The organism is Psychrobacter sp. Pi2-52, assembly GCF_904846705.1.
Lineage (GTDB): Bacteria > Pseudomonadota > Gammaproteobacteria > Pseudomonadales > Moraxellaceae > Psychrobacter.
Genome location: NZ_CAJHBS010000012.1, coordinates 1 through 102,606, shown reverse-complemented (window position 1 = coordinate 102,606; position 102,606 = coordinate 1). Strand labels below are relative to the sequence as shown.

77 protein-coding genes and 1 tRNA gene are annotated in these 102,606 nt (G+C 42.3%); 35 read left to right on the top strand and 43 right to left on the bottom strand.

Annotated elements, in window-relative coordinates:
• Window positions 1-457: 457 nt before the first annotated feature.
• The 10 genes from JMY00_RS08215 (at window position 458) to JMY00_RS08170 (ending at window position 12,355) form a co-directional block, all read left to right on the top strand.
• The gene (locus JMY00_RS08215; protein WP_201579801.1) at window positions 458-955 is read left to right on the top strand and encodes a peroxiredoxin; all 498 of its coding nucleotides are present in this window, start codon (window positions 458-460) and stop codon (window positions 953-955) included.
• Window positions 956-1,073: 118 nt separating this feature from the next.
• A complete protein-coding gene (locus JMY00_RS08210) occupies window positions 1,074-2,564 on the top strand; it encodes a dihydrolipoyl dehydrogenase (RefSeq protein ID WP_201579800.1) in 1,491 nt (496 codons plus the stop codon).
• A gap of 160 nt (window positions 2,565-2,724) precedes the next feature.
• Window positions 2,725-3,909: a mechanosensitive ion channel family protein gene (locus tag JMY00_RS08205; RefSeq protein ID WP_240990703.1), complete on the top strand. Its 1,185-nt coding sequence runs from the start codon at window positions 2,725-2,727 to the stop codon at window positions 3,907-3,909.
• A gap of 150 nt (window positions 3,910-4,059) precedes the next feature.
• Window positions 4,060-6,366, top strand: a complete 2,307-nt coding sequence (gene rlmKL / locus JMY00_RS08200; RefSeq protein ID WP_201579798.1) for a bifunctional 23S rRNA (guanine(2069)-N(7))-methyltransferase RlmK/23S rRNA (guanine(2445)-N(2))-methyltransferase RlmL — start codon at window positions 4,060-4,062, stop codon at window positions 6,364-6,366.
• Window positions 6,367-6,643: 277 nt separating this feature from the next.
• Window positions 6,644-7,219 carry a TerD family protein gene (locus JMY00_RS08195; protein WP_057760825.1) on the top strand — a complete coding sequence of 192 codons (576 nt, stop codon included), beginning with the start codon at window positions 6,644-6,646 and terminating at the stop codon, window positions 7,217-7,219.
• A 227-nt stretch (window positions 7,220-7,446) separates the two neighbouring features.
• The gene (locus tag JMY00_RS08190) at window positions 7,447-8,514 is read left to right on the top strand and encodes a DUF475 domain-containing protein (RefSeq protein WP_057760827.1); all 1,068 of its coding nucleotides are present in this window, start codon (window positions 7,447-7,449) and stop codon (window positions 8,512-8,514) included.
• A gap of 247 nt (window positions 8,515-8,761) precedes the next feature.
• Window positions 8,762-9,682 carry a glutaminase gene (locus JMY00_RS08185; protein ID WP_201579797.1) on the top strand — a complete coding sequence of 307 codons (921 nt, stop codon included), beginning with the start codon at window positions 8,762-8,764 and terminating at the stop codon, window positions 9,680-9,682.
• A gap of 454 nt (window positions 9,683-10,136) precedes the next feature.
• Window positions 10,137-10,712, top strand: a complete 576-nt coding sequence (locus tag JMY00_RS08180; protein WP_057760832.1) for a TerD family protein — start codon at window positions 10,137-10,139, stop codon at window positions 10,710-10,712.
• A gap of 205 nt (window positions 10,713-10,917) precedes the next feature.
• The gene (locus tag JMY00_RS08175) at window positions 10,918-11,670 is read left to right on the top strand and encodes a TIGR00266 family protein (protein ID WP_201579796.1); all 753 of its coding nucleotides are present in this window, start codon (window positions 10,918-10,920) and stop codon (window positions 11,668-11,670) included.
• A 76-nt stretch (window positions 11,671-11,746) separates the two neighbouring features.
• The gene (locus tag JMY00_RS08170) at window positions 11,747-12,355 is read left to right on the top strand and encodes a TerD family protein (RefSeq protein ID WP_201579795.1); all 609 of its coding nucleotides are present in this window, start codon (window positions 11,747-11,749) and stop codon (window positions 12,353-12,355) included.
• Window positions 12,356-12,476: 121 nt separating this feature from the next.
• Here JMY00_RS08170 and JMY00_RS08165 read toward each other — a convergent pair whose 3' ends face one another.
• Window positions 12,477-13,751, bottom strand: a complete 1,275-nt coding sequence (locus JMY00_RS08165; protein WP_201579794.1) for a TerD family protein — start codon at window positions 13,749-13,751, stop codon at window positions 12,477-12,479.
• 288 nt (window positions 13,752-14,039) lie between these two features.
• Here JMY00_RS08165 and JMY00_RS08160 point away from each other — a divergent pair, with 288 nt between their 5' ends.
• On the top strand, window positions 14,040-15,179 hold the full coding sequence (locus JMY00_RS08160; protein WP_201579793.1) for an ATP-grasp domain-containing protein: 1,140 nt from the start codon (window positions 14,040-14,042) through the stop codon (window positions 15,177-15,179).
• Window positions 15,180-15,306: 127 nt separating this feature from the next.
• Here JMY00_RS08160 and JMY00_RS08155 read toward each other — a convergent pair whose 3' ends face one another.
• Both JMY00_RS08155 and JMY00_RS08150 read right to left on the bottom strand, forming a co-directional pair.
• Window positions 15,307-16,047, bottom strand: coding sequence for an MHYT domain-containing protein (locus JMY00_RS08155; RefSeq protein ID WP_201579792.1), 741 nt, complete (start codon window positions 16,045-16,047; stop codon window positions 15,307-15,309).
• Between the two features lie 122 nt (window positions 16,048-16,169).
• Window positions 16,170-16,877 carry a hypothetical protein gene (locus JMY00_RS08150; protein ID WP_201579791.1) on the bottom strand — a complete coding sequence of 236 codons (708 nt, stop codon included), beginning with the start codon at window positions 16,875-16,877 and terminating at the stop codon, window positions 16,170-16,172.
• 722 nt (window positions 16,878-17,599) lie between these two features.
• Here JMY00_RS08150 and JMY00_RS08145 point away from each other — a divergent pair.
• From JMY00_RS08145 to JMY00_RS08125, 5 genes are all read left to right on the top strand, one after another.
• Window positions 17,600-18,826 (top strand): serine protease, encoded by a 1,227-nt coding sequence (locus JMY00_RS08145; protein WP_201579790.1) that lies wholly within the window; start codon window positions 17,600-17,602, stop codon window positions 18,824-18,826.
• 43 nt (window positions 18,827-18,869) lie between these two features.
• Complete coding sequence (locus JMY00_RS08140) at window positions 18,870-20,186, top strand: phosphoribosyltransferase domain-containing protein (protein WP_201579789.1); 1,317 nt, start codon at window positions 18,870-18,872, stop codon at window positions 20,184-20,186.
• A 42-nt stretch (window positions 20,187-20,228) separates the two neighbouring features.
• On the top strand, window positions 20,229-21,059 hold the full coding sequence (locus tag JMY00_RS08135; RefSeq protein WP_201579788.1) for an HAD hydrolase family protein: 831 nt from the start codon (window positions 20,229-20,231) through the stop codon (window positions 21,057-21,059).
• Window positions 21,060-21,124: 65 nt separating this feature from the next.
• A complete protein-coding gene (locus JMY00_RS08130) occupies window positions 21,125-22,306 on the top strand; it encodes a cysteine protease StiP domain-containing protein (protein ID WP_201579787.1) in 1,182 nt (393 codons plus the stop codon).
• A gap of 65 nt (window positions 22,307-22,371) precedes the next feature.
• Window positions 22,372-23,436, top strand: coding sequence for an HpcH/HpaI aldolase/citrate lyase family protein (locus JMY00_RS08125; protein WP_227511148.1), 1,065 nt, complete (start codon window positions 22,372-22,374; stop codon window positions 23,434-23,436).
• A 154-nt stretch (window positions 23,437-23,590) separates the two neighbouring features.
• On the opposite strand, the gene JMY00_RS08120 is transcribed toward JMY00_RS08125, so the two are convergent.
• Window positions 23,591-24,403 (bottom strand): alpha/beta fold hydrolase, encoded by an 813-nt coding sequence (locus tag JMY00_RS08120; protein ID WP_201579786.1) that lies wholly within the window; start codon window positions 24,401-24,403, stop codon window positions 23,591-23,593.
• A gap of 339 nt (window positions 24,404-24,742) precedes the next feature.
• Here JMY00_RS08120 and JMY00_RS08115 point away from each other — a divergent pair, with 339 nt between their 5' ends.
• Window positions 24,743-25,540 carry an enoyl-CoA hydratase-related protein gene (locus tag JMY00_RS08115; protein ID WP_201579785.1) on the top strand — a complete coding sequence of 266 codons (798 nt, stop codon included), beginning with the start codon at window positions 24,743-24,745 and terminating at the stop codon, window positions 25,538-25,540.
• Between the two features lie 77 nt (window positions 25,541-25,617).
• On the opposite strand, the gene JMY00_RS08110 is transcribed toward JMY00_RS08115, so the two are convergent.
• The 3 genes from JMY00_RS08110 to acnB all read right to left on the bottom strand — a co-directional run bounded on the left by JMY00_RS08110 (window position 25,618) and on the right by acnB (window position 29,508).
• Window positions 25,618-26,058, bottom strand: coding sequence for a PACE efflux transporter (locus JMY00_RS08110; protein ID WP_160020982.1), 441 nt, complete (start codon window positions 26,056-26,058; stop codon window positions 25,618-25,620).
• A gap of 208 nt (window positions 26,059-26,266) precedes the next feature.
• On the bottom strand, window positions 26,267-26,710 hold the full coding sequence (locus tag JMY00_RS08105) for a DUF805 domain-containing protein (RefSeq protein ID WP_240990702.1): 444 nt from the start codon (window positions 26,708-26,710) through the stop codon (window positions 26,267-26,269).
• A gap of 194 nt (window positions 26,711-26,904) precedes the next feature.
• On the bottom strand, window positions 26,905-29,508 hold the full coding sequence (gene acnB / locus JMY00_RS08100; RefSeq protein WP_057760857.1) for a bifunctional aconitate hydratase 2/2-methylisocitrate dehydratase: 2,604 nt from the start codon (window positions 29,506-29,508) through the stop codon (window positions 26,905-26,907).
• A gap of 405 nt (window positions 29,509-29,913) precedes the next feature.
• On the opposite strand from acnB, the gene JMY00_RS08095 reads away from it, so the two are divergent.
• Window positions 29,914-30,324, top strand: a complete 411-nt coding sequence (locus JMY00_RS08095; RefSeq protein ID WP_201579784.1) for a carboxymuconolactone decarboxylase family protein — start codon at window positions 29,914-29,916, stop codon at window positions 30,322-30,324.
• Between the two features lie 148 nt (window positions 30,325-30,472).
• A complete protein-coding gene (gene lipA / locus JMY00_RS08090) occupies window positions 30,473-31,516 on the top strand; it encodes a lipoyl synthase (RefSeq protein ID WP_057760861.1) in 1,044 nt (347 codons plus the stop codon).
• 167 nt (window positions 31,517-31,683) lie between these two features.
• Here the strand turns inward: lipA and JMY00_RS08085 are convergent, their stop codons facing one another.
• Genes JMY00_RS08085 through JMY00_RS08075 form a run of 3 tightly spaced genes read right to left on the bottom strand, consistent with a single transcriptional unit; the run spans window position 31,684 to window position 35,258 of the window.
• Window positions 31,684-33,687, bottom strand: coding sequence for a TRAP transporter permease (locus JMY00_RS08085; RefSeq protein ID WP_201579806.1), 2,004 nt, complete (start codon window positions 33,685-33,687; stop codon window positions 31,684-31,686).
• Between the two features lie 10 nt (window positions 33,688-33,697).
• The gene (locus tag JMY00_RS08080) at window positions 33,698-34,261 is read right to left on the bottom strand and encodes a DUF1850 domain-containing protein (RefSeq protein WP_201579783.1); all 564 of its coding nucleotides are present in this window, start codon (window positions 34,259-34,261) and stop codon (window positions 33,698-33,700) included.
• Complete coding sequence (locus tag JMY00_RS08075) at window positions 34,239-35,258, bottom strand: TAXI family TRAP transporter solute-binding subunit (RefSeq protein ID WP_057760864.1); 1,020 nt, start codon at window positions 35,256-35,258, stop codon at window positions 34,239-34,241. Before JMY00_RS08075 ends, JMY00_RS08080 begins: the two co-directional genes overlap by 23 nt.
• 467 nt (window positions 35,259-35,725) lie before the next feature.
• Between JMY00_RS08075 and mtnP the strand changes: the two genes are divergently transcribed.
• Window positions 35,726-36,619, top strand: a complete 894-nt coding sequence (mtnP, locus tag JMY00_RS08070) for an S-methyl-5'-thioadenosine phosphorylase (protein WP_201579782.1) — start codon at window positions 35,726-35,728, stop codon at window positions 36,617-36,619.
• Window positions 36,620-36,776: 157 nt separating this feature from the next.
• On the opposite strand, the gene JMY00_RS08065 is transcribed toward mtnP, so the two are convergent.
• The 6 genes from JMY00_RS08065 to JMY00_RS08040 form a co-directional block, all read right to left on the bottom strand.
• Window positions 36,777-37,820 (bottom strand): methyltransferase domain-containing protein, encoded by a 1,044-nt coding sequence (locus tag JMY00_RS08065; protein WP_201579781.1) that lies wholly within the window; start codon window positions 37,818-37,820, stop codon window positions 36,777-36,779.
• Window positions 37,821-37,928: 108 nt separating this feature from the next.
• On the bottom strand, window positions 37,929-38,591 hold the full coding sequence (locus tag JMY00_RS08060; RefSeq protein WP_201579780.1) for a TIGR04282 family arsenosugar biosynthesis glycosyltransferase: 663 nt from the start codon (window positions 38,589-38,591) through the stop codon (window positions 37,929-37,931).
• Window positions 38,592-38,675: 84 nt separating this feature from the next.
• Window positions 38,676-39,380, bottom strand: coding sequence for a TIGR04283 family arsenosugar biosynthesis glycosyltransferase (locus JMY00_RS08055; protein ID WP_240990701.1), 705 nt, complete (start codon window positions 39,378-39,380; stop codon window positions 38,676-38,678).
• Window positions 39,381-39,425: 45 nt separating this feature from the next.
• Window positions 39,426-40,247: a DUF547 domain-containing protein gene (locus JMY00_RS08050; RefSeq protein WP_201579778.1), complete on the bottom strand. Its 822-nt coding sequence runs from the start codon at window positions 40,245-40,247 to the stop codon at window positions 39,426-39,428.
• 78 nt (window positions 40,248-40,325) lie between these two features.
• Window positions 40,326-41,318, bottom strand: a complete 993-nt coding sequence (arsS, locus tag JMY00_RS08045; protein ID WP_201579777.1) for an arsenosugar biosynthesis radical SAM (seleno)protein ArsS — start codon at window positions 41,316-41,318, stop codon at window positions 40,326-40,328.
• Window positions 41,319-41,568: 250 nt separating this feature from the next.
• Complete coding sequence (locus JMY00_RS08040) at window positions 41,569-42,759, bottom strand: FAD-dependent oxidoreductase (protein ID WP_201579776.1); 1,191 nt, start codon at window positions 42,757-42,759, stop codon at window positions 41,569-41,571.
• Window positions 42,760-43,143: 384 nt separating this feature from the next.
• Here JMY00_RS08040 and JMY00_RS08035 point away from each other — a divergent pair, with 384 nt between their 5' ends.
• The 6 genes from JMY00_RS08035 to JMY00_RS08010 all read left to right on the top strand — a co-directional run bounded on the left by JMY00_RS08035 (window position 43,144) and on the right by JMY00_RS08010 (window position 48,801).
• Complete coding sequence (locus tag JMY00_RS08035) at window positions 43,144-44,100, top strand: alpha/beta fold hydrolase (RefSeq protein WP_201579775.1); 957 nt, start codon at window positions 43,144-43,146, stop codon at window positions 44,098-44,100.
• 224 nt (window positions 44,101-44,324) lie between these two features.
• Entirely contained in the window at window positions 44,325-45,146 is an 822-nt protein-coding gene (gene dapD / locus JMY00_RS08030) for a 2,3,4,5-tetrahydropyridine-2,6-dicarboxylate N-succinyltransferase (protein ID WP_057760881.1), read from the top strand.
• Window positions 45,147-45,371: 225 nt separating this feature from the next.
• Window positions 45,372-46,103, top strand: coding sequence for a 7-carboxy-7-deazaguanine synthase QueE (queE, locus tag JMY00_RS08025; RefSeq protein ID WP_101206419.1), 732 nt, complete (start codon window positions 45,372-45,374; stop codon window positions 46,101-46,103).
• A 75-nt stretch (window positions 46,104-46,178) separates the two neighbouring features.
• Window positions 46,179-47,336, top strand: coding sequence for a multidrug resistance efflux transporter family protein (locus tag JMY00_RS08020; RefSeq protein WP_201579774.1), 1,158 nt, complete (start codon window positions 46,179-46,181; stop codon window positions 47,334-47,336).
• A 92-nt stretch (window positions 47,337-47,428) separates the two neighbouring features.
• Window positions 47,429-48,064 carry a trimeric intracellular cation channel family protein gene (locus tag JMY00_RS08015; protein WP_057760886.1) on the top strand — a complete coding sequence of 212 codons (636 nt, stop codon included), beginning with the start codon at window positions 47,429-47,431 and terminating at the stop codon, window positions 48,062-48,064.
• A 71-nt stretch (window positions 48,065-48,135) separates the two neighbouring features.
• Window positions 48,136-48,801, top strand: a complete 666-nt coding sequence (locus tag JMY00_RS08010) for a trimeric intracellular cation channel family protein (protein WP_057760888.1) — start codon at window positions 48,136-48,138, stop codon at window positions 48,799-48,801.
• An 82-nt stretch (window positions 48,802-48,883) separates the two neighbouring features.
• On the opposite strand, the gene recJ is transcribed toward JMY00_RS08010, so the two are convergent.
• A complete protein-coding gene (gene recJ, locus JMY00_RS08005) occupies window positions 48,884-50,722 on the bottom strand; it encodes a single-stranded-DNA-specific exonuclease RecJ (protein ID WP_201579773.1) in 1,839 nt (612 codons plus the stop codon).
• A gap of 317 nt (window positions 50,723-51,039) precedes the next feature.
• On the opposite strand from recJ, the gene JMY00_RS08000 reads away from it, so the two are divergent.
• Window positions 51,040-51,555 carry a hypothetical protein gene (locus JMY00_RS08000; protein WP_101206415.1) on the top strand — a complete coding sequence of 172 codons (516 nt, stop codon included), beginning with the start codon at window positions 51,040-51,042 and terminating at the stop codon, window positions 51,553-51,555.
• Window positions 51,556-51,739: 184 nt separating this feature from the next.
• Window positions 51,740-52,129 carry a hypothetical protein gene (locus tag JMY00_RS07995; RefSeq protein ID WP_201579772.1) on the top strand — a complete coding sequence of 130 codons (390 nt, stop codon included), beginning with the start codon at window positions 51,740-51,742 and terminating at the stop codon, window positions 52,127-52,129.
• Between the two features lie 98 nt (window positions 52,130-52,227).
• Here the strand turns inward: JMY00_RS07995 and JMY00_RS07990 are convergent, their stop codons facing one another.
• The 3 genes from JMY00_RS07990 to uvrB all read right to left on the bottom strand — a co-directional run bounded on the left by JMY00_RS07990 (window position 52,228) and on the right by uvrB (window position 56,371).
• A complete protein-coding gene (locus JMY00_RS07990; protein ID WP_165597842.1) occupies window positions 52,228-52,605 on the bottom strand; it encodes a hypothetical protein in 378 nt (125 codons plus the stop codon).
• A 290-nt stretch (window positions 52,606-52,895) separates the two neighbouring features.
• Window positions 52,896-53,948: a histidinol-phosphate transaminase gene (locus tag JMY00_RS07985; protein WP_240990700.1), complete on the bottom strand. Its 1,053-nt coding sequence runs from the start codon at window positions 53,946-53,948 to the stop codon at window positions 52,896-52,898.
• Between the two features lie 311 nt (window positions 53,949-54,259).
• Window positions 54,260-56,371, bottom strand: a complete 2,112-nt coding sequence (gene uvrB / locus JMY00_RS07980; RefSeq protein ID WP_101206411.1) for an excinuclease ABC subunit UvrB — start codon at window positions 56,369-56,371, stop codon at window positions 54,260-54,262.
• Window positions 56,372-56,853: 482 nt separating this feature from the next.
• On the opposite strand from uvrB, the gene dps reads away from it, so the two are divergent.
• Window positions 56,854-57,336, top strand: coding sequence for a DNA starvation/stationary phase protection protein Dps (gene dps / locus JMY00_RS07975; protein ID WP_201579771.1), 483 nt, complete (start codon window positions 56,854-56,856; stop codon window positions 57,334-57,336).
• 157 nt (window positions 57,337-57,493) lie between these two features.
• Here dps and JMY00_RS07970 read toward each other — a convergent pair whose 3' ends face one another.
• The 4 genes from JMY00_RS07970 to JMY00_RS07955 form a co-directional block, all read right to left on the bottom strand.
• The gene (locus JMY00_RS07970; RefSeq protein WP_201579770.1) at window positions 57,494-58,582 is read right to left on the bottom strand and encodes a cation diffusion facilitator family transporter; all 1,089 of its coding nucleotides are present in this window, start codon (window positions 58,580-58,582) and stop codon (window positions 57,494-57,496) included.
• Between the two features lie 187 nt (window positions 58,583-58,769).
• Window positions 58,770-59,324 (bottom strand): acyl-CoA thioesterase, encoded by a 555-nt coding sequence (locus JMY00_RS07965; protein WP_201579769.1) that lies wholly within the window; start codon window positions 59,322-59,324, stop codon window positions 58,770-58,772.
• A 323-nt stretch (window positions 59,325-59,647) separates the two neighbouring features.
• On the bottom strand, window positions 59,648-60,058 hold the full coding sequence (locus tag JMY00_RS07960; protein WP_057760908.1) for a DUF2177 family protein: 411 nt from the start codon (window positions 60,056-60,058) through the stop codon (window positions 59,648-59,650).
• A 39-nt stretch (window positions 60,059-60,097) separates the two neighbouring features.
• A complete protein-coding gene (locus tag JMY00_RS07955; protein ID WP_240990699.1) occupies window positions 60,098-61,003 on the bottom strand; it encodes a LysR substrate-binding domain-containing protein in 906 nt (301 codons plus the stop codon).
• Between the two features lie 105 nt (window positions 61,004-61,108).
• On the opposite strand from JMY00_RS07955, the gene JMY00_RS07950 reads away from it, so the two are divergent.
• A complete protein-coding gene (locus tag JMY00_RS07950; protein ID WP_201579768.1) occupies window positions 61,109-62,281 on the top strand; it encodes an MFS transporter in 1,173 nt (390 codons plus the stop codon).
• A 101-nt stretch (window positions 62,282-62,382) separates the two neighbouring features.
• Here the strand turns inward: JMY00_RS07950 and JMY00_RS07945 are convergent, their stop codons facing one another.
• From JMY00_RS07945 to JMY00_RS07930, 4 genes are all read right to left on the bottom strand, one after another.
• Window positions 62,383-63,837 carry a cyclopropane-fatty-acyl-phospholipid synthase family protein gene (locus tag JMY00_RS07945; RefSeq protein ID WP_201579767.1) on the bottom strand — a complete coding sequence of 485 codons (1,455 nt, stop codon included), beginning with the start codon at window positions 63,835-63,837 and terminating at the stop codon, window positions 62,383-62,385.
• 134 nt (window positions 63,838-63,971) lie between these two features.
• The gene (locus tag JMY00_RS07940; RefSeq protein ID WP_201579766.1) at window positions 63,972-64,985 is read right to left on the bottom strand and encodes a DUF1365 family protein; all 1,014 of its coding nucleotides are present in this window, start codon (window positions 64,983-64,985) and stop codon (window positions 63,972-63,974) included.
• An 83-nt stretch (window positions 64,986-65,068) separates the two neighbouring features.
• Entirely contained in the window at window positions 65,069-66,805 is a 1,737-nt protein-coding gene (locus JMY00_RS07935; RefSeq protein ID WP_201579765.1) for an FAD-dependent oxidoreductase, read from the bottom strand.
• A gap of 62 nt (window positions 66,806-66,867) precedes the next feature.
• Window positions 66,868-67,605, bottom strand: a complete 738-nt coding sequence (locus JMY00_RS07930; RefSeq protein WP_201579764.1) for an SDR family NAD(P)-dependent oxidoreductase — start codon at window positions 67,603-67,605, stop codon at window positions 66,868-66,870.
• A 551-nt stretch (window positions 67,606-68,156) separates the two neighbouring features.
• Between JMY00_RS07930 and JMY00_RS07925 the strand changes: the two genes are divergently transcribed.
• Together JMY00_RS07925 and JMY00_RS07920 are read left to right on the top strand one after the other, a co-directional pair.
• Window positions 68,157-69,359: a pyridoxal phosphate-dependent aminotransferase gene (locus tag JMY00_RS07925; RefSeq protein WP_057760918.1), complete on the top strand. Its 1,203-nt coding sequence runs from the start codon at window positions 68,157-68,159 to the stop codon at window positions 69,357-69,359.
• Between the two features lie 255 nt (window positions 69,360-69,614).
• Window positions 69,615-69,690: transfer RNA gene (locus JMY00_RS07920), tRNA-Asn, on the top strand.
• A gap of 503 nt (window positions 69,691-70,193) precedes the next feature.
• Here the strand turns inward: JMY00_RS07920 and JMY00_RS07915 are convergent.
• The 4 genes from JMY00_RS07915 to JMY00_RS07900 all read right to left on the bottom strand — a co-directional run bounded on the left by JMY00_RS07915 (window position 70,194) and on the right by JMY00_RS07900 (window position 73,169).
• Complete coding sequence (locus tag JMY00_RS07915; protein WP_201579763.1) at window positions 70,194-71,510, bottom strand: arsenic transporter; 1,317 nt, start codon at window positions 71,508-71,510, stop codon at window positions 70,194-70,196.
• Between the two features lie 84 nt (window positions 71,511-71,594).
• On the bottom strand, window positions 71,595-72,368 hold the full coding sequence (gene arsH / locus JMY00_RS07910; RefSeq protein ID WP_240990698.1) for an arsenical resistance protein ArsH: 774 nt from the start codon (window positions 72,366-72,368) through the stop codon (window positions 71,595-71,597).
• Window positions 72,355-72,762, bottom strand: a complete 408-nt coding sequence (arsC, locus tag JMY00_RS07905; protein ID WP_201579762.1) for an arsenate reductase (glutaredoxin) — start codon at window positions 72,760-72,762, stop codon at window positions 72,355-72,357. The genes arsH and arsC overlap by 14 nt, the downstream gene beginning before the upstream one ends.
• Before the next feature lie 44 nt (window positions 72,763-72,806).
• A complete protein-coding gene (locus tag JMY00_RS07900) occupies window positions 72,807-73,169 on the bottom strand; it encodes a winged helix-turn-helix domain-containing protein (RefSeq protein ID WP_201579761.1) in 363 nt (120 codons plus the stop codon).
• Between the two features lie 356 nt (window positions 73,170-73,525).
• Here JMY00_RS07900 and JMY00_RS07895 point away from each other — a divergent pair, with 356 nt between their 5' ends.
• Window positions 73,526-74,875, top strand: a complete 1,350-nt coding sequence (locus JMY00_RS07895) for an MBL fold metallo-hydrolase (protein ID WP_201579760.1) — start codon at window positions 73,526-73,528, stop codon at window positions 74,873-74,875.
• An 806-nt stretch (window positions 74,876-75,681) separates the two neighbouring features.
• Here JMY00_RS07895 and JMY00_RS07890 read toward each other — a convergent pair.
• From JMY00_RS07890 to JMY00_RS07850, 9 genes are all read right to left on the bottom strand, one after another.
• A complete protein-coding gene (locus tag JMY00_RS07890; RefSeq protein WP_201579759.1) occupies window positions 75,682-76,311 on the bottom strand; it encodes a hemagglutinin repeat-containing protein in 630 nt (209 codons plus the stop codon).
• Window positions 76,312-76,470: 159 nt separating this feature from the next.
• The gene (locus JMY00_RS07885) at window positions 76,471-77,421 is read right to left on the bottom strand and encodes an Imm49 family immunity protein (RefSeq protein ID WP_201579758.1); all 951 of its coding nucleotides are present in this window, start codon (window positions 77,419-77,421) and stop codon (window positions 76,471-76,473) included.
• Window positions 77,422-77,429: 8 nt separating this feature from the next.
• On the bottom strand, window positions 77,430-86,939 hold the full coding sequence (locus tag JMY00_RS07880; protein ID WP_201579757.1) for a hemagglutinin repeat-containing protein: 9,510 nt from the start codon (window positions 86,937-86,939) through the stop codon (window positions 77,430-77,432).
• 80 nt (window positions 86,940-87,019) lie between these two features.
• Window positions 87,020-88,810: a ShlB/FhaC/HecB family hemolysin secretion/activation protein gene (locus JMY00_RS07875; protein WP_201579756.1), complete on the bottom strand. Its 1,791-nt coding sequence runs from the start codon at window positions 88,808-88,810 to the stop codon at window positions 87,020-87,022.
• Window positions 88,811-89,287: 477 nt separating this feature from the next.
• The gene (locus JMY00_RS07870; protein ID WP_201579755.1) at window positions 89,288-89,872 is read right to left on the bottom strand and encodes a hypothetical protein; all 585 of its coding nucleotides are present in this window, start codon (window positions 89,870-89,872) and stop codon (window positions 89,288-89,290) included.
• Between the two features lie 15 nt (window positions 89,873-89,887).
• A complete protein-coding gene (locus JMY00_RS07865; RefSeq protein ID WP_201579754.1) occupies window positions 89,888-92,962 on the bottom strand; it encodes a site-specific integrase in 3,075 nt (1,024 codons plus the stop codon).
• Complete coding sequence (locus JMY00_RS07860) at window positions 92,959-95,463, bottom strand: hypothetical protein (RefSeq protein ID WP_201579753.1); 2,505 nt, start codon at window positions 95,461-95,463, stop codon at window positions 92,959-92,961. Before JMY00_RS07860 ends, JMY00_RS07865 begins: the two co-directional genes overlap by 4 nt.
• 118 nt (window positions 95,464-95,581) lie before the next feature.
• Window positions 95,582-96,757, bottom strand: coding sequence for a DUF3596 domain-containing protein (locus tag JMY00_RS07855; RefSeq protein ID WP_201579752.1), 1,176 nt, complete (start codon window positions 96,755-96,757; stop codon window positions 95,582-95,584).
• Between the two features lie 2 nt (window positions 96,758-96,759).
• Window positions 96,760-96,975: a hypothetical protein gene (locus JMY00_RS07850; protein WP_020442991.1), complete on the bottom strand. Its 216-nt coding sequence runs from the start codon at window positions 96,973-96,975 to the stop codon at window positions 96,760-96,762.
• Between the two features lie 136 nt (window positions 96,976-97,111).
• On the opposite strand from JMY00_RS07850, the gene JMY00_RS07845 reads away from it, so the two are divergent.
• Together JMY00_RS07845 and JMY00_RS07840 are read left to right on the top strand one after the other, a co-directional pair.
• The gene (locus JMY00_RS07845) at window positions 97,112-97,321 is read left to right on the top strand and encodes a helix-turn-helix transcriptional regulator (protein ID WP_045445187.1); all 210 of its coding nucleotides are present in this window, start codon (window positions 97,112-97,114) and stop codon (window positions 97,319-97,321) included.
• A 227-nt stretch (window positions 97,322-97,548) separates the two neighbouring features.
• Window positions 97,549-97,827 carry a hypothetical protein gene (locus tag JMY00_RS07840; RefSeq protein WP_201579751.1) on the top strand — a complete coding sequence of 93 codons (279 nt, stop codon included), beginning with the start codon at window positions 97,549-97,551 and terminating at the stop codon, window positions 97,825-97,827.
• Window positions 97,828-98,317: 490 nt separating this feature from the next.
• On the opposite strand, the gene JMY00_RS07835 is transcribed toward JMY00_RS07840, so the two are convergent.
• Together JMY00_RS07835 and JMY00_RS07830 are read right to left on the bottom strand one after the other, a co-directional pair.
• The gene (locus JMY00_RS07835) at window positions 98,318-100,999 is read right to left on the bottom strand and encodes a DEAD/DEAH box helicase family protein (RefSeq protein WP_201579750.1); all 2,682 of its coding nucleotides are present in this window, start codon (window positions 100,997-100,999) and stop codon (window positions 98,318-98,320) included.
• A 3-nt stretch (window positions 101,000-101,002) separates the two neighbouring features.
• Window positions 101,003-102,517, bottom strand: a complete 1,515-nt coding sequence (locus JMY00_RS07830) for a site-specific DNA-methyltransferase (protein ID WP_240990697.1) — start codon at window positions 102,515-102,517, stop codon at window positions 101,003-101,005.
• Window positions 102,518-102,606 lie beyond the last annotated feature (89 nt).

Genomic DNA, 102,606 nt, shown 5'->3' with positions numbered 1-102,606 from the left:
TAGGATTCTCCTGCTGATGTATTCTAGCAGTTACTCTCTATTTATGAGTGTTCTTATTTATTGGGGGGATTACCAATGAACCCTTAAGAAATGCTGATTGCATGGCAAAGCTAAATGTTCTTGAAATGATTTACATGAGAATGGTGATAGATTGAAAGCTACGCACAAGATAAAAAAGACCCATCAAGCTTATCTTACGTGAAAAAAATGCAAAAAGACCTGCAACAATGCACGGTTGGTTTGGATTTAAAGCAGCCACAAAAACCTGCTTAAAGCACGTAAAAGATATTTGCTGCAAATACAAAAGACTGGCCATTGCCAGTCTTTTTTGTTGCCAATGAATGGGCAAAGTGTAAAACTGATTATTTATTTCTACTAATCTGCCTATAATAAGAACACTATAAATAGAACCATCATTAAGCCAATACACATAACTAAAACTAATAAGGATTTTACAATGGCTAAGCCAACGACAGAAACCATTCACCTGCCTGATTTTCCAGTAACTATAGTACGCAAGCTTGCTGGCAATTTTATTCATGATGAAATCAATTTAAAAGAAATGGTCGCTAATACTGATAAAGGCTTGATTTTATATTTTTATCCCAAAGACAATACGCCAGGCTGCACTACACAAGCAACAGAGTTTACCTCGCACCTTCATGATTTTGACGAATTGGGCTACGACATTATCGGCGTCTCTCGTGACAGCGTTGAATCTCATGAAAAATTTATCGACAAATATGACTTACAGATTCCACTCATCAGTGACGCTGATGAAAAGCTATGCCAGTATTTTGATGTTATCAAAGAAAAAAATATGTACGGCAAAGTTACGCTAGGCCTTGTACGTTCGGCATTTGTATTCAATAAAAACAGTGAGCTGACTCATGCCCAGCGTAACCTACCTGCCAAAGACTATACCAGTCGTTTACTGACTATATTGGCGCCGTAATCACTGGTTCTGTAATTAAATCAGTATTGATCATAAGAACAATAAAAACCGAATAAAAAATATAAGCCAAGCATTCAGTCTATCACTGAATATAACTTTGCCCCTATTAGAGAATAATATGAATAAACAATCTGACACGACCACCGACGATACGCCGAAAGAAGTCACGCGCAAAGTATCTGTCGCTATTATTGGCGCGGGTACCGCAGGTCAAAACGCTTTTCGCCAAGCGAGTAAAATCAAAGATGACGTGGTCATTATTAATGAAGGGTTTTGGACCACGACCTGTATTGCGGTCGGCTGTATGCCTAGTAAGCTGTTAATTGCAGCTGCTGATCGCGCACATGATGCCAATCATTCTGCTGAATTTGGTATCCATGCGACCGCGCAAATCGATGGCAAACGAGTCATGGAGCGTGTACGTGACGAACGCAGTCATTTTGCTAGCTACATTAAAAAACAAGTAGACAGTTGGCCTGATCATAAGAAAATCGACGGTCGTGCTCGTATCAATGAGCAAGGGCTAATCGAGGTCAATGATGAGCTGATTGCTGCTGAGCAAATCATTGTCGCCACAGGTAGCTCGCCGTTTATTCCTGATGGGTGGGCGGATAAGCTTGGTGATACCATGCTCACTTCTGATAGTGTCTTTGAGCTTGAAGACTTACCAAAGACTATGGCTGTCGTCGGTGCTGGTGCTATTGGTCTAGAGCTTGCGCAAGCATTTACACGTTTAGGTGTGGAAGTTACGCTATTGAATCGCGTCAAACAAGTGGCTGGTCTAAAAGATGATGATATCAATAATAAAGCGATCGATTGCTTAGGTCATGAATTGACCATGCATCTAGGCAGCGAAATTACCGATGTAGGAACAAAAGCAGATGAAGGTAATAAAAGTGCGTTTATCAAATATGAAGACAGTGCTGGTGAGTCTCAGCAATGGCAAGGCGAGTACGTCTTAGTTGCTACTGGTCGTCGCAACAATATTAAGCAGCTAGGTGTCGAAAACTTAGGTGTTGAGCTAGACGATAAGAACCGTCCAAAAGATTTAAGTAAAAAAACAGGTCAGATTGGCGACTTAAACGTCTATATCGTTGGTGATGCCAATGCTAATATTCCGTTATTGCATGTGGCCAGCGATGAAGGCTATAGTGCAGGTAGTATGGTCTGCGAAAATACAGAAGCGGCCTATATTCGCCCACCTGCGACGCCGTTTTCTATCGTATTTTGCTCACCGCAAATCGTCAATGTTGGTATGTCGCTACCAGAGATTCAAAAAGATTCAGAACTCGAATTTGTTATCGGTAGTGTGAGCTTTGATAATCAAGGACGTAGCCGTGTGATGGGTGTCAACTGCGGCTTACTACATATCTATGGCTGCAAAAAGACAGACAGAATTTTAGGCGCCAGTATGGTCGGTCCTGATGCTGAATATATCGGTCATATACTTGCTACAGCGATTACCAATGATTTGAGCATCAAAGATATGCTCGACACCCCTTTTTATCATCCGACGATACTAGAGGGACTACGTACGGCGTTACGTGATGTGCAGTACAAAATGGAGATACCTTTCCAATCTCTAGATACCCAAAAGGATAATTCTTAATCGACCCTTTAGCTAAGTCCTTAAGTCAGTAATGCCTTTAAATTAATAGTAACTAGTCTTAACTGTTGCTTTATTTGATTGCTTTGGCGACTTGAGGTAATTTATAAATAGATATTCGTTTACAACTTTTTGTACAAACACATCCTGCATGGACGAAAAAATGCCAATCGCTAGTGTTACCGACTTTTTTAAAGAGATCATTCGCGACTTACATACTAGCCTATATCTTGCTCTCGGCGGATCTATAGATGAAGAGTCGCTCAATTGGTCTTCTCAAGCAGTAGAGCTTGCTAGCACTGGCATAAAGATCCTAATACTGCTTGCGGTATTGGGATTTTTTTATTGGTTGGCCAATTATATTCTCAAGCAAAGCAGAGCCAAAATTCGTTTAAATGATCGCCGTACCAAGATTGCACGCTCAACGCTACGTTACGTTTGGATTGTCGCCAGTCTGATAGCGATCATGAGTCAGATAAATTTTGAACCAGAAACCATCAAGGCTACAGCAAAAGCAAGTACGTGGGCTGGTATCTACTACGTACTGTGGGCGTCGTCTGGTCAGATTATTCATAAAGTCCTACAGCATTATGGACTCAATGCCTCGATAGAGCAGCTGCTCAAAAATATCTTGTCGGTACTCCTATTGGTACTTGGGCTTGCCAGCGTGATGGCACAATTTGGTTTTGATATCGTATCGTTAGTTGCAGGTTTGGGTATTGTCGGTTTAGCTGTCGGTTTCGCTGCTCAATCGACGCTTGCCAACTTTATCGCCGGTATCACTATTTTGCTGGAGCAGTCGTTTCAAGTTGGGGACTGGATTCATATCAATGATAATGAGGGACGCGTGGTGCTTATTGCCTTGCGCACCACTCATATCCTCACTCGAGACAACATCACTGTCATTATCCCAAACTCTAACGTTGCCTCCTCCGAGGTAATTAACCTGACTTCCAAGAACTTTATACGTTTTGATATTCGCGTACGTATCGCATTCGAAGATGATATAGAAACAGCTCGCAAGGAAATTTTGCAAGTACTTAGCGATACCGATGCGGTGCTTAATCGTCCTGAGACCTCAGCGACCGTGGCAGAAATTGGCGAGTACGGGGTGTTCTTTATCGTACGTTTTTGGGTCAAACCAGCAGCCGTGGCACGTATACCTAAAATTAAAGAAGTGCTGCAAGAAGAAATTAAAATTGCATTTGATGCGGCTAATATCTCTACGCCCTATCCGCATATGCGACTGCTAATGCCAAAGGATGTTGACTACCCTATTGCGACCAAGCCCTTTGCAACCACCACTCAAATCGTTCCAGAGGAATTACCACTGACGAAGGGTAAGTAGAGAATTTATTTTCACGTATTTGACTATCACATCTTAAAATCTTAAACACGGCTACTTTGAACCATCCTACTGTGAATTATGGTAAAATTGCCGGTTACACCGATTATCTTATTATTTGCTTTTTTGTCAATTTAGCCCACAGGTACCCGTATGACCGAACAAACCGCGCCCGCATCTCTAACAGCAGCTTCACCAGAGTTGTCGCTTGATCTTATTATTACCTGTGCCGATGGGCTTGAGGCACCACTGCAGACTGAGCTAACCAGCTTTGGCATTGACAGCGAAATCAAAAGTACCGGCCGTCTAGCCGTAACTGGCGGCTTACGTGAGCTATATACTATCTGCCTATGGTCACGCGTGGCCTCGCGGGTATTGATGCTGATTAAACGTAAAAACATCAATGCAGAATACGATGTTGCAGAGCAGCTATACGGCTTGGCAAAATCGGTCAATTGGACTGAGCAGTTTAGCCTAGAGCAAACCTTTGCTATTCGTCTGTCTGTCGATAAGCGTGTCGCTGTCAGTCAGCAATTTGCCATGCTACGTATCAAAGATGCGATTGCCGATACCTTTAACGAAGTTTACGATAGCCGTCCTAACGTCGACAGCAAAAATCCAGACTTCTCTGTTTTTGCAACCATAAATGACAAGCAAGCCGAGCTATATCTAGATTTATCTGGTACAAGTTTGCATCGCCGTGGTTATCGCGTGGCCATGACAGAAGCACCACTAAAAGAAAACTTGGCAGCCGCCCTGCTCTATAGCGCTGGTTGGCACAAGAAAAATGAAGCGGGCGATGCACCTTTCTATAATGCGTTAATCGACCCAATGTGCGGCTCTGGAACGTTCCTTATCGAAGCGCTATTGATGCATTGTGACTATGCTGTGGGTATCGACAAAGCTGCCAATCAATTTGGTTTTTACCAGTGGCAGTATCATGATGAGACGCTATGGCAAGAGATGATTGATGATGCTCAAACGCGTTTCCGTGAAGCATTAGAGATTGCCAACGAGCAGCCTGATACGTTGCCGCTTATGTTGGGCTTTGATGCTGATAGTGGTGCGATTCTTGCCACAGAGAAAAACCTTATTGCCGCAGGTTTACAAGACCTTTTACCGCTACTCGATATCGAACATCGTGCGCTTGACCAACTCAGCAACGTGCTCAAGCCATTGGTCAATGATGGTCGATTGAGCAATCCTTTGGTCATTACCAACCCACCGTATGGTGAGCGTTTGGGTGATGAAGAAATGATTAAGCCGTTGTATCAAGCGATTGGGCTAATATTGCAAGACAGCTTTGCCGGTAGTGGCATTGACCCGATGCTTGGCATATTGGCCTCTCATGTTGAACAAGTAGATATTCTACCGATAAAAGAACCAAAAACGTTACGCTGTCATAATGGTGCCATCACTGTCTATTTCCGCTACGGAACGCTCATCGCTGGGCAAACGGGCAATCTTGTTAGTCGTTTTGAGAAACGCGAGATTGAAGTAGAAGAGGGTCAAGACTTCATTAATCGTCTGCAAAAAAACCTTGCTAAGCTTAAGAAACTGGCCAAAAAAGACAATGTAAGCAATATTCGTGTATACGATGCTGATTTACCTGATTTTAAAGTCGCGATTGATTTATATGGTGATTATGCGCATGTGCAAGAATATGCACCACCAAAGACCATCCCACCTGAGACCGCAAAGAAACGCTTTAACTTAGCATTGATGGGTATCCGTGAAGTCTTTGATATTAACCGTGAGCAGATCTTTATCAAAACGCGTGCCCGTCAGTCTGGCAACGATCAGTACAGCAAACAGAACACCACAGAAAAACGTGGCAAGTTTCATGTTGCGCGCGAAGATGGTGCCTACCTGTATGTCAACTTTACAGATTATTTAGATACTGGTCTGTTTATCGATCACCGTAATATGCGTGCTCGTATCAAAGATAACAGTCGCGGTAAAGCAGTACTTAACCTGTTCGCTTATACTTGTACCGCAAGTGTGCATGCAGCGCTTGCTGGTGCGAAAAAAGTCACTAGCGTCGATTTGTCACAGAACTATCTAGATTGGGGCAAACAAAACTTTGTCTTGAACGGTTTGGACGTTAGCCGAAATAAATACCAATTCGTTGCTGCCGATATCTTTGAGTGGATTAAAGACAATACCGAACAGTTCGATGTTATCTTTATTGATCCGCCGACTTTCTCAAACTCTAAAAAATTCCAAGGTACTTTTGATGTGCAACGTGATCATGCTGCATTGATTAATCGTGCCATGAACCGCCTCACCTCTGATGGCGTCTTGTACTTTTCTAACAACTTTACGCGTTTTGAATTAGATGAGCAGTTGACTCAGCGTTATGACATCATTGATATTACGCAAAAAACCATTGGCTTTGATTTCAATATCAAAAAGCCGATTCATCAAAGCTTTGAGATTCGTCATCGTCAAAGTCTATAACTCGAAGTTTTAAATTTACAGTTTAGAATCTAAAGTCCGTAAACAAGATTTTGATAAATAAAGTTGTAGATTTATAAGGTAATATAAGTACCTGAAACTTCTGTTTTTTGCCGAATGTATATGAAATATAACAATGGCCCAATCAGCTTTGATTGGGTCATTTTTTGTTGCTATGATAGAGCGTTACTAGGCGATGGATTTGCGCAGTTATTGCGTAAGCATCGCCTTTTTTCGATAACCTCATAAACCACTAACATCTAATAAAAAGGATAACATCATGGCTTTATCACTTAATAAAGGCGGTAATTTATCGCTAACGAAAACTGACCCAAATTTGACCAAGTTACTTATCGGTCTTGGTTGGGATGAGCGTGCCACTTCTGGTGCTGAGTTCGATCTTGATGCTAGCGTGTTTTTGCTAAATGGCGCAGGTAAAGTGCGCGGCGATCATGACTTTATCTTTTATAATCAGCTGAAGTCTGACAATGGCGCTGTCGAGCATACTGGTGACAACCGTACTGGCGAAGGCGACGGTGATGATGAGGTTATTAAAGTAAATCTCACTCAAGTACCTGCTGATGTAGATAAAGTAGTCGTGACAGTGACTATCCATGACGCTGCTGCTCGTAGCCAGAACTTTGGTCAGGTCGCCAATGCCTTTATCCGTGTTGTTAATGAAGAAACAGGCACTGAAGTCGTACGTTTTGATTTAGCAGAAGACTACTCTGTAGAGACAGCGATGGTGTTTGGCGAAGTATATCGTCACAATGGCGAATGGAAATTCCGCGCTGTTGGTCAAGGCTATTCAGGCGGCTTGCAAGCGATGTGTCAGCAATACGGTGTCGATATTTAAAACCATTATTTACTGGTATTTAGTCTGTTATTAGTCACCGTCATCACGTCCAAAATAGCAAACCGCCATCGTTGCAAATAGTCACAATTTTTAATGGCCAAATGACTAGTAATGCTTTACGTTTCGTTTAAAATTATGCATAAAAAGTGGTTAGTAATAACCGCTTTTTTGCGGTTCATGCCTATACTAGGTAGACCTTAGCTTTACGCAACCATACAGGATGTGTCATGAGACATTTTTATTTAGACTTTATTTTCACCGCAATTGCTTTGGCAATAGCAGCATGGTGGGGATATTCACATGGCGGTATGGGTGGCATGATAGCCACTCTTTCTATTACCGCTATTTTGGCCGTCATGGAGATTTCATTATCTTTTGATAATGCGGTGGTCAATGCTTCAGTCCTTAAGGGCTGGGACGAATTTTGGAAAAAGATATTTTTAACCGTTGGTATCCTAATCGCAGTATTTGGTATGCGATTGGTCTTCCCTATTGTCATCGTCGCGGTTACTGCCGACCTTGGTATGATGGAAGTCATCAACTTGGCTTTATATAGCCCTGAAGAGTACTCGGCAAGACTGATGGCCCACCATGCGGAAATCTCAGCATTTGGTGGTATTTTCTTACTATTGGTATTCTTGAACTTTATTTTTGATGACAAAGAAGTACATTGGTTTGACTGGCTTGAAAGCCGTTTAGCCAAGCTAGGCAAAGTCGATGCCATGAGCGTATTTGTAGCGCTTATCGTCTTGATGATTGCGGTATCGTGGGCTAATGCAGAGCAGTCAAGCGCTGTCCTAATCGCAGGTGTTTGGGGTATCTTGGTTTATTTGGGCGTACAGGTTGTATCAGGTATGCTTGAGGGTGATCTGGAAGAAGACCTAGAGAACGAAGAGAATGGTTCGGGCGCTGCGGCGACCAGTGCGATTATGAAAGGCGGTATCATTGGTTTCTTATACTTAGAAGTCCTAGATGCTTCATTCAGTTTCGATGGTGTGATTGGCGCATTTGCAATTACCAATGACGTGATTGTTATCATGTTAGGTCTTGCGATTGGTGCGATGTTCGTACGTTCTATGACTATTTTCTTGGTAGACAAAGGTACGCTTGACGAGTTCATCTATCTTGAGCACGGCGCACATTATGCCATCGGCGCATTGGCACTGATTATGCTATTGTCAGTGAAGTTCCATGTACCAGAGATTATCACTGGTCTGATTGGTATTGCCTTTATTGGTTGGGCGCTGCTAGCGTCACTTCAGCATCGTAAAGCTGAGAAAGCAAGCCTAAACTAAGGCATGTTCTCAGTGTAGTCTGTATTTAGTTATACATCTAAGCAGGTCATATCATCAGGTATGGCCTGCTTTTTTTCATACTGTTTTTGCCACCCTATCAGGTCATATCGAAGTCCCAAAATATCGAAATAACCGATAATTGAGACAATCAATGGTTAAAGTTACGTTTGCCCTGTTACTATTACCCTATCTTCAGTTAAAATCCTCATCCTTAAATAACTTGTCGAAATAAGATCCTATAAACGATATGCAAAAAATTCTTGATGATATTGCCGCAGAGATGGCAAGAGAAACTGACCGCGGCAAAGTCGCAGATTATATCCCGCAATTGGCTCATATTGATTCTAATCAGTTCGGTATAGCTGTAGCGACTCCTGATGGGCATATGTATGCAGCAGGTGATGCCAGTACACTGTTTTCGATCCAAAGTATCTCTAAGGTATTTACCTTGACCATTGGTCTTGGCAAGCTAGGCGATACACTTTGGACACACGTCGGACGCGAACCATCTGGCGATCCTTTTAATTCAATTGTGATGCTCGAGCACGAGTCTGGCCGACCGCGCAACCCATTTATCAATGCTGGTGCCATTGCCGTGGTGGATGCTATTATGATGGGGCATAAACCTAAAGAAACACTGGGTGAAATCCTGCAGTTTGTTCACCTCATTGCAGATGATGAGTCAATTCGCTTTGATCATAAAGTAGCGGCTTCTGAGATGGCGCACAAGGACCGAAATGCCTCTCTGGCGCACTTTATGAAATCCTTTGGTCGTTTAAAACACGATGTGGATAATGTATTGGGTACGTATTTTCATCAGTGCTCAATTGCAATGAACTGTCAACAGCTGGCCAGTGCCGGTCTTTATTTAGTGTCTAACGGAGTTGATAAGCACTCAGGAGTAAGTGTAATCAATGAAAAACGAGCACGCCGTATTAACTCATTGATGATGATGTGTGGTCATTATGATGGTTCTGGCGAATTTGCTTACCGTGTGGGCTTACCAGGCAAAAGTGGTGTTGGTGGCGGTATTTTGACGATAGCACCTGGTAAAGGTTCTATCGCTGTCTGGTCACCAGGGCTTGATCATGTAGGTAACTCTAAGCTTGGACTAAAAGCACTAGAGCGCTTCGTACAAAAAACTGGCTGGTCGGTTTTTGCAGAATAAGATATACATGTCTATTTGTCTAAATAGGTTTTTTATATAATGCCAAGCTCTCATACTAGCTGCGAAGCATACCTAAGCCATGAGTTGGTTTGTTCTAAGCCTATATAGTCAGTCGGTGCTTTTTAAAGCGATTGTTTTATCTAAGCTACCTTTGTGCTAAATCCCTTTTGTATGAAACATTACTTTTCATAACAATATCTTAACGACTATTGCTAAGTTGATTAAAAATTATCAAAGATACAGAAGTATTATGTCCCTTAGTAAGCATATAGTAAGCGCACAAAATACGCCTTGCTTAGTGAGCAAACGCTTAGTATAGTAAAACCTAATGATATGCAGGGCATAGCGTACAGGTAAGTTTTTATTATTTGCTCTGAGATATCAGTCACTGCACAACTTTTAGTTTATTTTTTATCAATCAATCCACTTAACTATTAATCCAAAGGATATTTGTATGGCTATTAGCTTAACAAAAGGCGGCAACGTAAACTTATCAAAAGAAGCGCCAGGTTTAACCAACATTACAGTCGGTCTAGGCTGGGATCCACGTGCCACTGACGGCCAAGAGTTTGATTTAGATGCAATCGGTTTCTTGATTAACGAAGCAGGCAAAGTCCGTAACGACCAAGATTTTATCTTTTTCAATAACCTAAAATCGGACAACGGCGCTGTTGAGCATACTGGTGATAACCGTACTGGCGAAGGCGATGGCGATGATGAGAAAATCAAAATCAATCTTGCGAGCATTCCAGCTGACGTCAACAAAGTAGCTATCTGTGCCATCATTTATGAAGGCCAAGCGCGTAACCAAAACTTCGGTCAAGTTGGTGATGCTTATATCCGCGTCGTAAACGACAATGGCGAATCTGAAATCGCTCGTTATGACTTATCAGAAGATGGCAGCACTGAAACAGCGATGATCTTTGGCGAATTATATCGTCACAGCGGTGATTGGAAATTCCGTGCTGTCGGTCAAGGTTTCAGCGGTGGTCTTGGACCATTAGCAGCCTCTTATGGCGTAAATGTTTAACGTTAGAACCAACGTAAACGTTTAGCAAGCCAATTATCATAATCAGACGTCTGGTTATGATCTAATAAGCCATCAAGTGTGCCCCTTTAACGCATTTGATGGCTTTAAATTTAATTGGCTTATCATAAAAGCTATAGAGTACCTAAAAGCACACGCACACATTAAGAGCATTTAACAAAGATATTAGAATAAGGATTTGCAAGCCATGGCCGCAACATTCAGTTTAATCGGTACTATTGAACCTTTTTTGCATTGTAATCTTAAAAAAGGTGATTCAATTTATTGCGAAGCCAATGCGATGGTGATGATAGAGTCCAATCTTGAGCTGAAAGGTAAGCTACAAGGTGGCCTGATGCAGTCACTGATGCGCCGCTTTGCAAACGATGAATCGTTGTTCCAACAGCAGATTGAAGCGGTTAATGGTGAAGGCGACTGTCTGCTTGCGCCCACGCTCGATGGTGATATGCAAATCATAGAGGTTGGTAAGCAGCAGTATACATTGAGTGATGGTGCGTTTGTCGCGGCCCAAACTGGCGTCGATATCAGAGCCAATATTCAGCGCAACTTAGGCGGTGCAGTGTTTGGTGATACAGGCGGCTTTATGGTGATGCAGACTCAAGGCCAAGGTCAAGTCGTGGTATCTGGTTTTGGCTCGTTGTTTGAAATTGATGTCACACCAGACAAAGACGTCATCATTGATAATGGTCATGTAGTCTGCTGGGATTCGAATCTTGAATACAAGTTGTCAGTTTCGACCAGTAAGAAAAAAGGCATCATGAGCAATATTATTAACTCCGTCACCAGTGGCGAAGGTATGGTTCTGAACTTCTCAGGAAGTGGCAAAGTCATTATTTGCTCGCGCAATCGTGACAGTTATCAAGGTTGGATACAAAGTGTCCTAGGTAGTAGCTCAGGCGGACGTGGTGGCGGTGGTGGCTTTTTAGACAATATCTTATAGCACCTTTCGCAATTTTTAACTCTCTTTAGCGTTATTTTTAAACAGTTTTACTCACAATTATTATAAGGATACTCACATGGCAGTTAGTCTTCAAAAAGGTCAAAAAATCTCCCTAAGCAAAGAAGCTGGTGGCGAGCTGGCTCAAGTTAAATTGGGTCTAGGTTGGGATGTTGCTCAAGGGCCACAAGATAAAAAAGGTGGCTTCTTAGGAAAATTATTCGGCGGCGGTTCTGGCGGCGATTCTATCGATTTAGATGCTTCATGCATTATGTTTGATGCTAATAAGCAAGCGGTCGATGCCATTTGGTTTAGTCAGCTAAAATCGAAAGACGGCAGTATCGTGCATACTGGTGATAACCGTACTGGCGACGGTGATGGTGATGATGAAGTCATCAACGTCGATCTCTCAAGAGTACCTGCTAATGTGGTTTCATTGGTATTTACGGTCAATAGCTTTACTGGTCAAACGTTTGAGACCGTAGAAAATGCGTTTTGCCGTATCGTTAATGCCAATAACAATAGTGAAGTAGCACGTTATAACTTATCTGCCCAAGGTGGACACACAGCAATGGTAATGGCAAAGGTTTATCGTCATAACAATGAATGGAAAATGCATGCGATTGGCGAGACAGCTTCTGGCCGCACCTTCCACGACTTAATGCCTGCTATCACACCGCATGCATAATTGACTTGAGACTTTAACTGGATTATTACCAATCTAGTTAAATAGTTTATTTCAAAAGAGAGCGGCCCATCTATCAATAGCTGGGCCGCTCTTTTATATTTATTACTTATAATTAAGAATACTATTTACGTCCACGCTTCCAACTAAAGCCCCAGTTAAACGCTTTGTCCATTTCTTGGTGACCTTTGAAGTATTGGTTGATACGCTCAACATTGATACTGCCTTGCTGATTGACCAAACGGGCAATGGCACACATTGGTAGATTGCCCGCACCTTCGGTCAAACGTGTCTCAATCGGTGATTGCTCTGGTACATGGATAGTTACAACCCCATCGGTTTTTTCCCAGTTAGGTGCGCCTTCGTAAATAAACGCAAAGATAAATACCTCTTCAATCTGCGCCCATTGCTGACCATTGATATCCAGCCATTCACCGCCACTGACCTGCCCCGTTCTATCATCCGCACGTAGGCAAACATAAGGCGCTGACTGTAAACTACCAAAACGATTACCTAACGCTTGAATAAGGGTTTTTTCACCATTTTTTAGATGAATCATAGCGCCGACATCTAAATCGATACCGCTTGATTGATGCTGCTTAAACAGATCTCCCAGTATGCCTTTTTTAGGTGTTGATTTATCACTTTGGGGGCGTTGATTCCAATCTAAATTGACCGAAATTTTGCCAAAATCATCACGTTTTTTAAGATTAATGCTAGATTGGTTTTTAGTTAACGTTATCTTACTTAAGTTAATCGAAGGACTTACAGGGATTGGTGGCGGGTTGTTGGCTTGAGACGTGCTGCTTGCTTTTTGCGTATTGATTGGTCGCTGAGTGTTGATAGGTTGAGGTTGGCTTTGTGCAGGGTTATGATTTTGGGCAGGCGCTTCATCAGCAATTTCCACACCAAAATGCTCAGATAAAGGTTTTAACCCTCCCTCAAAACCTTGGGCGATAAAACGAAATTTCCAGTTTCCTTGTCTGCGATAGCATTCAGCCAATATAATAGCTTTTTCGTTACGTCCAGCGCTACTCAGTTGACAGGTCATCAGCACCTGACTGCCCTGTAAGACTTGAATATCCACATCGCCAACTTGCGACAATGTTTGCGAACTAGAGAACGCTAGGGCAATTTTCTCGATACTTGCAGGCTGTGCAGACAAATTGACATCAAAAAACCCATCACTGTCATGACCACGGAAGCTAACGCTACCATCATCGCTACGTGTCTGACCATAAAATATCATGTCACCATCACCGCGTACTTTTCCGTCATTAGTCAGGCGATAAGCGGCACAATCGATGGCATTTTGGCTTAAAATACGAATGCTAATATTGTCAGTTGGTAGTGGTGCATTGGCACCTGCAATTAGTTTTTGAGGTTGATTTTGACTCATCATACGTCCCTTAGATTATTTATTATGCTGTTGTCATTGTCATGCTGACTGTCGTCATATAGTAGCATGGATATTATGAATTTTTTGAACCAGACAATCGCGATATAAGCGCTAAAGTCATCCTTACAAATCCCTGTGACTATTTTATTAGAGGCGTTTATAACGCATATCATTTGTATATAATACGTCCTATTAAACCGTATACCTTTGCTAATATTACTACTAGATTTGCAGTAGCAATATTGACTTGCCCATTCCCCTACACCTAATGATAACGCTGAGAGAATTATGAATAATCTTGCTGACAATAGTAACCCTTCAATGCCAGTAGCGGCGTGGTTAGCTGAAGGTCAATCTAGCCAGCGTGATATGTTGGAGAGCTTACAAAGTCTAAAGAGCAAATCAAATCACCCTTTTCAAGTTATTGCCTCACATCGTCATGATAGGCCTGAGATTTTCGAATTCGCCGATATGGCTTATCGTGAGCCATCTAATTCAGCTGTGAATACTGATGCCCAGACGACTAGCGAACCTGCTATACCACGTTGGCAGTTCGTATTGGAGCAAGCTCAAAAGCATAACGTAAAAGTACTACTGACTGGACGCAATGGTATCGATTATGAAGTGCATCGTGAGAAATTTGACGCTGCTGGTATTCGCTTATTGACGGGCGCAACCAGCGTAACAGCACTAGAATCAATCGATGATAAATTTGCTTTTATGCAGCATTGTCACACTCATAATATCCCAGTGGCAGACGCATGGCGTTTTGATAATACGGCGGAGCTTGAGGCTTTACTCACCGAGCATGGTGACCAACCTCTATGTGTCAAACCTGTTGTCGGTATTTTTGCCCAAGGGTTTTGGCGACTAGACACGGGTAAAGCAGATAGTACTACGTACGATAGCTTTGAGCACTTATACTTCACTGAAGAGAAAAAAATCAATACAGCTCAATTTGTGAATGCCTATGCTAACAGCCAAATGGTACATGAGCGCCCTATTCCAATGCTGCTCATGCCTTATCTATCTGGGCAAGAATACTCTATCGATGTAGCCTGTGAATATGGTGAAGTCCTAGCTGCTGTCACTCGTCATAAAACCGGAAAAATACAACACGTTGGTTATGAGCAGTCTGTCATGGATGTCGTAATCCCACTGATTAGGGCTTTTGGCTGTGATGGCATCGTCAGTGTACAAACTAAGGCTGATGATAGCGGTCAGCACCGTGTTCTTGAGATCAATAGTCGTCCATCAGGTGGTATTGGTTATACATCTCATAGTGGGATTGATTTGACGCAAGTCGGATTTTCTTATTGGTTGGGGTTATCAGAGAGACCTAACTTAGAGACCAATATTCAGCATATTGAACCATGCCAAGTACGCTCTATTATGATGAGTGTGAAAATTGAAAAGGGTGATGAATAAATAGTCTGCTAAGCATGCACGTGGTTAGCAAATGATTTGAATAGGCATAAAAAAGGTTTTTAGATTAATATCTAAAAACCCTTTTTTATTTTCACTTTCAATTGGTATTAAAAACGAGCGTTTAAAATTACTCGCCAAATGCTAGTGTCGCTTGCTTAGGTGCATTTTTAGAAGCGATGACCCATAGTAAGCTTAATACAATTGCTGAACCGATGAAGATCGTAATTGATGAAGAAATAGCACCTGCATGCGTATAATCCATAGACATCGAATGATCCGTCATCGTCATTTCCATCGCGGCTATACCAGTGTAATGCATACCACAAACTGCAAGACCCATGATGAAGGCACTACCAAAACGCTGTAATGTACCACGTAGATTGAATGCCAACCATAGCGCAGCGATAGCAGCTGCAATAGCAATCACAATCGATAGGATAAGCAGCGGTATATTGTATGACATGATAGCGTCCATTTGCATAGAAGCCATACCAGTATAATGCATGGCTGCAACACCTAGCCCAGTAAGCACACCGCCACCGATTAACTTAGCAACGCTTGGTTCACCACGACCTACGATAACAATACCAACTGCAACGAAACAAATCGCGAGTAGCATTGAGACAATTGTTAGCCCTAAGTCATAAGTCACAGGCATCTTCATATCTACAGCCATCATACCGATATAATGCATAGACCAAATCGCACCACCGATAGCAATCGATGATAGCGCTACCCAAAAATACAAATCTGTTCCTGGCTTGGCAGAAGGTACTCGAATGGCAAGGTTTAAGCCAACATAAGAACCAAATACTGCAATGGCGTATGAGACCAACACCAAAAGTAAGTTATATTCAACTTCCATCATTTTTTTGCCTTTTATCTATCATAAGAATTGAGTCAAATAACGTTACTTTTATTGCAACACGGTGCGTCATTCACTCGTTGATTTTTTTGCATAGACATGAAATTATCTACACACAGTTTTTCTTACCCAATGGTAAATTCACAAATATTGGTACTACCGGCGCCGCAGTTAGTCTCTTCAACTTGAACCACATCTATAGCAGGGTTGCTTGCCAAAAAGCCTTCTATATAGCCCACAATAAAATGGCATCCTGAGTGAGTATGATCTGACGACTTACAGAATGGACATTTGATTAAATAGATCACATTGTTTTTTGCTTTAACTTTAGACAGGCTTTTTAGTGCTGGCACAAGCTCACGAGTGATCGTAGTAGGCATCTTCAGTGGACTACCAAGTGAATAATCACGTTGGTAAATACCCCCGCCAACCTTACGACCCAACTCCTGCAATGCCGTCACACGTCGCTCAATAGGTAAACTATCTTCATACTGACTGACAATATCTGCTATTTTAGGGTAATAAGCACCGATGGCTGATAAGACGCTTTTCTCATCCAATGTCTTTTTTGCAGGAGCAGCTGACGAGCCGCCCTCTTCATCGATTTCTAGATTAAAAAGCGTACAGCCTTCAATTGAAGACAAGTCATCGATTAGATCTGCTTGCGTTTTAGAGCCTAGGCTTCTTGCGATCACATGGATGATATTACCACCATTCTCTGAAGCCTCTTGTCTTTGGGAGACCAGCTGATAACCTGCTTTGATAAGCGGCGAAATAACATTGACCAGACGAATACGTTCAGAAGACGTTTCTAATGCACAAGAGAATTTCACAGAGCACTCCTTTTCTTAAAATACTGCTACGCTTTCTTATATCAAGCCATCTAGATAAGCTAATGTGAATAACGTCTCAAAGGTCCGACCAACTGGCTTTCTCACAATATAAAAGATATGCAGACATCAACCATATGATAGTTTTTATATATCTTTTATATTATAAGAAATGAACTATATTCAGTAGATGAAACTTCGATTTTTATAGTTATTAGGCATATAAGCGCTCTAACCACTAGAAATTCATTAATCGAGAAACAGCAATAAGCTTGAAAATAAGATTAGAATTAATAGGTTTAAATCAAATACTATTTTTAAACTTTACAGATAACACTTGGTCACAGTAGAGTTACTAAATAGCAATAGATTTTGATTGTATTATCACTGGAATTTGGTTTTGTAGCAATACACTACATGGCTTTGTCCGATAAGTGGCTACATTAACCGACAAATGGCTAGACTATAAAACCTCATCATTATTTTCTAAAAGGAATTAATTATTAAAAGGGATTTTGAAACTATTTAAACCTATATATCTTGATATATCTATTATGCAATTAATCTTAATTGTTTATTAAAACATCCATTAGCATTTTTTCTTTTTGGAATGGTAGGTTTAAAACAAAATCAAAACCCTTTATATAGTCAGACTTTAGTCTCAAAGATAAAATCATTAAACAATAAAAATAATTATAATTGCGCAAATAAACTAAGGAAATGTGATGTCGAAGCAAGTCGAATTAGTACTAGGAGCCAATACGGTTATCGAAAATCCAAAATGTTCGATCGCATTTTCTACTACTAAACCATTGGGATTTGGACAGCAGCTTGGACTATTGTGGTTGCCATTAGATACCCATCGTAAAGCCGTTTATAGTCCTGCTTATTTACATGAGTCTAAAGACTGGGCTCAGCTCGATAGCAAGGATAATCCAAGCGCATGGCAGTTAGATTTACCCCAGTTATTTGATAAAAATAATGTTAGTTTCTTACAACTGATTGCTTATGTTTATCATGAGCCAAGCCTAAACTTGCCAGCGGTAGAGTTGAACGACGTAAGCCTCACGCTCAATAATGGAGATATTCGCTATAACTTCGCAACAAACGATCGGCATGTCAAAGCGGCGATTATATTAGAAATATATCAGCGTAATGAACAGTTTAAATGTCGAGCGCTTGGCGAAGCATCAACCCAAGGCTTAGCGAGCCTTGAACATCATGTACAGGTTAGTCTGGATATTCGTCCACCTAGCACACATACACTTATTCAAGAAGCACAACAGCAGCAGCGTACTCAACCAAACAATGAAGCTCGCCCTCCCCGTCATGTACAAGCAGGCGAGACTTGGACAGGAACAGCGTTTGCTATTGATCCCTATCATCTGCTGACCTGCTATCATGTGATTGAGTCAGCAGCAATGATTGGCATACGTCAGCAAGGTCAGCCTGATCGCGAGGCACAAGTTGTACTCAGCGATATCGGAAGCGATTCAGCTATTATTAGAGTTAGCGATCCTTTACCTAGCTACCTCCCATTGGCGCAGCAGTGTGTCGATATATTGGGTGAGACCATTACCACACTAGGGTTTCCGTTATCAGGACTGAGTAGCCAACTGCAAGTCACTCAAGGCTGTATATCAGGATTGACAGGTTTAAATAACGATATCCGTCATATGCAATTCACCGCACCCATTCAGCCCGGTTCTAGTGGTAGTCCTTTATTATTGCCGACTGGAGAGGTCGTCGGCATGGTCACATCCAGTCTGGTTCATGAACATGCACAAAATATGAACTATGCGGTGAAATTTCAGTTATTATCTGCCCTACTGGCGAGTGCTGGTATCAGTTTGAAGAACACGACTGATTTGACCAGTGCTGCGCCTCTTACAACACCTCAGCTAAGTAAGCAAAGTCGCAGTGCCTTATGGCTGGTTGGCTGTCAGGGTTAAGAAATCTACGACGATATATAAATAAAAGCGCCAAGGAATATGAATGTTAAATGAGCAACACAGTACGACCATCACCCTACCCCGTGGTACGCTAGATCTGACTTATCAAACCAACTCAGCCACCAATAAATCAGCCACTAATAAAAATGGCGTAGAACAACACGCCCATTATCAGTTAGAGGATTTGCTTGGATTTGCCCAGCGTATTAATCCAAAGCGTGCGTTTCTGTTTGTCTCAAAAGTGCTAGGTCGTCATATTCCCGTTGCGCCAAGTACTATGAGAGAGGCATTTACTGATTTGGCTGATTTAGTGCCTAATAACTTACCTGAGCCAGTTCTAGTCATTGGTATGGCAGAGACCGCGGTAGGTCTATCTGCTGGTGTCCATCAAGCGCTACAAACGCGCTATCCTCAAGCCCTGCTATTGAACTCTACGCGTCATGCACAGCACGATGAGAGTAGTGATCCGAATGGTACCAACTCCTTGCTGACGACATTTTGTGAAGACCACAGTCATGCTAGCCAACATTTAATTTATCAGAGCAAAGATAGCGTTACTCAAGCGCAGCTACTGGCCAGTAAAACACTGATTATGGTCGATGATGAAGCCTCAACGGGTAATACCTGCGTTAATGTCGTCACTGCGCTGCGTGAAGCAGGACTGACACAATTAGAGCAAGTGCATCTAACAACACTGGTCGATTGGTCATTAGATCAAGAGAAACCTAATCTACAGTCAGATGCTAAGCCTGCACGTATGGCGGATCGTCTCGCTGGTATTGAGTTTCATCGACATCATTTACTGTCTGGCGCATGGCAATGGACAGATGCCCCCAACCCTGAACCCATTACGATGCCATCAGTTGATACTACTGCCGCTGGTAGTCAGGCGCTCGGTGATACGGGCAACTGGGGGCGTTTTCCAACGCTAGACAGTACAGAAGGTTTTGCTAACTATCTTTCAGGTTTTCAGACTGCATTTACGCGCTTCGATGGCCAAGAAAACTTTGATGTTACTCAGCTACCAAAAAGAATCTTAGTATTGGGTAGCAATGAGTTTGTTTGGTTGCCATTTTTATTGGCTGAATGGCTTGAAATAGAGTCTAAAAAACTGAGCGGAGATACAGCGTCCATGGTTAATTTTAGCGCATTAACCCGTTCACCGATTGCGCTTGGTGGAGCGATTAACACGATGCTGAGCTTTAGCGATAATTACGGGCTTGGTATGACCAATTTTGCTTATAACGTTGAGCCTAGTGATTGGGATTTGATTGTATTGTGTATAGAAACATCAGCTGATAGCGTGGATGCTATGTGGCGGGGTTTGGATAACGTGCTGGTGGTGAGCCCTAGTCTTTAAATTGCTCTCTAACTTTCAAACCTATTATTTACGGACGACGCCATGACTACCTCATTTTTTAAAGCCAACCCAGACATTATTAAGCCTTATGCCTTGATGGATTTGGACGACACGCTATTCCAAACCCAGCGTAAAATTGACGCATGGGATTTGCCCACTACTGAGCCTGAGACTTTGGTTTGTGCGACGGTCAATAAACAAGACGAACCACTGAGTTTTATGAGTCAGCGCCAAGCAACCTTTTTTAATTGGCTACTTGCCAGCACCGAATTAGTTGTAGTAACGGCGCGGGATCGTAGTGAAATAAAACGCGTTAAGCTGCCCTTTAACAGTTGGCAAGTATTGACTCATGGGGCGATTGTTTTAACGTCTGATGGAGCGCTGCTGAGCAGTTGGCAGCAGCATATGTATAGCAAACTTGCGCCATTGCAAGATAAGCTTAATAAGTTAAGTCAGTTGTTTGCCAGTCATAGTCAAAGCGAGCAAAGTCATTTAGTATTCACACCGCATATCGATAGCTTTAACAATGGTTCTGATGATGAAGAGCTAACCATTTATCTGGCTATCAAACATGCACAGAAAGATCATCAAGCGCTCGTAGATTTAGCTGAGAAACTGCCCACTTTGATACGTGATTTTGATCAAGATTTCTATGTACATGTGAACGCTAATAACTTAGCGATATTGCCTCATGCGGTGCATAAGCGTCATGCGGTACAGTTTTTATTAGAGCATCATTTAGACCATCAGCGTCCCAGTTTTGGCTTTGGTGATAGCTTAGCTGACCTGCCTTTCTTGCAGTTATTGGACTGGTACGGTATGCCCAATCATGGCCAACTGCATGAGCAATACCAGTCTAAATCGTCAGGCTAGACCGTCAGTTTAAACTGCAGCCACGCAAATCCACTGTTATCATCACGAGTGCTATTATTCATACTATGACTTTACCTAATATACAGATAAAAAGAGCGGCTCTGCAAAACTATGGCTCAGGTAGTTATCTTGCAAGCGATGTCACTGTCCTACTCGATATGGTAGATAAAGACGCAGTTGCCGATGTGCCCGTCAGTCAAAAAGAAGCGCTTATCCAAAGCGGACAACGCCATTACTCTGACATGCTGACTTTAGAGCAAGCACCTACTGCAATGCATGAGCAACTATACATACAGGCATTAGAGCAAGGCTCAACAAGGACAGCGACTGATATCGCTCATTTGTCTCATACGCTACATCATATTTTTCAGCAGAATGTGAATGATGAGCATCCACTGATTTTGGTCAGCTTGGTGCGAGCTGGTCTGCCAATTGGGGTGTTATTGCAGCGTGCGCTGTCGGATACAGACAGTAGCTATCACCTGCCAAGTATACATTATGGCATCAGTATCATTCGTGATCGTGGTCTTGATCCAGTGGCCCTGCAAATGCTACTAGAGGCTTATCCAAACAGTCCGATTGTCTTCGTCGATGGCTGGACAGGTAAAGGGGCCATCTATCAAGAGTTGGCTCGTAGTCTAGAGAAGTTTAGTGATTCTACCCATGTTAATTTTGCCAACATTTTCCATCAAGGCGCTGACGTCATTCCGCTACTGACTCTCGCCGATCCAGCTAGCGTTGCTTGGCTTGCGGCAAGTGAAGAAGACTGGTTAATCCCATCGGGTTTGTTGAATAGCACTGTATCGGGATTAATTTCACGTAGCTTGTATACAGAGCCGTCATCAGGCCTACATCGCAGTGTCTTTTATGATGATTTAATTGAGGTAGATCACAGCTTGGCATTTATTGATCATATCGATGCAGCGAGACGATCATTGGCTACTACTCCAGCGCGTTTACCGACTTACCAGCAGCCACGCTACCAGACTGCGGCGTTGATAGAGACGTTGGCCGCAGACTATAAGATTATCAATCGTAACCGTATTAAGCCGACTATTGCTGAGGCAACACGTGCCATATTACGCCGTGATCCAGAGCGTATATTGCTCGCCACTGCTGAGCACCCTGATACCGTACTGCTACGCCACTTATGTGCGCAACGAAATATCACTATCAGTGTATTAGGTGATAAAATACTGCCTTATCAAGCCATCACGCTTATCAAGCAGCGCTCCCAAGACACTTAATACATTTAACGGTATTAAATACTTTCTTTTTCGTTCTCTTATACTCTCTACTTATGATGCCAATTATGTCAGATATGCTAAAAACCGAGTCAGACCTTTACAATGATACCCAATCTTATGCGCATCTGATCACTGAGCGTCATGCGATGGTCAAACCGCACACGCACCATCCATATCAGCTCGGTGCTAGCTTATACATGCCTGCGACTCGCCAAGATATTTGGCAAGTCATCAAGCGAGATAAATTACCGACGATTAATAGTATTATTATCTGTCTAGAGGATGCGGTCAGTCAGCAGGATGTTGAGTTAGCGCTTGAGCGTTTGCGCACCCTGCTCGATACATGGGCTGAGCATGTGAATAGCATTAATGCGCCATCTAAATCGGCGAAAATTCATGCTCAGCACCCGACACGTCCACTAGTCTTTATACGTCCACGTAGCCCGATGATGCTACAGCAACTGGCTGACTATACCCATATCGATCTTATCGATGGTTTCGTTATGCCAAAAGTCGATATGTATAGCCTATCTAACTGGCGCATGGCTTGTCAGAACCTAAAAGTAGATCAACTACTTATGCCGACGCTCGAAACCGCCGCGCTGTTTAACCCACATCACAATCAAGAGCTGGCCATTGCTTTTAAAGAAGCCTTTAGTCAACCAGTTTTTGCGCTACGTATCGGTGGTAATGACTTATTCGCAGCATTGCGCTTACGTCGCCCAAAAAACAGTATTGTCTATGACTCGCCTATCGGTACTTTGGCTTATCAAATGCTTGGCTGTTTTGTGCCGCATGGTTTTTATCTTACCGCGCCAGTATTTGAGTACTTGGATCAGCCGACGCTGTTTATGCAAGAGCTGAATCGAGATGTCAGCTTAGGGATGGTGGGCAAAACTGTCATTCATCCAAGTCAAATCGCCCTAGTACAGCAAGCTTATTGCGTACCACTGAGTACATTGGATGAAGCGCAAGCGATCCTTCACTCTGAGGCCAAAGCGGTATTTAAGTACAATAATACGATGCTAGAGCCTGCGACGCACCGTGCTTGGGCAACTGAAATTGTTAATCGTGCAGAAGCCTTTGGAACCATTGATGATGGACATAGCCAGTACAGCTCACGAATGTAACTTTCATCGCTAATACAGATAACTGTCTGTCATTTAACAACTTGCACCATACAAAAAGCCGCTATCAAATAATAGGTAGCGGCTTTTTTATGTAGATATCTGCTTAGGTTTTTCTATAAATATGAGGCTTTAAAGCTCTCGCACAGCAGCTACATTAAGCACAACTTTCTAAAAACTGACGGAGTACTTGGTTCACTTGATCAGGCTCTTCTACTGTCGATGTATGACCCGCACCTTTGATAATAGCAAGCTTAGACCCAGCGATAGCAAAATGCATGCGTTCAGACTTGGCATAAGGCGTGGCGGCATCTTCATCACCTACCACAATCAGTGTTGGCGTTGTAATCTCACTTAATTGCTCATAAGTACCTGTACGCTCAATCACGCCCATTGTTGCTTTGACCACGCCACCCTTGCGATTACTTTGTAGCATCGTTAGCCACTGCTTACGGTCAGATTTACGCAGCTTATCTGCCAGAAACGTACTACCAAACATGATTGGCATCACTTTGTTACTCACACGCTTCATACCTAACCAGCGAATCGCTTTCACCAGCTTGCGATACTGAGGGATGTTTTTTGGATCTTCAGGGTCAGCAGAAGTTTCTAACAGCGTCAATGACAACAACAACTCAGGGCGTTTGAGCGCAATACGTTGAGCCACGAACCCGCCCATAGATAGCCCAACAAAATGACATTTATCAATACCAAGCGCTGCAAGTAAGCCAAGTGTATCTTCAGTCAGCGTCTCCATATCATAGCCAGACTTAGTAACCTGCGACTGACCCTGCCCGCGAAAATCAAAAGCAATACAACGGTAGTCTGTTTGAAAGTGCTCTACTTGCTTATCATACATCTGTGAGCTCCACAGTAGACCATGAGCAAATACGATAACAGGCTTTTGTGTGTCATTCGGTGCGCTGTCTTCGTAATAAATATCAGCGTTATTTACAGTGATAGTTGGCATAACCACATCCTTGTTTGATCAATGAAAAGTTCGAGCGTACCCTTGTGTCTTTTACGACTCTTTTACGCTCAACCTGGCATATTAGCATAATCCATTAGCCCCTTAGGTCATAGCCTTTTTACGAGCCAGTCGTTTTGTCCCATTAGCTAGCATCAGCTTTTACGATAAAATAGTGAAGTTTACCAGTATATAGATGTGTCTTAGGCGCCCACAAAACACGCTTTTATAATCATAGCAAGCTGCTATAGTAATCAGTATTGAACCATTTTTACCTTTATCTCAAAGTATTGTCATTGATACAGAATATTAAAACAGTCATTTAAAATAAGGAAATCTCAAATGTCACAGTCTCTCGTCGATTATCAAGTTGCAGAGCACATTGCTACTATTACCTTTAACGATCCAAAAAGCTTAAATGCCTTTGGCACACTCTTAAAAAACCAAGTCTTGATAGCGCTAGATAAAGCGGCCGCAGATGATCAAGTACGGGTGATTATTTTACAAGGGGCTGGTGGTAACTTCTCAAGCGGCGGCGATATAAAAGAGATGTTGTCTGAAGGATTAGACAAGGATATTGTTTCAAAAAAATTAAGAGGTATGGTAGAAGGTGCAGGCGAAGTCAGCTTAAAGTTACGTCATATCCATAAGCCGATTATTGCCAAATTAGAAGGTGCTGTGGCAGGTGCTGGCATGAACTTGGCGCTTACTTGTGACTTCCGAATTGCCGCAGACAATGCAAAGTTTGTACAAGCGTTCGTTAATATTGGCCTAGTTCCAGATGCAGGTGGTATTTACTTATTAAACCAATTGGTAGGTGCAGCAAAAGCCACTGAGCTTGTAATGCTAGGTGACAAGCTAAAAGCAGAAGACATGGCGCGCTTAAATCTAGTGAACAACGTGGTTAATGCTGAAGAACTAGACGCCACCGTCCAAGCATTGGCGCTACGATTGAGCCAGTTACCAGGCAAAGCGTTGGCCGCTATGAAAGAGAGCTTCAATGTACACGCCTTCGCTGGTTTGAGCGCGGCGTTAGATACGGAAGTAGAACAGCAGACCGTAATGGCAAAAACCGATGACTTTATCGAAGGGGTTAGCGCCTTTATAGCAAAGCGTAAGCCTGTATATCAAGGTAAATAACAAGATAAACAACGATACAATCAAAAAAGGGCTGCCAGCTGCCAGTATGGTAGCCCTTTTTTTGTCAATGCCTTTGATCAAGAAGCGGTCGCGGGCTTAGAATGATGAGGTAAAGTAAATATCTTGTCAAAAATCAGAGTAAACGTAAACGTATAAACTAAGAAAAACAGCAGTAGCGCCACTTCCATCATAAAGGCTTTTACTAGACCAACATCGTACCAAATCATATATAGTGGCAAGCAGATCAACACCAGCCCACCTTCAAAACCAAAAGCATGAACACTGCGTATCCATAATGTGCGACGTACAATGCGCCTGCGACGTTCCCACGCTTCAAAAGCGGTATTATATATGAAGTTCCAAACGACGGCTGCTACCGACATCATTACAGCGATTGGTAAGGATTCTGATGCATCACTGTGACTGAGTTTCATCAATATAAGAGTAGATAAGATAATCGCGATAATTTCGAAAGCGGTCACATAAATTAAGCGACGTTTGAGCGGTGATAAGGTCATCAACCAAGACTCCAAAGCACCTGTATTTAAACAGCAAGGTGCGTATCAAAGTATCGGTCCGTCCCGAGTTAGAAAAGATAAATAAAGTGCAGAGCCACGGTTTCCGCCTGCCCCTATATTATACAGAAACAAAACTCAAAAATCAGTGAGGACATTTGTAAACAGGCGTAAGCCGTTTTATTAACGATTATCGCCTGTTTTAACCAGACTATTTTGCCGGTAGACCCCATTTATTGGTTTCAGGCTTGGTATCACTCGCTAGAAATACTAGCAATATAATAGAGCCTATCAGTGGCACTATCCCTATCAAAAACCACCATCCTGAGCGGCTAGTATCATGCAAGCGGCGGATAGTCACGGCAAGACCAGGCAGAAATAAACCAAGTGCCGCTACTATGTAAAATAAACCTGTCTCTGAGCTAAATATTATTGCGTCTATCAGCATTGCAACGATCATCACCCCCATTTGCACTAGAAAGAAATACCAATACTCCTTACGGCGCGCACGACCAGAAAAATTCGTGTAATTTCTCATGCCCTTTTTAAACCAGTCAATGATGCCATAATTTGCTTCAGAGCTATGATTATTAGCCATCGTAGATCTGGGCAGTGGCGGCGGAGTCGCTTTATTAAGCTTAATATTATTTTCCATAGGGCTTTTTATCTCAGTCGTAGAAAGTAGAAATCGTCAGTGAAAATTATCAACCATTGGCTTTGATTATAGATACTCAATAAAAGTTTGTAAATGAATACTAGTTTTCTTGGAGTCATCAATAAAAAACCCCGCATCATGACGATACGGGGTTTTATTTATTCAAAAAAGTTTTGCTTAAGCTGCAACCAAGACTAGGTCAACTGAGCAACATTAATCTTGTCTGCTTCTTCAGTATAGTCTTCCATACGGTCGAAGTTCATGTATTGATAGACTTCATCGCCCATGCTGTTTAGCATACCAGCATACTGCTGATACTCATCATTAGTAGGTAGTTTACCAAGTACCGCTGCAACTGCTGCAAGCTCTGCAGAAGCGAGGTATACGTTAGCGCCTTGACCTAGACGGTTCGGGAAGTTACGAGTCGAGGTCGATACCGCAGTAGATTTCGGTGCGATACGTGCTTGGTTACCCATACATAGTGAACAACCTGGCATTTCAGTACGAGCGCCGGCTTGTGCATAGATGTTGTAGTAACCCTCTTCCATCAACTGACGTGCATCCATCTTAGTAGGTGGTGCAATCCATAGACGAGTTTTCAGGCTACCTGCTGGTACGTCTTGTAGCAATTTACCAGCGGCACGGAAGTGACCGATGTTAGTCATACATGAACCAATGAATACTTCATCAATCGTATCACCAGCCACGTCTGCTAGCGTTTTTGCATCATCTGGATCGTTCGGGCAGCAAAGGATCGGCTCTTTGATTTCGCTCATATCGATAGTGATGTCGATAGCATATTCAGCATCATCATCAGCACGCATGAGGCTTGGGTTAGCCAACCACTCTTGCATTTGCTCAACACGGCGGCTGATCGTACGTGCATCGCCATAGCCTTCTGAGATCATCCACTTAAGCAGCGTAATGTTTGAGTTTAGGTACTCAGTCACTGACGCTTCAGATAAAGTGATGGTACAACCAGCAGCACTACGCTCAGCTGAGGCATCAGACAATTCAAACGCTTGCTCAGCGGTTAAATCTTCTAGACCTTCGATTTCAAGAATACGGCCGTTGAACTCGTTGATTTTACCTTTCTTATCAACCGTCAAGTAACCTTCTTTGATCGCTTGATAAGGGATAGCATGTACTAGGTCACGTAGGGTGATACCAGCTTGACGCTCACCAACAAAACGAACACGAACAGATTCAGGCATATCAAGTGGCATAACACCAGTTGCAGCTGCGAAAGCAACTAGACCAGAACCCGCTGGGAACGAGATACCCATTGGGAAACGAGTATGCGAGTCACCACCAGTACCAACGGTATCTGGAAGTAGCATACGGTTCAACCATGAGTGAATGATACCATCACCTGGACGTAAGCTTACGCCGCCACGGTTCATGATAAAGTCAGGTAGTGTGTGCTGAGTCTCAACGTCAACTGGCTTTGGATAAGCGGCAGTATGACAGAATGACTGCATCACGAGATCTGCTTGGAAACCCAAACATGCCAAGTCTTTTAGCTCATCACGCGTCATCGGACCAGTCGTATCCTGAGAGCCGACAGTCGTCATCTTAGGCTCACAGTACATACCTGGACGTACGCCTGTCAGGCCACAAGCTTTACCAACCATTTTCTGTGCAAGCGTAAAGCCTTTACCAGTATCAGCTGGCTCTTCTGGCTTAGCAAAGATGTCTGAATGACCAAGACCCATGTATTCACGAGCACGGTTAGTCAAACCACGACCAACGATCAATGGAATACGGCCGCCAGCACGAACTTCATCAAGCAATGTTGGTGAATTTAGTGAGAACGTTGATAGTACTTCATCAGAGTCATGCTTAGTGATTTTGCCTTCGTACGGATAGATGTCAAATACATCACCCATGTTTAGGTTATCAACTGCCACTTTTTCGATTGGCAATGCGCCAGAATCTTCCATTGTGTTGAAGAAGATAGGAGCGATATTGTTACCAAGCACTAGACCGCCGCCACGTTTGTTTGGCACGTTAGGGATATCTTCACCCATCAACCACAATACTGAGTTGGTTGCAGACTTACGGCTAGAACCAGTACCAACAACATCACCAACATAGGCTAGCGGATGGCCTTTTTCTTTCAATGCTTCGATTTGCTTCATTGGGCCAACAACGCCCTCTTCGTCAGCATTGATGCCGTCGCGAGAGTTTTTGTGCATGGCTAGTGAATGCAATGGGATATCAGGACGGCTCCATGCGTCTTGCGCAGGTGACAAGTCATCCGTATTGGTCTCACCAGTTACTTTGAACGTCGTGTAAGTGGTTTTCTTTGGTACTTCAGCACGGTTCAAGAACCATTCTGCGTCAGCCCAAGACTGAATCACTTCTTTAGCAATAGTGTTGCCAGCTTCTGCTTTTTCAGTCACGTCATTGAACGCGTCAAATACTAGCAAAGTTTTCTTTAATGCTTCAGCAGCGTCTTGTGCAACTTCGCTATCATCTAGTGCAGCAACTAATGGCTGAACGTTGTAGCCACCTTGCATAGTGCCTAGAATTTCAACAGCTTTTTGCTTGCTGATAAGTGGTGATGATGTTTCACCCTTTAAGATAGCAGCCAAAAATGCTGCTTTAACGTATGCTGCTTGGTCAACACCAGCAGGGATACGGTTTTCTAATAGGTTCATCAAGAACGCATCTTCGCCTGCAGGCGGGTTCTTTAATAATTCAACCAACTCTACTACTTGTTTCTCATTTAGTGGTAGGGGTACAGTTCCTAGCTCAGCACGTTCTTCGACATGTTTACGATAAGCTTCTAACACAATAGTCGTCCTCGTCAGTTGGGGTGTAGCACATTACGTGGGTAGTCAGTATGACTGCCTGCGTCTATATACTATATGAAATAATTATCCGTGCAATCATAGCTTAAAACGCTTTAAATGTTAATGGCTCAGCTCTGAAAAGGCGCATAGTAAGGCCATATTGAACATTTATTATAAAAATAGTGCCATCAATAATATGATTGTAGCGCTCATTATAACTGGCATTTGCCTGATTACGCTTATCAATCAGCGCTTGCTTTATGACTGAGCAGACACCATATGACTGATATACGATTTTGTAAGAAACAACTTCGATAAAATTTCGCTTAAAAAAATGTAGCAACTTCGATGTATTAACAGTCGATTTGATAAAAACATTTTGGTGTAAACATTAAGGACGACGATATGACTGATAGCAATGCGAACAATAATCCTAACTATGACAATGGTCTCAAGGTACGCACTGAGGTCATGGGTGAGCAGCATGTCAAACGCTCGCTTGATGCTGCCACAGGATTTACCCAGCCACTGCAAGACTGGATTATCGAACACGCTTGGGGCAGCACTTGGCAAGACGACTCAGTATTACCACGTAAGTATCGCTCATTAATCACTATTGCCTTTTTAATTGCCCAAAAAAGCCCAAATGAGTTGAAAGGACATATACGCGGTGCCATTAACAACGGGGCCAGTGTCGCTGAGATTAGAGAGGTGCTCATGCATAGCTTGCCGTACTGCGGTGCACCTGCTACTCAAGAAGCGTTTCGTGCTGCCATAGATATACTGAATGAGTTGGAAATCGATATAGATATTTAAAACTATGGTCACTAGATTAATCATAGTAATCTTAACAATATTGTTTAAAAATTGACGACCAAATTTCTGCTATAATATCTTCACTCATAAAACATTCTGATAATTCCATAAACCCTTATAATATAAAGGGTTAAGAGATAACTCCATTATGACAACTGCCGTACAAACACATGTACCTGCTGCTAAGGCCAAACCAAAAAAAGCCATCCAAGGCGAAAAGCTACGTGGCTATGACAAAGTTGCCCGTATCCCAATTAAGGTGATCCCGACTGTCGAGGCAAAGAAAAAGCCTGATTGGATTCGGGTAAAAATGTCCTCACCTGCTGAAGTCGCTCGTATCAAAGCAACCTTGCGTGAGCAAAAGCTTTATACCGTTTGTGAAGAAGCGGCCTGCCCTAACCTGCCACAGTGCTTCGCTGATGGTACAGCCACCTTTATGATCATGGGTGATATCTGTACGCGTCGTTGCCCGTTCTGTGATGTAGGTCATGGTCGTCCTAATGAGCTAGACAAGGATGAGCCGCGTCATACCGCTGAAACGATTCAAGGTCTACAGCTTAAGTATGCCGTAATCACTTCTGTCGATCGCGATGATCTAAAAGACGGCGGTGCGGGACATTTTGTAGAAGTGCTAAACGAATCAAGAGCGCTTAGCCCAAATTGCTTGATTGAAATCCTAGTACCAGATTTCCGTGGTCGTATGGATATTGCGTTGGATTTATTGACAGAGACTGCACCAGATGTGTTTAACCACAACATCGAAACGGTGCCACGTCTATACAAAGCTTTCCGTCCAGGTTCTGACTATCAGCATTCACTAGATTTGCTTAAGATTTATAAAGAGCGTCGTCCTGATATCGCCACCAAGTGCGGCTTTATGGTTGGTCTTGGCGAGACAGAAGAAGAGATCTATGCCCTACTCGATGATCTAAAAGCTCATGATGTAGATATGATCACTATCGGTCAGTACTTACAGCCTAGTAAAAACCATGCGCCTGTTGATCGTTATGTCCATCCAGACGAGTTCCAACGCTATATGGACTACGGTAAAAAGATTGGCTTCTTTAGCATTTGGGCAGGTCCAATGGTACGCTCAAGCTACTTTGCAGATCGTCAGTACTACGGCGAAGACTGCCCAGCACCTATCCGTAGCAAAAAAGCATTAGAAGCTGAAGGCAAACTTGGCTGCTAATTTAGCAATAAAGTGATGTGAAAGTAGTTGCGAACAACAGCTGCTAAGAACAGTAGCTAAGACAGTTATTACGACATCTCGAAAATATTAAAAAGGGTGAATAACAAATTTGTTATTCACCCTTTTTTTGAGCTTTGTTAGATTTAAGAATGACTAAACCTAACGCTTTACACGGTTAAAGTTGGCGTTGGCTTTCCAGCTGTTTTTATATTGAATATAGCAATACCAAGAACAATCACGCCACCTGCTATACCAGTCGTAATCTCAGGATAAATCAATAATAAAGCACCAATAGCTAAGATGACTCGAGTTACCGTATTCATACCGCCTCTGAAGTAGCCTTCAAGTGCTGAGCTTAGCGCAATAACACCCGTCACCGAAGTCACTACTACTGTAATGATATCTACAATAGGTGGCAGCGGGAAATCTTTTGCCGTGACTGCTAGGCCAGTTGGATCTATCATCAACATCGTTGGATTATAAATAAACATAAACGGCACGATGAATCCCGCGAGAGCAAGTTTGAGAGATAAGAACCCTGTCTTCATCGGATCACCACCGGATATACCTGCACCCGCAAAGGCTGCAAGACACACAGGCGGTGTAATATTGGCAAAGATACCAAAATAGAAAACAAACATGTGCGCTGACAAGATTGGAATATCAAAACCGGCCAATGCTGGTGCAGCCATGGTCGCCGTAATGATATAGGCAGGAATAGATGGTAATCCCATGCCCAAAACCATTGATGCCAACATCGTTAAGATAAGGGTAAAGAATAGCGATCCTGCACCTAGCGTGACAATAGATGACGTCATCACCGTACCAAAACTGGTCAGACTCACGACCCCAATGATAATACCGACGACCGCACAAGCCGCCATGACCGCTAACGACTGGCGCGCACCATCTTCTAATGCACCCAAAATATCAGAAAAGCTCATGCGCGTTTCGGCACGTAGCATACTGATCACAACGGTAAAACCAATGGTATAAGCTGCTGCATATCCCACAGGTACGTTTCTGATTAATAAGAAAATCAAGAAGACAATCGGCAATAGCATATGACCGCGGGCTTTTAATACTTCTTTGACCGCTGGTAGATTTTCTTTAGCAATACCTTTTAGATCCCGACGTCCAGCTCGGAAATGCACCTGCGCGATGACGCCTAAATAGTACAATATCGCTGGTAATAATGCTGCTAAGGCAATCGTGCTATACGGCAAGCCTGTTGTCTCAGCCATAATGAAGGCACTGGCGCCCATAATCGGTGGCAAAATCTGTCCACCAACCGAAGCACTGGCCTCAACTGCACCCGCAAAATCTTTGTGATAGCCGACCTTTTTCATCAGCGGAATGGTAAAGGCACCTGTACTAACCACATTCGATAAAGCTGAGCCATTGATACTGCCCATAAAGCCACTAGAGATGACTGCTACTTTTGCAGGTCCGCCCTTTTTATGACCAGCGATGGCCAATGCCAAATCATTAAATAACTGCCCCATTCCTGAACGTGCTAAGAACGCACCGAACAGAATAAATAAGAAAATAAAAGTGACCGATGCACCAATCGCAACAGAATATAAACCTTCTGTTTTTAAGAACAATTGACCAAAGATATCGCCCATATCATAAGGGCGAGTCAAAAGTCTGTCAGGCATAAAGTCTAGATGACTGACAAATGGATAGGCTAAAAATATGCCGGCCAAGATTGGCAAAATCCACCCAGTGATACGGCGGCTGCCTTCTAACACGCAGACTACCGTAATCAAGGAAAATATCACATCGACCTGATTTGCCATACCGCCACGCGAGGTCACAATATCTTGATATTCATAAATCAGATAGCCCATGCCAGATAGCGACAGCGCAAACCAAATCCAGTCATACCATGCCACTCGCTTACGACTGCTTTTTTTACTGGCTGGAAAAATTAGGAATATCAATGCAAAACCAACACCGACGTGTACAGAGCGCTGTAACAGTGCTGGCATTGGATTAAAAGTGATATATAAATGAAACAGTGAATAGAGTATACAAATGCCAGCGATAAAATATTTTACTGGTCCTTGAGTGATATGACGCGTGATTGACTCTCGGTCATATTTTTCCAATACTGCTCGGTTGACCGCATCCGCCTCAGCATCGTTATCAACTTGAGCATCTGGCATGGTAGTCACACTACCTTGATCCGTCACTTGGGAGTTCATGACAAAAGTCCTTTTTAAATCTATCAATTAAATCATACGTCTTAGGCATGATCACCACTTCAGAATAGTCTGGCACCCACTGGTGAATCAAGAAACGATGACCACCATAATCCATTTCACCTTTGGTCAGTCTAGATACGACCCAATTAAGGCGAGGCAGTTTTTCGTTGATTTGATAACCCAGATAGCCAGGCTTTTGTATAGAAGCGAGCATTTCGGTGGAGGGTGTCCCCGCACCGAACGCTTCAAAATACGTCGTGGTCAGTAACAGCTCAGCACCTTCTGTACTGCTGCCGTCTATGCGTTGATACTGCTCTTCCCACCACTGTTTTTCTACAGAATGTATCCAACGTAGCTGAAAATCAGGCTCAGTGAAGTAACAAACCTTGTCATCAGCACCGTCTACGCCTGCGACTCGCACTTCAACGACAGACTGAAGCGTAGAACCTAACCATAGCGTAAAAAAAACCAGCGCTGCAATAAATGCCGCGCCAGTTGATAACCATAATGAATTACTTGGCTGCTTGTTCGTCATAGTACTTTTTAGCTCCAGGATGGATTGGGGCTACCATGCCATCACGAGCGGTTTCTAGACTGATATCATTGGCCGCTTGGTGAGCTGTTTTTAGACCATCTAAATTATCGAACAATGCTTTGGTTAGTTTATAACCATCCGCTTCAGATAGGTCAGAGCTAACCAATAGTGCATTCATGATTGCAGCAGTTGGTACGGCTGTTTCGTTGCCATAAGTACCAGCAGGAATCTCAAAGGTTTTGAAGTAAGGCTTGGTCGCAATGATTTCTTTTAGCTTGTCTTGGTTGATAGTGACAATCTGTAAATCTAAGCCTTGCTCTAGCTCCATCAAAGATGAGTTTGGTAGGCCACTACTAAAGAATGCCGCTTCAATCTTACCTGCTTTCATACCATCAGCAGCTTCAGCAAAGCCTAGATAATCAACGGTGACATCATCATATGTGATACCAAACCCTTCAAGTAAAGTACGGGCATTGACTTCTGTACCAGAACCTTGATCGCCTACAGCAATACGCTTGCCACGCAAATCCTCAATATTTTTGATACCAGATTTTTTCGAGGTTACGATTTGCACCACGTTAGGGTACAAAACAGCAATCTGTTGAATGTTAGTGATTGGCTGCTCAAAGTTGTTTTTACCTTCGACAGCATCCGTAACCACATCACTCAATGCCAAGACCATGTCGACCTTGCCTTGGGTCAATAGATTGACGTTTTCGACTGATGCGCCAGTGGTTTGAGTTTTTGAGTTTACGCCAAAGGTTTTGACATAGACTTCAGACAATGAAGTACCAATGATGTTGTAAGGGCCAGACGCACCGCCAGTAGCGATGGTCAAAAATTTAGTATCAAGCTTATCTGCTGCAGTATCTGTTGCCGCACTATCTGCAGATGCAGTATCACTGCCCTCTGAGCTTGGAGATGAGCATGCGGTTAGACCTAGCGCAGCACTCAACATAGCTGACAAAAGTAATGGGGATTTTAAAGAATTAAGCATTGAATTCATCCTTGAAGTAATCGGTTTTATACGTTTAACAATATCCGTATTTATACATAAATACGTTACAGACGAGTAATAATATAGTAATTCTGTCAATAAATAAACCTTAGCTTACTTTCTCTTTTTCTTTCAATACCTTATATTTACAGCTATTAGAGAAAATATAGGCCATTCATTAATTGAGCTAATATATACGTATGTTTTGCTATGCGAAACAAAGTTCCATTTAATAAACATTAAAACAAAAATTGTCGCTATTGTAAACCTTTATCGATATCTAGCAAATATCGCCATATCGCATTATTTCTTAGGAATTTTTAGATATAGCAAATTAATGAGAATTCTCAATTTATAACTATAAGGACAAAAGTTCTGCTATATTTTATCTGAGCTATTTTTTGGTTCAGGATATTACATGGCACTAGTCTGTGTCTCTCTTTTATTAACCCATTCGGATAGTCCTTATGACAATACCTCACACGGAAGTACTAGCAACATTATCTGCTGATATTGCTATCATCGGTGGCAGCGGTCTCTACCAAATGTCATCACTGACCAACAAACGCAGTGTGACGATACAGACGCCTTATGGCAGTCCATCTGATGATATTGTCTTAGGTGAGCTTGAGGGAGTGACCGTTGCTTTTTTGACGAGGCATGGTCAGGGACATAGACTGACGCCGTCCGAAGTACCTTATCGAGCCAATATCTATGCGCTAAAAACGCTTGGGGTACGCTATATCGTATCCGTATCAGCAGTTGGCTCTCTACGAGAATCGCTTAAGCCACTAGATATGGTCGTGCCTGATCAAATGATTGATATGACCAAGCAGCGAGTGAGTACGTTCTTTGGCGCGGGCGCCGTCGCCCATGTGTCGATGGCAGACCCACTATGCCCTGCCCTAGCAGAACTCTTGACGCGCGCTTATGACAAAGCGGATATTACAGAAGGCACTAGTCACCCACAGGCGACTTATGTCTGTATCGAAGGGCCTCAATTCTCAACTCGGGCAGAGTCAGAATGGTATCGTCAGATGCAGGCAGATGTTATTGGCATGACCAATATGCCAGAAGCCAAATTGGCACGTGAAGCCAGTATTGCTTATGCCACGTTAGCTCTGGTGACAGACTTCGACTGTTGGCATCCAACGGAAGAAGCCGTCAGTGCCGACTATGCGATAAAGAACCTAATGAAAAATGCAGATAATGCTCAAAAAGTGCTACGGCAAGCCGTTGCCTTGATTGCTGCCGAACTACCTGAGTCAATCGCCCACAATGCCCTCGCACAAGCGCTAGTCACACCTATAGATGCGATGGACGAGCATACCAAGATTAGACTGGCCGCCTTGCTAGCGTAATTTTAGTGCGTCTTTTCCATCTTTAACTGACTACTGCTAATCGATTTAGTCTTAATCTGACTTCAATTGAATCAAAAAAGGCCATTATGTAAAATAATGGCCTTTTTATAATTAAGCATGTATATTCGAAATTTATACTAAATACATCACTTTGATATCAGCAACAACCGCCCAAGCCAGATGCTGGCATCATAGGTTGATTAAACGGCATTAACTCACCGCAGCCCGCAAAAATACCGTAGTGACGACTGTCATCACCGATAAACTCAAAATGCGGCGCAAAGCGCGATTCTTGCAGCATGCGAAACGTATTGCCACATACTGGAAATACCCGACCAGCTTCGATAGCATGATGTTTATCTAAATCAAACCGATGCGGTGACTGCTCGATAGTTCCTTTGTATATCACCGCTTGTCCGTGATCTTCGCAAGCATCCTCAAGTGATTCGATTTTAAATAAGCGGTAAGTTGCAGAGAAAAACTGAATGTCACCAATTTTAGCTACCAATGCAGGATCTGTAATCTCAAGAGGACGATCTTCAACCAAACGTACGTCTAAGAATCCTGCATCTCGTGACAAACGGTTAAAATCCTTCCAATACAACGCGCCGCTCAAGCACTCGCCATATAAGACTGGGTCATCGATCAAGTGTTGCGGGATACGACGATCGGCATAGACGTCAGAAAAATAAAACTCTCCACCAGGTTTCAGTAAGCGCTGCACACTGGCCATGACCGCAGCTTTATCTGGTGATAGATTGATAACACAATTTGAGACGATAATATCAAAGCTATTAGCCTCAAGGTCTAGTTCATCTAGTTTCTCGATATAGCCATGTAAAAAAGTCACATTGTCATAACCAAACTTATCGACATGATAGGCTTGATGCTGCTTGGCGACCGCTAGCTGCTCATCGGTCATATCCACACCGACTACGTGCCCACTCTCGCCCACCAATTGCGCTAATGCATAGACATCTCGGCCTGAGCCACTGCCCAAGTCTAAAATTCGAAAGCCTTCAAGCAGTGCTGGACATACCAGACCGCAGCCATAATAGCGATTCAATACTTCATCATGAATATTCGCGAGTAATGGCTTGAGCCACTCAGGCATATTGCTGATATCACAACAAGCCGAGGTCTTTAGATCATTGGTACTCTGTAACTCTTTGCCATAGTAATTTTGCACGACGTCATGCATAACAATATCCTTATTGAATGTGCCATCCAGTTAAAAATCTTAGTAAATCATCTTAGAACATACAACTATGTTGGTGAATTTATTGACCTAGTTATCAATTATCCGTTATCAGTCGTTATCGACTTTGATATTGATTTGAGAATATAGCCAGCCTGACGGCAAATGCTTTAGATCTTTAGGCTCATCGATATCGTGCAAAGGATCAAATAGTGAAAGTGTCCAACCTAGTGCCGCCATGCGCTGCTTGGTGACAGCGGCTACGCTAGCCGTACTCCAAACAATGTCCGAAAACAGGCTGTCATCAACCTCTCTAAACCCTAACAGCACATAACCACCATCAGTCGCTGGAATCATGACCGCATCGTGTTGATTTAGCTGCTGTACCGCTGTCTGAATACATGCTGTCGTAAGACTAGGACAGTCCGTGCCAATTAACACAACCTTGTCAAAATGTTGCAATGCGCGCTGACTGGCTATCAGCATACGTAAACCCAAATCACCATTGGCCTGCGTAGACCAACGCAACGAGTCAGGCAAATCAAGCGCCTGCCAGCATGGATCTGTTGGTGCTGGACTCACACATAGCTCGACAGCAAAGCCCGTATCAACGGTATGCTCAATACTATGCAATAATAGTTGCCTTGCCATACGTGCAGCGCCATCTACCCCTAGCGCTGGCTGCAAACGGGTTTTTGCCTTGTTGCGTGCTGGATATTTTGCAAACAGAATGATGCAGGTATCTTGCTGTCTTGCAGATGAATCAGCTGTCACTATAACGGTCTCTCAATTAGTCAAATGCACGAGGACGAATTCTTTCTTCTGTTGTCTATCATGTTGATAAATCAAACAACTTCATTACTTATAATAACGTTGCTTTAAAACATTAGGCGATACGCCTCGCCAATAATCAAAGCGCAAATGCCACATCAAAAAAATAGTCCGCCATGTACCATGCTGCTGCCAACGCCGCGCTGAGGTCGTGACTTTGCTTTTTAGACAAGCTGGGCAAGCAATTTTCTTTAGCCGCTTACAGAGCTCGATATCTTCCATCAGTGGCTGATCAGGATAGCCACCAATCTGCTCGAACAAAGACTTTTTGATAAATATTGCTTGATCACCAGTGGCTATACCCATTAAGCGCGAGCGCTGGTTTATCATTAATCCGACGATTTTTAACAATGGCTCACGACTGTCTAAACGGACATCAAAACGGCCCCAATCGTACTGAGCTATTGCTTGTTGAACGTTGTCTATCGCGTCAGTAGGCAGCTCGGTATCAGCGTGTAAAAATAGCAACACATCACCTGTTGCTAACATAGCGCCCGCATTCATCTGCTGAGCACGTCCTACGGTAGATTCGATAATATACCAATCAATGATTGATTGAGTAATCTCTGCATTTTTGAGCACACTCTTGGCGATAGCAACCGAACCATCCACTGAACCACCATCGACCAATATCACTTGTTGCGGTGCTGGATCGAGACGGACAATATGAGCCATAAGCTCAGGCAAGTTGTCCGCTTCATTTAATAATGGAACAATAATTGATAGGTTCAATGGATATACCGTCACGTTAATCAGCGATTAAGATTAAAAACTGGCTTATTTTTTATTCAAATTCCAGTTGTAATCGGTATAGCTTATTTTTATCTTGCCTTGTTTGAGATCCGCTGTCTGAGCTTTACTCAATCCTAATGACGAGCTATAACGACCTAGAAACCCTGCCAAATCTTTTGTGCCGCGCCAGTTGGTTGCAAAATCCTCTTTATACCATTTAAAAATTGGTGATACTTTAAGCGTATCGCCTTTGAGACTGTTGCGGCTACTGTCTGCTAAAAACTTAGACGTTGCCTGCTCTAATTGACTGTCTAAACGCTTGCCAGTAAAGGCATCATCTTGCAATGCAGGGCAACCGATACTGGCACAATTGACCGCAAAGTGAATGCGCGGATCGTTGTAACGTTTAGAACCACGGATAAGATTGTGCTCGATATCATCAAGTGAGCGCGTCTTACCAAGTAGCGAAACAAACTCTTGCTTCCATGGTGACCCAAACAGTCCGCCGATATCTTTGATAGATTTAACATTTGGATATTTCGTTAATACCAAATCTACCGTACCAGCGTTATAAACGTTGATTAAAAATGCTAACTGTTCATTTTTACTCCAACGATTGAACTCTGATTGAGATACCTTGCTTGTCGCTTCCAGATAGCTTGTCAGCTTACTTTTATCTGCTTTCATGCCAGCATAATTGACCACTGAAGCTTTGCCACCGTTGGTCATGGTCACATGCTTATTTAATAAGCTATCCCAGCTCTGATGGTTAAAGTCAGCATGAGCGGCCACGCTTGCTAATAAAATAGTCGTAGCAATCACTGGTTGGGCGAAAAATGTCTTCGCTGAAAAGTTAGATACTGACATAAGGCTTACTCCGTTTATACTGATTGTTTTTCATCTATACCAAAAGTACTTATATTAAAAGCACTTACATTAGAACGGCTAAGGCGTGTCTGCTAGCACTGGCTCTACTGCCTCTTCTTCTAACGCGCCGCCACAACTACTGCCCTGTCCTGCTGTACAGCCATAGCAGTGGTCAGCAATGGCAATGTCATCACCAGACGGGTTTTGCGTTAACAAATCACTTAGGTGTCGCCGTGACTTGTTTGGGACAGGTATCTCTAACTGCTGATTGAAATCACAATCAAACAGCTCACCCAACCAATTGACACTAATGGTCGAACGGCACATAACCTCGGCTAAATTGGCAGCCATATAATTAGCTTTGAGCAAATCCATATACGGGTGGAACTGGTTTTTTGCCAACAGCACCGCCCCAAAACGCTGAATCGGCATATTGGTTAGGGCAAATAAATGATTAAAATCAATATCAAAGTGCGCTTTTAACTCACGCTTATAGTCGGCTTCAAGCTGCTGTTGATTGGGCGGCAGCGTCGCGCCTTGCGGGTTGTAGACCAAGTTTAATGTTAAATTTGAGTCAGGCTTGCCATAGCCCAACTGATTGAGTTTTTGCAACCCCAATATACTGTCGTCAAACGCACCTTTGCCGCGCTGTTTATCGACATTTTCTAAGGAATAACAAGGCAAAGATGCCACCACTTCCACTTGGTTGTCTGCTAAAAACTGCGCCATATCCTCATAACCCTCTTCCATCAGAATGGTCAGATTACAGCGGTCTATTACTTTGACACCTAATGCCCGAACAGCCTTAACCAAATACTTAAAATCCTCATGCATTTCAGGCGCACCGCCGGTCAAATCAAGCATATCGATGTTTTGTGCTTGCAATACCTCTGGTATCAGCTCAACCAACTCACGTGACATCATTTCAGTACGATAAGGGCTTGCAGCCACATGACAGTGCACACAGGACATATTGCATAAGTAGCCCATATTGACTTGTAATATCGTCAATTGACGTCGTTTTATCGCTGGAAAGTCCGTATGCTCAAGTAACTCGATAGTTGATTTCATGGTGGTCTAAAATCCTGTTAGCAGTACAACTAAAAAAGGATAGCAACGTGACATTAAAGATTAGAAAACACAGATAGCGCATTGCTTTTACTGTTTATTTATAAGATTTACAACGTAAAACCTGATTGCTCACTTTACGGTTTATCTAATCAATCATACCTGATTATCAATAAGCATTGACAACTAATCATATGGATTTTATGGTTTATTCTAAATGAGCATTAACCTTCGTTAGTTCTTATCAGCTTCGTCAATTCTTATTAACTTCGATAAAACGCTTATCGATATACTTCTTGAGATGCCATACCCAGCGGCCTTGTAGGTTTACATTACCCCAACTACCAATGGCGTATTTGTCACCGCAAGACAGCAGATATAGCGTGCGTGATTTTGGCTGATAACTCCTCATTACGTTGTCACCCAGATAGGCCAATAGATTATCGGCTTCGACAGCACCACCATGCACCGAGTGAACCCCCGAGTGCGCCACGTATTTATCGATTCGTGTCGCTACATCACCAACCGCAAACACATTAGAATGAGAGACGCTCTGTTGCTTATCGTTTACCGCGACAAACCCATCACCTTCTATATCCAAATCCGTAGAAGCTGTCCATGCCGACCCTATGACGCCAGTCGCAGCGATGACAGCATTTATGGGCAATGATTTATGCGTAGTCAATAATTTACCATCACGATAATCGGTCGCTCGTTCTCGAATTATCGTAATGTCATGACGATGTAACTGCTTAATAACCCGCTGTCGAAAGCCCGAATTAAACCCTGACAAAAGGTTCTCACCGCATACTAATGTCACCTGATGATTACGGTTAATATTCTGTAGCGCAATTTTGGCTGCCATCACCAATTCTATGGCCGCAGCACCTGCCCCGATAATAGCCAATTGATACTTTTCAGACTGCTGAGCTTCCTTTAGAATCCGCTGCCATTGTGTGATGAATGTTGATAACGGTCGTATGGCAATCACGCCAGTATTAGCAGCACCAGTATTGTTATCTTCACTATCGCTTCTGTGCTCGTTGTAGCCATTGTGGTCAGGTAGCCAACGCATATCTGTATCTGCGCCCGTATTTAAAGACAAGACATCATAATCAAAATTCGTTTGTTCATCGCCAGTCGTAACCACCTTGTTTGACGCTGCGTTTACTTTTACAAGCGACTGCTGAATGAATCTCACACCTGCTCGCACACAAAGCGATTTGATATCGATACTGATATCATGTAACTGATAATGCCCTGCCATCCAACCTGGTAACATGCCAGAATAGATGGTTTGCGGTTGCTCACTAATTAAATGAATGTCTGCCTCTATCGTATCGGCGTCCTTTAAACGCGCTGCGCTAAGTCGGCGTAACATGCCAATGTGAGCGTGGCCTGCGCCTGCCAATAGTAGTGTCTTTTTCAGTGAAAATTTTGTCATAGATGATTTTATCAAAGCGGTTGGCGGTTGGTTGCTGTTAGTGTTTGATGGAATGTTGATTGATATAATTGACTTTAAAAACTCATTTAAAAGTATCATATAAATAAGACCAGTCTGTTGCAGGCAAACAGTAAGAGCGTAAATGGCTTATGTGATTCATATGACTTATACAGATTCAATCATAGTCACTGTGTTAACCGTTATTATTAGAACGATATTTTGTATAACTGAATTAAAATCATAAAATAAGGTGAAATTATTTATCATCGCCCAGTACAATAGGACATTATAAGAGCCGCATGATAAATTGCGCTGCTTGACCCATTACTTGAGAAACATCGTCAAAAACGTTAATGAAAATTATAAGTAATCAAGGAACATTACATGAGTACCAGTATCGATACCAGTAACGATCACATTTTGTCTTCTGACAATATTCACTACTTGCATCATGACTTTTTTGAACCAAGTAGCAAAGACGTCGAGATTAGCGCGACTTTATTGATTGTGCATGGCATGGCAGAGCACAGCGGTCGCTATAGCGATTTTGCACAGTTTTTGGCAGATAATGGTATTGCTGTGGCGACTTACGATCATTTGGGTCATGGACAGACGATCAAGACTGAGGCCGATCTTGGGTTTTTTGGTGAGGAGCATCCGGTACAGTCGCTACTAAAAGACGTGATTGTGATGGCCGATAGCCTAAAAGACCGTCATCCAGACGTCCCGCATTTTGTGATGGGTCACTCGATGGGCTCATTTATCGTACGCAATGTACTCAAGCACCATGCGCATAATTTCACAGGTGCCATCCTAATGGGTTCCGCAGACGCCAACCCACTGGCTAAGGTTTTATTACCTATTAACAAGCTACTGGCCAGAGTTGCTCCAAGACAACCGAATACAATTTTTGCCAAGGTGATGAATAAAGTCCTTAACAGCCAACTATCTGATCGCAATTCGTCCTCACAGTTTGCATGGCTCAGTGAAAATACCGCAAACATTGAAGCCTATGAAGCCGATCCTAAGACTGGTTTTGACTTTACCAATAATGGCTTTATGACATTGTTCACGCTCATGGATACTGGATTAAATAAAAATTGGGCTACCACTATTGCCAAAAACTTCCCAATGCTGTTTATCAGCGGTGAAGATGATCCGATTGGTGAAATGGGTCGCGGTATACGTAGGGTTGTCACGCGTCTGGATAAGCGTCATTTCAGTCATGTCGATATTCAGCTGTATCCTAATATGCGCCATGAAGTGCTGCACGAAAAGGATAAACAGACTGTGTATCAAGATATTTTAGAGTGGATAGAGACCAACACGGCAGACAATTAAATTATGATAAATGAGTTGTTTTGAGAGAATATCTGAAAACAACTCATTTAATATTGTCATAATAAGACCCTTAACGCGTTTGCTAAAAGTGGTCAAATTAGCGACAATACGGCAAGCAAGTTTTTGGACCAAGCCATACCTTGAATTTTCTTTAGGCTGGGTCATATAAGTCTTTAACCATAACATTAAGATCACCCTCCCTTTCATTCATTTTAGGAACCTTTATGTCATTACAACAAACCATCGAGCAAGCATTTGAAAACCGCAACGAATACAGCCCAGCTAATATGCCACAAGACGTACGTGATGCTATCAATCAAGTACTTGAGCAACTAGATAACGGTAGCCTGCGCGTAGCAGAAAAGAAAGATGGCGAATGGGTCGTCAATCAGTGGGCCAAAAAAGCCGTACTATTGTCTTTCCGTCTAAACGACAACTACGTCCAAGCCGCTGGCGAACACGTACAGTTCTATGACAAAGTACCGACTAAATTTGCTAACTGGACTGAAGCACAGTTTAAAGAAGCAGGCGTACGCGTTGTACCACCAGCTGTCGCACGTAGAGGTTCTTTCATCGCAGCAGGCGCAGTATTGATGCCGTCATACGTCAACATCGGTGCCTATGTCGATCAAGGCGCAATGGTTGATACATGGGCGACTGTTGGTTCATGTGCTCAAATCGGTAAAAACGTGCATCTGTCAGGCGGCGTTGGCATCGGCGGCGTATTAGAGCCATTGCAAGCAAACCCTACTATCATTGAAGACAACTGCTTCATCGGTGCACGCTCTGAAATCGTTGAAGGCGTTATCGTTGAAGAAGGCGCTGTCATCTCTATGGGTGTCTACATTGGTCAATCGACGCGCATCTATGATCGTGAAACTGGCGAGATTCATCGTGGCCGTGTACCGGCAGGTTCTGTTGTCGTACCAGGTAGCTTACCGTCAGAAGATGGCACGCACAGCCTGTACGCTGCTATCATCGTGAAAAAAGTTGACGCGCAAACTCGTGCAAAAACGTCAGTAAACGAGCTATTACGCCTAGCCTAAATATTTGGCAAGTACCGTTATTTATTGAATAATATTGTTTTATATGAAGATGCTGGGGGATGACTCCAGCATCTTTTTTGCAGCTTAATATAGCGCGTTACGTTATAATCCTCTTTTAGTTTGGCTTTATACAAACACAAAATCATTCGTACCATCCCCTGCCTTTTTATTACGATTGATAAGCGCTTCATCGCCTTATCGACCTTTAACTGTATTTGAAATATTATGAGTGAATCATCATTACGCACCGCCGCTATCCCTGTCACTGACCCTGAAGCGGGGTTGCGTCTGACTGAGATTTTTTATTCCTTACAAGGTGAGGCAATCACCTCAGGCTTGCCGACGATATTTGTACGTCTAACGGGCTGTCCGCTGCGCTGCGTCTATTGTGATACCGAATATGCTTTTACTGGTGGCGAACGTCAATCATTAGAAACCATCATAGAAACAATCAAAGGTTATCCGTGCAAGCGTATCTGTCTGACGGGCGGTGAGCCGCTAGCACAGCCAAATGCCATTGAATTGATGAAACGTTTGCTGAGCGATGGTTATGAGATATCCCTTGAGACCGCAGGCGCGCTCACGGTAGAAAACGTGCCAGCAGCAGTCAGCAAGGTAATGGATCTCAAAACGCCAAGCTCAGGCGAAGTCGATAAGAATCTATGGTCAAACCTCGACTATCTCACTCAGCATGACCAAATCAAGTTTGTCATTATGAATCGTACAGATTACGACTGGGCAAAAGCTAAATTGACCGAGTATAAGCTAAACGAATTGGTCGGTACGGTATGGTTCTCTCCGATGTTTAATGTCGCAAATGATGTCGATGAACAGCTAAGTCCTGAAGTACCTGTATTGGCGCGCGAGCTAGCAGAGTGGATGTTGGCTGATGCCTTGCCAGTTCGCTTTCAGCTGCAATTGCATAAGATCATCTGGGCAGATGCCAAAGGCAAGTAATTATCAGCAAGTAATTATCAGCAAGTAACAAACAAAAAGTGTGAACACGTTGAGTGCCATGGATAAGGTAGCGGTATGATCAAACTCATTTTACTGGGCTTGCTAGCAGGTGCGTTTTTTAGCTCGACATTTATCTTAAATGAGCTTATGAGTAGCGCAGGTGGACATTGGTTTTGGTCAGCGAGTCTACGCTATGTCTTTATGCTGTTGATTATTACTGCCATTATTGCGATGCAACATGGCTTTGGTCGTATTAAAGCGCTAATAATGATTTTTCTACAGCATTGGGGCTTTTGGTGCATTACTGGCAGTATTGGGTTTGGACTGTTTTACACCGGTATTTGCTATGCCGCAGATCATGTTGCGGGATGGGTAGTAGCGGCTACCTTTATGTTTACCGTCGTCACCAGTCTGCTTGTGCTATTGGCATTTGGTCAACGTTTTGATAAAAAATTTATCGTATATGCTGTCATTGTCTTTATCGGTGTGGCGCTCGTCAATATCAGCGAAGGTCTGCATGCTGCTTCTATAACTGACACCGTCCCCATGTCTGACATGCTGCTCTACGGTGCGCTACCTGCTCTTATCGCCGCTTTTAGTTACCCAATTGGTAACCAGCTGGTTTGGCAGGCTTCTCACAATGCCCGCCAGCGCAATACTGAACTACAGAAGGCCGCAGAGTTGAACGCTCAACGAGCTAGCATCAGTATTGGTATTGATATCAGTGAGCAGAGTGAACCGCTCATATCCGAAGCTTATGATTTGCCAGCTACGACATATGATGCTACCGACCTCGATAGCGTACTTCAAAGTAACAACACTGCGGCAACCTCATCCCTACAAAATCTAATTGCTCGTATTCCTTCTATCGAAACCACGCTACTGCAAAATGCTTTTAACAAAGTGTGGCTAATGACTCTTGGGTGTTTGCCATTTTGGCTATTTTTGGGCATTATAGTGCGCCCTGACCAGCCCCACCCCTCACAAATAATCAATACGTTGCTCGTTGCTCTATTGGCAGGCGTGGCAGCGACCACTATATTTCTGTATGCGCGCGAGCAAGCTGTTACTTCAAGCGAGGTTGCAGGCGTTGACTCAACCCAAGCCAGTGAAGTTATCTTTGCTTTGATTGGGGGTATATTATTATTAGATAACGCCATACCTTCGGCGATGGGACTGTTCGGTATAGGGCTAATTATTGTAGGGCTGATATTATTTGCAAAAGATGGCTAAATAACACTACGCCTATTTCGTCAAATTTATACATTGAATAACCGCCTAAAAAACACCTATCACTTTGATGATTACGATTTGGCACTATAACCATGGGTAATGCTTTGATTTTTCCTGATATTCTATTATATTTATTGGACATGGTTGGCATTGTTGCCTGCGCGATTGCTGGAACTTTACTTGCGCAGCATAAAGGCTTCGATATTGCTGGGTGTATCTTGGTGGCGATGGTCAATGCCATCGGCGGTGGTACATTACGTGATATGGCTCTCGACCGTCATCCTCTATTTTGGATGACTGATCTTAATTACGTGATCGTTATCACGGTGACCTCTCTTATCTTACAAATCTTCTTTCACCTTTATCATAAGATTGATAATGCGTTAAAGCTCTTTGATGCCATCGGGTTGGCCGCTTTTAGTGTCATTGGTTTTAAGGTGGCCTTAACCCTAGACATGTCTCCCCTCATTGCTATTATGATGGGTGTTTGGACTGCCATTATCGGTGGTTTGCTACGTGATATCATCTGTAATGAGATTCCGCTGGTGCTACAGCGTGAGATTTATATTACTGCCAGTATCGCAGGGTCTGTGACCTATTTATGCTTACAGTATTTTGGAGTGGGCGCCAGTCTCAACGAATTTATTATGCTGTTTGTTATCTTTGCAGTTCGTATGCTCGCGCTCAGATTCGACTGGCATCTACCTTCTATTCGACTCGTAAACTGATTAATTGAGCAAGACTCTGCGTAGATAGCCTTTGTTTGACTGACAATAATTGAAAATAGTGAGAATTGCCCATGTTGGCTATCGTATTGGACCCTACCGTACTGATCACTACTTTTGACCCGCGCTCTTTGATATATTTCTTTGATATGATTGGCATCATCGCCTGTAGCGTCTCAGGAACGATACTTGCCAAGCACAAAAACTTCGACGTCTTCGGCTGTCTGCTCGTGTCTATCGTTACTGCTATCGGCGGCGGCACGGTACGTGATGTCATTCTGGATCGCCATCCGTTATTTTGGATGGTAGATATGAGCTATCTGACCCTTATTACGATTTCATCACTAGCGATGCAGATATTTTTTCATCCAAACTCCAGACGAGTGGATAAATTCCTCAAACTATCTGACACCATTGGCTTGTCAGCATTTACGCTGATCGGTATCAAAGTCGCTGATAGTATGGGTGCCAATGTGCCTGTAGCACTATTGTTAGGTGTGATTACCATCGTGGTTGGTGGCATCATTCGCGATATGATTTGCAATGAGATTCCATTGGTACTACAGCAAGAGATTTACATCACGGCAGCGTTGACAGGTGGGGTTCTGTACTTTGCTCTAAAGAATTTAGGCGTGACAGATTGGGTAGCTGACATCTCTACGATGAGTACGATTTTTACTTTGCGTATGCTGGCTATTCGTTACGATTGGCAGTTCCCCACATTAGAGTGGAAATACTAATACTAGGGCGTGTCTTCATTTCAAAAATACCAACGCGCCCATATTTGAGCGCGTTTAGTATTATCGGTTTGACATTGTCGCTTTACCCTTGCTCTACCACAGCCAAGTCTTTGACCATCAGCTGTAAGCTTTGTTTGCCATTCCATTCATTGATGTCTAGCTGAAATAACAAATGGACTTGCTTAGCACGGTAATCCCAAGCGTCATTATCGAAGTTAAAGCAAATAGCCTCTATCGGATATTGAACGTCTGGATAGCGCAGCGATAACTTAAGATGTTTGTCTTTTAAAATCTTAAAGCTTAGTACCTCAAACACCCCGTCAAATATCGGTGGCGCAAATCCATGACCCCAGATACTGGCATCGGCTAAATGCTCGGCAAACCATAAGCTAAAGTCGCTCGCTTGCAAAGGTCCATCGGTGAATTTTTGCTCTGCAAATACTTCATCATCCATCTGAGCCATCACTTCATTAAAAGCTGTGACAAATGCCTCAAAGTTACGGCGTTTGAGGGTCAAGCCTGCTGCCATCGCATGCCCGCCGAAGTGACTGATTAAGTCAGGGTGACGCTCAGCAACTTGTTCAATCGCATCACGAATATGTACGCCAGCGATAGAACGTGCAGAGCCTTTGATAGCGCTATCTTCATCCGTTTGTTCAGTGTCTGCTGGTGCAAAAACGATACTGGGTAAATAATGGCTTTCTTTTAGGCGGCCAGCAACAATGCCGATGACCCCTTGATGCCAGTCATCTTGGTATAGAATAATACTACGCGCACCTGAATTGCTGGCTTTAGCAGTAGAGACAGCTTGAGTAATTGTGTCATCGTTACTCGCATTGTTGTCGCTATCACCACTCACACTTTCATCGCTATTAGCTTCAGAGGCCAGTGCTTGTACGATACTATCAGCTTGCGCACGCATCTCGCCCTCTACATGACGACGCGTACGGTTCAGCTGCTCAAGCTCTTGTGCCAAACGTTGCGCGGTGCTCCAGTCCTCAGTCAATAAGCATTCGATACCGATGCGCATATTATCCATACGCCCAGCTGCATTGATACGTGGGCCTAATACAAAACCGAAATCCTGAGCATGAAGCTGCTTAGGATCACGGCCCGCTTGCTCAAGCAATGCCAATATTCCCATACAGCAACGGCCTTGACGAATAGCTGACAATCCATGATGTACCAAAATGCGGTTGTTTTTATCCAGTACCCCAACGTCTGCAATCGTCCCAAGTGCGACTAAATCCAAATATTGGCTCACCTGTACGGTAGACTTGCCAGCTTCGCGGCGTAGCTTTGCTAATCGTCCGAGCACATAAAACGCGACTCCAACTCCGACCAGTGCTTTACTAGCAAAGTCACAACCTAGCTGATTGGGATTGACTACCGCTTCTGCAGGTGGCGTCTCTTTGGTCGTGAGATGATGGTCAGTAATAATCACCGTGATACCATCAGCTTGGGCGCGTGCCACCCCTTCATGACTTGAGATACCATTATCAACCGTCACTATCATATCTGGCTGAAAAGTCTCAATACCTAACTCGACAATCTCTGGCGTCAGACCATAACCGTACTTAAAACGATCTGGCACTAGGAAATCAACGACCGCACCCATCTTTGTGAGCGCACGCATCATTAAGGCTGTACTGGTGGCACCGTCACAATCAAAATCACCAACGATCAAGATACGCTGACGCTCATCAATGGCCACATCTAATAAGCGCACGGCTTCTGTGACACCGTGCAGGGCCTCAGCAGGCAATAGACCTGATAGGCTAGTCTCCAGCTCATCAGGCGCAGTGATACCTCGCCCTGCATACAGACGGGCAAGCGTGAATGATTGAGCGGCAAATGGTTGCAGCGCGGCGGGCAACTCGTCGATGCGAGTGCTGGTATAACGGGGGGTTAAATTTAGCATGAGGGTATTCTACTGGCTTTAGCAGAGGCTCACAATGACAATTTATACTACCTCTGTATATCATTGGGCATTGTGCAACCTGATGAATAATGCCTGTAAACTAGCAATAATTGATACTGCCCTTTTTATAGCTCATGTAAACTGCCTTCGTTTAATCACTTACAAAAAAGGTGCACAGTATGAGTAATTTCATTCATTTTGCTACAAAGCAATGATTGTAAGCCACGCATAAATCCATAAAATAGTAAGCAACTGAAGAATTTGTTGTTTATTGAACTTTTTATCATTTATATTTTAATTATTTACAAGGACACTTTATGAAAACCACGCCACTTGCTGAAAAACTTCCAAATACGATCGACCCTAACCTAGACCTTGAGAAGGTTAAAAAAGAATGTCAGGGAATGGTAAAAAGACGCGCTAGAGTTTCTGCTGGTGTAGCGGTTGTGCCAGTACCATTTTTTGATGTGGCAGTTGACGCGGGGATGTTGACGCAGTTGATTCCAGAGATTAGTGAGCGTTTTGGTCTCATTGAAGACCGTCAATCAGCCATTAACTTGGAATCTCGCGAAGTGCATTGGAGCGCAGTAAAAGATCGTACTGTAGATTTCGCTGGACTCATGGCAACACGCGGTATCGTTAAGAAAACCATTCAAGGTTTCGGTGGTCGTATCGCTGCCAAACAAGTGACTAAGTTTATCCCACTTGGCGGTCAATTGGTTGCTGCGACTATGGGCTATACGATTTTTAAGAAAATCGCTAATGACCATATCAACGAATGCTATAAATTGGCGAAAGATATTCAGCAAAAAGAACACGGCAAAAACGTATAAATAAGCCGAATAGCTTAGTCTATATCAAGCCAGTTAAGTGGTTACTTAGCTGGCTTTTTTGTGGTTAATACATCTAGGTTATAGAGTTCTAAAATAAAATGCGCCTGTGGTTAATGATGTCATTGCTAGGTTTTACTGATAAAATACAGCTTTATTTATGACAGACACCTTAAAGGACTAACTTATGAAAAAAATCTTGGCTTCAACGATGATGCTAGCGACTTTTGCCTTGGCGGGATGTACCTCAACAGGTACTACAAACAACGGTACAGGTACAGCAATCGGTACCGCAAACGAGATCGGCATGAATGTTTTTAGAGCTGCGATCGACAACCAATGCCGTAGCCAAATTGAAAAACAAAACGCATGGCGTGTTGCAAGCGTCGCCATGACAGAAGCACAGCAAGAATCTGTTAAAACCAATGTTTGTGGCTGCGTCAGTGAGCAAGCGCCACAGCAAGTGACGATTGTTGAGCTGGGCAATGCCGCGATTGACTCTCAGTACCGTACTCAGTTAGTCGCACAAGTCGTCGCCAAATCTCTACAGAGCTGCTATAAAAGCTTTGTTCAATAGAACAATCAAATTATTCGTTAGAATAGAAAGCAATAAAAAGGGTGCGTTATACATAACGCACCCTTTTTATTGCTAATATATTGGTTAAATTGATTAGCCTAAAATTTATTTGTGTCAGCTGGTTGAGACGTTATAGAAGCCGTAAAAGGTAATGATTGGCTACGACGGAAATACTTCGAAGTACTATCAATAATCTTATCTACTTCCTTAATTAAATCATTAATCACGTCATCATAAATACCATGATATAGCTCTTTTTCAAATGCTGTAAATGGGTGTTTGCGCGACGCTGAACCCACTTCAGTGACACCGTCTTTACTATAAAAAATATCTACGCGACCATCACTATTCAACACACAATTTAATAGTCCGCCTTCAATTTCCATCTCTACGCGTTCTGGCATAAAAATATAGTCATCTACATTGATAAGCTTTTTTTCTACTTCTCGTTTAAAAAATGATTTGATATCGAACATAGGTACATCCCTAACTTTATAATTATAAGATACGTGAGCATGCCGAGCACTGTGACTGTTACCCAGTATTCATCTGTGTGATTAACGGGTCATGCTTTACTCAGTTATCCTATAAGATAGCGTTAGATTAGTTAAGGTGCGATATGTAAAACTGCGTTTGATGTTGGTAAAAATGTGCGCTTAATTCTGGCTTCAATACAGTTCCAACAACCGAAATAAACACAACAAAAAAGGAAGCGACCAATAAGCAACTTCCCTTTTATATTATCGAACTGCATTAACTAATTTAGTTAGACCCAGCCCTTCTCACGAAACGATTTGAGTACCTCTACAAATACTGCCATCTCGTCAGATCTGCCAAGTGTTAAGCGATTAAAGCCAGTGATTGGCGCAAACTCACGCCCGACAGCAATACCATATTCGCGCATTCTATCGATATAGGTTTGCACATCGCCTTGTATCTCATGAAATATAAAGCTTGCCTGTGATGGCAAGTAGCGTAAGCCAAGCTCATCTAATGTTTGCTCAACCAACTGACGTGATTGATTGGCCGTACGTAAGCTCAATGCTAGAAAATCTTCATCATCAAGGGTCGCTAATGCAGCCACGGCACCTGCCAAGTTAGTATTATCAATCGAGATGAAAGCCTCTAGTTTGCCTATCATTTGCGGGCTAGCTACTGCATAGCCGACACGCATGCCAGCGAGTGCACATAGCTTTGAGAAAGTACGTACCACAACGATATTTTCTGAGTACTCCTCTCGTATCCATGTAACACCACTCTCAAAACTTGGATCAGTCACATACTCTGAATAAGCTTCATCTAATAAAAAGTAATGGTTACTTGGTGCATGCCCTACCCATTCTTTAAGCTTTGCTGTGTCAGTAATAGTCGACGTTGGGTTGTTTGGATTGCACAGATAAAACAAGCTAATACCATCAAAGTCATCAGCCACTTTTTGCATGCTTTGCAAGTCAAAGGCGTAGTTTTCAGTCGTCAGCGGTACTTTTACCACAGGCACATCGATGGATGTCGCATATAACTCAGCATAGGCAAAGGTTGGATGCGGTACGATAACTTGGAATTTTTTGCCTGTTACTAATGCTTGATTTTGTAGCATTTGGACGACAGTACGAATGTTTTCACTAGAGCCACTGCCCAGTGATATTTGGCTCTCTGTGACACCGTTTATCTCAGCGACTTTTGTAATCAGAGCCGCACGTTGGTCATCAGGATAACGAAAACCGATGTCTAGAGAGTCGATAACCACTTGTTTGGCAGCATCTGACATGCCGAGTGAGTTTTCGTTAGAGTTTAATTCTATTAAGTTGTTGGTAAGCACAGTGAATAATACGCCTAGATTATGTCCATTCCAAAAATTTAGTCTGTGTTGACAATGTGATCTATGAAAACAACAAGCCTAGCCCAAATAGAGCATTACACATGCTCGGCTTGTTAGCATTTAACTTAAATTTTTGAAATATTATATGGATGGTGAGATTTATGCGGATATGGTAAGTGGCAATGCGCAGTATTACAAGTATTCTGCACGTTCCGATATTGAATAAACCACAAAAAAGTGAGGTACTCAACAAGCACCTCACCTTCACTATTGTTTAGCCTCTTTTTAGTCCTAATATTTAACCCAAGTTATCAGATTAAATGTGCTTTTAACTCAAGCACTTTATCACGCGTTTTTGCTGCTTCTTCAAACTTCAAATCACGCGACATTTGCTGCATTTGCTTCTCTAATCGTTTGATTTCTTTGGCAAGCAGATCAGGACTACGCAAGATATTGATATCCACATCTGGCAAGTTACTCTTAACTGGGATAGCTTGATTGTCATTGGCATCCAAGCTTTCACCCGTATCAATCTTGTCCGTGATACTACGGCGAGCACCTTTTGGCGTAATGTTATGCTCAAGGTTAAAGGCAATCTGCTTATCACGGCGACGATCCGTCTCATCTATCGCCTTTTGCATACTTGGCGTAATGCGATCAGCATAGAGAATGGCTTTACCATTCAAGTGACGCGCTGCACGACCAATGGTCTGAATAAGCGAACGCTCTGAACGCAAAAAGCCTTCTTTATCAGCATCAAATATCGCTACCAGTGATACCTCAGGCATATCCAAGCCTTCACGTAATAAGTTGATACCGACCAGCACATCATGCACGCCAGTACGGAGCTCATGAATAATCTGCATACGCTCAACAGTATCGATGTCCGAATGTAGATAAGCGACTTTTACATCATACTCTTTAAGATAACTGGTCAAATCTTCTGACATGCGCTTAGTCAACGTGGTAATCAGTACACGCTCGTCTTTTTCACGGCGTTTGGTAATCTCTGATAGCACATCATCGACTTGCGTCAAGACAGGACGTATCTCAATCTCAGGGTCAATCAGACCCGTCGGACGGACGACCTGCTCAACGACTTGCTCGCTATGCTCAAGCTCATACAATGCTGGCGTGGCACTGACATAAATGGTTTTTGGCTTGATACGCTCCCACTCTTCAAACTTCATCGGGCGGTTATTCATCGCACTGGGTAGTCTAAAACCATAATTGACCAAGTTTTCTTTACGCGATCTATCGCCTTTATACATCGCGCCAATCTGCGAAACCGTCACATGTGACTCATCAAGGAACAACAAGGCATCTTCTGGAATATAATCAAACAACGTCGGCGGCGCTTCCCCTGATGGACGACCAGAGAGATGCTGTGAGTAGTTTTCGATACCGTTACAGTAACCAAGCTGCTGGATCATCTCCAAGTCATACTGAGTACGCTCTTTGAGACGCTGTGCTTCAATCAGTTTGTTATTGTCACGGAAGTACTCTAAACGCGGCTCTAGCTCAGCACGAATCGTGTGGCTAGCAGCTTCTAGCTTATTGCGCGGCGTCACATAGTGCGACTTTGGATAAATGGTAATACGTGGCACGCTGCGTACTGTCTTACCCGTCAAAGGATCAAACCACGTAATCTTTTCGACTTCGTTGTCAAATAAATGCACACGTACGGCTAGCTGCTCAGATTCAGCAGGATAGATATCTAACAGCTCTCCACGCAAGCGATACGTACCACGGCCAAAATCTAGCTCGTTACGCGTGTACTGCATCTCAACCAAACGCTTGATAGTCGCCGTACGGTCAATGTTATCGCCCACAACGACATGTAATAGCATTTTAAGATAACTTTCTGGATCACCCAAACCATAGATGCAGGATACCGAAGCGACAATAATCGCATCACGACGCTCTAACAAGGCACGCGTGGCGGAAAGGCGCATCTGATCAATATGATCGTTAATAGCGCTGTCTTTTTCGATAAAGGTATCACTAGCAGCGACATACGCTTCTGGCTGATAGTAATCATAATAGCTGACAAAATATTCAACCGCATTATTAGGAAAAAAAGATTTGAACTCACCATATAGCTGAGCCGCTAATGTTTTGTTGTGCGCCATAATAATGGTCGGACGCTGAGTTTCAGCGATGACCTTCGCCATGGTATAGGTCTTACCAGAACCAGTCACACCTAGTAGCAACTGCTCGTCCATGTCCGAGTTGATACCATTAACTAGCTTTTTGATGGCTTGCGGCTGGTCGCCTGCTGGCTCAAAGTCAGTAACCATCTCAAAGGCACGACTTGATATTTGCGTCCCTGACGCATTAACACCACTAATTTCAGCTTCGCCTTGGAGCTGAGTGGCCAATTGATTTAACTGACGCGATGAGCGCGGTTCAGGCATTCGCATAATGGCTTTCTTCTTCTTAAGGTTTATAACAATATGGGGTCTGAGCAGCGGTTTTTAAAGGAGAATAAGGAGTCTTATCCTATAGTCGAAACGCTCTCTCGCTGCCCAAAATATAAGTATATAAAGGTAAGGTTTATTAAAAGTTAAGGCTTAATATTAGCGGATAAAACTTACATCGTTATAAAAAACGCACACAGTATTCGATAAATTTACAAAGCTTTTCACGGTTAACAAACTCGTTACACGACCACTCAACAAAGCCTAACACTCAAGGGTTCCAACACTGAGTTAAGCTGCTATTATCGTTCTTGAATTAACAAGTTGATGACTTCTAAGTATTAGTGATCAGTACTAGTGAATGGATAGCTGTACAGCAATTCTTATTATTAGTTTTAACTTGATTGTCATCGATTAGAAGACCAATAAAAATACATTGAACTTTCATTCAATACAATAATTTTAAATAAATGACGGAGTAAAATATGAGAGAACGTTACGCAAGTGGTATTTCAGACGAAACTGCGAAAAAAATGATTGATTTGCTAAACGCTAACCTAGCAAACGTTATCGATTTGACCTTAGATGGCAAACAGTGCCATTGGAATCTACAAGGCACGGGCTTTATCGGTGTGCATCAATTACTAGATGAGACATCAGAGCGTATCCTCGAAGTATCAGATACTATCGCAGAGCGCATTGTAATCCTAGGTGGTCAACCAAACGGTTTGGCAAGTCGCGTAGTAAAAGAGTCTATACTAGATGATTATCCAACCGACATCACTGAAGTAGATCAGCATGTTCGTGAGTTAACTAGCCGCTATAAAAAAGTCGCAGAGACATTGCGTGAAGCGATTGCTACAGCTGGCGATGCAGGCGATGAAGACACCGCTGACTTATTTACAGAAGCTAGCCGTATCGTCGATAAAGACGCATGGTTCATCGGTGCAAACGCACCAAAGAAATAATAGCATTCAATTTGACTAGTCACTAAGCACTAGAGTTATAAAAAAAGCCGTCATAGTTGACGGCTTTTTCGTGTCTAGGTTTTTGAATTTAGCAAGCGTACTTAAAAGCATTCGATATGACATACATATTACATATTCAATCCATCAAATCCCCAGATTAAATATTCTCTAAACTTAGCAGCTCAGCGTTAGGTTCGGACAGTGTCAAGATAGCCTCTTGAAAGACTGGGTTACCTCTAAATAAATTTTCAATCTCTTCAAACTTCTGAGCGATATGCTCTTCTTTTTGATTGCCGGCGATATCTACTGCCGCCACCATAAATATCTTTTTTGGTCCGACCCACTCTAGATGCAGGTAGGACACACTATCGATATCTGGATGATTTAGCAGCTCGCTTAAAACATATTCGTGCATACGGTCAGTGACTCTATGCCCGACTAAGAAATCTCGGTTACGACTAATTAAGAATATGGCGACGACGCCCAATAGTAGACCGACAATGATAGACCCTAACGCATCCCAATACGGTTCACCCGTATAAGCGTGCATACCCATAGCAGCAGCGGCAATCACCAAGCCGATGACCGCTGCTAAATCTTCAAAGAATACGCCGCGCAACGTTGGGTTAGAGGTATCTACGACATAGCCAAGTGCACTGATATCGAGCGCTTCACCATGTTTTTTACTTTGTCTGTATGCCTGAATCAATGAGATCCCCTCGAGCACAAACGCCACTGCCAATACGATAAAGCCAATCGTATAGTTAGCCTCAGACTCAGTAGCGTTCCATTCCTTAATACCCGTATAGATAGAGACAATCGAGCCTGCCGTAAATACCCCAAAGGCAGCAATCATAGACCAAACATAAGACTCTTTGCCGTAGCCTAACGGATGGCTTTTATCAGCAGGTTTGATGGACTTTTTTTCTGCAACGATGAGTAATGTACCATTACCAGCATCTGCCCATGAGTGAGCTGCTTCTGCAATCATGGAGGCTGAGCCTGTCATAAAAGCGGCAACGGTTTTTGCAATTGCAATAACCAGATTGGCCCCAACCGCAATTAACACAGTGATCAGTGAGCCTGAATGCTCATCGTTGGTTTCAGGGCTTTGATTAAGGGTATGTTTTAATTCAGGGTCATTTAAAATTTTAGGAGTACCTGCCCCACGTGCACGAGGTGTTTGCGCTTTAGGAGCGGCTGGTAAATGGCGCTGGGGATTAGCAATAGATGGCTTTAGACTCATACTAGACTCACTGAAATAAGGTATTGATAGTAGAATTTTTGCCGTAGATAAATGGCTTGAAATATATATCAGCTTAAAATAAGCGCTCTACAATCTCAGTGTCTTTTTAGTGAGTCGTTGTATGAATTATTAATTCAATAAACCTAGATAACTTTATACAATTTTAGATAGCTTTAAATAACTTAGGCTATTTTTTGTCATCTACTTCATGTTCGCTAAACTGCTTGTTAATCTCTTCGAAATCACAACTTGGACGATGTGAGCTTTCCATACGCAGTTTCTTTCGTTCTTTAGCCGCATCAGCTCGACATTGCTGCATCTTATTTTTGATATCGAGTGGCGGTGCGGATGTCGGTTTACCATTGTTATCGATAGCCACCATCGTAAAGTAACAGCTATTGGTATGACGAACAGTACGACCACGCACATCTTCTGCTTCGACGCGGATACCTACTTCCATTGAAGTGTTGCCAACATAATTGACACTGGCTGCAAAAGTAACCAACTCGCCCACATATATTGGCTCACGGAACATCACCTGATCGACAGACAGTGTCACCACATAATTACCACTATAGCGACTGGCACAAGCATAAGCGACCTGATCAAGCATCTTGAGCAAATCCCCACCATGCACATTGCCAATGAAATTCGCCATATCAGGCGTCATCAGTACTGACATGTATAGCTCATGGTTTAATGGGGCTTTTTTAGCAGTGGAGCTGGTATTGTATTGCGGCATAATATTCCTTAATGGGTTAACACTTATTTATTATGTCTACCATTTATACAGCAGGTCGCCATATAGCACAAACAGACCTCTGTCATTGGACAGTCTAAATTATGTAAATCAAGGCTATTTAAACAGCGTTAGGGCGTGTCCTCATTTTAAAAATGGTGATAAAAATGAGTTAAATCGCAGTCAAACAAGGAAAATAGCGCAGATAATATCGAGATATTAGTCAGCTATTTGACGCTGTTTGGCAAGATTTAGCCATTTTTAACCCATTTAGATGACTATCGATTGAATTGAGGACACGCCCTAGATAAACCAAGATATAATCGCTAGCTTAACCAATGAAAGCGATACGCAAGCCATGCCACTATCGCACTCACTGAACCGGTCAAAATACCACCCCATACAAAGTCAACCAACGCTGTATCTAGCGTAAAGCCTTTATACAATGCCAAATTGGTAAAGTCGTATGTTCCATAAGCCATCAAGCCAATTAACCCGCCGAGTAAGAAGATATGACCAACGGATGCGCCAGCTTTGATTTGCGGATATAGAACCAAAATACAAAGTGCCAATATGTAAAACATATAAAACACGCCAGCAGCCATCATGTTTGGCTCATCAGCCAATAGATGCCCGATACGCGACTCATAAAAGGCGCCTTTCATGGTCGTCAGCCATACAGCATCGACACCCAAAAAGATAACCACAGCAGCGAGATAAATAAAAACGTAACCCATGATATTACCTCTTATAAAATGAATAGAAACGGATAAAATTTATAGTGTTAGTCTTGGTTGGATAAAGTCCAAAAATGCCAGAATGCGTGATGATACGGCACTATTTTTGTAATATACCGCCTGTATGGCTTCACGGTTGTTTGGTCTGACTATCGCCTCAGGCAACACCTCAACCAATCGTCCAGATTTCAAATCTTCACCAATCATAAAGTGTGACAGTAAAGCGATACCCTGATGATTTAAACATAGCTGACGTAAGGTCTCGCCGCTACTGCCAGTCATATGAAAATTCAGTTTAACTGGTGTTTTTAGTGGCCAACTATTTAGTTTTGATGCATCATTAAAGCCAATTAATTTATGAATGCTTAAATCATCAACATTCAAATTATCAATATGAGTCACCTCATTATGCTGGTGTAAGTATTCAGGACTGGCTACTAGCCGCAGCTTACTTTTACCTAATAGACGTGCATGCAAATTTGAGTCTTTTAAGTCGCCAATTCTGATAGCCAGATCCGTCTTGTGCTCAAGCAAATCAATAATATTGTCATGCGAGGTGAGGTCGAGAGTGATGTGTGGATATTGCGCCACAAAATCACCAACCAAAGGCGTTAGTTGATGAAAGACAAACGGGCTCGCGGCATCAATTCTTAGATGCCCACTCGGCGCTTGCTTTAACAGCTTAATCGCCTCTTCACCAGTATATAACGTATTTAAACTCTCACGCGCATATCTTATAAAGACATGCCCCTCCTCCGTCAGCTCCAAGCGCCGTGTCGTTCTATTTAGCAGCGTACATTGCAGTGTATCTTCGAGTCTGGACACTGCACGAGATACTTTGGCTACTTGCTGATTCAATAAGTTGGCAGCGCCAGTAAAGCTGCCCGTGTCTACTACCGTCAAAAATATCTCTATGTCTTCTGTTTTAGCATGTCCCATCATCATGATTACCTTTACAAAATTGACAAAGGTATTTTGTCATTTGTGCTGTTTTTTGCAAACTATAAATCGGTCAAACTACGCGCATCATTTAATTATTAGGATGTCGTTATGCCACTCGCTTTATGGGCGCTTACTCTAAGCGCATTTGCAATTGGGACAACCGAATTTGTCATCGTTGGATTGGTACCAACTATTGCCGCAGATCTAGGCGTGAGCTTACCTTCAGCAGGGTTACTCGTTAGTCTATATGCTGTCGGTGTCGCCATCGGCGCCCCTATACTTACCGCACTCACTGGCCGCTGGAACCGCAAAATCGTACTGATGAGCCTAATGGGTCTGTTTGTCATTGGCAACTTGCTGGCTTGGCAAGCACCCAGCTATGAAACCTTAATACTTGCCCGTATCTTGACTGGTCTGGCGCATGGCGTATTTTTCTCTATTGGTTCCATGATTGCTACCAGTCTCGTCAGTAAAGAAAAAGAAGCCAGCGCAATTGCCATTATGTTTACCGGACTCACTGTTTCGCTCGTCACTGGTGTACCTTTAGGTACATGGATTGGACAGCATTTCGGTTGGCGCGCTACTTTTTTGGTCGTCTCAGTACTGGGTTTAATCGCTTTAATTGGTAGCGCAATATTAGTACCAAAAAACCTAAAAAAATCTATCTCTGCAACCTTCAAAGAGCAATTACAAGTCATTGTAAAACCACAACTACTGCTAGTTTATTTAATGACTATTCTTGGCTATGGCGGTACGTTTACGGCGTTTACCTACCTAGCACCTATCTTAGAGCAGCAGACCAAATTTGCGCCATCAGCCATCGGTCTTATCATGCTCGTATATGGCGTGTCCGTTGCAATCGGTAATATCTGGGGCGGAAAACTTGCAGATAAACGCGGCCCTATTAGTGCGCTTAGCATTATATTTAGCGCCTTAAGTGTCATTCTTTTACTGTTCACCTTTACTATGCAGTCCAAGATTGCCGCAGTGCTGACTATTCTGGTATGGGGTGCTTTTGCCTTTGGTAATGTACCAGGCCTACAAATCTACGTTGTCAAACAAGCTGAAAAATATACGCCGAACGCTGTCGATGTCGCTTCTGGATTGAATATTGCTGCATTCAATATCGGTATTGCATTAGGCTCAATCATCGGTGGGAGCGTGGTTGAAAATATGTCACTACAAGACACAGCTTGGATCGGCGCTGTTATCTCTTTAATGGCACTAGCGGTCACACGCTATTCAGGTCTGCGTGATAAGCGTGCCCTGCAAGCATCGTAGAACTTTTCAATATACAACCTTTCAACATATGGGTCTCAAACTGTTCATGCAGTATGAGACCCTATGAAAGTTATGAACAAACCATATCTATATCACCTAACTTATACCGATGCTGTGTCTGTCATATCTGCATCATTAAAGGCTGTCTCATCGTTCAAAACCGTTTTATGATTTAAGACGGCAGATGGCAAATCAGAAAAATGTAGCGTATCGATGTTGTTAGGCTTCATCGCAGTGACTTGTACCACACCGATCGTGCGCTCCAAGAATCCCCCTTCGCAATAGCAAAAGTAAAACTCCCATAGGCGGATAAAGGCATCGTCATAGCCAAGCGCTTGAATCTCTGCACGCTGGGCCATAAATGCAGCACGCCAGTCACGCAGCGTGTACGCATAATCAAAGCCATAATCATGCAATTGTTTGACGACCATATCGGTCTGCGCTGTGAATTGTGTCGTCAGCTCTTGGTTTGAAAGCAGACAACCACCTGGGAAAATATGCGTTTGGATAAAATCAACCGAGTCGATATAGTCTTGATAATTTTGATCATTAAAGGTGATGGCCTGCAATACCATAAGACCTGTTGGCTTGAGTAAGCTATTACACTTGGCAAAGAAAGTCGGTAAGTACTCATGCCCCACCGCTTCAATCATCTCAATACTGACTAACTTGTCATATTGACCTGTCAGCTCGCGGTAATCTTGCTTGAGCAGTGTGATTTTGTCAGACAGACCTGCCGCCTTGACTCGTCGCTTTGCTTCATCATACTGGGCATCAGAGATAGTCGTGGTGGTCACATGGCAGCCGTAGTGCTTGGCTGCAAAGATAGCAAAACCGCCCCACCCTGTACCGATTTCAATCACATTATCATCCGCACTGAGCTGTAAACGTTGGCATATGAGCGACAGTTTGTGCTGCTGAGCATCACTGAGCGTTACATCAGGCGTAGGATAGACTGCCGATGAGTACATCATGGTATCGTCCAAAAACCGTTCATACATGTCATTGCCCAAATCATAATGCGCTAGGATATTGGATTTGGAGCCAGATTTGTCATTGCTACGCAGCTGATGCTTCGCTTTTTCAAATGCTTTACTAATACCAGCAAAACGATTCTCTAGTTTATTGAGCACTGCTAAGTTACGAGCCGCCAAGCGAATCAAACCTGTTAGATCATCCGTATCCCACTCACCATCGATATAACTGTCTGCTAGCGCGATAGAGCCACCAAGTAATAGCTGACGATAGACAGCGCTATCATGAATCTGTAGCGTCACATGTAGCGAATGGCGACCAACCGCCGAGCTACTAGCGTCGTTAGTAGCTACTTTGCCAAAGCTACTTATCTTAGGTTCCTGCTCGTCAAATGTTTCAATCAGCGTGAGGCTACCAAACTGAACGTGCTGTAGCGCACGAAAGATAAGCTTTCTCGCTAAGTTATTCACACTATTGCTGACTGGCTGCAGTACAGCACTTTCATTAACTACTTTGCTCACACGAGCAGTGAGTTTTTCTAGTTTTGTGACTGGTGCTCGATCGGTCGGTCGTGCTGGCATCGTGTATTTATCCTTGTTTAAATGCTTTATTTTTTAGTGGTTCATTTTCAGTCATACACTGACAAGATTTTTAATGTTTAAAAATTGCTGTAAATATAAGACATCTTTTGCGTTCGATACTGCTAGCTGCTTTTCTACTGTCTACTTTTCTGTTGACTGTCGGCCAATTTTTCATCGTAGTTGATATACGGCACCTTTTTAATCGCATAGAGCTTAAACGCATGCCAATAAATACGGGTTAAGGACGTCATATTCATCAAAGGTTTTTTTCGCAAACTATGACGAACAGCATCTTCTGTCATCGGTACGCCTGATATCTTTATACCAGTTTTTAGAACTTCACCGCGCTCATCGCTGATGTTGATAGCGATACGCACTTGTAAGCCAGTATTAGATAGCTCATCCGTTTTAGTACCTTTTACTGTGACCTGCCAGCGGTACAGCTGATCGATAGGGTTAAAAGGTGATACGTGAAAATCCTTGTCATGACAGAACTCAGTATCCTCTCCTTCTAACAAAAACCCATAGTAATGGCGCTTGTCCCATGGCGTATTAGACACTTCAGCCAGCAGATGAGTTGGCGTCTGCTGCGCATCAAACCCCAAGTAAAAATTAACTGGGCTAAAGTACATGCCCGCATTACGGCAGACAAGTAATCCCAACATATCGCCTTGAGGCGCGCTTCCTGCATGTTTTTCAAATGCTTGGCTTAGACGTTTTTCTAGTGCTTGAATAGACTGTATATGGTTATCAAGACTTTTATCATTGATTAGGCTATTGGTAATCTGTAGGTCAGTATGCTGTAGATAGTCATCAGCACAGAATCGTTGTAGCGCTTTTTTCTTTGCTGAAAATAGAGGCAGACCTTTTGCTAGTAGCTTTTTCGGTAATACTTTACGTAATGGTAATTTTTCTAAAAACTTACTCTCATCAAATACTGTCGTGTTAATTTCAGGAAGTTCTTGCCCTGTCGCCAATGCGCTAATATTGACGCCCCAGTAGCGATAAGGGTAAACGAATTTATTCACACTAGGTAGCAGCCGACTGTGCCATGTCGTGCCCTCAAACAGCTGATGCGGCAATGCATTTGTATCATAAGAAGACTCATGACTTGGCATAGCATTGGTATCTTGAGCGGACGTGGTCATAAATAGTCTCTTATATAACGGCATACTTTTATATGGCAAATCTTTCAAAACACTTAGAATACATAACAGAATTAATCGTCATATTATTTGGTTTTACGGCGACCGAATAAGCCACGTTTTGTATATTGGCTCGTATCAGCAGTTGAACTCTGCAAACGATCAGCATACTCAACCAGTTCCTGATTGGTTGTCGCTGTGGTTACTTCACGCTTGTTCAGTCTACGTAATTTGGTATCCGCTTTTATAGGTAAGTCTTTATAACGAAACGACGTATGCGCGCTATCAGCGTCGGGTAAATGAGCTGGATCAACCTCGTCTTTTATATCAATATCAAGACCAAGCGCCTGACAGACGCGTAATCCACTGCGTACACCATCTTCATGAAAGCCGTTAAACCAATAAGCCCCGCAGAAATGCGTGTGCGAACCGTTCCCAGAGATACTCGACCATTTAGTCTGCGCATCAATCATCGCAAGATCGAACACTGGATGACTATAATCGATGCTTTTAACTATCTGCTTATCATCGACACTTTTATTGTCTACAGATGGGTTTAGTGTGACCAAATAATTGTGTTTTTTGGTCAGACGTTGCAGGATATTCATATGATAAGTCAGCACTGGCTTTGCAGGTACTTGTGCGTTTCCAGACGCTTGGTCATCCTTAACACTGCCTGAAACTGTTTCATCTATTAAGTAATTCCAACTTGCCCATGCCAGTGGTTTCTTCGGCAGGACACTGGTATCGGTGTGCAATACAGCCGTGTTTTTGGTAAAGCGGAAATGACCTAATACTTCAGATTCATCGGTGCTTGCATCCTTTAGAATCTTTAGCGCAGTATCTGCATGACAAGCAAAGATAACTTCATCGAATACAAGATTTTCGCTACGGTTGTCAGCGTTACCTTTATCCTGCACTGTCAAAGCATTCTTCACCGTCAAAATCACTTGATCACCATCACGAACCACAGATTGTACTGGGCTATTGACTCGTATCTTGCCACCCGCTTTGATAAAGCGTGGAATCAGTTTATTGACATACTGTTTTGAACCGCCTTTTATCGTAAACCACTGCGGACGATTGACCACGTCGAGCAACCCGTGGTTGTCAAAGAATTGTGCAAAAAACACCAAAGGAAATTCTTGCACTTCATCTAGACTGGTTGACCAAATAGCCGAGACCATTGGCAGTAGATAGTTATCGGTAAATAGCTGACCGTATTTCTTTTGTGCTAAGTAACCACCGAGCGTTTGTTCTGCAAAGCTACTGACATCTTGTCCTTGGGCGCGCGCGCTATCATAATCTTGGCGTAGCTGTTTGATATGCTTATTAAACTGTAAGATATCCTTGATGAATTGCCAGAATTTTGGATTGAGTACATTTTTACGCTGTGATAATAAAGTGTTGAGCGTATGACCATTGTATTCAAAATGACGTGCAGTGTTTTTGACAGAAAAGCTCATATCCGTCGCCTGAAACGGCACCTGCAACTCATGAAGCAAACGAAAAAAGTTCGGGTATGTGCGCTCATTAAAAACAATGAACCCTGTATCTATCGCACTACTCTCTACATTGCTACTCTTTGCTTTTTTACCGTCCTGTAGTGCCACGTCAATCGTATTTACATGTCCGCCGATATAATCATTGGCTTCAAACACCGTCACATCATGTTGCGTACCTAGATAATGGGCGCATGTCAGTCCTGATACACCTGAGCCAATGATAGCGATACGTTTTGGGGTAGTTTGATGGTCAGAATCTGTTGTAGCATCGGTAGCATTCTTTTGGTTACTTGCACGCTTGAAACGAGTAAACGGCATAAAAGCATTCCCTTCTGTATTTTTCTGTCGATATGATGGCTGAGAGTTCTATTAATAGTAGATTATTTTTTATTGAGTTTTTCGCTAACTTGCTGCCAGATCAAATCAGGCAACGTACCTAATGCCTTTAATGGCATAGTCAATTTCTTTGGAAATTCAATCACATCATGCCCGCTTTCGATACCGTCGCGTATAGCCTGACTGGCCTGCGCTGGCGTCTGGATAAATGGCATCGGAAAGTCATTCTGTTTGGTCATCGGTGTCTCAACAAAACCAGGTACAACTAAGCTGACTGACACATCATGCGGAGCAAGGCTAATCTGTAGGGTTTTCATTAGATAATGGATAGCAGCTTTTGAGCTACCATAGGCCTCAGCGCGCGCAAAAGGCACATAAGCAGACGCTGAACCGATACCGACCAAGCGACCTTTTGAAGCGATTAGCTTTGGCAGCACTCCTTCGATCGCATGCGACAACGTACCCATGTTTACCGACATAACTTTCATAAACACACTGCTATCAAAGTTCGGCATATCTAAGTACTCGCACATACCAGCGCCGCAAATTGCTAGATCGACATTGTCGATTTTTTCAAAAGCTTCGATGACCTTTTCTCGATCCATGAGGTCTAAGTCAATCGTTTCTGCGCCTAACGCCTGAAGTTCAGCCAACGCTTCGTCGTCACGGCCAACTGCATATACATGATGATCTGCTAGCAGATAGTCTTTTGTCAACTGCTTACCAATGCCTGACGTCGCCCCAGTAATGAGAATATGTAATTTTTCAGTAGAATCTGTCATCGTAAATATCCTTTTTGAGTATTCTTATCTTTTTAAGTATTTTCATAATATGGAATTAGTGCATTTGAACTGATTGCTTAATAAAAAATCAAACCTTTGATAACAGCTATCTATTATCGTTATTCTTGGCAGATATCATTGGTCGCATTTCATTAAGCTATAAGCCATTTTATTTAACAAATCTAAATAATTATAGTGGTCGGCTACAGGTTTATTGTTGTGTCTTCGCAATCGTCTGGGCTCAAGCTTAATATAAGCGTGTTGTTTGTCATTTTCACAAAGGTACTGCTATCACAAGCAACGACACAATATTCTGTTACTAGCGTCGTAAGACAGCTCAATATCAGCATGCTACAATGCAAAAACTAGCAATCGCGTCGTTTGCCCAAGCATCATCACCATTATCTATAATCGAATGACCGCCGTATTACGGTAAGATGACGCCATCTTTTTTCAAACTATCTGACATCTTGTCCTGATAGCAATGAAAACGTTATATAATTAATATCAGATTTCCACCAACCCCACCCTCATATAAAAAAGGATCTCTCATGAGCGAGTTGCAACTGTCTGACCGCGTCAATAACATCCAACCATCACCTACACTAGCGATTACCAATAAAGCCAAAGAGCTAAAAGCAGCTGGTAAAGATATTATCGGTTTGGGCGCTGGTGAACCTGATTTTGATACCCCTGAACACATCAAAAAAGCAGCAATCGATGCAATCAATGATGGCTTTACTAAATATACGGCTGTCGATGGTACGCCAGAGCTAAAAACAGCCATCATCGAGAAGTTTAAGCGCGACAACGACATCAGCTATGAGCCAAACGAAATCCTAGTATCGGTCGGTGGTAAGCAGTCATTCTTTAACCTTGCCCAAGCATTTATCAATCCTGGCGACGAAGTCATCATTCCAGCGCCATACTGGGTCAGCTATCCTGACATGGTTATCATCGCAGAAGGCGTGCCAGTCATCGTCAAATGCCCAGCTGAGCAAGATTTCAAAATTACTCCTGAGCAGCTAGAAGAAGCGATCACTGACAAGACTAAACTATTGGTATTAAACAGCCCATCGAATCCAACGGGTATGATTTATACGTTAGATGAGCTAAAGGCCATCGCTGAAGTATTGAAAAAGCATCCACAAGTTTATGTAGCTTCAGACGATATGTACGAGCACATTCGCTGGACAGGCGATAAGTTCTACAATATCTTAAACGCGGCACCTGAGCTAAAAGATCGCGCCATCATCTTGAACGGTGTGTCTAAAGCGTATGCGATGACAGGCTGGCGTATCGGTTATGCGGGTGGCCCTGCTAAGCTAATCGGCGCTATGAAAAAGGTACAGTCACAATCTACCTCATGCCCGACGTCAATCAGCCAAGTGGCTGCCGAAGTTGCTATTAGTGGTGATCAGAGCGTACTAGAGCCAATGGTAGCCGCTTTTGAGAAACGCTGTGACCTAGTCGTAGATGGTCTAAATGCCATCAAAGGCATTACTTGCCTGCGTCCTGATGGCGCATTCTATGTATACCCAAATATCGTACCGCTCATCAAAGCGGCTGGCCTATCGTCATGTACTGAATTCTCAGCATGGTTATTGGACAAAGTTGGCGTGGCAGTCGTACCTGGCGATGCGTTCGGTCTTGGCGGCTATATGCGTATCTCGTACGCTACTGATGAGGCGACGTTAAAAGACGCCCTATCGCGTATCGAAAAAGCAGTGGCTGATTTAGATGTTGCTGAATAAAACGTAAATAGCAACGAGTCTTACCGCTGTTCATTAAAAAGACGCCCTATACATTCTATAGGGCGTCTTTTTTACGCGAGTCTTAGGCATAACTAGGAAAAACACGCTATCTCGTCATTAAAATGATAATTTTTACTAATTATGCAAAAAAAGGCTTGACGTATTTTTTAACTTTGCTAGAATACGCCCCACTTAGCAAGAACTCGTTAGAGACTTCTAAGGCTCGTTGTAAGCGATTAAACACTTACAGCCTATTCTCCAATAGCTCAGTTGGTAGAGCAACGGACTGTTAATCCGTGTGTCCCTGGTTCGAGCCCAGGTTGGAGAGCCACATTCTAGTAGTAAATTTCTTGAGTCAACTTTGATTCAATTATGGCATTTGCCAAAACCCTCATCAATTTGATGAGGGTTTTTTTATGCGTATCATTTAGGTTCTGTTGAACGTTTAAATATGGTACTGGCAGTGACTATTTTTTAGACAATACGCAGTGAAGTTTTTGACGCCTAGTCGTTCTAGGTTAGACGATTTCGCCATGTATTGGCAAAAAATAGCCCTGCCCTGAAAGGCTGATACTAAAATCACCTCAAACGTTGTTGCAAGCCTAGTTAAGGTCTCGACACTATCGTCGGTTTACGCCTAGTTTGATTCGATTTTCGCGATCAGCAGTCCTAATATTTGAATGTTCAACAGACCCTAATATTGGTTATCTATTTTGTCGCTTTGATAAGCGCTAATCACTACTTTATCTCATACTTGATTATGACAATGATATTTAAAAATGAATAACATTGTCACGATAGGATATTACTGTAGCAAGTTATCTATTGGTTAGCTTAGCTTGGCAACATTGTTAGCATTGGCAACCAGAATACCAATGCCAACAGTGTCACTAACAACACAGGCGGCGTGATCAATAGACCAATCTTTATATACTGTCCCCAGCTGATCTTGTAGTCCTTCTCTGCCAATACATGTAGCCATAGTAAAGTAGCCAGACTACCAATCGGCGTAAATTTAGGGCCCAAATCATTACCGATGACATTGGCATAAATCATTAGCTCTCGCGTTGCAGCAGGTACTTGTGCTTGATCAATAGCAAGCGCGCCGACTAGGGTTGCTGGCATATTATTCATAACAGAAGCGACTATAGCGGACAAAAACCCAGTTCCAACCGTAGCAATGACTACGCCTTGTTGACCCAACCAGTTAAGTACTTGCGCGCCATAGGCGGTAAGACCTGCATTACCCAGACCGTATACCACTAGATACATACCGATTGAAAATAGTACGATTTGCCAAGGCGCCTTGCGTACCACATCGCTCACCGAGACCACCGCACCACGCCCGCCTTGCCATATACGACCAGCGATTGCCATTAACGCGACAGCAGCGATGCCCGTGACCAATGAAATAGGTAGCCCCAACGGCTCAGTCGCAAAATAGGCGACCAGTAGCAAGCCTAATAGTGGAAAAGCAGCTCGGAATACCAATGGATCGGTAATAGCAGACTCTGGAGCGCTGAGCTCGCTAGTCGAGTAGGTTTTTGGAATATGACGTGCGTAGACAGTCCATAACACCAGTAGCGTCGCTAATACAGACACGATATTGACCGGTACCATCACCGCCGCATAACGACCAAAGCCAATATCGAAATAATTGGCACTGACAATGTTGACTAAATTTGAGGTGACCAACGGCAGACTTGCCGTATCAGCGATAAAGCCAGTGGCTATAATAAATGCCAGCGCTGATGGTGGCGAAAATTTCAGACGTAGCAAGATAGCGATGACAATCGGGGTCAGTAGTAGCGCAGCACCATCATTGGCAAAAAATGCAGAAATAAAGGCGCCGAGTACGACAATCATCGGAAACAATAAGCGCCCTTGCCCATTGCCAAGGCGTGCCACATGCAATGCTGCCCAGCCGAAAAACCCTGCCCGATCTAAGATAAGCGAGATGATAATCAGCGCCACAAAAGTAAAGGTCGCATCCCAGACAATATCCCAGACGATACCCACATCTGATAGTTGCACGACGCCAAGCGCTAACGCGACTAAGGCACCACCCATGGCGCTCCAGCCGATACCCAGTCCTTTAGGTTGCCAGATAACTAAGACTAAAGTGACCACAAAAATAGCAAATGCAAGCATTGTACAACCTTACTTAAGCTGACTTTATTCAGCCGATTTAATATAGGGAATTAGATCGATTAGGGGGTTAGATCAATTAGGAGGTTAGATCGATTTTTGATTGACGCGGCTCGATACTTCTTCAGCACTCTCGACGCGTTCTGAATAGCGATCAGTGAGATAATCTGAACGCCCGCGTGTGAGCCAAGTAAACTTCACTAGCTCCTCACAGACATCCACAAGGCGCAGATATAACGGAGACATATCCATGCGATTGTCGTCGTTGAATTCCAAAAATGCTTTGGGTATCGAAGATTGATTAGGGATAGTAATCATCCGCATCCAGCGCCCGAGAATACGCATTTGATTGACTGTATTAAAGCTCTGGCTACCGCCGCTAACTTGCATTAGTGCTAAAGTTTTACCTTGAGTTGGACGCACACCACCTAGCGACAGCGGTATCCAGTCGATTTGCGCTTTCATGATACTGGTAATACTGCCGTGACGCTCTGGACTCACCCACATCATGCCTTCTGACCACTGCGCCAGCTCCCGCAATTCTTGCACTTTGGGATGATCTGAGTCTACATCGTCAGGCAACGGCAAGCCGGATGGATCAAACATTTTTACTTCACAACCATACCAACGTAGCAATCTGCTAGACTCTTCAGCGGCCAATCTAGAAAATGAACGCGCACGGACAGAACCGTATAGCACTAATATTTTCGGCGGATGACGTGAGTCATTTGGCGCAACCAAGGAATCAATATCGATAGGCTGAAGATTATCTATATCAATATTGGGCAAATCGTCGAGGCCAGATTCTGGCGAAACGGTAAATTCGGCTTCCAATACTTGGGCAATATTAGTGTTTGTCATGAGTAACAACCTCGCCGTCTTCTTTTGTAAAGCTACTTACTGGATTGGCTAGTAATTCAAACACACGCTCTGACGGACGGCATAGAGCAGCGCCTTTATCAGTCACTACGATAGGACGGTTGATTAAAATAGGATGCGCTATCATGGCATCGATAATTTGATCGTCAGACAACTCAGGATTATTTAGACCAAGCTCATCATTGATAGCTTCTTTGCTTCTTAATAGCTCTCTAGGCGAAATCTGCATTTGCGCCAATAGCTCAACTAAACGGTCGCGGGTTGGTGTATTTTTCAGGTATTCCACCACTTCTGGCTCTTCACCTGATGCTTTAATAATGGCAAGCGTATTACGAGAGGTTCCGCATTTAGGATTATGAAAGATTAATGGCTTCATAGTGTTTACACCTATTTCATGTATTTATTGAATTGATAATTGGTTTAATCATTACCTTGCTCAGCAGACTCATTTACTCTGCAGCCGCTTAAACTATCCATGAGTGACGCACACAATTCCGGATGTCCCGCACAGCAATCTTGCAACAGGAACTGAATGACGTTATCCATATGTGATAGCGAAGCACGATAGATAATTTGTCGGCTATGACGCTGTGAGACTACCCACCCTGCTCGTGCCAGCACCGATAGGTGGGCTGACATTGTGTTATGAGGAACAGAGAGCTGACGGGCTATTTCGCCCGCAGGTAGGCCTTCAGGCTCGTGGCTGACGAGCAGCTTAAAAGCTTTTAAACGAGTATCTTGAGAGAGCGCAGCAAAGCTTGCAATAGCATTAGTTATTTCCATATGTCCAATAATACAGACATATTAAAATAATTCAATATTTGACAGATATTTTTAATCTAAAAAAGATATATCTGTGTAATTAAACTATATACATCAACGAGTAAAAGCGATTAACCAAATAGTGGAAATAATGATCACCCCACCTTTTCAACCTAAAATTCTCTACGTTTGGCCTTATGTAAATAACAAGTTTAATATATGTTATTGTATATTGATGATACTTAGAAGTTCATGCTAGATTGAATGCAAGTTTATGCAAGAGTAAAACTAGATTTGGCTGGTAGCTCTCGCTCTGTACTGCCAATAAACCTGATTAAAATAACTATTATGATTAAAACAACAATAAGGAAATGACCATGCTACTAGAGAAAATTAAGACACCCGGACTTTCGCACTTATCTTACTTGGTAGGCTCTGGTGGTCAAGCAGCGGTAATTGACCCACGTCGTGACTGCGCGATATATGTAGAAAAGGCGCGCGCAGCAGGACTTGAGATTACTCATATTTTTGAGACACATCGTAATGAGGATTTGGTTTCTGGCGCACCTATCTTGTCCGCAATGACCGGAGCGACAGTTTTACATGGCCCCAATCCAGAACACCCTGTTGTCTATGCTGAGACAGTACGTAATGGTGATTGCTTTTCAATTGGCCAATTGGAAATCCATGTCTTAGAAACGCCTGGTCATACCGATGATCATCTGGCTTATGCGCTGTTTGACACGGCGTACCCAGACAAGGCGGTTGGAGTCTTTACTGGTGATGCGCTCTTTGTAGGTGATGTCGGTCGTACTGACTTCTATCCTGAGCGTCGGAGAGAAGTTGCAGGTCTACTTTATGACTCATTACAAGACATTTTAGCGCTCGGTGATCAGGCGATTATTTATCCGGCTCATGGTGCTGGCTCAGTCTGTGGTTCAGGTATGGCGGAGCGAGAGTTTTCTACAGTCGGTCACGAAAGAATGAACAATCCACGTTTACAGATTACCGATCGTGAGGCATTTATTGATTTCAAGACGAGCGAAAACCATTACCAGCCGCCCTACTTCAGATTGATGGAGCGCCTTAATATGGAAGGTGGTGAAGCGCCTCCAGTCGTTATGCGTCCGCGTAACCTTTCGCTCAAACAGCTGCATGACTGCGATGCTGATCATCTCATCGATATTCGTGAACCCATGGCGTATGCGTCAGGACACCTGCCCGGTTCTATGAGCTTACCTGTCAACATGCTACCTGCGTTTGCTGGATGGTTTATCGAGGAAGGACAAAGCTTGGTACTGATTGCCTCTGATGAAGAACAACTTGCGACTGCGATGGAGCATCTGGTACGTATTGCTTTTGATAATGTTATAGGTGGCTATGTGGGTGTTGTCCCTGCCGCTGCTAAAGGTGAGCAGATGCAGCAAACCCCTATGATCGATACAACCGAGGTAGAAAATCGTCTTAATAATGCTCAGAACTGGACATTGCTTGATGTACGCGATATTGATGAGAGGAATACCAATGCGATTGAAGGCTCACAGCATATCTATGTTGGTCACCTAAACAAGCGTTGGCATGAGCTTGACCAAAGTCGCCACTATACATTGATGTGCGCCAGTGGTGCTCGGGCAACAATAGCAGCAGGATGGCTTGCTAGTCGAGGTTTTAAGCACATTGATATCTATCTAGGGTCGATGGGCGCATGGCAAGCAACGCATGAGTAAGTCTTTACCCGTAGCTAAAATCTACAATTATCTAAAACGCGTCATAGATTCTGGATAATGCGTTTTAAGCAAAGGCATATTAAAGTGCTGTAACCAAGACATGCTACACCTAAGATAAATACGACAACGACCCTTCTTTTATTCAATATAAGACCGATATAAAAGAAGGGTTTACTTTTTAGCTGACTTTTAAGTGATATAACTTAAGTAAATATAAGTCATTGCTCTAGATTCTAATTCTTACTGTACTTGCTTACCTGACTTATAACTCATAAAACATAGATACATAAAAAACAGACACAAAAAAACCTCAAACAATCTAATGCTTGAGGCGAAACTTGCTTAAACTCAAAGGTTTAAATTCGTTTTAAATATGGCGCAGCGGACGGGACTCGAACCCGCGACCCCCGGCGTGACAGGCTAGACCCACCATATTTCGTTAAAGTATATTAGAGTATCTTAATCTATAAACCCTTGTATGAAAAGGCATACAGAGAAATAACCCTAATGACGTTTAGCATAATTTAAAGTTATTTATCAAGTCAGATATAATGATCTTGGTCACTAAAAATGTATAATAATTATACTTCGATATGGAAAAAAAGGTATATATTTTATACATTAAACTTAGATATATTTTTCTAGAAAAGGTGTAAACCTACATCCGTACTCCTCCGAAAGCTGTATCTTACTGTTCTATTGTTAACGAAGGGCGACCGATTGCTGAACTAGATGTGGTTTGATTTACTGTTAAGCGGTGTGATAAAAATCTCCCAAGTTTAAGTCTACGGGATTGACGGCAGGGGTCATCTTAGGTCAACATCAGCGCTAAAGCCCATGTTTTTTTGGTCGCTGTCATAGGAGTAAGTGTCTTGTAAGGATTCGATATTGACGTTACCACCGATCACGCCTTGGGCTTTATCCGTGTTAATGACGCCGCCTTTGATGCTAAGATCGTTGCCTATATCTAGGGTAGTCGTACCATCCACGTTGATTTGGCTATTCGCGTAGGTAGTAGTGTCGCTATTAGCGTAACCTTTGACGCGGCTGGCATTAGCGGTGATACCAAAACCGTTGCCTGTAGAGACATAACCGCCAATCGCCGCGCTTGAGCTTGAGTTGGTGCTACGAGTATTACTGTTTTGTGCGACACCGTTGACGTTGAAGTAGTTGTCCGCTTGGAATAGCGCGTTATTAGTAACATCAAGATTACTGCCTTTGATGTTGATGTTGCTGTCAGTACCTGAGCCGGTTGCGATCAGTGCTAGATTATTGGCTTGAATAGTTGAGGCTTGGTTGACCTCGCTATAGCTCTTACTATTTGATTGGCTCTTTTGCGAGCCGATGGTCGCTTGGATGCGAGTGTTGCCGAGACTTGATAGGCTTTGTGCATTGAAATCGTTATCAAGTAGGCTGTTTGATGAAGAAATAAACAAGAAATAAGAAATATGGCCTATAGATTTGAGTTCTTTAATGGACGTGAAATATGCGAGGCATGGGCTATCGTTCTTTAATAGTTAGCTTTGCGCCTCGTCCCTCGGCAGGGGCATACTAAATAGTTTGACAAGATAATTCCTACGCTTGTTATAAACAAGCTATTTATTTAGCCAAGAAAAAAGTCCTTTTTTCTTCTTTTTCTCACTAGCTACTCTCATACGTCTCTGCCACATATCAATCCAATCTTGTTGCAGTTGTTTATAATCAAACTCTATCATAAAATCATAAGGTTCAGAGTAGCTTGGTAAAGGCTTAAATTCTATAAGTTCCTTGGGTGTAATTGGACTGTCTATATCTAAGTCATAGCCATGTATTGCTGCGATTTTGGCATACAGTATCACCTGCATCTGAAGATAAAAATCAAACCAATTATTACCATCATAGGCTGCTTTTTTAGCCAGTTTAGGTTCAAGTAGTTTGGTTAGTGCCGTTTGCATTGCTTCTACGTCTTTATCACATAAAGCAATATAAAACTCATGGTCAGGTATACGTATAATATCTCGTTTATCCTTATTATTATCTTCTAAAAAAACCAAGCTACGTTCTTTTAATACAGTCCAGTCTCCTGCTAATGCCAGCAGGGTATTTTTGTTGAAGAAAGAACGGGTATCTTGTCGGTCATATGGCTCATTTACTTCCACTATTTTATCGCGATGATTTATTAAGTAGTTTATTAAATCAAGATTATCAGACATGATAGCAGCAAAGAAGTTGTCGGTATTATAGCCATTGTATGCCCAATAAATTTCTTCCTTACCCATTATTTGTAGTTTGGCTGCCACATAAGCATCTTGTTTAAAAGCATTAATATCAGCGTGTAACAATAAGTCAGAGGAGGCCTTTGCTTCGTAGTAAGTGCCTAAGCTTTTCATACAATATAATGGGTTTCCATCTGACGTATGAATAATCTCTAATAGCTGCTTTATATCGTCAATGTAATGCTGATGATTAGAAAGCAGATAATTGGCTCTACCCATGACATGATCAACACTTTCTTGATAATCTCGTCCTGCCTCACTTCCTAAATATACTTTATAGTATTCAGTCATTTAATTTCTCACTTCTTATTGGGAATCTCTACAGGGATGATTTTTATCACGCCATTTTGTTTGTCCACTGCCGTAATGATCGTCTTTATGGGTTTACCTGCCCGTTTGGCATTCTCAATAGCTATTTTAGCAGGGTCACTGTCTGGCAATTTATCAATTACTGCTTCTATCCATGCAGGAGATAGTTGATTGGTATTACCTGCAGCTTTTGAGCTTACTGAAAGCGTACCACTTTTACTAATCTGCTTGCTGTCCATGATAACAATTGTGCCATCTTTAGCTTTTAAAACATGATCGAATCCATTGACACCTTTGTTATATGTACCCCCTTTGATAGGGGTAAAACCTGAACGCTGGGCGATACTATTGATGAGTTGCTCTGTCTTAGCACCACTTTGATCACCATTTTTTACTATGTCGTCTACAAGGCTTTTTTCAACAGTACTAGTAGGATTTAATACGTTAGTTGACTGCTTAACTTTCGTAGCATTAATAGATCCACCTGGCGAAGACACTACAACATCTTCAGAGCTAGTAATTAAAGTCTTGAATGTATTCCCATTTCCAACCCGCTTAAATGTATTAACACCCGCTTTAGCTGCTGCTCCTATAGCTACGCCCCCAACTTCACTTAAGGCTAAACCAACTATGGTTAGTCGTTGTGTTTCTGCCCAATCTTTTTCTGAAAGATACCCTGCTTCTTTATATTTCCCTTGCAGTTGTAACAGTTTATTATGATATTCCTTCATACGCTGTGAATCAATTGGACCTACTTGATCACTTTTGGTTGATTCTATTAAAAAGCCAAATGTATCTAGCAACCCTGATAGAATAACACCTGTGTCTTTCAGTGGATTAGCATCTTTACCAGCATCTTGATAACCTAAATTTTGTCCTGCCTTATACTCTTTTATTGCAGTACCTTTATTGACTTTTACCTGTAAGTCTTTAATAAATTGCTGAGTTTGAGGATTAGCATAACTCTGAATTGCTTGCCTCAAATTAACTGTTTCATTATTAAATGCAGATTTATCAACATGAAATATCTGAGTTGTTTTCCCATCTGTCGAAGTTATTTTTATACCAGACTTTTGGGCTTCACTAGCGATGAAGCTTAATGCATTTCCATCACCACCATAAATTTTATTCCAATTATTGTCGACAAGTGCTGCACCAGAACGGTTGAGTCGTTTTTGAGCCTCTTCTTTGCTTATACTTTTCCCTTCCTTTTCTAATACATATTTTTGAAAACGTTTGACCCTTTCCTTATTGTTTAGAAAAAGGATTTCATTAATGTGCAACTGCCGATTATTAGCATCCACATTAGTCGCAGTTACCGTACTTGAGGTATCAAGTCCAGCTGCTGCACCAGCACCTAGTAGTGTCAAACTAACCAAACCGCTGGCTGTACCACTAGCAATATCTTCACTCATACCACTTGCAATCAATGACTCTGCTATTTTTTCTTGCACCTTATCGAGCGTAGGCGCTGCTGCTGCTACGCCACCTGTGGTTAGTGCGCCCTCAAGGCTACCTGTGCCTAATGCGCCAAGCGCCGTATGAGCCGCAACGCGATAGATTCCACCTTCATCCCACTTAGCAATCGCTGCCTTTTTCTCGGCATCACTAAGAGTGGCGTCAACTCTAATGGCTTTGATACGATTATTAGCATAATCCCCAACCGCCTTAGGTGCTTCCTTGCCAAACTCCTTAGTAATCTGCGTCTGTGCTCCTAGCTCCTCAGTAACACGATTCGCATCAAATACATTCTCAAGCGCCCCTGCATACTCCGCTTGATTATCAGTAGTAATACCACTATTACCTACAATACCTGTGATACCTGCTTTTGTAATGCTGCTATCACTGTCGCTATCTGTGCCATAGCCAAGACCATTCATCGTCGCTTGTGGCTTGCCTGTGGTATTACCCAGACTCACGCCAACCTGTATCGCGTCACCGTCATAGCTTGTGGTGTTCTTGATGTCTTGAGTGGTAATACCGCCTAAACTGACATAGTTGTTGAGTCCCAGCTCTAGGGCTTTGTCTGTGGTGGTGATCGCGCCGCCGATTAGCGTGGTCTTACCTTGGGTGGTAATGTCAAAGCCACCATCCCCTGTAAAGATGCCTGACTGCTCACCCACCGCTTTATATTCCGCATTGATGTCAGTCTTGCCGCCATTGACCGATAGACTGGATCCTGCGCCTTTTAGATCAATATCTGCAGTGAAGCCGATGTTCTTCTGATCGCTGTCATAGGAATAAGTGTCTTGTAGCGATTCGATGTTAACATCACCACCGATCACGCCTTGGGCTTTATCCGTGTTGATGACGCCGCCTTTGATGGTGACGTCATTACCGATATCGAATGTAGTGGTGCCGCCGACGTTGATTTGGCTATTAGCATAGGTAGTAGTGTCGCTATTAGCGTAACCTTTGCCGCGGCTGGCATTAGCGGTAATCCCAAAGCTTGCGCCTTGACCACTACCTGTTGAAGCATAACCCCCAATAGCGGCGCTTGAGCTTGAGTTATCACTACGAGTATTACTCTCTTGGGCGACGCCACTGACATTGAAGTCATTGTCCGCTTGGAATAAGGCGTTGTTGTTGACGTTTAGGTTACTGCCATTAATATTGATATTACTATCTTTGCCAGCACCAGTTGCGATAAGCGCTAGGTTGTTAGTATTAATATTTGAGCCTTGGTTGACCTCAGTGTAGCTACTACTATTAGACTGGCTCTTTTGACTACCGATAGTGGCTTGAATACGAGTGTTGCCAAGTCCTTTTAAGCTATCTGCATTGACACCGCTAGCTAGACCTTTTGCAGCACTTGCTGCTTCCTTAGCTAGGGCTCTAACTTTCAAGGCTCCAGCCACTCCAGCCATACCTTTCATGCGCACACTTTCGGTGTTGCCTCCTGCGTCGATGAGACTATCGATGGCTTTGGCATTGTCAATTAAACTGTTAGAGACAGAGACGGTCAGACCGCTTTGCTTAAACTTGCTTTCGCTTTGATTGGTATAGATGTCTAGGGCGTTGTCGATATTAATGGATTTGGCACGTACTACTGTATTGCCGCGGTTGGCGTCATTAATGTCTAAGCTACTGTCATTGCCCATACCAGCAATCAGGTTGCTGCCGGTTTGTTGGTAGGTGCCACCTGCATCTATGATGACGTTGCCATCGATAGCAGCGACGTTGCTGGCGGTATTGGTCAGTGCCGTTTGAGCATTAGTCTCATCGCTTTGCTGCTTACCGATGGTAAAGCCCATGCCGCCGTCAGCGCCAAACAATCCTGACTTTTTAGTTTGACTAAAGGTGCTTTCACTTGAGGTGTTTTGCGCGGCTAGGATGTCGATATTGCTACCAGCAGTTAATTGCGTGCCTTTATCACTGATGGCATTGGTGCCGGTGAGACTGATATCATTACCTGCTTGAATAGCGACTTGATTGCCCTCAATGTTGCTAGTAATGGCATTATCGCTTTGTGAGTCAAAGCGATCTTGGGTGGTCTTTTTACTTAAGAAGCCACTGCTGGTCATTTTATTAGCGGTTGAGAACTCGGAGGTAGCACGGCCCTCTTTAAAGGTGATATCTTTTTCAGCGTAGATAGAGGTATTACCACTATCGCTGGTCAGTGTCGCTGCGGTTCCTGAAACATTTTTAGCGGCGATATCAAGATCACCATAGCTTGAGACACGGCTGCCGATATCTTGGCTTTGACCGTCTATGTAGTAGTTATTAGCATCGCCAATGGCACGGATTTCATTGCCCGTATTGATAGCGTTAAAGGCCACATTGCCTTCTTTAGAGACGATTTGGGTGTTGCCGCCTTGATTATTTAAAATCCCAGCGTTGAAAGTGACATCATTAGTCGCGTTGATCGCCAAAGTAGTGAGCGCTTTACCATTAGCATCCACTTGACCTCGCAGGCCGTCACCAACACCGATTGATGCTACTTGATCAATGCCTGTGCGTGTCGCGCTACTAGCGCCAAGCTGGTTGTTGGTAGTAAAGGTGGTGCTCGTATTCTCAACACTCTTGGCTTTTAGACCTAAAGTATTGTCAGCAAAGATGCTACCGCCCACGTTGGTTATTTTATTCTCAGCAGTTAATCTGGCATCAGCCGCACGTAGGCGACCACCATTGGTATTATTGATATTATCAGCATCGATATTGAGCGTTTTTTGAGCAGAGATCAGTCCTTGGTTATCTAGATTACCCGTTAGGCTTAGGTTTACTCTTTCGGCGGCAATAAAGCTACCGTCTCCTCTGATCGCGCCTTGGTTGGCTCGAACATAGACTTTTGGCACCAGTACGCTTTGAGTGCTGCCATCCGCGAGAGTGACCTGTTGCTGCTCCATCCAGATGATATCGCTGGTTAGATTAGCCACTTGACTTGCACTAAGAGCAATACCTGGACGTAGATTTAACGTCTGCGCGGTGGTAACGCCCGCATCCATCAGCCCTTTAAACTGTGCATCTTGAGTGCTGTAATCTTGTAGATAGTAGCGACCCGTCAGCATCATGATTTGATCACGAATATACTGCTGCTCGTAATAGCCATCACCTAAGCGTTTTTGGGTGATATTAGGATCAAGCTTGAGTCTATCGAGCATATAGTCTGAGGTGAGCCAATTGCGATAGCCAGTAAAGGCAGGATCACTTTCAATCAAATAGTCATTTTGGCTATCTGGATTGATATTATATAAGCTATTATTGGGCAGGTTAGTGGCGCCACTGACACTTCTTATTTCATCGCCAGATGGTGAAGTGGCGACGTTAATAGCGGTATTATTAGTAGGGCCGTCGCCTTTTTGCAAATTAGATAAGGCAGGACCACCATCTTTGATTTGGTTATCAATGTTTGGTGCCTGTTGCCCTTGTAAAGTCAGATCAGCGTTCTGCTGCCACTGCGAAACGGGTAATTTAATAGTGGTCTCTTGAAAATCGGTATAAGCTTGCTTATCATCCCAGTCCCTTTGATGATAACGCTTAAAACCACCTCTCCAGCGCGACTTGGTGTATTGACTGGTACCATTTTGTACGACTTGAAGCTTACCATCGCCATCGATTTGCTCAAGACTTTGTGAGGTTTCATCAAAGTCGATAAGGCCGCCTGCTAATATCTGGCTCTTGTCGTTGACGACGTTATCTATATCTAACGTCATATCACCGCCGGCGATGATTTGCGCAGGAGAGGAGTCAGTTACCACACTTTGTCTTTGACGCTCATTGACTATGATTTGCGTCCATTTTTTGATCTCAATGCGACCGTAGCCGGCGTTATAAGCACGAATGGCATTGTCTAGTGCTTCATACTTCTCACTATCTTGCTCCTCCCAGACGTCAGCCTTAGCATTATAATCTTGCCAAGCTTGGTCATATTCTTTTTGCTGCTGCTGGTACTGCTCATAAGCAGTATTGTAGGCACTACAGGCAGCACTAGCGGGATCATTACAGCTTTCTTGTCCTACAGGTTTAGTAGGCTCAGTTATAGTAGGGGTTTGTGGCGCCTCGACAGTCGGCGGCGTCAGATTAAAGTAGGCCCAAACCTCAGAGTCGTTACCATAATTTAAGGTACAGACACTATTATCACCATTACTGCAGCTAGTAGCATCAGGTATCGGTGCTTGACCAAGCTGACCGTTTTCAATCGCGTTGTCGGTGTCGCTTGCATACTTATAAAGACCAGCGCGGCTCCAATTTACCCACCTTAATTTATCTAAAGGTATTTTGTTAGCGGTGCCTCCTGGTATGATAAATGTCTTTTGAGTGTCACTACCTGCAACATCTTGTATCTCTGTCTTAAAAGACGCATTTTTATTTAATAGCTTATCAGCTGTTATCGACAGATTGTTGAAGGCTTCGATGCGACCGCTGATATTATTGACAGCCTTTGCATTGGCAGTGATAACGCCTTTGTCATCGATAGCCCCGCCAATGGTTAAGTTGCCATTACTTAATATCCATGCATTATCTTGTGCTTTGCTATAGGTGACATTGCCACTTTGATTGTTAACCGTATCGGCGATTAAAGTCATATCACCACGTGAGGCGATGATAGCGCCTTTATCACTGGAACGATGACCTTGGTTGTTGATAGTATTAGCTTTGATTAAAACAGTAGTACCATAAATCTTGGCACTATCATTATCTAAGTAGTTTGCTTGTAGACGCAAATCATTAGCATTGATCAAACCTTTATTATGCAAAGTTTTTGTGGCTTGAACATTGACATCATTGCTAACGATTTGAGCGCCAATATCATTAGTGACATTATTAGCTTGTAGGATTAATCTCTCACCCGCTTTAAGATCAGACTGATTATCGATATTGCCTAACGTTTGAATTGATAGCTGCTTGTTGACCAGTAAATTGTCGCCTGCTTGATGCAAGTAATCTTGCTTAGCCTTAATTGCAGCATTGCCTTGGCTGGCAATTAATCCTTTAGTGTTAGTAACGCTATCAGCGATAATATTAATGTTTTGCTTGCTTCTTAATTCGCCCTGATTATTATTCAGTTTTAGAGTTTGTTCGGGGCTACCAATGTTTAAATCAGTTCCACCGTAGATATAACCTTTAGTGTTTTTTAGATCTTTAGAAATAAGTAGATTGCTATTGTCACTACTGATATACCCTTCGGTGTTATCTAGCTTCTGCGCAGCAATAGTGATGTCTTGTGCTTGTATGCCACCGGTGAATTTTTTATCAACGAGCTGATTGTTATTGTTCACTCGCAAAGATTTAATATTTATCGTTTTCTCAGAGAGTAATAAGGCATCTTTACCCGTGTTATTAACGGTATCAAAGGTGATGTTTAGGGCATCTTTACTTGCTATTTTTCCCGAAGTATTTAAAAGTGTGCCATTAGGCTTTGTTTGATTCAAATTAATAGTAGAGTCGGCATATAGATTACCTGCGGTATTATCTATATTCGACGCCAATATATCTATCTGCTTAGCTGATATCTCGCTACTATTAAGCCTAGCGTCTTGCGCCGCTTTTAGATCAAAGTTGCCATCGGCATATACTTTACTGTTTTGCAGATTTACGTCTTTATCTTTTGCCGATAACTTAATATTATTCGCTTGTAGAGTACTTCTATTCAATTCAAGACCACTACCAACCATGGCTAAATTGCCAGTCGCAATATTTTGACCTTGGTTGTCTTGAGCGCCTTTAGTGGTGATGGTTAAATCATACTCATCGGTAGATAACGCGCCTTGCTGATCTAATCCAGCAATCGTTTTCGAAGTCACATCTTGAGCAATATTATTTGCTTTAATATCTACATGAGTTCCAGCTGCAATCAGCGAGTTATCTAAGTTTTCCAATCGATCTTTGACTGTAAGATTTAATGCTTTGCCGCTACGGATAAGACCACTATCTTGCGAAATAAGCGATCCAGTAGCGATTTCGACCTCTTGCTTAGCACTTATCGCTCCTTGAGTATTATTAGCTTTACCGTCAATCGTTAAATTAGCAGCGTTCTCGGCATATACTTTACCTTTGGTATTATCTAATTGATCACCTTGTACAGCCACACGCTGAGCTTGTATGACGCCTTGAGTGTTATTGAGATCACCTTGGGTCATTAGGGTGATGTCTTTTTGACTGGCTAGTGTACCCGCCGTATTATCGATACCTTGCTGACTGTCAATATTGAGATTTTGCTGACTGATAATTTGACCTTTGTTATTACTAAACTGCTCAAGCTTCCAATCTGCACCAGTCATCTGTATACGACTATTATCGTTATTGAGACGATTACTAGCTTGCTGATTGTTGGTGATGAGTTTATCAACGGCTATGCTTGATTTTGCTGTATTACTAATATCGTTAGCTTGTACTGCTGTGTTGCCATTCGCTGTGATCACTGCATTGCTAGTAGCATTAGTTAGCGTATTTGCGGTAATTGAACCACTAGCAGTCACCGGAGCTAGCGCGGGAATTGAGGGAGCATCAGGACTGGGCGTAGGGTTTGATGGGCTGGTATTATCTACCACTTGGTTTTGTGAACCCGTGTTAGCGGTACTTGGTGGAGAATTGACCGTTGGCGCTGTCGTTGTTGGCTGATTATCATAGAGCGCTTGACCAATAACTGCTTGATCGTTATTAACCAGCTTTTGGGTTTTTACCGCTAGACTTCCTGACCCGGTTTGCTCAATCAAACCTCGGTTGTCTAAATCGATAGTCTTTAACTGTAGCTGTCCACTACTGATGGTGCCTGTATTGGTAATACGCTGTTGGGTAATGGCTTTCGTCTTATCATAACTACTAACAACCCCGCTATTAGCTAAAGTAGCACTATCAATATCAATGCCGTCGCGGGAACTGGCAATCGTTCCTGAGTTATTAACGCTATTGCCACGAGTGGCGATATTGACTTTACCTTGGTTAGCAATCAAGCTGCCTGAGTTGATCAAATTACCATCATTGTCTAATTGTAAGCCACCAGAGCTTGCAATGATGCTACCCGCATTGGTCACACCCATGCCTTTATCGGTACCAATCAGACGGATTTTCCCTGCATACATCGCACCAAGTGCTGACACATCAAGCGCCACACCGGTTGAAGTGTTGCTAGCATTACTATTGGTCGCACTGCTCGTTGGCGCAATAACGGTATCTGCAGCATCAGCCTCATAACTGACTTTATTGCTGCCAGTGATGACATCTAAATTCTTAGCATAGACAGCAGCATTAATCTCAGAAGTCTTTGCTAATATCTGCGTGTAGTCAGAGCCGCTGGTATCTAAACCATCACCATCTATACGAACCTTACCACCTGTCACATCAAAGCCAGTGAGCTTACCTTGATCCATCAAAGCATTGCCAGTCGTCAATGTCGTACGCGAAGCGTTAATGAATCCGCAACCGGCACAACTGATACCAGCAGGATTGGCAATCACCAGCTCAGCTCGTCCGCCTGCAATTTCAGTGTAGCCACTTAAACGACTTGGATCACTTGAATTAACCTCATTTAAAATAACACGGGCTTCACCGCGAGCCAGATACGGATTACCCTCAACCCAACCAGCAAGCTGCGTCTGAGCATTGGTGCGACTGTTATTTAAGATAGCACCATCAGCACCCACATCAAACTGACTAAAGACGTTGCGTGAGACGCCAGCCGCGCTTGGGGCTTGAATATTCACTTGAGTGGTGCCGTTCGAAGACTTTAATATGGTTGCTTGTTGATTGGCAGCAGCGTTACGATCAGCAACGATTTTAGTGCTGTCGGCATAAGCGCTATTACTGATACTGGCGCTGCTAGCAACGATGGTGGCAAGCCCTAGCACTAGCAATACATGCGAGCGCAGGGCTATAAGCTGACCGCCTTGATAGGTACTATTTGTTTGAGCAGCCGCTTGCGAAGCGCCTGCTACTTGGCTTACTTCACTACCGCTATTAGCAGGATTACCTGTTTTGCCTTGAGAGCGTGCCGCCTCTGACACCACCATTAACATACCACGGGCTTTATTAAAGATAACTCGGTAGCAACCACTGTTCATAATGATGTCCTTAGGTATAGCATTGTTTATGACAAATATTTTTTTGAGCTAAGAAATTTAATAGCGCTTAAAAGCGAGTCTTAATACTGCCAACCCAAGCTAAAGCCCGTCACCCACTCTTTATCACTAAAGTTATCGGGCTGGGCTAATGGATAACCAGCAAATAAGTCATAGCTGGTTCTAATCGGCGTGACATAGCCTTTAACACCAACGACCCCGCCAACCAAATGATTGCCAAGCAGTAGATCATCTTGCGCAGCATTGTCGAGCTTCACATAACCGGCATCAATACCCGCATAAACTGCATGTGGCTTATCTCCTAGATAGGCACTCAGCTCTTGTCTTAGTAAAGCACCATGATCGCCACTTAAGCTACGCTCACCATCAAAGCCGCGTACACTATAGCGACCACCAATGCTAAAGCGCTCATTGGGTGTCAATGCCTCTGTCGCATATTGCCCTTTGAACGCTGCATGGTAATTTAGTGCTCTATCAGCAAGCTTAATAGGTTGGTTGACATCAATGTTGGTTTTGATGATACCGGCACGCGCACTGCCTTCATTAAATAAGGCTTCAGGCGGACTGATGGCATTAAAGGCAGCCGTACCACGCTGATAGATCACATCGCCTATCCATTGGGTTTTACCAATGATGGTCTCGTAACCAATACCTGCTTTATACCCTGCAGTGCGACGGCGCTGTACTTCAATTTCAGTATCGTCGATGAAGTTGTTTTGCTGCTTGGCATAACCACCCGCTTTTAGGTAGGTTTTACTGTGATTGTCACGATGGACCAAGTGGCTGACTAATGCTTCCGTGTTATAAGACTCACCGCTGTAGACATAATCTTGATTGGCACCGGCAACCGTCTGATCATAGTTATAGCCGCTGTGCGTAAGGGTGAGCTGGGTATTATCAACAGGCAGTACATACCCAACGTTGTAGCCCCAACTTCCATCATTCTTGTCATTACCACCATCAAGATCATGGTTATAAGACAGATATAATAAATCGTTATGCCAAGTCGGGTTGTCTAGTGACAAAGTAACGTTACCTTGATAGACGCCAGTGCTCTCTTGTCCTGAGTCATCAACAGAGGCAGATAAGCGCCAGCGTTTATCCTGTTGCCATTTCACTTGAATGTCGCTATAGCCTGGAGCGCTAATACGGCTGCTTGGCGCAATGGAGAAATCAGCATCGGCAGTTGGTACGCGCTTGAAGTTCTCAAGCGCTTGCTCGATATCGCGTACATTGAGTAGATCGCCAGACTGCATCGGCATGGCTGGTGCAAAGTTGGCAGGGTTGCCACTACCGTCAGTATAGATAGGACGGGACGCTTTAATGTCGGTGGCGACAATTTGATCGATACGTCCAGGAATGAGGGTGAGGAATAGATTGCCAGATTTAAGGTTTTGATTTTGTACCAAGACGCGAGTGGTCACGTAACCTTCTTCAATAATGCGGTTTTGAACGTTGGTGACCAGTTGATTAATGTCATTGACGGATAAGCAGCTGCCAAGTAAGGAGGACTTACCCATCGTATAGGGCGTCAGTGCAAAGCTGAATTGCTCGCTCAGATCACCGGTTAGATAGATATTATTAATATCGAAGCAGGGACTTGAAGCTAAGTCAATATTGTTAGTATCAGAAGGGGCTATAGCAGTCGACGGTGCTGCCTTGAATTCATTGGTATCAATGTTGACGGTAGGATTGATGATTTGCTGTTGCTGCAACGCTTCGGTGCGCTGTTCTTGATACTGCTCAGGGGTGATCGCTTGAGCAGTCATGGTCATCAAAATACTTGCCACACTGATCGATAAAAACCGCCAAGCGTATCCTGCTCTATTCTGACCAAAAATACTTGTATACATAAGTCCACCATTTTCATAATGGCAAAATTATGCTATTGATAGCAGCTCATTGCAAGCTTTTTTTGCATTGTTTATTAATATCTACTTCATTGTTTTTAATATACTTTTGAGTGCTTACTTTGTATTAAATGAATACTTCTTTATAGGAATAAGCTTATTTATATAAGGCTTATTCCTATAAAGAATTATGCCGCAGATAAGTATTTAAATTGAGCAGTTTAGATATCAATTGCTATAACGTAGGTTTTTGATTTGATTTATATTTGCTAAGCTTCCATAGTTTAATGTCAGGCTTTGAAAGCTCAAGTAACGCCTCGTTTGGCTACACACGCGTGCAAGCGGGATGTAGATAATATCATTATGTTCGAACCATCGGTAAACACCATTCGTGATTAATAATGAATCTACCTTGAAATATAGCCAAACAAGTCTTAAAACTCAACACTAACAATGCTAAGGCTCCAATAATATATAGCTCTAATTACTGCCATTTTTCTTATTAACAGTGGACTCGCGCTGCTTGTTTATCGTATCACGCTCTATATCTAATAAATTCGCAAAATCAATTTGACGTAAGTAACTTTTACCACTAACAAACAACATGCTCCAGATATCACTTTTATACTCTTTGCTAAGCTCCCTTAACTTAAGCTCCATCGTCGCAGGCTTTTTTAAGGATAAAATTGAGATAGATCTAATAAAGTCCATATAGATAAAATCTATAATCTCTTGTTCGAACTCACCCTTGCTAATTTTTTTAGAGTGACTATAACTGTGGAACAACGTATTTTCAGTATTTATGTTATTGATATCAAATATGGGATTAAAGCAGCCTCCTATTATACGATAAGCATTTGTCCCTGATCCTTGGCTAATCATCGATATATTGTTAATTGGCAGTCCTCTATGAGGCTGGGGTCTCACAGTCATATCGGCTAAAAAATCCTGTTGGTCACCAAGCAAATAGGATTCATTAATAAGTGTATATAGACTCTGAGCTAGAGGATGGAATTTAATAACTGTTTTACTATTTGGAATTATGGTTTTAGAGGCCAAGTTCATTATGTTATTCCTAAGTCATTGAGGATGATTACTTGGTGTAAGATCACCAATCATAATAAATACATAGTGACAAAATATTTGTAGCGTCCTTACCGTCCATGCACTGATAGGCAGATCGGACTCGGTTCTTTTTTCAATCCTATCATTTTCGGTTTGGCTAACTAGTGATAAATCAACACGTATTTTTTTCTGATATTCTGCACCTACATTCTGAATGCTACTCTGCTGCACAAAATTTAGTTGAGATTTCGGAAAACTTTTAATGATTGAACGCCATTGTTTTAAATCGTCGCTATTTGCTTGTTCGTAATTATAGATTTTTAAGCGTATGTCTTTTTTATATATCATCTTTAGAAGAGTTTTTAGATAATCTCTTAGTATGTCGGAGTCATTAAACCCAATATGGTTTTTATGATATTGAGATTTTTTGAGCGTATATAACACAAACTGATTAACGAAATCTTTGTTATCCACCTTGTACAATTCTCGAAATTTATTAGTCATTCTTTTCATTAAGTCTCTATCTTCAATAAATCTATCTAAAGTCGGCAAGAGCTGATCACTATTTTCAGACTCAAATAACCTTGGTTTATTATGAATGGTTTGAAAATCAGCGTGATTCTTAAGGTGCTGAGCCTTACTAAGCCAACCGTCAAAAACATGCGGTTCTATCTCAAAAATATCTATTAATTCAGTATGCGTATAGTCTCCTTTTTTCGTGTAAGCATTCAGAACTTGGCGTACTTCATCAAACGCATATTTCTTACGTTTTTTATGCTTTACGCTTACTGGGTCTATAAGCTGGCTTTTGATTTTAGGCATCATAAGCGGCTTGAGCTTTATTTTCTTAATGAAATAGCCATTCAAAGCAATCGGATCGTTTTTAAGCTCGCTTTTTCTACGTCTAGGCACATCTAGCACGTCACTGTGTTCAGGTTTTAGCATAAAATTTGTGTGATAAAGAAGCAGCCCTAGCTCAATATCTATCAAATGGACGTAAGAAGCGAAAGTAGTACTTGGGCTTGCATGACCCGCTATGCCAGCTAATGCATATGTTTTCTTATACTGTATCGATGTTTCGATATAGTTCAATATTTCACGTGCCTTATCTTCATCATAGGGCAATAATTTTTTTAGCGCCTGCAAGCTGTCATGCTCATAATCATTAAAACGATAGCTGTTATCATATAAAAAAGACATGAGCTGAAAATTAGTCAGACAGCTGTGCCTTAAATGATGTGTTGTCAAATATGCAAGACCAGTAGCACCTTTAATCAAGTCTGTCAAAATACGTGACATCTCACCTGACAGATAAGGTCTACCAGATTGACTGGCTATAAGAGTGTCTCCTGTTCCTTGACACCGCCTGATTACTACTCTTTTAAGCAGTAACATATCTGAGTCAGTCAATAGCTGATTTAAGAGTACTCGCCGTAGCGCAGAGCTGGTTTTGTTATTTCCATATTTATTATCACGGACTTCTAGATAAGCTGATGACTGGGCGACATCTCTTAGCCTGATTTTAACTATTTCGCCTATTCTAAGCCCGCAGCGTTGAGCTAATATCAATGAAAGCTGTATCGCCTCTGACTCATCCTTAGCTACCTTAAGGCTTTGAGCATTAATTAGGACAGCTTGAAACATGGTTTCTGATAAATAGCCTGTCTTATGATGGGCTCGAGTTGCAGAAGATAATGGTGTAATAGGTTCAATATTAAAACTGTTAACCATATAACGATGAATATCGTCAATATGAGCAGCTATGGTATTTTTAGCTTTTTCAGTTTTGCCAAGTTCAATCAATTCATTATAGATACCCTCAAAGTCCTCAGTAGAGCAGTCATAAAAATCCACACTTTCAGTTACAACCAACCAGCGATAAGTGATCATATTACTATAGGTCTGGATGCTACTGACTTGACAGTTATCAGTTTTAGACAAAAGCCATCCTGTAATAGCCAGTTCATTCAAGGGGGCGCTATCAGTCAGCAAACCTTGGTAAAGTTGCTCTAAGTCTGCTGTAAACGTAGTTTTTGAGACTTTTTGATCTTTTTTTCTTTTAAATAATTTTGCAATTTCTATAGCTATGGAATGATTGGCTTTTTTGATTTTGGCCATGCCATCGTTTAATACGCGAAGCTTTAAATCATAATGCATGTCAGCGTGATGACTGATATCATAAGTAATAGATTGCCAATTATCTCTTGGTAGACTGTATGCATTTTCATCACCAGTAATCAGATACCATGTGTGCTCAGGAATATCTATACCAAGGTAGTCCTCTAATACGTAGATTGAACTCTTTAAAAATTTACTCAAACCCATGTCTAACGGAACATGGCTAGTTGAACGCTGCATTCGCAGGCTAGTGTGTAGGTCATTGACCTTAATGTCATTCGTTTTTCGAGCAGATTTTGGTTGCTGCTGATACAGGTCGATTAATCGCACAGATAATGGTGATAAAAAGACTTGAGCTTGATGTACCGCTTTTGAGTCTATAATGGTATTTGTATGATACGTCGTATCGTCAACTATGATAGTGACTGAAGGCAAACCAAAAACAGATTCTATATTTAATGAACCATCAATAACGCTATTTAGAATAGCCTGCAATACAGGCGCTTTTAGTACTGCGCTGTGAAAAATAAGCGACAGCATTAGATCTTCTAATACGAGTTGTTGTTTTTTATTAGTTAAACCATCTATCCAGTTAATATAAAATCTAAGTATTTTTTGTCCGTCTATAAACCATGACTCAGTACGAAAACTCTTTGGTCGATCAGAGACCACAATATATTTTGGAAAGCCTACATTGATGTCATAATCTTCAATATAATTTTGGCAATAACGGATTGCTTCGTTATATCCGTGGACATAGCTGCGATAGTTACGAAAACTTTTATGTTTTTTTAATTCATTGTCAAACTCCTCCCACATAATATTAAAAACTTCTTGCTGATCTTCTGATTTTGCAACCAAATCAAAATCAACGTGTTTTTTAACCAAACGTTGCGCTCGTTTGTTGCTTTTTTCTAAATTTACACTTCTATTTTTCTCTCTTTTTTCAATACCAGATGCACGCTGATTCACTTTCTTCTCTCCAGTGTCATCGTTTTAAAACCAATATTCTTAAGCACTTCATCCAAGTACACCGAAAATCGTCTCAATTCGCTACGTTTAAGGCCGCTATATCGATGATAGAAATCAAAACCAAGAGCGTCAGCATGTCCCATCCATGCGCCAATAATATCGTGACCAAAACTATCTTCTGAATATTCCTGTATAGAATACAAGCCCTTTTCAATGAATTGAAATGATCGGATAAAATGCCGATGCCAATTCATAGGTAGATTGATATGCTTAGACAGTCGTTCATGAAGATAGTTTTTGTTGAGAGAGACTTCGGTAATTCTATCGGTTTCCTTGTCAAAATTAAGATAGACGATTAATCCAATATTACTTTTAAGGATATTTTGGTAAATATGACCAAGCGGATTATCTAGTCTGCATAGAATGCTGGCGTTCTTCTGCAAAAAGTGAACATACTTTTTAATCTGCTCATTTGCCGTATCTGGTAGATAAATGAACCGTCCCTGCGTATCTTGATGGTTTTCTTTATCACTGATAAAAAACTTTTTTGTCATCGTATCGATATGACTGAGCCTACCAAATGGTTCACTAATGGGACGATAACCACTCGATATTGATAACATGATATATAAATAGTCAGTAAACGTATTATGCATCTCAACCATTGATTCAAAGTTATCAAGACGTCTCTCATCAATTCGCTTTCGTAATCTATCACGCAGTATAGATACGACATCCTTCAAACGTATTTCATTAATAGCTAAAGCACTGCCTGTTTGTTTTTCCCAATATCCAGTTAACTTATCTTCTAGCAATGTAAAAAACTGACATGCATATCTACCATAAGAACGATCATCATCAAGCATATTATTTAAGTGTTCAATAAAGTCATGCTGGCAAATATATAGATCGTATTGACTGACATTGAAGTAAGGGAGGGCTGATTGATGATTGATAGGCTGTTCAGTTATGACATCTATCAAAGCAGTATCACGTCCTTTCTGAGTTAAAAAGTGGGAAATATAGTTTTTAACCTTGTTTATCGTCAGCCTGGTTTTATGCTCTTTATTAATACTTTTAAGCTGATTACTTGCTTGCTGTATAACCTGTTCAAAAACTTTTGAACTTATATCGTTTGCAATGCAGTAATGCAGCCTTCCTACAATTTCAGGAAAAAAAAGCGTCAGACTGTCTCTGTTATCAGCACACAGACTAGCATCCCAACTCTCTTGAATGACGCTTCGGGTCGGTGTGAACTCTAAAGAATACTTATAAGACTGATAGCTTAATTTAAGGTTTTCAGAGATGAATATATTAGGCAGCCCTGACAATAAAAGCATTAGCAAATAGAGCGCTGCTTGATGATTGATATCAAACTCAATGTTTATATTATCTTGATCATATATATCATATATATCATTTAACTTTTCTAACCTCAATTTTAGTAACGTAGGCATTAAGCTATTAACTAAGACCTTGATGTCATCTGGATGTGCATTGTTCACATCGGTCATTTGACTCATAGTCCGTTGATGGCGACTATTTATTTGCTGTTCTGCTCGTACTCTATCCAAATAATAATTAGTAGGCTGTGTAATGGACACCTGCGCAAATGACTGCTCTTCATCATCTTGACGCTCTTCTGCTTCAAAAGCGCTATTATCGTTAACCACTTCTGTAACTAAAACTAAATCACTAATCGTGTTCCCTGTGGTGTCATCTATAGATTCAGAACCATCAACAAGCTTCTCAACCTGTTTGACGTTACGTGTAATACCAGATTCATTCTTAAAGCAGTTTTCAATTGGTAAAATAAACTCATAAATGTAGCTTGATAGTTTTTCATTTATAACATTTTTTTGTGCTGATTGAATTCTTCCTTCCTCAGTATGTTGAATTTTTTCAACAAAATCTTTTAAAGCATTAGGATCTGCATTTTCCCAGAGATCGTAAAGGTCATTACCTTTTACTTGCTCAAGTGTCTGCCGTAATTGTTGTAGGCCATCGAGTTTCAGAATATCTGGCAAAAAAGGTACTAAAATACATCTAACTTTTGTTGTTAAGTAGCGGCACTCGTTTAGAGTCGTCCTAATACGGCTATCATAATCAGTTAACTCAACCATTTTCAGGCAAAGTAAAAAGTAAACTGAGCGATATGCATTAATTTTAGAGCAAGAAGCACGGCTTGCTAGAAACGCAATAACGTAGCGTTCACCAACTTCTTTTAAAAACGATTTATCTTGAATTCCATTATCGTAAATTGAATTTTTTTTAGAGTCTGTTAAGTCTGAGTTTGGATGTTGCTTTTTGATCCAAGCAGATAGCAATTGATACTCGTCGTGAAGCTCTGTTTTATATTGAGAAGGCATGATATCTAACAAGAAAGTAAGTTCAATCAGTAGACTATCAATCTCATGATTATGACTCAGTTCTAAAATATGTGAATTTAGCCATTTTTCAATATGACTGCTCTGTTTTAAGCGATTATCTTCATTAGCCATTATTTTGCCACCGTTACAAGCTATTCAAATAACTGTAGCTCCATTTATACAAAGCATCCAGCGATAAAACAAAAAAAAGACACCTGTTCGGATGTCTTTTTGTTAAATATAGGGTTTTTCATATGTTTTGTAATATTCCTCGTGCTATCAGTAGCTTATCTAAAGCACTTCCGTCTTGACGAGTTAGGTTTGGCACATAGCGAGAATATACTGTGAACAGCATTTTTGTGTTGCTATGACCCATTTGTGCAGCAATCCACTCAGGCGACTCACCAGCAGCAAGCCAAAGCGTCGCGGCCGTATGTCTACTTTGGTAAGGATTTCGCTTATCAAGTTCTAAATATCGTAGTAACGGATACCAAACTCGCTTTGTCACATTACGATGATTCAAAGAGGTGCCCGCTTTTGTACAGAACACGAACTCACTTAGATGTTTAGTTAGTTTCTGCTGATCAATTAACGCATCATAAACCAGTTGGTTCATCTGGATAATACGATTTGAACCTACGGTCTTAGTTTCGCCTATGACACCATTAACGACTGCTTGATCAACGATGATTTGTCGACGCTCAAAATCTATATTTTTCCAAGGCAAGCCATCAATCTCACCTGTTCGCATACCTGTAAAAAATCGTATGACATAGTAAGGCTTATAATCTGCTCTCACATTATTGATAATGAGCATTACCTCATCTAAGGTAAAAGGACTGACATTACTTTTAGGCTCATTGAGTGGTTTTATATTCTTCCAAGGGCTGTCAAAATCAAAACGTTCAGAGGCTTCGATCAGCACCATACGTAATGGCGTCATGATATGATTAATGCGAGACGCTGATAAAGTTCGTCCGTTATTACCATCTTTGACTAACTTGCCTCGAAAAGTCATGATTTTGGCTTTGCTAATGGTATTTAGCGGTAAATTGCTAAAATGAGGAATGAGGTAAATTCTAAATATATCTTCCACATTACTTATTTGAGAATCCCGCCATTCCGGCTTTTTCTCCTCTAACCAAACTTTGCTAAAGCTATCAAATCCTGAGCTTGAGTCCTTATGACTATTCGTTGACCTTATAAGCTCTAAGCTTTGAAACTGCTCAAGCTTTTTACTTTGCGGGAAGTAGTTTTCATAGCGAAAACTACCTAATTGAATGTCTGCCTCCATTTTGCTAACGAAATTTTCTAGACGCTTTCGATTAGGCTTAGTGTCTGCCAGTAAGGTTTGCTCTCTACAACGTTGACCTATGTATCGGAAATCTACATACAGGTTGCCATTACGGCTATTGATACTCGCCATGATTACGCTCCCGCTGCAAATGGAATGGTGTCGTCGTAGCCTGTCAGCATCAGCTCTTCAATCTTTTGCCATATAAAAAGGATCTTTCTACCTCCAAAGGGTTTGATGTAATGAACGCCCTCAATGAATACTGCATCCTTAAGTTGATTGCGTATAGTCTTGCTGTCATATTTAATGCGTTGTGACAGCTCTTCGGTTGTTAAATAGGTATAACTCATAGTAAAATCCTTACTAAAGATTAAAGTGTTATTGTCTAATAGCTTTATGACCTGCTATAGAACATAATTTACACTAAAAATAATCTTTTGCAAGACATTTTTATCTACAGTAGGTTATTTTATTATGGAGGAGGTTATGGTGAAGTGTAATTTATCTAGAATTATGGGTGAAAAAAGGTTAAAGATTGCTGATGTATCTAGAGATACTGATGTCAACAGAGGCACAATTACACGCATGTATAACGAAGAAGCCACAAGAGTGGATCTAGAAGTTGTCGAGAAGCTATGTTTATATTTGGATATTGAAGTGGGCGACCTGTATGAGATAGTTAAGGAAGAAGAATAAACCTCTCTTCTTTTAGAACCCAAGACAACGCTGCGCTTATCAGTTATTAAACCAAATAATATGCAGCAAACTATAGTTTCTCAAATAGGCTGAATGTCCTTTTAAGTAACAAAAAGCTCTATAGAAGATTATTTTAAGTTGCAATAGCTCAAAATGTATGTATAATTTCATCTGTAGGAAGTCATTAAGAACAACAGAAAGAAATATTAATCTACAGGAGATTATACATGAACACATTTATCAAACCGCCGCATGCTTCAATTTGGTTAAGCGCCGAAGCAATATCTCTATCTACCAAGCTTATGGTAAATCTGCAGATACAACAGGGTTCACAGTTAGCAAAGATGTTAGGCGTCAATCCGATATTTTATAATAATGAAGCAGTCAGGATATGGGTGCAACGAGAGCTAAATGAAGGATTAGCGCTGAATCGTTATACCTTAACGAATCTTGAGACCAAGTTTTTGGCCATTATGAATCATTACGAGATTCCTTATTCGTTGTGATTAACGTCGACTACTTGGTTTGGAGATAACCATGAGCTTAAAACTTATTTTTAGCCCTAATGCAGATCAGTCCGACATACAACTATGTGAAGACTATTGGGCATATGATCATGATGGGCGGTATGTAGAGTATATAGAAATACTCTGCAGACAATACCATATCGATTATCATATTTTGTTTGGGATATTAGCGGAGTGTCAGGCTTACTTAGATGATGTGCACTGTGAGTACTGTGGACGGCCGTATCAACTTGATGTGCCAGCGGATATACCTTATATCAGAAAACAATCATCTTGGTTCTGTGAATCATGTATTAGCTTTTCTGGCGGGCAGCTTACAGTTGGTAGATAATAATTTAATTATACTCAAAAGCCAGATAGTTCAACTATCTGGCTTTTTGTTTTTATATCGTTTATTAAAATAAGAATTAATAATATCAAAGATATTTACAGACTAGGCATAATACGAAGCACAGAGATTGCCTTTCGTTTAATCAATCAAATTAAGTATCTGCTGTCGCACGTCTTGACCTTTATCGTCTTTTTTAACTGCCATTAAGAATAAGCATTGACCCTGGCTATGACTTGCCCAAAGTTCGCCTACCATACGTTTCTCTGCTGAATCATCATTGGTTTCGTAAGGCTTACCTTTATACTCCACTACCAAGATACGGCCATCCTGCAATTCAATGATAAAGTCAGGATAAAAGTTGGTATGTGCCAGTGGTAAACTAAACGACGCTTCCCCACGTCTAACTAGATTTCTTACCCAATGCTTCACTTGAGGTAATAAATCGATAGTCTGAGCACAATCAAACTCTTCACCTGAAGATTTCATGTCTTCGATTTGCGGATAATAATGTTTGGCAAACGCATAACTACCTGAATAGTAAGGTGGTCGTGTTGGATAATTATCTGCTTTAAATTCGTAACTAAAATCGTAAGTCGTAAGCACGTCAGCATCATTTGCGAATAAAGTTTGCTGATATCCTTTAGTCATTGCTTGCTGTCTATATGCAGATACTAGCTCCTGTATAGAACGAGCAAGTGGATACTTATTACGTATGAGAGTAGTGAGTGTCAGTGACGGTATTTGCAATAATTGGTTGACTACCTTAGTTAAGAAACTTGTCATTTCACGCTGAGTGACATCACTTTGACGGCATTCATGATCTAGCCAGCCTATAAGTTCATCTTGGGTTACTTCGGTATGAGCAAGATTTAGATTTAAAGTTTGTGACTCATGAGCAAGGTTGTATTTAACTTTTCTGCCTTCCACATCGACTAGGAAGCTTGTCGTCTCTTCAGTGGGCTGGTAGTCGAGCTTAGCTGGATAATCTAATAAATTCCAACCTGATACATCCAAGAATACTTCTTTCTCAACCAGTTCAAGCTCACCCTGGACCATGACACACAATCTTGGTAGCGGGGCAAACTTCACTCCGTTCTCTGCTGGTGACAAAGCTGCATGCACACTGAGGTTATGCCTATCAACTGAAGTCTCAATCTCTTTTTTATCTTCAACTGCTACTTTGGTAATGGCTTTTTTCAACGGCTCTGAGACTTTACCCGTAACCGTGACCACTTGGCGACCATCTACCTCAGATATTCTAATACTACTGCGTTCTTCTTCTGATAACTCGGTAGTATCTATCGTATCCTGCACCTCAACCATCAGAGAAGGTAGTGTCAACTTAGGTTTCGAGTTTACAGCGTCATCTTTATCTACCTGACCAAATAAATCACCTTGATTGGCATCTTGCTGTCGAAGGAACGTTGCTACCTCCAATTCCTCGAAACCCATTGAGATAAGTTTATCTGTTAGCTCCTTTGCTGCCTGTGCCAAACTTGTGGTGGCCAAATGGGCATAAGCTCTATTTAAGTCTTCTATCACGCGGCGTTTTGCATAAGGCATCCGCAATACTCGTCCCAATAACTGCTCAGCATCTTTGCTAGAAGACACCTGTTTGACTGAACAGAATACGTAGGCAAATGAGCAATCCCAGCCTTCTTTCAAAGCTTCTATAGTAATGATGTACTCGATAGGACAGTTAGGATCAAAAAGATCAATACCATCTAGCTCTCGCTGTGTCCCTGTGGCTACCGCAATTTTATCCTCAGTAATGCCATGATCTTCAATTAGACACTTTTTGAGTACCTCAACCGTTACCTTGCCGTTCTTATTCTCTGCCTGAAGTAGGACGATAGGACGTATATAGTCGATATCTTTTTGTGCTTTAAGCGCTAATCTAGCGCGTGTTAATACTGCATCACGTACCGCTTCTTCCCAACCATTAATATGCTCGGTCAAAATGATAGGTAGCTTGATCATTTCTTCAGCTTTGAGCTGCGCCGCTGAGACATGATATAAAATATTGCTACCATTGGTCGTTGATGTATTAGGAGTAGCAGTAAACTCGATAATAGCCGCAGGATGCACACGCTTCAGGGTATCAAAGGTCAATGAGGTTCTAGCGTTATGAGCTTCATCAACAATTACTAGAGGGTTGTACAGCGCCAATAGGTTGGCGAAAGAGTACTTTATCTTACCTATATCATTGACGGTCAAACCGTTTTCAGAGACATCATCTTCACTGACGGTCTCAAGCTTGTCATAAAAAGGATGTTGACGACTCAGTTTGGCAAAATGCGGTTCAAAATCTTCATGATACTGATAGACCTTGCGATCAGAGGTCTTAGCTACTCGCAAATTGGCAATCGTAGAGACGACTATGATTGTTTTGTTGCCAATATCCTGTGCACGGATTTGATTGACATCAGCGATATCGTAGACACTGACTTGATTGGCAAACGCGCGGTTTAGATGATCAGTATAGTCTGGGTTGCTCTTGAGCGCTGAAACGGTCTGCTGCTGAATGGTAGTAGTCGGTACTAGCCATAATACAATGGGAAAATCTTGCGATAGATAATGGGTCGCTGCTGTAGAGACCGCATAAGCACCTAGTACAGTCTTGCCGCCACCTGTCGGAATGCGAATACATACATAAGGCGTATCAACGAAAGAGTAAGCACGATAAGGAATTTCTACAAAATTATTATCCTGTAATGTCTGCTGAAATGCTGTGTCAATGTCACCATCCATACGACAACGCTTGAAAAAACGGGTAAGAGTATTAAGCGCTTCTTGCTGGTATTCTTTTAATTCAAACATCGCTTATCTTCCTTTCACATCGTATGGTATTTGCTTAAATATAATATTTTCACTCTTCAATCGAGCGTCTCCCATACATCTCCTCTCACCATAGATGACTTTTTGACCATTTTCTAGATCTTCAGGGTGAGGTGGCAGTATGGTTAGCACTTTTGATGTAAGTACGTTACCACCGTCAGGACGTTTGTCACCTAAAATACCGTTATAAAGTAGGTAGTAAGCAATACCATTATGCACACCAAGTAATGGTGACTTGGTAGACTGCTGTAGCGATTGCCTAGTATCGCCATACCAAATGTGGGAAGCCAGCGCATCAAAGCTGATACCTTCTCTTAAAGAGCCGTTTTCATTAAAGATGACTTCACCTAAGCGGTAGAATTTGAAGCCACTACCACCTGTCCAGTTGACGTCTTCTGAAATACCACCTTGCTCACCATCGACTACTTTTTTTAGCCTTGGTTGGCAATGAGTGACCGCATGATCGCCAAGCTCGATACCGATAAACTTACGGTTCATCTTCATAGCCACAGCCGCGGTTGTTCCAGAGCCTAAGAATGAATCTAAAATAAGATCATCAGGTTTTGTTGTCATACTGATCGTTCTTGCAACTAAGTCTTCAGGTTTAGGTGTATCAAAAATTGATTCATAACCCAGTAATTTATTTAAATGAGATTTAGTCTGTCTTGTTGTATCAAGGTCATTCCAAATTGTAGGCCAAGGTCTAGTCGGGTCTTCTGGAGCGTATTCTCTTGTATAAGGAATCCACTTATCTTTTCTTTTTTTCCAAACCAGTTCTTCTTTTTTTATCAGGTCCCCTACAGTTATTAAACCTTTTGCCCAACGTGCTTCTCGTCCATCGTCGTGAATAGGATAAACATCATTACCATCAGGATCTTTAATTGGAAAATACATTGAAGGTCTATCCGTTCTTAGACTGCTTTTACCATTTTTTTTGAGAAGTCTATCCCTATAAGGACGATCTGAATTTTCATCTGGTTCGTTATATGCAACCAATATCGAACTATCAGATTTTTTCTTAAACTCTAATTGTTGGATATTTTTAGCATAACAAATGACATAATCGTGGTCGGGTGTAATAGCAACTTTATTATCGTTAGGACTATCAACTTTTCTCCATATAAAGGTTGTGACAAAATTTCTTCTTCCGAAAATTTCATCTGCTATTATTTTAAAATAATGAGCTTCTGAATCATCAAGTGTAATCCAAATGCAGCCATCTTCAGATAGTAGCTGATGCAATAGCTCTAAGCGTGGATACATCATGGATAGCCATTTGCTGTGCTCTAGATTATCGTCATAGTGTTCAAAAGCGCTTTTGGTGTTGTATGGTGGGTCAATAAAGATGCACTTTACCTTTCCTGAATGCGTCGGAATAAGTGCCTTCAATGCATCGAGGTTATCACCTTGAATGAGCATATTGTCAGTATCTGACTCGCCATAAGATAATTCTGGCACTAGCTCTACCAAACGATACGGACAGTCACGCGCTGTAGTCAACGCTTGCTCTTTATTGGTAATCCCCCCAATAAATAAGAACACTCATAAATAGAGAGTAACTGCTAGAATACATCAGCAGGAGAATCCTA

Coding starts and splice junctions, on each gene's coding strand:
- JMY00_RS08145 (WP_201579790.1), top strand. CDS start 17,600: ATGTCGAAGCAAGTCGAATTAGTACTAGGAGCCAATACGGTTATCGAA.
- JMY00_RS08080 (WP_201579783.1), bottom strand. CDS start 34,261: ATGACGAACAAGCAGCCAAGTAATTCATTATGGTTATCAACTGGCGCG.
- JMY00_RS08175 (WP_201579796.1), top strand. CDS start 10,918: ATGGCCGCAACATTCAGTTTAATCGGTACTATTGAACCTTTTTTGCAT.
- JMY00_RS08010 (WP_057760888.1), top strand. CDS start 48,136: ATGTTGGCTATCGTATTGGACCCTACCGTACTGATCACTACTTTTGAC.
- JMY00_RS07965 (WP_201579769.1), bottom strand. CDS start 59,324: ATGCCGCAATACAATACCAGCTCCACTGCTAAAAAAGCCCCATTAAAC.
- JMY00_RS08065 (WP_201579781.1), bottom strand. CDS start 37,820: ATGCATGACGTCGTGCAAAATTACTATGGCAAAGAGTTACAGAGTACC.
- JMY00_RS08165 (WP_201579794.1), bottom strand. CDS start 13,751: ATGAGTCAAAATCAACCTCAAAAACTAATTGCAGGTGCCAATGCACCA.
- JMY00_RS07945 (WP_201579767.1), bottom strand. CDS start 63,837: ATGCCAGCACGACCGACCGATCGAGCACCAGTCACAAAACTAGAAAAA.
- JMY00_RS07930 (WP_201579764.1), bottom strand. CDS start 67,605: ATGACAGATTCTACTGAAAAATTACATATTCTCATTACTGGGGCGACG.
- JMY00_RS08215 (WP_201579801.1), top strand. CDS start 458: ATGGCTAAGCCAACGACAGAAACCATTCACCTGCCTGATTTTCCAGTA.
- JMY00_RS08035 (WP_201579775.1), top strand. CDS start 43,144: ATGAGTACCAGTATCGATACCAGTAACGATCACATTTTGTCTTCTGAC.
- JMY00_RS07990 (WP_165597842.1), bottom strand. CDS start 52,605: ATGTTCGATATCAAATCATTTTTTAAACGAGAAGTAGAAAAAAAGCTT.
- lipA (WP_057760861.1), top strand. CDS start 30,473: ATGACAACTGCCGTACAAACACATGTACCTGCTGCTAAGGCCAAACCA.
- JMY00_RS08050 (WP_201579778.1), bottom strand. CDS start 40,247: ATGTCAGTATCTAACTTTTCAGCGAAGACATTTTTCGCCCAACCAGTG.
- JMY00_RS07860 (WP_201579753.1), bottom strand. CDS start 95,463: ATGGCTAATGAAGATAATCGCTTAAAACAGAGCAGTCATATTGAAAAA.
- JMY00_RS07955 (WP_240990699.1), bottom strand. CDS start 61,003: ATGATGATGGGACATGCTAAAACAGAAGACATAGAGATATTTTTGACG.
- JMY00_RS08000 (WP_101206415.1), top strand. CDS start 51,040: ATGAAAACCACGCCACTTGCTGAAAAACTTCCAAATACGATCGACCCT.
- JMY00_RS08075 (WP_057760864.1), bottom strand. CDS start 35,258: ATGCTTAATTCTTTAAAATCCCCATTACTTTTGTCAGCTATGTTGAGT.
- JMY00_RS08155 (WP_201579792.1), bottom strand. CDS start 16,047: ATGATGGAAGTTGAATATAACTTACTTTTGGTGTTGGTCTCATACGCC.
- JMY00_RS07940 (WP_201579766.1), bottom strand. CDS start 64,985: ATGACCACGTCCGCTCAAGATACCAATGCTATGCCAAGTCATGAGTCT.
- JMY00_RS08195 (WP_057760825.1), top strand. CDS start 6,644: ATGGCTTTATCACTTAATAAAGGCGGTAATTTATCGCTAACGAAAACT.
- JMY00_RS08185 (WP_201579797.1), top strand. CDS start 8,762: ATGCAAAAAATTCTTGATGATATTGCCGCAGAGATGGCAAGAGAAACT.
- arsC (WP_201579762.1), bottom strand. CDS start 72,762: ATGAAGCCATTAATCTTTCATAATCCTAAATGCGGAACCTCTCGTAAT.
- JMY00_RS08160 (WP_201579793.1), top strand. CDS start 14,040: ATGAATAATCTTGCTGACAATAGTAACCCTTCAATGCCAGTAGCGGCG.
- JMY00_RS07925 (WP_057760918.1), top strand. CDS start 68,157: ATGAGCGAGTTGCAACTGTCTGACCGCGTCAATAACATCCAACCATCA.
- JMY00_RS07835 (WP_201579750.1), bottom strand. CDS start 100,999: ATGTTTGAATTAAAAGAATACCAGCAAGAAGCGCTTAATACTCTTACC.
- JMY00_RS07880 (WP_201579757.1), bottom strand. CDS start 86,939: ATGAACAGTGGTTGCTACCGAGTTATCTTTAATAAAGCCCGTGGTATG.
- recJ (WP_201579773.1), bottom strand. CDS start 50,722: ATGCTAAATTTAACCCCCCGTTATACCAGCACTCGCATCGACGAGTTG.
- JMY00_RS08110 (WP_160020982.1), bottom strand. CDS start 26,058: ATGACCTTATCACCGCTCAAACGTCGCTTAATTTATGTGACCGCTTTC.
- JMY00_RS08120 (WP_201579786.1), bottom strand. CDS start 24,403: ATGCCAACTATCACTGTAAATAACGCTGATATTTATTACGAAGACAGC.
- JMY00_RS08095 (WP_201579784.1), top strand. CDS start 29,914: ATGACTGATAGCAATGCGAACAATAATCCTAACTATGACAATGGTCTC.
- JMY00_RS07840 (WP_201579751.1), top strand. CDS start 97,549: ATGAACACATTTATCAAACCGCCGCATGCTTCAATTTGGTTAAGCGCC.
- JMY00_RS08015 (WP_057760886.1), top strand. CDS start 47,429: ATGGGTAATGCTTTGATTTTTCCTGATATTCTATTATATTTATTGGAC.
- JMY00_RS08125 (WP_227511148.1), top strand. CDS start 22,372: ATGTCAGATATGCTAAAAACCGAGTCAGACCTTTACAATGATACCCAA.
- JMY00_RS07870 (WP_201579755.1), bottom strand. CDS start 89,872: ATGAACTTGGCCTCTAAAACCATAATTCCAAATAGTAAAACAGTTATT.
- JMY00_RS08085 (WP_201579806.1), bottom strand. CDS start 33,687: ATGCCAGATGCTCAAGTTGATAACGATGCTGAGGCGGATGCGGTCAAC.
- JMY00_RS07875 (WP_201579756.1), bottom strand. CDS start 88,810: ATGTATACAAGTATTTTTGGTCAGAATAGAGCAGGATACGCTTGGCGG.
- JMY00_RS08210 (WP_201579800.1), top strand. CDS start 1,074: ATGAATAAACAATCTGACACGACCACCGACGATACGCCGAAAGAAGTC.
- JMY00_RS07855 (WP_201579752.1), bottom strand. CDS start 96,757: ATGGCGAGTATCAATAGCCGTAATGGCAACCTGTATGTAGATTTCCGA.
- JMY00_RS07885 (WP_201579758.1), bottom strand. CDS start 77,421: ATGACTGAATACTATAAAGTATATTTAGGAAGTGAGGCAGGACGAGAT.
- JMY00_RS07960 (WP_057760908.1), bottom strand. CDS start 60,058: ATGGGTTACGTTTTTATTTATCTCGCTGCTGTGGTTATCTTTTTGGGT.
- mtnP (WP_201579782.1), top strand. CDS start 35,726: ATGACAATACCTCACACGGAAGTACTAGCAACATTATCTGCTGATATT.
- JMY00_RS07845 (WP_045445187.1), top strand. CDS start 97,112: ATGGTGAAGTGTAATTTATCTAGAATTATGGGTGAAAAAAGGTTAAAG.
- JMY00_RS08105 (WP_240990702.1), bottom strand. CDS start 26,710: ATGGAAAATAATATTAAGCTTAATAAAGCGACTCCGCCGCCACTGCCC.
- JMY00_RS08205 (WP_240990703.1), top strand. CDS start 2,725: ATGCCAATCGCTAGTGTTACCGACTTTTTTAAAGAGATCATTCGCGAC.
- JMY00_RS08135 (WP_201579788.1), top strand. CDS start 20,229: ATGACTACCTCATTTTTTAAAGCCAACCCAGACATTATTAAGCCTTAT.
- JMY00_RS08180 (WP_057760832.1), top strand. CDS start 10,137: ATGGCTATTAGCTTAACAAAAGGCGGCAACGTAAACTTATCAAAAGAA.
- dps (WP_201579771.1), top strand. CDS start 56,854: ATGAGAGAACGTTACGCAAGTGGTATTTCAGACGAAACTGCGAAAAAA.
- JMY00_RS08040 (WP_201579776.1), bottom strand. CDS start 42,759: ATGACAAAATTTTCACTGAAAAAGACACTACTATTGGCAGGCGCAGGC.
- JMY00_RS07895 (WP_201579760.1), top strand. CDS start 73,526: ATGCTACTAGAGAAAATTAAGACACCCGGACTTTCGCACTTATCTTAC.
- arsH (WP_240990698.1), bottom strand. CDS start 72,368: ATGACAAACACTAATATTGCCCAAGTATTGGAAGCCGAATTTACCGTT.
- dapD (WP_057760881.1), top strand. CDS start 44,325: ATGTCATTACAACAAACCATCGAGCAAGCATTTGAAAACCGCAACGAA.
- queE (WP_101206419.1), top strand. CDS start 45,372: ATGAGTGAATCATCATTACGCACCGCCGCTATCCCTGTCACTGACCCT.
- JMY00_RS07900 (WP_201579761.1), bottom strand. CDS start 73,169: ATGGAAATAACTAATGCTATTGCAAGCTTTGCTGCGCTCTCTCAAGAT.
- JMY00_RS07995 (WP_201579772.1), top strand. CDS start 51,740: ATGAAAAAAATCTTGGCTTCAACGATGATGCTAGCGACTTTTGCCTTG.
- JMY00_RS07915 (WP_201579763.1), bottom strand. CDS start 71,510: ATGCTTGCATTTGCTATTTTTGTGGTCACTTTAGTCTTAGTTATCTGG.
- rlmKL (WP_201579798.1), top strand. CDS start 4,060: ATGACCGAACAAACCGCGCCCGCATCTCTAACAGCAGCTTCACCAGAG.
- JMY00_RS07950 (WP_201579768.1), top strand. CDS start 61,109: ATGCCACTCGCTTTATGGGCGCTTACTCTAAGCGCATTTGCAATTGGG.
- JMY00_RS08170 (WP_201579795.1), top strand. CDS start 11,747: ATGGCAGTTAGTCTTCAAAAAGGTCAAAAAATCTCCCTAAGCAAAGAA.
- arsS (WP_201579777.1), bottom strand. CDS start 41,318: ATGAAATCAACTATCGAGTTACTTGAGCATACGGACTTTCCAGCGATA.
- JMY00_RS07935 (WP_201579765.1), bottom strand. CDS start 66,805: ATGCCGTTTACTCGTTTCAAGCGTGCAAGTAACCAAAAGAATGCTACC.
- JMY00_RS08115 (WP_201579785.1), top strand. CDS start 24,743: ATGTCACAGTCTCTCGTCGATTATCAAGTTGCAGAGCACATTGCTACT.
- JMY00_RS07850 (WP_020442991.1), bottom strand. CDS start 96,975: ATGAGTTATACCTATTTAACAACCGAAGAGCTGTCACAACGCATTAAA.
- JMY00_RS08130 (WP_201579787.1), top strand. CDS start 21,125: ATGACTTTACCTAATATACAGATAAAAAGAGCGGCTCTGCAAAACTAT.
- JMY00_RS08190 (WP_057760827.1), top strand. CDS start 7,447: ATGAGACATTTTTATTTAGACTTTATTTTCACCGCAATTGCTTTGGCA.
- JMY00_RS08020 (WP_201579774.1), top strand. CDS start 46,179: ATGATCAAACTCATTTTACTGGGCTTGCTAGCAGGTGCGTTTTTTAGC.
- uvrB (WP_101206411.1), bottom strand. CDS start 56,371: ATGCGAATGCCTGAACCGCGCTCATCGCGTCAGTTAAATCAATTGGCC.
- JMY00_RS07970 (WP_201579770.1), bottom strand. CDS start 58,582: ATGAGTCTAAAGCCATCTATTGCTAATCCCCAGCGCCATTTACCAGCC.
- JMY00_RS08140 (WP_201579789.1), top strand. CDS start 18,870: ATGTTAAATGAGCAACACAGTACGACCATCACCCTACCCCGTGGTACG.